The following is an 89,873-nucleotide window of genomic DNA, read 5'->3' as shown; positions in this document are numbered from 1 at the left end:
TGCCGAAGACGCGCTCGGGCAAGATCATGCGGCGCCTGCTGCGTTCGCTCGCGAAGGGTGAAGCGATCACGCAGGACACGTCCACGCTCGAGAATCCGGCCATCCTCGAGCAGTTGAACCGCTCGATGTGACACCGCCCGCCACGGCGGGCGTTCCGCATCGACGCGGCGCCGGAGCGCGGCCGTATCCGGCTCGCGAAAAGCATTGCCGTGCGTTCCCGACGGCACGGCATGCAGGCGGCTCGCATCGAGTCCATCGCCGCCGATTTAATTAGTTATACGTATTACAACACTCAACAAGACGGAGACAGACGATGAACGGAAGGACACGGATGATTGGCGCGGCACTGCTGGGCGCAGCGGCCAGCACGAGCAGCTTCGCCCAGAGCAGCATCACGCTGTACGGCGACCTCGACGCCGCATTGCTTTATACGAGCCGATCGCTCGACTCGGCAACCGGTGGCAACGCCGGACGCCAGTTCGCGCTGACCGACACCGGCATGACGCCGACCAACTTCGGGATGACGGGCAGCGAAGATCTCGGTGGCGGGCTGCATGCGAGATTCAAGCTGGAAAGCGGCTTCAACATCACGGACGGCGCGTTCGGCCATTCGAACGGCAACTTCTTCGGCCGCCAGGCGTGGGTCGGCATCGACGGCGGGTTCGGCGAGGCCAAGGTCGGCCTGCAGTTCTCGCCGTTCGTGCTCGCGATACTCGGCTCGGATCCGCGCAATATCTCGCACTTCGGCGCCGCACTGATTCCGTACGTCGACAACGTGCTCGTCACGGGTCTCTTCAACCCGAACGCGATTTCATATACGAGCCCGACGATCGCCGGACTGACGGCCAGCGCGATGTTCGGATTCGGCGGGAAAGCCGGCGACTTCCAGGCGGGACGCCAGTATTCCGGCAGCCTCACCTATACGAACGGCGGCTTCATGCTCAACGCGGCGCTCTACGACGGGAACGGCGGCACGTCCCCCACGCCGGTTCCGAGCACGGTCGCATTCGTCGGCCGCACGATCGGTACCGCCTACACGTTCGGGCCGGTAACGGGCAAGGCGTCGTTCACGAGCTACAAGGTCGCCGGATCGTTCAGCAACAACGTGTACAGCGCCGGTCTCGACTATCGCGTCACGCCGGCCCTCGACCTGAACACCGGCGCATGGTACACGACCGACCGCAACGATTCGCACAATCACTCGCTGCTAGCCGCGATCGGCGCCGACTACAGCCTGTCGAAGCGAACGGGCCTGTATGCGCAGGTCGGCGTCGTCAACAACCACGGCGCGATGAATACGGGCCTCGGCATCACGGGTGGCGCGTTGTACGGGTTGCCGGGCACGACGGTCGGCGTCAACGCCGGCATCCACCACGTGTTCTGACGCAGCGCGTGCGGGCGGGCGGCCGGCATGCGCCCGTCCCCGCCCCGCACTGGTACATGGCCGCTTCGAACGCGGATGACGATGTGCCGCGCCCTGCATCGCCCGGGCAATCGGGCCTCGATGTTTACCCGACCTCAAGTCCGGGGCCATGCTGCCGTCAAGTCAGGAGCGCGCGCCCGATATCCGCCCGGAACCGGGCGTGCCCCTAAAGGAGACCCAGCAACGTGAACTTCTTCGGAATCGGCCGCGGCCGCCGTTCGTCGCGCGCGGTCGTCGGCGACATCGCCGAGCAGGCCGGCAGGCTCGGCATCGAGATCTGCGACGTGTCGGGCCATGTCGAGGAAGTGGCCGCCCGCGTCGCCCGTCAGGCGGAGGTCTGCCACACGCTGCGCGAATCGGCCGCCGTCACGCTGCGCGGCAACCACCGGATCGCCGAGGCGGCGCAGCAGGTGCGCGACGTCAGCGTCAATGCGTCGAATGCGGTCCGGCAGTCGCAGCAGACGATCGAGGCCTCGCTCGCGGACATTCACGGCCTCGTCGAGGGCGTCACCACGATCAGCGACCAGATGGGGGCGCTGCGCGATGCGCTCGATCACGTGCGGGCCGTCTCCGAGGATATCTCCGTCATCGCGCGCCAGACGCACCTGCTCGCGCTGAACGCCGCGATCGAGGCTGCGCGCGCAGGCGACGCGGGCCGCAGCTTCGCCGTCGTCGCCGCCGAGGTGAAGAACCTGTCCGCGAAGACCGGACAGGCGACGGCCCAGATCGAGACGACCCTCGCGCGGCTCGCCGAGCAGACCGAACACCTGATCGCCGAGGGAACCGACAACGCCGCACGCGCGCACCGCGTGCGCGAAGGCACGCGCGCAATCGGCGAAGTCGTGCACGCGACCGGGCATGCGATCACCGAGCTCGCCGGCGAAGCCGAACAGATCGCGTCGCTGACCGACGAGATCGAGACGCAGTGCCACCGCCTCGACGAGCAGGTGGGCGAGATGGCGTCCGGCGTCGAAAACTCGAGCAACAACTTCTCACAGGCCAAGGACCGGCTCGGCAATCTGCTCTCCGTCTCCGAGACACTCATCGAACTCACGGCCGCGACCGGCATCGAGTCGCCCGATACGCGCCTGATCGAAACCGCAAGGAACACCGCCGCCGCGATCAGCAAGCTTTTCGAGGAGGCGGTCAGCCGCGGCGACATCACGCTCGACGCGCTGTTCGACGCGCACTACGAGCCGATTCCCGGCACCGACCCGCAGCAGTTCATGACGCGCTTCACGGCGTTTACCGATCGCGTGCTGCCTGCCATCCAGGAGCCGGTGCTCGAGATCGACGCGCGCATCGTCTATTGCGCGAGCTTCGACCGGCAGTGCTACCTGCCGACCCACAACCGGAAGTTCTCGCTGCCGCAGCGCGCGGACGCCGCCTGGAACGCTGCGAACTGCCGGAACCGCCGGATCTACACCGACCGGACGGCGCGCACCTCCGTGTCGCATACCAAGCCGTTCCTGTTGCAGACCTATCGGCGCGACATGGGCAACGGCCAGTTCGCGCTGATGAAGGACGTTTCCGCACCGATCGTCGTCGGCGGGCGGCCGTGGGGTGTCCTGCGGATCGGCTACAGCGTCTGAATCGGGGCGCGCGGCCTCTGCTGCTCCAGTTCCAGCTCCACCGCCAACGGCCGTCGATCGCCGCGCCCGTGATCGTCGAACGCTAGCAACATCGGAATGATTCAGGCGGTTAGTGGATCTCGATTCGTAACCCTCCAACGTAATCTGGGTCGACTTCACGTTTCAGAGTCCAAGCTCGTCAGCAACGACATGTACTGTGCAGCAGAAAATCGGCGTCACTGTACATTTCATCCCGCTTCCACCTGAAACACAATGCCCGTCAGGCTCGGGATCAGCCCATCCGGAAGGGCCTTCGGCACGCCATACCTGGGTACAAGACGATTGAAGCAATCCGGCCCGCTCGAGGCATCACGGCGGCGATGAAACCTGGACGCCAATTCCATGAACACCTCCGCTGACCCGCTTCCGTCGTCGCTTGGCGCTGCCACGTTCGTTCCATTCCTCGTCGCGAGCATTGCACTGGCCGCCGCCTACGGCGCCAGCTTTCTCCTTTCCGAGCATTTGCGTCAGAGCGGCCTGGATTCATCGATGGCAGGCGCGGTGATCTCGACCGGCATCCTGACCATGATCGTCAGCTCCGTCATCGCGGGATGGGTAGCACAACGAATCGGCTTGATGTCGACGATCGTGGCGGCCGCCGCCGTCATGGCACTTTCCATGATCGCATTCAGCCTGGCAGCGCACGATGTGCGGATCGCATTCATCGGCGGCCTGCTTCTGGGAACGGGATGGTCGGCCTTCTACATACTCGCGCCGCTTCAGATCATTCATCACCTGCGGCCCGCCGCGCGGATCAAATACCTGACCTTGCTCTCGGGCGGCCAGATGGTCGGGCTGGGTCTCGCGTCACCGATCGGCCATTTCGTCGCCAGCCGCTTCGAGTCGTATGCCATCGTCTACGCAGGGCTCGCGGGTCTCTGCGTGATTGCCGCCATCGCATTTTCGCTCGTCCGAAAACGGACGGAACGCACACCACAACCGCAGATCGACGCAACCGGACTGACAGCCGCGCGAGTCGCCGAGATCCTGCGCCATGGCACCCGCCTACCGATCATCATGATCGGACTCGCCGCATGCGTCTTCTCCGCGTTGTCGAATTTTCAGACGATCTATGCGGAATCGCGACACCTGTCGCCCGACACCTTCTTCGTGACGTTCACGTTGACGACCGTCTTCTGCCGATTCACGCTGGCGCAGACGATCAGCCGATTGCCAGTCCGAAAACTCGCGTTCACGCTGTTCGCCATGACACTCCTGGCGCTGGTTCTCTTCGTGTCGAACCCGGGCAGCGAAATCCTGTACGTGATCGGCTCGTTCATCTTCGCGATCGGCTACGGCCTCAGCTATTCCACCTTGAACGGCATGGCGGTCAATCTCGCCGGTGAGAAGGGCCTGTCCGCATCGGCGTGTTCGCAAGTCTTCACGATCGCCTACTTCACGGGCCTGTTCGGGTTTCCGTACGTGGCCGGCGCATTGGTGACCCACGTCGGCGTGAACGGGATGATCGTCGCAACGATCGCTGTCGTCGCCATCAACTTGCTGATGCTCGTTCACGCGAGCCTTCGCCGCGACAACGCGCAGATCGCGGCACGCTGACCGCGAACGCGCAATACAGACACAGGTTCAGATAAGGCCCCTACTGCTCCAGCCCCACCGCCAACGGCCGCTGATCGCTGCGCCCGTGATCGTCGACCACCCGCACCGTATAACTCCCGGCCGTCCGCGGCTGCCAGAACAGCGCATCGCCCGGCGCGCCGCGCCCGACAAACGCATCGTTGACGAACCAGTACAGCGCATGTGCGCTCGCATCGGCCGTCGCGTTGAACGCGATGCGCGTCTCCTCCGTACGCTTCACGCGCATCGCATACGTACTGCCGCGCAGCGGCGACGTGATGCGCGGCGGGTCACCTTCGACCTGCCCTGCATCGCGACAGTCCGCGTTCTGCGGCGGCCGCCGGCGCGGAATGCCGGCCTGCGCGAACACCTGCTGCAGATCCGACGGCCAGAACTCGAAGATCTCCGTATGCGTGCGCTTGCCGTCGTACGGCGGACACGCGGCCTTCCCCGTCGCGTCGTCGATCACGACCGGCCGGTGCACGGTGCTCACGCGGATCGGCGACGTGCCCGGAATGAACCACGTCCAGCCCTGCTGCGGGCACCACTCGTTCGGCAAATCGCCGCTCGCGAGGCAGATCCGCACGCGCTTCAGCTTCGGCGGCACCGCGCGCGGCGGCTCGACGAGCGTGCGCTCGGCATTCAGCGCATCGACGACCTGGAAGAACAGCGGCGCGGCCGCGTCGACGCCGACGAATGCCGTATTGGTCGAATTGTCGAAGTTGCCGACCCACACGACCAGCACGTACGGGCCGAACACGCCGGCCGTCCATGCATCGCGGAACGACCATGACGTGCCGGTCTTCCAGTAGGCCGGCACGCTCGACGGCTGCGCGCCGGTCGTCTCGTCGGGGCGCAGATGCTGGCGCAGCATGTCCATCGTCATGTAGCTCGCCTCGGCGCTGAGCAGGCGCCGGCCGGGCAGCGCCGGTTCGTCCGCGCGCAGCCGCAGCGGCCGGAACTCGCCGCGATTCGCGAGCATCGCGTAGAGCGCCGCGATATCCTGCATCGTCACTTCACCGCCGCCGAGCACCAGCGCGAGCCCGTAGTGCTGCGCGCTCGCGAGCCGGCGCACGCCGGCTTCCTGCAGGAACCGGTACAGATCGGGCGACTTGAGCTGCGACGCGACCCACACGGCCGGCACGTTGCGGCTGCGGTTCAGCGCATCGGTCGCGGTGATCGGCCCGAGGAAATGGCCGTCGAAATTCTCCGGCGCATACGGGCCGAATGCGGTCGGCACGTCGCGCAGCACGGTCTGCGGATGCAGCACGCCCTGGTCGAAGCCGAGCGCATAGATGAACGGCTTGAGCGTCGAGCCGGGTGAACGCCGCGCAAGCGTGCCGTTCACCTGCCCGTCGATCGCGCGGTCGAAGAAGTTCGCGGAACCGACGAGCGCCTTCACGCCCATGTCGCGCGTATCGACGAGGATCGCCGCAGCATTGCGCACGCCGCGCGTATCGTTGCGTGCGACATAACGTGCGATCTGCCGTTCGAGCGTGTGCTGCAGGTCGAGATCGAGCGTCGTCACGAGTCGCGCGTCGGCGTCGCTGTCGTTCGCCGCGGCGCTCGAGGTCGTACGCCATGCGTTGCGCGCGGCGAGTGCCTGGCCGACCGCATGCGGCGCATCGAACGGCAGCGCGGACAGCGGCCGCATCGCAAGCGGCAACGCGAACAGCGGCTTGAACGATGCATCGCCCGGATGCTTCGTCAGCCAGCGCGCATACAAGCGGTTGCGCGACGCGGCCAGCGCTCGGTTGATTTCATCCTGCCCGCCGCGCACGCGCCGCGCCGGGTCCTGCGGAATCACCGCAAGCGCGAGCGCCTCGGGCAGCGTCAGCGCGTCGGGCATCCGGTCGAAATAGACGACGCTCGCGGTGCCCGCGCCTTCGACGTTGCGGCCATACGGCGCATCGTTCAGATACGCTTCGAGGATCTGCCGTTTCGAATAGAAGAGTTCGAGCTGCACCGCGCGCGCAACCTGCTCGAGCTTGCCGGCCGGCGTGCGCGTGTTCAGCCGCCACAGCGAGCGCGCGAGCTGCATCGTCAGCGTCGAGCCGCCCTGCGGATTGCCGCCGCGCACGTATGTGATCCAAGCGCCGCGTGCGAGCCCGTACGGGTTGAAGCCGGGATGCCACCAGAACCAGCGGTCCTCGTGCAGCATCACGGCTTCGACGAGCTGCGGCGACATCCGGTCGAGCGGCACCCACAGCCGGTAGCGGTCGTCCTTCGCGAGCGTGAGCCGCAGCAAGCGGCCCTGCGCGTCGACCACCGCGACCGACGACGGCTTCCATTCGCGTAGCGGCGGATGCGGCCACAGCCGGCATGCGGCCAGCGCGCCGAACACGAGCAGCACGCCGGCGATCCAGTTCTGCCAGCGATGGAGCCACCCGGCGGCGCCGTGCAGCACGCGCCGGCGCACCGAAACGTCGTCAGCCACGCGCGGGCGCTCCTCGCACCCGGCGCGGCCAGCAACGACGTTGCAGCGTCGTCGTCATCGCACGCGCTCCACCGTCAGGGTCGTGCCGCCGGGCGCCTGCGCCTGCAAGCGGCGGTCGTACATCGACTCGCCGTAAGCCGGCGGCGCGATGAAGCGGCCCGCGTTGCTCGCCTTGATCCGGTAGACGAACTCGCGCACGTCGGTCGTCGCGGTGCCGTAGATCACCACGCGATCCTCGCGCACGTCCGCGAACTGCGGCTGCCACGTGGAACCCTTCACGCCGATCGGCGAACGCCAAGGGGCATCGGCCACCGGCGCCGACGCGCCGCCATCGCCGTTGCCGTCGCCGTCCTGCGTGTCGGTGACGGGCGGCGGCGCGATCACCGGATCGAAGCCGCCCGGCAACAGGTCGACGATCGCGATGTTGCCGACGCTCGCCGAGCCGGTCGCACGGATCTTCAGGTGCACGTCGATCTCCTGGCCGACCGTGATCTTGTCGAGCGGCTTGCCGTCCGTGCCGGTATAGTCGCGCACGATCTCCAGCCCGTTCTTGATCGCCTTCGTCGACGTACCGCGGTCGTAGCCCGACTGGCTCGTGATCCACCATGCGGGCAACGTGCTGCCGTTCACGAAGTCGACGCGCGATGCAGCGGCCGACCACGTGCCGGAGCGCACGAGGTTCGCCTGGATCGACGACACGTCCTTCGGCGCGGCGCCCGCGCGCACCTCGTCGATCGCGAGCTGGTCGAGCTGGCCCGCGCTCGACGCCGCATACGCATCGAGCGCGAGGATCGTCATCGCCGACGACAGCGTGTTGTAGCGATTGTCGACGAGCGGCGCGGCGAGGTTGTCCATCGCGCGCGGCGACAGCTTGCGCACGCGCTCGGGGAAGTGCTTCGCGACCAGGTACAGCACGCTCGCGTCGCGCGTCAGCGGATCGAGGTAGTAGCCCGTCACGTAGCCGCCGTCGGACGCACGCTTGCGCTCGAGCAGCGCCTGCGGGCCCGCGATCAGCGCCGAGGCCTCCTTGTCCTGCTTCAGCAACTGGTACGACGCGGCGAGCCATGCGGCCGCGAGATCGTTCTTCCAGTCGTTCGGGTATGCATCCTGCAGCCGCTTCTGCACGGCCGCGAGGCTGTTGGTCGTCACGTTGCCCTGGCGCGTCAGCAGATACACCGCATACGCGCGCTGCCGCAGCAGGTCGAGCGAGCCGAGCGAATCGTTCGCCGCGAGCTTCTGCAGATACTGATTACCCGCGTCGAGCATGTCCTTCGGCACCGCGATGCCGCGCTCGCGCGCGTCGAGCAGCATGTGCATCGCGTACGCGGACACGAACGGATCGGCGTCCGGCGTCGCGCTCCACAGCCCGAACCCGCCCTGCGCGTTCTGCCGGCTGCGCAGCACCCCGAGGAACTGCGCGATCGCCGCGGCGTTCGTCGCGTCGGCACCGGCGTCGGTTGCGTGCATCGCGCTCGTCAGCGCGCGTACCGACAGCCACTTCGCCGCGAACACGCGCGGCACGGCCGCACTCACCAGCTGCTCGCTGCAGGCGTGCTCGAAGTTGACGAGATACGACGACAACCCTTCGGACAACACGAGCGGCGCGGTGGAGATGCTCGCGTCGCGCGATGCATACGCGTCGTACATCGACCGCAGGTTCGGCACGCTCGCCTTCTTGCCCGGATCGAGGCGTGCGATGTCGAGCTGCGTGCGGAACGCAGCGGCCGGCCGCACCGACACGTCGACGCGCTGCTGCGCGCCCTTCGCGCCATAACGCGCGCCGAACGACAGCGAACCCGAGCCGAGCGTGTCGGTCGCCTTCACGCGGAACATCGCGACACCTTCGTGCTGCGGCGCGAGTGCAACGTTCTGCGTGGCCGGCCCGACCACCTGCAACTGCGGCCCCGTCTTCAGCGTGACCGCGACCGGCACCGGCTGGTTGCCGGCACCCGTCAGGTTGTTCGCGACACCGACGCTGACGTCGGCCTCGTCACCCGGCGCGAGCGTCGTCGGCACGTTCGGCGACAGCACGAAATCGCCGCGCACCGTCGTCGCGCCTTCGAACGTACCGACGAGATCCGGCGACACCGACACGGCCATCACGCGCAGCTTGCCGTTGAAGTAATCAGGCACGGTGTAGCTCAGGCGCGTGTCGCCGTTCACGTCGACGATCCCCGACCAGTAGACGACCGGCTTGTCGCGTTTGCGCTTGAACGGGTTCAGCTGGCGGCCGATCGCATCGTCGGCGTCGCCGCCCGGCGCGGCCATCGCCATCAGCTTCTCGAAGTCCGGCAGGATCAGGTCGAGGATCTGCGACGTGCCGACTTCGAGCATCCGCTTGCGGAAGAAGAACTTCAGCGGATCGCCGAGCTTGTAGCGCGCGACCTGCAGGATGCCCTCGTCGACCGCGAACACGACGACCTTCGCGGGCTTCGCCGAATGCACGGTGAAATTCACCGTGTCGCCGGGCTTCACGAGCGCCGGCGCATCGACCGACACCGCGTTGCGGCGCGCGTCGAGGTTCACCGAGAACGGCACGACGCCGTAGCTCAGCGGGCTCATGAAGATCTCGTCCGACGACGGATCGCGGATGTACTGCACGTTGATGTAGCCGTTACCTTCGAAGCCGGCCGGCACCGTGATGTGCTGGATCGAACTCGTCGTATCCGCATGGAACCACGCGTGCGCATACACCTTGTCGCGCTCGATCGTGATCAGGCCGCTGCCCGCGTAAGGCGCGCGGATCGCGATCTCGACCTGCTCGCCCGGCTTGTAGTCGTGCTTCGCGAGCGTCACCTGCAGTTCCGCGTTGCGGTCGAGCGAACGCGTGACGTTCGCGTCGCCCGTGACCGAATACTCGATCCGGTTCACCGCGGCGCCGGCCGCGTTGCGGATCACGAGCGCATAGCTGCCCGGCTTGTCGGTACGCAACGTGAAGTCGAGCCCGGCTGCCGGAATCGCCAGCGGCTTCTCGTCGACCGGCACTTCCTTCAGCCGCGAATCGTATTTGTACGCGCCGGAATCCTGCTTGGTCAGCACCGACACGTAGCGTTCCTCGACGAGTTGCGCACGCAGGTCCTTCACGTCGATCGCCTTCGCGTTCGGATCGATCGCGACGAGCCGCACCGTGCGCGGGCTGCCGCGCTTCACGTAGCCGAGATCATCGACCGACTTGTAGCCGACGAGCCAGTCGTTGTTCGACACGAGCGCCTGCGCGTTCGCGGCGACGTTGCGCCCGCCTTCCGCTTCATAGGCCTTCGCCTGGAAGTAGAGCTGGTAGGTCGCGTCCGCGTACTTGTCGAGATCGAGGTCGAACTCCGCATGGCCCTTGTCGTCGGTCGTGCCGTCCTGCAGCGTCGTCGTATAGCCCTCCTTCGCGCGGCGGGCATCGAAGAAGTGATAGCCCTGCCAGCTGCGGAACGACGGCCACACCGGACGCAGCGTCAGCGTCGCCGCGACGCGGCGCTTCTCCGCCGGCGTGCCGAACAGGTTCTGCGCATCGACGATGCCCTTCAGCCCCTTCGGCTTCACCCATCCTTCGACGACCTGCTGCGACAGCTTCGCGTCGACCTTCATCCGGTCGGGCAGGAACTCCTTCACCTGCACCGTCGTGCTGCCGATCGGCTCCGCACCGGGCTGGCCGTCCTTGACGATATACAGGTTGACCGTCCACGTGCCGGTCGGCGCCGTTTCGGCCGTCGTATAGCCGAGCTCGGTGAAGCCGGTCGCATCGACCGTCACCGGCTTGCGCTCGATGGTGATCCCGCGCGGGTCGACGATCTCCGCCTGCAGCGGCACGCCGGCCGGGCTGCGCGCCCAGCTCGCCGCGCGCACGATCAGGCCGATGTGGAACGGATCGCCGGGCCGATACAGCCCGCGATCGGAGAACAGGTACGCGGACAGTTGCCCCTGGCCCGTCGCATTGCGCTCGCCGTCGACGTCGAAACGCGAGAGATCGAGCTGGCGATCGCGGCCGGCCACCGGCAGGAACGACAGGTCGGTGTCCTTCTTCACGACGTAGAGCTGCGGCCGCTTCTCGCGGTCGAGCCCCTTGAACGCGGGGAAATGCACGATGCCGTCGGCGCTCGTGGTCTGCGTGAACAGCGCCTGGCCGTTCACGGCGAGCACCGATACGGTTGCGCCCGCAACCGGCTTGCCCGTTCGGATCGACTGGATGAATACGTCCTGGCTGCCGTCCAGCGCCTTCTTGACCAGCATCCCGAGATCGGTGACGACGATCAGGCGCGTGTCGCCGAGCGCGTTGTCGCTGTCGTCGCCGTTGCCGTTGCTGTCGCCCGAATCGGCGTTGTCCGACTGATCCTGGCTGCCGTCACCGGACGATGCATCGCCATCCTTCGCATCGTCGGCTTTCTTCTTCTCCGCCGCCGGATCGTACTTCGTCAGGTGCAGCAGGAACACGCCGCGCTTGCCGCCCTTCAGGTACTGGCCGAGATCGATGCCTTCGTAATGCGCCTTGCCGGGGTCGCCGGCAGGGAACGCACGCGTCTGCACGAAGCGCTCGACGATGTGATCCTCGCTGAACGAATACGACAGCTCGGGCCGCGCGTACGTGCCGTTGTTGAAGCTCACGAGGTGCTGGAGCTGGTCGGGCAGCACGCGGCCGATCTCGACCTTCATCCCCGGCAGGTTGCGCGACACGACCGACAGCCGCTTGCTGCCGCTCATCGACAGCAGCGAGCCGTCGGCCATGAAGCGCAGCAGCTTCGGATAGTCGGGCACCGTGAACGCGGTCGTCACCGGCTCGGCGAGCAGGTAGCCGCCGGCCGATTTCAGGTCGCCCGCGAAACGCACGACGATGCGATCGCCCGGCGTCGCGTGGTACTTGAAGCTTTGCAGCGTCGCGTAGTCGTTCTCGGTCGGCACCGCGTCGAGCGGCAGCGGCTTCGACTGCTTCAGCACCGCGTCGCTGATGTCGGCCACGTTCCATTCGTACGGCGGATCGTCGTCCGACTGATCGACGCCCGGCTTGCGCTTCGGCAGCACCCACGCCTTCGCGCGTGCGGCCAGATCCACGCTGCGCACGCCGTCGGATGCTTCGGCGACGAGCACCTGTTCGGGCTCGTAGCGCTCGTTGTCGACGAGCGTCGGCGCGACGTTGGCGATCGACAGGCTGTAGAGCCCCGGCACGTCGACCGACGCATGCAGCACGTCCGGCGTGCCGTTGCCGCCGCGCGAACTCTTCACGCCCTTGTCGACGTCGAGCCGTGCCACCAGCGGATCGCGCGGAATCTCGAGCGGCTGCGAGTAGACCCACGCGCTCGTCTTCATCTTGTCGTAGTTGACCGTGTAGCGCAGCGGCGTCGTATTTTTGCCGTCGCGGCCGACCAGCACGAGGCCGATGCGCTTCTCGAACTCGGCCGGATCGACCGGGTAGTTGAAGCGCAACTGCATCAGCGCCTGCTTCTCCGCCGGGTTGTCGGGGTTCTGGTAGAACTCATTGTTGCCGAACGTCGCGGCGAACGCGGGCAGGTCGAACGCGAAACGGTCGTCATGCATCGTCACCTGTGGCGCGAACACCCGGTGCACCGCGAAGCGCACCTCGACGTGCGCACCGACCGGCCAGTCGGCCGCCGGCGTGAAACGCAGCGTCTTGTCGTCGGCCCACTCCCACGCGCCCTTCAGCGCGGGCGTCATCTCGATGCCGTCGCCGGCCGGCTTGCCGACCTGTTCGATCGGCGCGGCCGATTGTGCAAACACGACTTCGAGCGGATGCACGGTGATCTTCGGCTTGTCGCTGTCGTCCACCTCGTAGGTGGTGATCGCGGGCGCCTTCACGGTGAAGCTGACGGTCGCGGGCTCGGGCGGCTTCGGGCGATGCTTGAACCAGTAGCCGCCATAGCCGAGCGCGGCCGCGAGCAGCACGAGGCCGCCGGCATGCCACGGGCGGCGGCGCACGGCCGCGGCGGTGACGCCCATCCATGCAGGCGCCGTCCACGACACGTCGCCCACCAGCGGCCGCAGCGCGCTGCCGAGCAGCCACCACAAGAAGCCCGCCACGCGAATCGGCAGGAGCAGCAGGAAGCGCAGCAAATCCATTGTTATTTCCTTGTCAAGGACATGCTGCCTGGTGCGGCAACCTTCCCCGAATTGTTATGGGTCTGTGACGGCGCGGCCCGGTTGCGCCGTAATTGCTTGGTATGTTCGACCGGATGCTGGGCGCCATTATCGATCAGACCCGAAACGATGGAAATATCGGCGTGCCGGCGCGCAACGCCGCCGGATGACCGGCCGGTCGGGCGGATATCGGCCGTCCATGGCGCAACCTCTGCACACGGCGGCGCCGCGTTCGCTAGAATGCGCGGCTCGGCAGGATCGAATCGAAATGAAAGGAAACCGCTTGAAACTCCCGTTCGAATGGCAGATCGGGCTGCGCTATGCGCGCGGCGGCCGGCGCACGGCCGGCGACGGCTTCGTGTCGTTCATTGCCGGCGCCGCGATGGCCGGCATCGCGCTCGGCGTCGCCGCGCTGATCGTCGTCCTGTCGGTGATGAACGGATTCCGGACCGAAGTGCGCGACCGGATGCTGTCGGTGCTCGCACACGTGGAAATCTTCTCGCCGACCGGCACGATGCCCGACTGGCGGCTCACCGCGCACGAATCGCTGCGGAATCCGGCGGTGCGCGCCGTCGCCCCCTATGTCGACGCACAGGCGCTGCTGACGAATGCGGGCAGCGTGACGGGCGTCGCGCTGCGCGGCATCGATCCCGTGCTGGAGCCGCGCGTATCCGAGATCGCGCGCAAGCTGAAGACCGGGCGGCTCGACGCGCTCGTGCCGGGCGAGATGGGGATCGTGCTCGGCTCGGCGCTGGCCGACGCGCTGCACGTGAAGATCGGCGAGCGCATCACGTTCTTCGCGCCCGGCAACACGGCGCGCATCGGCGACGCGCTGCCGCAGTTCCGGCAGTTCAACGTGGTCGGCACGTTCGAGTCGGGCCACTACCAGTACGACAGCGCGCTCGCCTACATCCACATCCGCGACGCGCAGACGCTGTTCAACGTGCGTGCGCCGACCGGCGTCCGGCTGCGCATCGACGATCTGCAGCGCGCGCCGGAGATCGCGCTGGAACTGTCGCGCACGCTGTCGGGCGATCTCTATATCCGCGACTGGACACGGCAGAACCGCACGTGGTTCGAGGCCGAGCGGCTGCAAAAGCGCATGCTGTCGCTGATCCTGATGCTGATCGTCGCGGTCGCCGCGTTCAACCTCGTGTCGTCGCTCGTGATGACCGTCACGCAGAAGCAGGGCGACATCGCGATCCTGCGCACGCTCGGCGCGCCGCCCGGGTCGATCATGAAGATCTTCGCGATCCAGGGGATGACGATCGGCCTCGCCGGCACGCTGGCGGGCGTCGCGCTCGGCTGCGCGATCGCGGTGAGCATCCCGTGGGTGCTGCCCGCGATCGAGCAGTTGCTCGGCATCCGCTTCCTGACGCCGTCCGTGTACTTCCTCAGCTCGCTGCCGTCGAAGCTCGCGGCGGCCGACGTGATCGAGATCGCCGCGGCCGCGTTCCTGATGTCGTGCGTCGCGACGCTCTACCCGAGCTGGCGCGCCGCGCGGGTACGGCCGGCCGAAGCGTTGCGCGACGAATAGGCCCGCGACGCGCGGTGCCCGGCTCGCCGTGGCGTGCCGTCATGCGACCTCGTGGAAACCGACGCTGTTGCGGCCGTTCAGGATGTCCTCGAACGCCGCCCCGAAACCGACGTCGATCAGGCCCGGGCGTCGGCCGTAGGACTTCTGCCCCGAATCGTCGACGAAGATCGCCGCTCCCGACGACAGCTGACGGTCGGTCTCCAGCAGTGCGAGCGTGCCGCGTGCGCTGCCGGCCGACGGGTCGAGCGTCAGCCGCGTGCCGTCCTGCGTGGTGAAATGCCCGCCGACCTCCTCGAACGTCCGGTTGCGCACGACGGACGCGTTGATCTCCTTCATGAACAGGAAGTCCGCGTCGGCGCGCTGGCTGGCCACCTTGCGATCGTCGTCCGTGAACGTCTCGCCTACGGCGGCCGCGCCCTGCTCCGCGAAGTCGACGGCCTGCTGGTGAAACGCGCGCGTCGCGAGCACGAGGCCCGCGTTCGCATTCAGCGTCGACTCCACCCACGCGCGATCGCTTTCCGTCATCGTCTTCGCTACGACCTTGATCTGGCCGTCGTCGGTCTTGAAATCGAACTGCGCGTCGGCCAGGTCCGGCCGCTTCGCGATGATCTCGTGCATGCTCGTCGCGAGCTGGCTCGTGACGTCGCGCAGCTTCGTCGACAGGTTGCCCAGTATCGACATCTGCTTCATGCGCGCCGCCTGCATCGCGTCCGGGTCCAGCGCCCGGATGGTAATCGGCGCGTCCTGCGGTTGCCCGGCCGCCGCGTCCGTCTGCTGGCGGCCGTCGAGCGCAGCCTGCTGCACCATCTGCGCGAGCGAAAGGCCGCTCGCTGCCGTGACCGAAGTCGTCATGCCCTCTCTCTCCTTTCAATCTGTTTTTTACCGTTTACGGACAGATTTTCCGGAAATTTAGACCGATCGCAGGTCCGTCGCCTCGCACGCTTAAAAACTTTGTTTGACTCAAACTAAAAAAGTTTGACACCGAGATTTCACTGAGATAAGTTTTGCGCAAGCTTCCGGAAAGCATTCCGGCCGGCCCCGCCGACTCGCGTCGCGCTTTCCTGCCGTTGCAGCACCGCCGTTCGCACCATCCCCGCCTCATCGCATCGTGCCGTTCCGTTTCATCTGAAACCTGAAGGAAGATCGGGCATGCCCGCATTTGATTCGCACTCCTGTATTCATTTCGCGCCGCCGGACCCGCTTCGACCGGGCGGCCCGAATCAGCCGTCGCGCTGACGCTTTTCCGGTCGGGGCGATGCAGTCGCCCCGACGCTCGCCGGGGCGCGCGATGCGTGACGCGCGTCGACACCGGCCGTGACACCCGGGCATCGCGCCCGGCGCTTTCGCAGGTGCAGTTCCGTTTCATCCGATGCAGCACCCGGCCGGGCCGCAGGGGGCATATCGCGGGCCGGCCGGTTCCAGACAATCACAAGAAGAGGTCGACAATGGACATTCATCGAACCGGATTGCGTCGCGCGTGGCTACCCGCGCTCGTTGCGGCCGCAATGCTCGCCGCGTGCGGCGGCGACGACGGCGGCAGCGTGGCGGGCGTCTCCGCGCTCGCGCAGGGCAAACAGGAGGAGGCCGCCGCGTCGGCAGCCGACAAGCAGTCACTTGCGGCACGCATTTCGCCGTCCGGCGTCCCATACGCCAATCCGGCCAGCGGCGGCCGCTACCGGCCCGTGATCACGAACGGCCAGGTGCAGCCGTCGCTGTCGGGCGGCACGATCGAGGAGAACGCGTGGGTCGACACGCCGGTCGATTCCGACGGCGACGGCACGCGCGACCGCATCCACGTCCGCATCGTGCGACCGACCGAAACCGCGAACGGCGCGCGTACGCCCGTCATCGTGCTCGCGAGCCCGTACTACGCGGGCCTCGCCGACAGCCCCGACCACAACGTCGACGTCGAACTCGACGGCACGCCGCATCCGGCCGCCACGGCGGCCACGGCAGCGACCGGCGCCTCCGCGCGCATCATGGCCGCCGCGCCGCAGGTGCGGATGCTGCAGCAGGTCGAGGCGGCCGCCGCAGGGCGCTCGTGGATCGAGGGCTACTTCATCCCGCGCGGCTTCACGATCGTCTACGCGGATTCGCTCGGCACCGCCGGCTCGGACGGCTGCCCGACGATCCTCACGCGCGACGAATCGGTCGCGATGGCATCGGTGATCCGCTGGCTCGGCCGCGACGCAACCGCGAAGGACGCGAACGGCAAGACGGTCGTCGCGAACTGGTCGACGGGCCACGTCGGCATGTACGGCGTGTCGTACGACGGCACGCTGCCGAAGATGGTCGCGAGCCTGCGCACGCGCGGGCTCGACGCGATCGTGCCGGTCGCCGGGCTGACCAACATGTACGGCTACTACCGCTCGGGCGGGCTCGTGCGTGCGCCGGAGGGCTATCAGGGCGAGGACGTCGACGTGTACATCAAGGCGCTGCTGACGAACGCGCATCCGGAGCGCTGCACGCACCTGATCGACGAAGCGCTGCAGCAGGAAGACCGCAAGACCGGCGACTATTCGCCGTTCTGGGCCGCGCGCGATATTCCCACCGCGTACGCGGTCGCACCGGCGCTCGTCGCGCAAGGGCTCACCGATGACAACGTGCGGGTCGACCAGTCGACGCTGTGGCATCTCGCGATGCGGCGCCAGGGCGTGCCGACGCAGCTGTGGCTGCATCGCCTGAAGCACACCGACCCGACCCGCGTGCCGGCGATGGCCGATGCGTGGACGGCGGAAGTGAACCGCTGGTTCACGCGCTACCTGATCGGTTTCGACAACGGCGTCGAACGCGATCCGCGCGCGGTGATCGAGCAGGCGGACGGCACGCTGCTGAAGGAAGCGGACTGGGCCGCGCGCCATGCCACGCCGGTCACGTACTTCGCGGGCGGCGACGGCGCGGGCACCGGCACGCTGCTGCGGCTGCCGAGCGGCGGCCCGCTCGCGCGCTTCACCGACGATGCGCGCATTCCCGCGCTCACGCTGGCGAACGCACCGACGGGCGAGAACCGCAGCCGGTTCGAAACCGCGCCGCTCACGGCCGCGACACGCCTGTCCGGTTCCGCGACCGCGCGCGTCAGGCTGACCTTCACGGCCGTGGCCAACGTGACGGCCCTGCTGGTCGATCGCGCGCCGGACGGCACGGCCACGATCGTCACGCGCGCGTGGACCGATCCGCGCAACCGCGTGTCGGAGTGGGTCTCGCAACCGGTTCTGCCCGGGATGCCGTATGACCTGAAGCTGACGTTCATGCCGCGTGACTACAAGCTGGAAGCCGGCCACCGGCTGGGGCTCGTCGTGCTGTCGAGCGACAACGAGGCCACGCTGCGGCCGACGCCGGGCACCGGGCTGACGCTTGACCCGGCCGGCACGTCGGTGACGGTGCCGTTGACGGCGTCCTGAACGGCTGCGTGACCGTCCTGAAGCGATCCCGGGACGCCAGTGCACCGGCGTCCCGGGATCGCTTCATTCATTCGCTTCCATTTTCCGATTCTTATGTAAACGGAAGCAATGACTCTTTAAAACAACAATTCCACGCTTCATCAATCAATTGCATTATTGAATCGAAATCAGAAACAATCTGATATCGCTTGACATCGATTCCCCGCCGGCTAGATTTAAAAGTCAATAATCCGGACATTTGTAGCCGGTCGCTGCGGGGGCATGGCAATGAACAACCTGGTTACCAGCAAAACCGTCGCATCCGCGTCGTCATTGAACGATCGGCGTCGCCAGCCATTCGCGGCCATTCGGGGCCAACTGCAGAACGATTACGAATCGCGGGTCATGGAGGCATACCAGGACGATCCGGTGAACTGGAGCAAGGCGATTGGCGATCGCCTCTGGTTCCAGTTCGGCGTCTATGACGATCCCCAATCGCCCAGGCCGGCCGACCTCGACGAATCGGGCCTCCGGTATTTCGAACGGCAACTGAAAATCGCCGGCCTGGACACACCCGGGCGCCAGCCGATCAACCGGATTCTCGACATCGGGTGCGGCTGGGGAACGGTGCTGCGCGATCTGTCCGAGCGGTTTCCCGGCTGTCATCGCCTGGACGGCATCAACGTCAGCGACCGCCAGCTCGAATACTGCGCCGAAGTCAACGCCGCGCGCGGCGTCTCCGACAGGATCAACCTGTTCCGGTGCAATGCACTGGACATCGACCTGCTGCCGGACTTCGACGTGCCCTACGACCTCGCGATCATGCGCGGCGTGATCTCCCATTTCCCCTATGATCTCTTCGAGATCGTGATGGCCAAGTTGCGCCGGCGGCTGGCCGCAAACGGGACGGTCATCGTTTCGGATAACTTATATAACGTCGACCTCTCCGAATACCGTTCCGATACGCCCGACCTGGTCGACAGGCTCGCGTGCAAGTATCGCAAGACGCCCGCATACCTGCGCCAGGTGTTCGAGCAAAGCGGCTTCCGCGTCAACGACATGCAGGTCCTGCCGAACCGGACGGACGCGACGCGATGGCTGCTGGACGTTCAGGACAACATCGAGCGCCATTTCCCGACGGGCGCGGTCGGCGCGCTGGAAGAACTCCGCGTGATGTGCGAAAGCCTGGCCGTCGCCATCGTCAAGCGTCAGGTTTCCATCTACAGCTTCGTGCTCAAGCACGGTTGACGAAGGCCACCCGTCCCGGCCGCCGGACATCCAGCCCGAGATCCCGCCATGACAGATATTCCCAACTTCGTTCGCAACCTGCCGGGCCTGCCGAAGCCCGGGGAAAAGATCTTCCATCCGGATTTCCATCTGCAACTGAAACCCATGTGGCATCCGCTCCATGACGAGGCGGAACGCCGGATCGCGCTCACGGATAGCCCGTACATCCTCGCCTACTACGGCAGCCAGAAGGCCGTCGAACATTATCTGGCGCAAAGCATGCCGTCATTCGGCGGGCTGTGCTATCCGCACACGCTGAACGACAGGATCTACGATCTGGAACGGATGATGAGCATCACCACGCTGATCGACGACACCATCACCAACCCCGTGATGCTGGATCAGGCGCAACAGCGCTCGACATTGCGTCAGCACTACTTCGATGCAATCGCCGGCATTCGCCCGCCCGACACCGCGCCCATCGCGCAATTGCTGTACGAGGGGCTGCTGCCCGTCAAGGCGCATCTGGCGTCGAAACCGCGTGTCTGGAAACGCATGGAGGACGCGCTGCATACGTTGATCGTCCGGCAGACGGATCCGCTGGCGTTGAAGATGGACGAACTCACGTTCGATGCCTACCTGGAGATGCGGCGCATCGACAACTACGGGGAATGGGCGGCCATCATGACGGAGTACGCGATCGACGTCGACATGACCGAGCACCTGGTGGCCGACCGCTCGCTGGCGGAAATGAGAACGGCCGCCATCGATTCGATTACGCTGGTCAACGACCCGTATTCATTCCGAAAGGAAATTCATATCGCCGATTCGGTCAACTCGGTCTGGCTGCTGATGTACCGGGAGGGCCTGAAACTCCAGGACGCGCTGAACAAGCTGGCAACGCTGGTGGCCGAGAACGAGCGCAACCTGATGGCCGCGCGCGACCGCGTCCTTGCCGGCCCGCTCGGGAATCGGGCGGATGTGCGCGCCTACGTGACCGAGCTCGAGCATCTGGCGTCCGGCAACGCGGAATTTCACGCGATCAGCACGCGCTACCACGGCCGGGATTTCAAGGGGAAACGGTTCATTTCCGGCGAGGTGACCATTCGGGCGCTACCCTCGACGGATGAAGTCGCCGCGGCCGATCGGGCCGGTGTCCGTCCCGCGAATTGAGGCGACCGGATCGGCGACGCAAACGCATCGATTCTGTCGAAACAACGGCAACAGACTCGCTGTGGCAGAAAAAACCGCCGTGCCTGCCGCACGAGCGGCCCTCACACCGGCGTCAGCACCGGCTGCCCTGAAAAGTGCCGCTCGGCATTGTCGATGAACTGCCGCACCGACCGATCGAGCGCCTCGGGCGACCAGCCACCCATGTGCGGCGTCAGCACGACGCTGTCGAGATCTGTCAGCGCGCGCGGCGGCTCGGGTTCGCCTTCGTACACGTCGAGCCCCGCACCCGCGATGCGTCCTTCACGCAACGCCTCCGCCAAAGCAGCCGTATCGACAACACTGCCGCGTGACACGTTGACGACGAACCCGCCGGGGCCGAGCGCATCGAGCACCGCGCGATCGATCAGATGCCGTGTGCCCGCGCCGCCCGGTGTCGCGACGATCAGGAAATCGGCCCACTGCGCGAGCGCGTCGACGCGGTCGAAATAGCGATAAGGGACCTTCTTCTCCGACCGGTTGTGATAACCGATCTCGATGTCGAAGCCGGCCGCGCGGCGCGCGCACTTCTCGCCGATCTTGCCGAGCCCGACGATGCCGAGCTTCTTGCCCGACACGTTCGGCGGCATCGCCAGGCCGTCGCGCCACACGCCCGCACGGGTTTTCGCATCGAGCTGCACGACGTTGCGCACCACCGCGAGCAGCAGCGCGAACGCGTGATCGGCCACGCAATCGTCGTTGGTGCCGGCGCCCGTGACCACGGTCACGCCGCGCGCCTTGGCATGCGTCACGTCGATGTGCTCGTAGCCGGCGCCGAGCGCGCTGACGAACGTGAGTTGCGGAAGACGATCGATCTCGGCGGCGGTGAGCCCCGTGCTGCCGTTGGTCAGCACCGCGCGTATGGCGCCGCCGTGTTCGGCGATCGCGCGTTCGCGTTCTTCGGATGTGGGGGCGTAGCGCACGTCGAACGACGCGGCGATCTCGCGATGCGCGTCGCCGCGCAATGCGATGAGAACCAGCAACTCGGGCTTCATGTCAGGAAGTGTCGGCAAGGCGGGAACGGATTCAGTGTAACAAGCCTGCAACATGGATGCGGGTAATCCCCACACGGGCTGTGGGCACGCCGCCGCATGCGGTTTGCCAAAGCCGGCTCAGTCAAGTAACTTTCGGCGTACGCCCCCGTCCTGGAGATTGGCCCGTATGAAGCTCGCCCTGCCCGCCCGGATCCTGGGCCTCGCGCTCGCCGCTACCCTCGTCGCGCCCGCTGCGCATGCCGACACGCCCGTCGTGGTGTCGTCGAAGATCGACACCGAAGGCAACCTGCTCGGCAACCTCATCGCGCAGGTGCTGAAGGCGCACGGTATCCCCGTCACCGAAAAGATCGCGCTCGGCACCACGCCGATCGTGCGCAAGGCGCTCACGAGCGGCGAGATCGACGTCTACCCCGAATACACCGGCAATGCCGCGTTCTTCTTCAACAAGGCGGACGATCCGCTGTGGAAGAACGCGAGCCAGGGTTACGACACCGCGAAGCAACTCGACTACGCGGCGAACCATCTCGTCTGGCTCACCCCGGCGCCCGCGAACAACACGTGGGGCGTCGCCGTGCTCGCACCGGTCGCGCAATCGCAGCACCTGAAGACCTTCTCCGATTTCGGCAAGTGGATCGCCGGCGGCGGCAAGGTGAAGCTCGCGGCGTCGGCCGAATTCGTGAACAGTGCGTCCGCCCTGCCGTCGTTCGAGAAAGCCTATGGCTTCAAGCTGAAGCCCGACCAGCTCGTGGTGCTGTCCGGCGGCGACACGGCCGCAACCATCAAGGCCGCCGCGAACCAGACCGACGGCGTGAATGCCGCGATGGTCTACGGCACCGACGGCGGCATCGCGTCGAGCGGCCTCGCGGTGCTCGACGACGACAAGCACGTGCAGCCCGTCTACGCGCCCGCACCGGTGATCCGCGAAGCCGTGCTGAAAGCGCACCCGCAGATCGCCGACTACCTGAAGCCGGTGTTCGCGAGCCTCGACCTGAAGACGCTGCAGTCACTGAACGCGCGCATCCAGATCAACGGCGAACCGGCCGCCGGCGTCGCGAAAAGCTACCTGAAATCGAAGGGCTTCGTTAAATGACGGGTCGCGCGGCGGCGTCCGCGCGGCGCATCACGGCGGACAAGGTCGGCATCCTGATCGGGGTCCTGACGATCGTCGCCGTGCTCGGCCTGCCGTTCGCGGTGCTGCGGCCGAACCGCATCGCGGCCGGCACCGACCTGTCGGTGTTCGCCGCGCTGCCGGCCCTGCAGGGCGCCGGGCTCGCCGCGCTGTGGATCGTCGGCGCGCTGTGGGCGATGACGGCGAGCCGCCCCGCGTGGCGCCTCTTGGCCGGCTGCGCGTGGCTCGCCACGCTCGCGTACGCGGTCGGCGCGGCCGCGGCGCACGTCGTCGCACCTGACGACACGCTCGCCCGCGTATCCCCCTCCTCCGGCGTCTGGCTGCTGCTGTTCGCGTGGGCCGTGCTCGTCGCGGATGCGCTCGCGCGCCTCGCATTCGGCCCGTGGCGGCGTCTCGCCGCGCTCGTCGTCGCGATAGCGGCGATTTCGGTGCCGCTCGCGAGCGGCTGGTGGGACGGCCTCTCCGTGATGCGCGAATACGCGGTGCGCAGCGACGACTTCTGGATCGAGGCGATCCGGCACGTGTCGCTCACCGGTGTCTCGGTGGCTGCCGCGCTCGTCGCGGGCGTGCCGCTCGGCATCGCCTGCGCGCGCATCGCGGCGGTGCGCACCGTCGCGATGCCCGTGCTCAATATCGTACAGACGATCCCCAGCATCGCGATGTACGGGCTGATGATGGCGCCGCTCGGTTTGCTCGCCGCGCACGTGCCGCTCGCGGCCGCGCTCGGCATCCGCGGCATCGGCGTGGCGCCTGCCGTGCTCGCGCTGTTCCTGTATTCGCTGCTGCCGATCGCGTCGAGCGTCGTGGTCGGGCTCGGCCAGGTGCCGCCGCACGTGACCGAAGCGGCGCGCGCGATGGGCATGACGCGCGTGCAGCGGTTGCTGCGCGTCGATCTCGTGCTCGCGCTGCCGGTGATCCTGAGCGGCGTGCGCATCGTGCTCGTGCAGAACATCGGATTGACCGCGGTCGCCGCGCTGATCGGCGGCGGCGGCTTCGGCACCTTCATCTTCCAGGGGATCGGGCAGTCGGCCGCCGATCTCGTGCTGCTCGGCGCGATCCCGACGATCGCGCTCGCGCTGGTGGCGGCCGTCATATTCGAAGCCGCGACCACGCTCGCGAAGGGGCGTGCAGGATGATCGAGATCGAACGTGCGGGCAAACGCTTCGGCGATATCGTTGCCGTCGACGACGTCACGCTGACGATGAAACGCGGCACGATCACCGCGCTCGTCGGCGCATCGGGCAGCGGCAAGTCGACGCTGCTGCGCATGATCAACCGGCTGATCGCGCCCACCAGCGGCACGATCCGCATCGACGGCGTCGATACGGCCACCGTTGCGCCCGAGCAGCTGCGGCGCGGCATCGGCTATGCGATCCAGGGGCACGGGCTGTTTCCGCACTGGAGCGTCGCGCGCAACATCGCGACCGTGCCGCGCCTGCTCGGCTGGCCGACCGACCGCATCGACGCGCGCGTGAGCGAATTGCTCGACCTGTTTCATCTCCCGCCGGCCGAGTTCGCGGACAAGCTGCCGCACGAACTGTCGGGCGGCCAGCAACAGCGCGTCGGCGTTGCGCGCGCGCTCGCGGCCGAGCCCGCGATGCTGCTGATGGACGAGCCGTTCGGCGCGCTCGATCCGATCATCCGCAACAAGGCGCAGGACGACCTGTTTGCATTGCAGCGCCGCCTCGGCATCACGGTCGTGATCGTCACGCACGATATCGAGGAAGCGCTGAAGCTCGGCGACACGATCGCGGTGATGGACGGCGGCCGGCTGCTGCAGGTCGCAACGCCTGCCGAGATTCTCGGCAAGCCGGCAGCCGGCGTCGTCGAACAGCTGGTCGCCGGCGTCGACCGGCCGCTGCGCCTGCTCGCGCTGACCCCGATCGACGCGGTGGCCGAACCCGGTCATGCCGACGGCGAACCGATCGCCGCGACACGCACGCTGCGCGATGCGGTGTCGGAGCTGCTGTGGCGCGGTGTCGATGCGCTTCCGGTCGACGATGGCGACGGCCGCAACACGCGCCGCATCACGCTCGACGCGATCCGTGCGCACGCAAGGAAGCCCGCATGACGACGCACGGCAGCACGCGGCCCGGGCGGGCGGCACTTCCCGCTTACATCGCACGCGCGGTCGCGCTCGCGCTGCTGCTCGTGCTGCTGTTGCGACCCGCATGGCTGCAAGGCTTGTTCGCGCCGTTCGCGGACAACGGCGCGCCGGTCATCTACGATCGCGCGAGCCTGCTCGACCTCACGCTCGCACATCTCGGCACGGTCGCATTGTCGAGCGTGATCGGCACGATCGTCGCGGTCGCGGCCGGTATCGCGGTCACGCGGCCGTGGGGCGCGGATTTCCTGCCGGTCGCGCGCAGCGTCGTCGACATCGGCCAGACCTTCCCGCCCGTCGCGGTGCTCGCGCTCGCGGTGCCGGCCGTCGGCTTCGGGTTGAAGCCCGTGCTGATCGCGCTCGTGCTGTATGGCCTCCTGCCCGTATTCGAAAGCACGATCGCGGGGCTCGAGGACGTGCCGCGCGACGTGGTCGACGCCGCGCGCGGGATGGGGATGAGCGGCTGGCAGCAACTGGTATCGGTCGAGCTGCCGCTCGCGTTTCCGGTGATCATCAACGGAGTCCGGCTCGCGGTCGTGATCAATCTCGGAACCGCGACGATCGGCTCGACGGTCGCCGCGCGCGGGCTCGGCGACGTGATCATCGCGGGGCTGCAGACGTCGAACACCGCGTTCGTGCTGCAGGGCGGCGTGATCGTCGGGCTGCTCGCGGTGCTCGTGAGCGATGCGATCGGCGCGATTGCGCGGGTGGCGAGCGCGCGGCGCGCGTAGAATCCATTGCGCGATTTTTGGAAGGAGAAACCATGACCGTTCCGGACACCGGCCCGTTCTTTCATGGCACGAAAGCGAATCTGCGGATCGGCGACTTGCTGACGGCAGGCTTCAGATCGAATTATCGCGATGACGTCGTGATGAATCACATTTACTTCACCGCCTTGCCCAAAGGCGCCGGCCTGGCTGCGGAAATGGCCAAAGGCGACGGCCGGCCGAGGGTCTACATCGTCGAGCCCACCGGCGAATTCGAAAACGACCCGAACGTCACGGACAAGAAATTCCCGGGCAATCCGACGCGATCGTATCGGAGCACATCGCCTTTGAAGATCGTCGGCGAACTCGAGAGCTGGGAACCGTACGATCCGGCGTTCATCCAGCAGCTCAGGATCCGCATCGAAACCGGCATCGGCGAGATCATCAACTAGCGTTCGTCCGGACTCCGATGCGTGTCCGCGCAACGATCGGTTCGTCGATCGGCTCGCCACGACACAAGCCTACATGCCGCTTTCATTCGAACCGGCACTCGACCACCGGCCGCGATTGGCCGATATACTAGGCGCCTTCCCATTCCCCGCACTCCACCATGCGACGGTTTCTCTGGCTGATCGTGCTTTCGCTCGGCATCGCGCAACAGGCGTCGGCGCAGCAAGCGCCCGCACTGCCTGCGTCCGCGCCCGAAGCAGCCGCATCGGCGCCGTCCGTCGCATCCGCGCCGCTCGCCGACGCCAACGATCAGCCGAACGAAGCAAACCGCCGCATCACGTCCTACCTGACGAAGAAGTTCGGCGTCGCGAAGGAACGGGCCGCGAAGCTTGCCGATATCGTGAGCGTCACTGCGACGAAATATTCGCTGCCTCCCGCACTCGTTTACGCCATTATTTCGATCGAATCGCGCTTCCAGGAAAAGGCGCGCGGCCAGCATGGCGCGACCGGGCTGATGCAGGTCGTGCCGACCGCGCACCGCGGCCTGGTGCGCAACGTGAAGGACCTGACCGACCCGAACGCGAACGTCGAAGTCGGGTCGGCGATCCTGTCGGGCTACGTGAGGGCGGCCGGGGGCGACGTACGGGCCGGGCTGAGGAGCTACAGCGGCGGTTCGAACGCGTATGCGGCGAAGGTGATGCAGCGCGTCGATTCGTTCCGCTTCGTGCTCGAACCTGACGACGATGCGAAAGCCGTGAATCCGGCGAATTCCGCGAACGATGCGAAGGCCCGCATGGTGCCGGTCAGCGAAAAGACGAGCCCGGCGTCGGCCCGCGGCAACTAGTCTCCCCCTTCGTTCGACGCGTATGCGCCACGCCGCCCGTTGACCCCGGAAGACGCGCGAACGAACTGCCGGGTCGATTTCAGCGAGGCACGCGTGCGCATCCTGAAGAAATGGGAAGCGCAGCTGGACGCACCGCCACCGGCGCAGAACTGAACGGCGAACGGATACCCGCCCGTCACGCCTGCGCGAAACGCTCCCGCAAGAACTCGATGAAATGCTGCGTCTTCGCGGGCAGCAGCCGCGTTTCCGTCATCGCGTAGACGGGAATCGGCTCGCCCTCCCATTCGGGCATCACGCGGCGCAACCGGCCGGCGGCCAGGTCATCCGCGACGATCTCTTCGGACAGCACCATGATGCCCGCATCGAGCGTGGCCAGGCGTCGCAGCATGCCGACGCTGTTTCCCGCGAAACGGCTGCTCACCGGTACCGCGACGGTGTGCGTGCCGTCGTGCAGCGTCCACGTGCCGGCCCTCGCGAGGCTGAGGCACGCGTGCCGCGCCAGGTCGTCCGGCGTGCGCGGCTCGCCCGCGCGCGCGAGATAGCCGGGCGACGCATAAAGGTAGTTCCCGAGCGTGGCCAGCCGCCGCGCGATCAGTTGCGAATCTTCGGATTCGCCCAAGCGGATCGCCACGTCGAACGGTTCGCTCACCAGATCGACCCGCCGCGACGTCAGCTCGAAATCGAATGTCAGCTTCGGGTAGCGCGTCGAGAACTCGACGATCAGCGGCGCCAGGTAGGTCACCGCGAAATCGACCGGAAACGAGGCGCGCAGCACGCCGGTCGGCTCGGCCAGCAGGCCGCCGAGCTGCTCGTGCGCGAGCCGCGCCTCGTCGACGATGCGCTTGCAGCGCTCGAAGTAGAGCTGGCCGGCCTCGGTCAGCTCGATCCGGCGCGTCGTACGGTGCAGCAGCCGCAGCCCGATCGCCCTCTCCAGCGCGCTGATCCGCCGCGACAGCGTCGAGTTCGGCATCCCCAGCGTCTCGGCCGCACTGCGAAAGCCCTTCGCTTTCACGACTTCGACGAACAGCGCCATGTCGTTCAGCAGTTCCATGCTCATTGCCCCACCAATGGATCAATGCTATCCAGATTACCCGGTTTATCCCGAAAAGGAAGCAATGGATGATGGGTGTGTGGAGGCGAGGTCGGCACACCCGTGCGCGGCCGGCGCCAGAGGCGGCACCGACCCGGCGCCGCCGTCCCGAAACTCGAGGAGCTGACGCATCATGAGCCAACTGTTCACTCCGGTCCGCGTGGGCCGATATACGCTGGAAAACCGCCTGGTCATGGCGCCGATGACCCGCAGCCGCGCCGCCTTCGACGGCACGCCCGGCGAATGGGCCGCCGAGTATTACGCGCAGCGATCGAGCCTCGGCCTGATCGTCAGCGAAGGCACCCAGCCGTCGGACGACGGGCAAGGCTACCTGACGACGCCCGGCATCTATACCGACGCGCACGTCGCCGGCTGGAAGGCGATCAGCGACCGCGTGCATGCACGCGGTGGCCGGTTGTTCATCCAGCTGATGCACGTCGGGCGCATGTCGCATCCGGACAATACACCGCATCACCGGCAGGGCGTTGCACCGTCGGCGATTGCGCCGAACGCGCAGATGTTCACGGTAAAGGGCATGCAGGACATCCCCGCGCCGCGCGCGTTGACGACCGGGGAAGTGCGCGCGACCGTGAACGACTTCCGCATCGCCGCGCGCCGCGCGATCGAGGCGGGCGCCGACGGCGTCGAGATCCACGGCGCGAACGGCTACCTGATCCAGCAGTTCTTCGCGCCGAATGCCAACACGCGCACCGACGCGTACGGCGGCTCGATCGAGAACCGCGCGCGCTTCGCGATCGAGGTAGCCACGGCGATCGCCGACGAGATCGGCGCGGACCGCACGGCCATCCGGGTATCGCCCGGCAACACGCTGGGCGGCCTCGACGAAGGTGCGGAAGGGCGGGACCTGTACCGCCATCTCGCGACGGAACTCGACCGGCTCGGCCTCGCCTACCTGCACGTGATGCATCAGGGCGACGAAGCACTGCTGGCCGACCTGCGCGCACGCTGGAACGGCACGCTGATCCTGAACCGGCCGGGCCGCACGCGCGACGCGATCGGCACGGACGTAACGTCGGGGCTGGCCGATCTCGAAGCGTACGGGCAGATGGTGCTGGCGAATCCGGATTTCGTGACGCGGGTGAAGACCGGCGCACCGATGAACGATGCGCGGCGCGAAACGTTCTTCGGCGGCGATGCGCGCGGGTATGTCGACTATCCGGCGCTGGATGGGGCGGCTGCGGCTTGATGTATCGGCTCAGGGTGATCGCAACATCACGCGCCCTCCCGCGACTCCGCCGGAACAGTCGGCTCGGCAAGTTCATGCAATGCCTTGCGTGCGACGGGCACTTCGCGCTTCGGTACGACGAGCAAATTGAGTCCCAGGCCGTCGAGCACCTTGAACAACTTGTCGAGGCTCACCGCCCGGCCGTTTTCGAGCCGCGACAGCACGTCCTTGGAGACGCCGAGCATGTCGGCTGCGTCGTCGATCCGCATCCGGTTCTGCGCCCGCCGGTTGCGGACGAGTGCACCCAGCGCCGCGAGATCCTGCGCGAGCGGGTCGGGTGATGCAATGGGGCGGGGTAAGGTGCGGGCCATAATTCCGGGATACCAGGAACAAAACGCCGACGAACGGCATCGACGGCATTGTTACGAGAATATCGGAATTAAAGGCTTGAATGTCAGCGACGGTGAATTGTTCGCATATTTCAGGAACTATAAAGGCCAGCAAGTGCCACGGCCGACGGCCGACCGGCATCGTTTCGACGCACTCATCGGCCGCCTCTACTGCCTCAAAACTGCCCCACCGCCCCCGTCCACCGCAAATAATCCCCGCGCGTCCAGTCGAGCGACACGCCGACCCGCTTCGTGCCGGGCCGGATCTTCGGCTTGTACACCGACAGCGTCAGCGACTCCAGCGCCGGCCACTCACGGAACGACAGCACCGCGATATCGGCGACGAGCGTCTCCAGCAGCCGCGTATGCGGCTTGTGCGACAGGAACGCGGCAACGCGCGCGCAATAGCCGTCGTAATCGATCCACTCTCCCCGCTCGCTCGGTTCGCACCGGTAGCCGAGCCTTGCATCGATCACGATCGGCTGCGGCGCTTCATGCTCGTGTGCATGAATGCCGATCCGCGCAGGCACCTTCAGTTCGTCGACGAACACGCTCCAGCCGCGCCCGCGCAGGCGCGGCGCGTCGATCGCCACGAACGGTTCGTCGAACGGCTTCATGATGCGAGCGGCGCGGCCGCGTCGAGCATGATGCGCACGAAGTAGTCGGCGAAGCTGCGGCGCACGACGATCTCGAACGCATCGTCGCCCGTCGGGATCAGCACGATCGACGACTTGAAGTAATGCGACTGCGCGCACTGGCCCGGCTTGAACGCGCGCGGATGGAGATCGAGCGGGCAGCCGCGTGCGAGCACGTCGCGCACGCGTTCGCCGCTGATCTCGACGACCGTGTAGCCGCTGCCGACATCGACGGCCGCCGCATACGTGCCCTGCACGGCTTCCGCGAGCTTCGCTTCGAGCACACCGGCCGGCACGGGCCCGTTCGAGCGCACGAGCCACTCGTCGGGGCCGAGCCACAGCACGTCGTACTCGGCGCCGCGCGCGACCGTGTTCGGCGCCGCGGGCGGCCGGCAGCCGACCACGCGCTCGAACGCGGCGACGAACGCCGGATCGCTCAACTCGCCGCGCACGTTGACGAGATCGAGGAACGGCCGCTCGCGCAGCGTGAACTTCTTCGATGCGCGCGCCTGGTGCGGCTTCAGCACGTCGGCCGCGCCGACGAACGGCGATTCAAGCGTCACGCCGCCCGCGCCCGCCACCTGCGACTGGTTTCTGGTTTCATTCCACATGCTGGCGCACCCCTTCGGTATCGTAGAAAACCGGGCTCGAGATCTTCGCGGTGATGCGGCGGCCGTTGGCCAGCGGAATCACGACGCTCTCACCCATCTTGTTCAGGCCGCCCTTCACCACCGCGAGCGCGATCGAGCGCTTCAGGATCGGGCTGTAGTAGCTCGACGTCACGTGGCCGATCATCGGCGTCGGATCGACCGCCGACACCTGCGTGTCCTTCGCGATGATCTGCGCGCCTTCCGGCAGCACGAACTGTTCGTCCTCGGTCAGCAGGCCGACGAACTGCTTGCGGCCTTCCTTCGCCGTGTCCGAGCGCGCAAGCGAACGCTTGCCGAGGAAGTCCTTCGACTTCGCGACGACGCCGCCCATCCCGAGGTCGTACGGCGTGACCGAGCCGTCGGTATCCTGGCCGACGATGATGTAGCCCTTCTCCGCGCGCAGCACGTGCATCGTCTCGGTGCCGTACGGCGTGATGTCGAACTCGGCACCGGCTGCCATCAGCGCTTCCCACACCGCGCGGCCCGCATTCGCCGGCACGTTCACTTCATACGCGAGCTCGCCCGAGAAGCTGATCCGCATCACGCGCGCCTTCGCGCCTGCAACCGTGCCGTTCCGGTAGCTCATGAACGGGAACGCCTCGTTGCCGAAGTCGATGTCCTGGCATACCTTCTGCACGACCTTGCGGCTCTTCGGGCCGACCACCGCGAACGTCGCCCAGTGATCGGTGACGGACGACAGCCGCACCTTCATGTCGGGCCATTCGGTCTGCAGCCAGCGCTCGAGCCACGTGAGCACGCGCGCCGCGCCGCCCGTCGTGGTCGTCATCATGAAATGCTGGTCGGCGAGGCGCACCGTCACGCCGTCGTCGAACACCATCCCGTTCTCGTCGAGCATCAGCCCGTAGCGGCACTTGCCCACTTCGAGCTTGTTCCACGGGTTCGTGTACATCCAGTTCAGCAGCTTCACCGCATCCGGGCCCTGGATGTCGATCTTGCCGAGCGTCGACGCGTCGAGGATGCCGACGCTGTTGCGCACCGCGAGGCATTCGCGCTTCACGGCCGCATGGAGATCCTCGCCGTTCTTCGGGAAGTACCACGGCCGCTTCCAGTTGCCGACGTCCTCGAACAGCGCGCCGTGCTCGACGTGCCACTCGTGCACGCAGGTCTTGCGGATCGGGTCGAGGAAATCGCCGAGCTCGCGGCCCGCGAACGTGCCGAACGACACCGGCGTGTAGTTCGGGCGGAACGTCGTCGTGCCCGTTTCCGGAATCGTCTTGCCGAGCGCCCCCGCGAGGATCGCCATCCCGTTGATGTTGCCGAGCTTGCCCTGGTCGGTGCCGAAGCCCATCGCCGTGTAGCGCTTCACGTGCTCGACCGACTCGAAGCCTTCGCGTGCGGCCAGCAGGATGTCCGCGGCCGACACGTCGTTCTGGAAGTCGACGAACTGCTTCGGCCCGCGTGCCGCGGCTTCGCGGCTGCCGACCAGCCACAGCGGCTGCAGTGCGCCTTCGACGGTTTCCGCGACCTGCGGCGCGACCGCGCGCTGCTCGGCCGCGAAACCCGCTGCCTTCGCGGCTTCCACGCCCGCATCGACCGCGAGCCGCAGCGCACGGGCCAGGCCGAATTCGCCGGCCGCCGCGCCGATGCTCGCTTCGGCCTGCACGGGCTTGCCCGGCAGGAAGCATGCCTTCTCGTCGTTCCAGCAGGCCTTGCCGCCCGACTGCGCGAACAGGTGCAGCACCGGGCTGAAGCCGCCCGACATCGCGACGAGGTCGCACGGCAGCGTCTGCAGCTTGCCGCCCACCTGGCCGTTCGAGTGCGACGCGACGTCGACCGACGATACGCGCCACTTGCCCGATGCGCCCGTCACGACCGCACCGCTCATCACCGTCACGCCCTGCCGCTTCGCGGCGGCCGGCAGCGCGCCGTTGGACGATGCGCGCGAATCGACGACCGTCACCTTCGCGCCGCACGCCTTCAGGTCGAGCGCGGTCTGGTACGCGCGATCGTTGTTCGTGAACACGACCGCGTTGCGGCCCGGCAGCACGCCGAAGCGATGCACGTAGGTGGACACCGCGCCGGCGAGCATCACGCCCGGCAGGTCGTTGTTGCCGAACACGATCGGACGCTCGTGCGCGCCGGTCGCGAGGATCACGCGCTTTGCGCGGACCTTCCACAGCAGCTCGCGCGTGCCCTTGCGCATCGACACCGGCAGGTGATCGGTCAAACGCTGCGTGACCGTCACGAGGTTGTGGTCCTGGTAGCCGAACGCGGTGCTGCGCGACAGGATCGTCACGTCGGGCAGCTTGCGCAGCTCGGCCTCGATCTTCTCGACCCACTGCAGCGCGGGCTTCCCGTCGATCTCCGCGCGGCACGACAGCAGGCTGCCGCCGAGCTCGCGCTGGTCGTCGACGAGGATCACGCGCGCGCCGGCCGTGGCCGCCGCATGCGCGGCCGCGAGGCCCGACGGGCCGCCGCCGACCACGAGCACGTCGCAATGCGCGTAGCACTTGTCGTAGCGATCGGCGTCGAGCGCTTCCGGCGCCTTGCCGAGGCCGGCCGCTTCGCGGATCTTCTCCTCGTACTTCGGCCACATGTTGCGCGGCCACATGAACGTCTTGTAGTAGAAGCCGGCCGGCAGGAAGCGCGACAGCTTCTGGTTGATCGCGTACTTGTCGTTCTCGAGCGAGGGCTCCGCGTTCACGCTCGTTGCGACGAGGCCCTGGTACAGCTCGATCTCGGTCGCGCGCGCGTTCGGCACCGTGTACGGGCCGGATTCGAGCTGCACGACGGCGTTCGGTTCCGCGACGTCCGCCGTCACGATCCCGCGCGGACGGTGGTACTTGAAGCTGCGCGCGACGAAATGCACGCCGTTCGCGAGCAGCGCGGACGCGAGCGTGTCGCCCTGGAAGCCCTGATACGTGCGGCCGTTGAACGTGAAGGTCAGCGGAATCGCGCGATTGATGCGGCCACCGGTGCCGAGGCGGTCTTTCTGGCTCATTTGCTCGTGCCCTCTTCGTGTGCGTTACCGGCAGCTGCGCCACTGATGGCAGCCCCACCGAACTTTTCGTAGCCCTTGATATCGTAGGTCACCGTGTCGCGCGTCACCTTGAACCAGCGGCGGCAGCCCTGCGTGTGCAGCCATTGCTCCTTGTGCAGCCCGCGCTTGTTCTCGCGCATGAACACGTACTCGCCCCATTCACGGTCGGTCATGTTCTCGTTGTTCACGGGGCGCACGATGTCGGCTTCACCACCGCACGAGAACTCGGATTCGGCGCGCGGCCCGCACCACGGACATTCGATCAGCAACATGTTTTTCTCCTCGTTCAGTGCGCGACGGCGGCGGCGCCGTGCTCGTCGATCAGGTGGCCCGTGTAGAAACGGTCGAGCGCAAACGGCGCGTTCAGCGGATGCGGTTCGTCGCGGGCGATCGTGTGCGCGAACACCCAGCCCGAGCCGGGCGTCGCCTTGAAGCCGCCGGTGCCCCAGCCGCAGTTGAAATAGAGGCCCTTCACGTCGGTCTTGGTGATGATCGGGCAGGCGTCCGGCGACACGTCGACGATGCCGCCCCACTGGCGGTTCATCCGCACGCGCGAAAACACCGGGAACATCTCGACGATCGCCTGCAGCGTGCTTTCGATGATGTGGAAGCTGCCGCGCTGGCCGAAGCCCGTGTACTGGTCGATACCGGCGCCGATCACGAGGTCGCCCTTGTCGGACTGGCTGATGTACGCGTGCACCGCGTTCGACATGATCACCGAGTTGACGACCGGCTTGATCGGCTCGGACACCAGCGCCTGCAGCGGGTGGCTTTCGATCGGCAGGCGCACGCCGGCCATGTCGGCGAGCGTCGTCGTGTTGCCGGCCGCGACCACCGCAACCTTCTTCGCCTTGATGAAACCCTTCACCGTGTCGACGCCGACCACCGCACCGCCTTCGCGGCGAATGCCCGTCACCTGGCAGTTCTGGATGATGTCGACACCCGCGCGGTCCGCGCCGCGTGCGAAGCCCCAGGCCACCGCATCGTGACGCGCCACGCCCGCGCGGCGCTGGATCGATGCGCCGAGCACCGGGTAGCGGCTGTTCAGGTTGATGGTCGGCTCGATTTCCTTGATCTGCGCGGGCGTCAGGAATTCGGCGTCGACGCCGTTCAGCCGGTTCGCGTTCACGCGGCGCTCGGTGTCACGCACGTCCTGCAGCGTGTGGGCCAGGTTCATCACGCCGCGCTGGCTGAACATCACGTTGTAGTTCAGGTCCTGCGACAGCCCTTCCCACAGCTTCATCGCCTTTTCGTACAGCGCGGCCGATTCGTCCCACAGATAGTTCGAGCGGACGATCGTCGTGTTGCGCGCGGTGTTGCCGCCGCCGATCCAGCCCTTCTCGAGGATCGCGACGTTCGTGATCCCGTGCTCCTTCGCGAGGTAGTAGGCGGTCGCGAGGCCGTGGCCGCCGCCGCCGACGATCACGACGTCGTATTCCTTCTTCGGTTCCGGGCTCTTCCACTGCTTTTCCCAGTTTTCGTGATACGAGAGGCCGTTGCGGAACAGGCTGAATATCGAGTAGCGGCTCATGTGAGTGATCCTTCGTTTAGCATTCGATGACGTTCACGGCCAGACCGCCGCGCGACGTTTCCTTGTATTTCGTCTTCATGTCGGCGCCCGTCTCGCGCATCGTCTTGATGACCGAATCGAGCGAAACGTAGTGCTGGCCGTTACCCTTGAGCGCCATGCGCGACGCGTTCAGCGCCTTGATCGCGCCCATCGCGTTGCGCTCGATGCACGGGATCTGCACGAGCCCGCCCACCGGGTCGCAGGTCATCCCGAGGTTGTGCTCCATGCCGATCTCGGCGGCGTTCTCGACCTGGTCGGGCGTGCCGCCCATCACCGCGGCGAGCGCGGCGGCGGCCATCGAGCACGCGACGCCCACTTCGCCCTGGCAACCCACTTCCGCGCCGGAGATCGACGCGGTTTCCTTGTAGATGATCCCGATCGCCGCGGCCGTCATCAGGAATTCGAGGATGCCGGCTTCGTTCGAGCCCGGTACGAACTTCACGTAGTAATGCAGCACCGCGGGAATCACGCCGGCCGCGCCGTTGGTCGGCGCGGTGACGACACGGCCGCCCGCCGCGTTCTCCTCGTTGACGGCCATCGCATACAGGTTGACCCAGTCGAGCATCGACAGCGGGTCGCGCAGCGACTCTTCCGAGCGCTCGCGCAGGCGGGCGTTCAGCTCGGCCGCGCGGCGCTTCACCCGCATCGGGCCGGGCAGGTCGCCCTCGACCTTGCAGCCGCGCTCGACGCACGCGGCCATCGTGCGCCAGATCGCGAGCAGCCCGGCGCGCACTTCGTCGGCGGGACGCAGCGCGCATTCGTTGCGCATCATCAGCTCGGCGATCGACAGCCCGTGCTCGCGGCACTGGCGCATCAGGTCGTCGCCGGTGCGGAACGGATACGGCACCTCGACGGCCGCACGCACGCCGTTCACGCGATCGCCGTCGCGGTTCACGACGAAGCCGCCGCCGACCGAGTAATACTCTTTCTCGACGAGCAGCTGGCCGTGCTCGTCGAAGGCCTGGAAGCGCATCCCGTTCGGGTGCACGATGCTCGTGCCGCTCATCAGCTTGCGATAGAAGCCGATGTGCTCCTTTTCCTCGAAGCGGACGGTCTGCTTGCCGAGCAGCGACAGCGATTTCTCCGCGCGGATCGCGGCGAGCCGTGGCTCGATCAGGTCCGGATCGATCGTGTCGGGCAGGTGGCCCTCGAGACCGAGCAGCACGGCCTTGTCGGTGCCGTGGCCCTTGCCGGTCGCGCCGAGCGAGCCGTATAGTTCGACCCGCACGCGGCGCACGAAACCGAGCAGGTTCGCGTCCTCCACGTGCGACGCGAAGCGGCACGCGGCGATCATCGGGCCGACCGTATGCGAACTGGACGGACCGATGCCGATCTTGAACAGGTCGAAGACGCTGACGTTCATCTGCCTTCCTCTGGGTGGGACATACGTGAAGTGACGTTGGCGCCAGTACATCAAAGCGTAAAATCGGCCGATAGAACAAAAACGGCATCGGCGTGGGATACCGCCGCCAAGCGCCACGTCGGCAGGCCCGAAAGTGCGCTTTGGCGATGGTTCGCGACGGAAAACCACAAGTCGGGCCGGAACCGATCAGCGACGCTGGCTACATCCGCCCCGCCCGACTGCCGTACCCGCATGCCCCGTATCAACAGACTGAGTGAGACCGCCCGCCCGGCGTGAAGAGACTGGCCGCGATGACAACCGACGTACCCGCTTCCCCCCTCGCAGAACCCGCGCCGCGGCGCATCCGCTTCGGCATCGTGCTGCTGCCGAACTTCACGCTGACGGCCTTCTCCGGCTTCGTCGACATGCTGCGGCTGTCGGCCGACGACGGCGACTACAGCAAGCCCGTGCGCTGCGCGTGGAGCGTGATCGGCGAGACCCTCGCGCCGGTGCGCGCGAGCTGCGGGATCCAGATCACGCCGTGGGAAACGTTCGACGCGGCCGAGCCGTTCGACTACGTGGTGGTAGTGGGCGGGCTGCTGCATTCGGGGCCGCAGGCGGGCCCCGAGACGCTCGAGTTCATCCGCCGCGCGGCGGCGGCCGGCGCGACCGTCGTCGGCATCTGCACCGGCGTGTTCACGCTGATGCGCGCCGGCGTGCTCGACGGCTACCGCACCTGCGTGAGCTGGTTCCACTACTGGGATTTCATCGAGCGCTTCCCGGCCGCCGATCCCGACCTGCTGATCGCCGACCGGCTGTTCGTGATCGACCGGCGCCGCATCACCTGTTCGGGCGGCCGCGCGTCGATCGACGTCGCCGCCGCGATCCTGCTGCGCCATTTCGATCACGCGACCGTGCAGAAGGCGCTGCGCATCCTGCTGGTCGGCGAGATGCAGAAAGGCAATGCGCCGCAGCCGCACCCGCCGGGCCTCGAGCCGGCGACGCACCCGAAGGTCAAGCGCGCGATTCTCCTGATGGAACAGCATGTCGGCCGCGCGCTGTCGCTCGACGAGCTCGCGAGCAAGCTCGATTTGTCGACGCGGCAGCTCGAGCGCCTGTTCAAGGCGGAAACGGGCAAGAGCCCGCAGGTGTTCGCGAAGCAGGTGCGGCTGCGCACGGCCGCGTGGCTGCTGACCAGCTCGGACCGCACGGTGGCCGATATCGCGTCGAGCTGCGGATTCGCCGATGCGTCGCACCTCGGGCGCGAATTCCGCAAGCAGTTCGGCGTACCGCCGGCGACTTACCGGGAGCGCGGCGGCGAAGTGGCGGAAGCCGGCGCGGCAATCGCGGCGGACCCCGTCGAGGACATCGCCGACTGACGGCAACGGGCACCCGCCCCTTCACCAACCGATCGCGACACGACACCCGAACGCATCGGTTTCGATTCAATTGGAACCGGTTCCAATCAATTTAGCCGACGTTGCACGCCGTTAACCGAGGGTTATCCCGGATGCTGTTGCACACTCAAATTTGTATGATGACCACATAACCTTACAAGCCAGAGCACCATGTTCGAGAAAATTCCCGCCCGCGCGATGAGCGACCATGTCGCGCAGCAACTGCTCAAGCAGATCGAAGTCGGCAGTTTCTCCGCCACCGGCAAGCTGCCGACGGAGGCCGTGCTCGCGCAGGAATTCGGCGTGAGCCGCACGGTGATTCGCGAGGCGATCTCGCGGCTGAAGAACGAAGGCGTGGTCGAGCCGCGCCAGGGCAGCGGCGTGTTCGTGAACCAGCACGGCGCGATCCGGCCGCTGCGGATCGACTACGCGGAAGCGGTCGAGGCCACGTCGCTGCCGCACCTGCTCGCGGTGCGCCGCGCGATCGAGGCCGAGGTCGCGGCCGAAGCGGCGTTGAACCACACCGATGAAGACATGGCCGACATCGACGATGCGCTGCGCAAGATCGACGATGCGGTCGCGGAAGGGCGCGACGGCGTCGCGGAAGACGTCGCGTTCCACCGCACGATCGCGGCCGTCACCGGCAACCCGTATTTCCTGAAGACGCTGCAGTTCCTGAACCAGTACCTCGAAGCCGGCGTGAAGGTCACGCGGCGCAACGAAGCGACGCGCGAGGACTTCTCGCGCCAGGTGCGCGAGGAACACGCGGCGATCGCCGACGCGATCCGCGCGCGCGACCCGATGGCCGCACGCAACGCGGCGCGCACGCACATGTACAACGCCGCCCGCCGTCTCGCGGAAGCCGGTATCTGCTGAACCCGGCGGCCGCGGCCGTTACCGGCGCCGCAGCTGTCATGAACCTCTCCCGAATCGATCAAGGTTGACCATGTCACGAAATGTTGGAGTCATCGGCCTCGGCGCGATGGGCCTCGGCGTCGCCCGCTCGCTGCTGCGCGCCGGCCTGCGCGTGCACGCATGCGACGTGCGCGACACCGTGCTGCAGGCGTTCGCCGCCGAGGGCGGCATCGCCTGCGCGACGCCGGCCGAACTCGGTGCGCAGTGCGATGTCGTCGTCACGCTCGTCGTCAACGCCGCGCAGACCGAAACGGTGCTGTTCGGCGAGCACGGCGCGGTCGCGGCGATGAAGCCGGGCGGCGTCGTGATCGCCAGCGCGACCGTCGCGCCCGACTTCGCGGTCGCGCTCGGCGCGCGCATCGAGGCCGCCGGCCTGCAGATGCTCGACGCGCCGGTATCCGGCGGCGCCGCGCGCGCGGCCTCCGGCGAGATGACGATGATGACGTCGGGCCCGGCCGCCGCGTATGCGGGCTGCGAGGACGTGCTCGCGGCGATCGCCGGCAAGGTCTATCGCCTCGGCGACGCGCACGGCATCGGTTCGAAGGTGAAGATCATCAACCAGCTGCTCGCCGGCGTGCACATCGCGGCAGCGGCCGAGGCGATGGCGCTCGGCCTGCGCGAAGGCGTCGATGCGGATGCGCTGTACGACGTGATCACGCACAGCGCCGGCAACTCGTGGATGTTCGAGAACCGCGTGCCGCACATCCTGAACGGCGACTACACGCCGCTGTCGGCCGTCGATATCTTCGTGAAGGATCTCGGTCTCGTGCTCGATACCGCGCGCCGCAGCAAGTTCCCGCTGCCGCTGTCGGCCACCGCGCACCAGATGTTCATGAGCGCGTCGAGCGCCGGCCACGGCGGCGAGGACGATTCCGCCGTGATCAAGACTTTCCCCGGCATCACGCTGCCGCCCGCCCGCTGATTCGACCGACGCTTCCGCCATGACCGCTTCCGCTTCCCGTCCCCTGCTCGGCTGCATCGCCGACGATTTCACCGGCGCGACCGATCTCGCGAACATGCTCGTGAAGAGCGGCATGCGCACCGTGCAGACGATCGGCGTGCCCGCCGACGGCACCGCCGACACCACGCTCGACGCCGACGCGATCGTCGTCGCGCTGAAGTCGCGCACGATCCCCGCCGCCGACGCGGTCGCCCAGTCGCTCGCCGCATACGAATGGCTGCGCGCGCAAGGCTGCCGGCAGTTTTTCTTCAAGTACTGCTCGACGTTCGATTCGACCGACGCAGGCAACATCGGGCCCGTCGCCGATGCGCTGCTCGATGCGGCCGGCGGCGGCTTCACGATCGCCTGCCCGGCGTTCCCCGAGAACGGCCGCACGATCTATCGCGGCCACCTGTTCGTCGGCGATGTGCTGCTGAACGAATCGGGGATGGAGCATCATCCGCTCACGCCGATGAAGGATGCGAACCTCGTGCGCGTGCTGCAGCGGCAGACGAAGTCGCCGGTCGGCCTGATCCGCTACGACACGATCGCGCTGGGCGCGGCCGCCGTGCGCACGCGGATCGAGCAACTGCGCGCGGAAGGCGCGCGCTTCGCGATCGCCGACGCGCTGTCGGACCGCGACCTCTACGTGCTCGGCGAAGCGTGCGCGGGCCTGCCGCTCGTCACCGGCGGCTCGGGCATCGCGCTCGGCCTGCCCGCGAATTTCCGCCGTGCGGAGCAACTGCCCGAGCGCGACAACGCGGCGTCGCTGCCGCGCATCGACGGCCTGTCGGCCGTGCTCGCCGGCAGCGCGTCGAAGGCCACCAATGCACAGGTCGCCGCATGGCGCGCCACGCGGCCGAGCTTCCGCATCGATCCGCTCGCGGCCTCGCGCGGCGAACCCGTCGTCGACCAGGCACTCGCGTTCGCGCGCTCGCACCTGCCGCAACCCGTGCTGATCTATGCGACCGCGACGCCCGACGAAGTGAAGGCCGTGCAGCAGGCGCTCGGCGTCGATGCGGCCGGCCATCTCGTCGAAACCACGCTTGCGGCGATCGCGCGCGGGCTGCGTGACCTCGGCGTACGCAAGTTCGTCGTGGCCGGCGGCGAAACGTCCGGCGCGGTGGTGCAGGCGCTCGACGTGAAGTCGCTGCAGATCGGCGCGCAGATCGATCCGGGCGTGCCGGCGACGGCCACCATCGACGCGCAGCCGCTCGGCCTCGCGCTGAAGTCCGGCAACTTCGGCACCACGGACTTTTTCGACAAGGCGCTGCGCGCGCTGGACGGAGCCGCACGATGAGCGACGAAGCGAAACTGCGCGAAGAGATCTGCGTGGTCGGCGCGAGCCTGTATGCGCGCGGCCACGCCGTCGGCAGCGCCGGCAACATCAGCGCGCGGCTCGCCGACGGCTGGCTGATCACGCCGACCGACGCCTGCCTCGGCCGGCTCGACCCGAACGACATCGCGAAGGTCGGCGCGGACGGCCAGCCCGTATCGGGCGGCAAGCCGTCGAAGACGCTCGCGCTGCATCGCGGCATCTACGCACGCAATGCCGAAGCGAACGGCGTCGTCCACACGCATTCGACGCACCTCGTCGCGCTGACGCTCGCGGGCGTGTGGCGCGACACCGACGTGCTGCCGCCGATCACGCCGTACTACGTGATGAAGGTCGGCCACATTCCGCTGATCCGCTACCGCCGCCCCGGCGATCCGGGCGTCGCGGCCGAAGTCGCGGCGCTCGCCGACCAGGTGCGCGGCGTGCTGCTCGAGCGCCTCGGCCCGGTGATGTGGGGACCGTCGGTATCGCACGCGTCGTATGCGCTCGAGGAACTCGAGGAAACGGCGCGGCTGTGGCTGATGACGCACCCGAAACCCGAGCCGCTCGACGACGCCGCGCTCGACGAACTACGCGCCAGCTTCGGCGCGCGCTGGTAGCGGCGCGCCACGCAACGATTCCCATGCCCGCCGTGTGCGCGGGCCCTTCCGTCAGCACACACACGACCGGCGACGTACGCGCCGCCGGCACACGACATCATTGGAGACGACGATGACTGCTCTCGACGCGGCCGCTGGCCGCTCGCCCGCCGCGCCCGCCCATGCCGCGGAACTCGACCGCACCTACAAGAAAGTGTTCTGGCGCATCGTGCCGTTCCTGATGCTCTGCTACGTGGTCGCGTATCTCGACCGCGTGAACGTCGGCTTCGCGAAGCTGCAGATGTCGCAGGATCTCGCGTTCAGCGAAACGGTGTTCGGGCTCGGCGCCGGCATTTTCTTCCTGGGCTATTTTCTGTTCGAACTGCCAAGCAACCTGCTGATGCACCGCATCGGCGCGCGCATCTGGATCGCGCGAATCATGATCACGTGGGGCCTGCTGTCCGCGCTGTTCGCGTTCGTGCAGACGCCGACGCAGTTCTACGTGCTGCGCTTCCTGCTCGGCCTCGCGGAAGCCGGTTTCTATCCCGGCGTGATCCTGTACCTCACGTACTGGTTCCCGTCGCATCGCCGCGCGAAGATCATCGCGGTGTTCATGTCCGCGATTCCCGTGTCGGGCATCTTCGGCAACCCGCTGTCGGGCTGGATCATGGAGCGCTTTCACGGCGGCTCGGGCTTCCACGGCTGGCAATGGATGTTCATGATCGAGGCCGTGCCGGCCGTGCTCGTCGGCATCGCGACGATCCTGTATCTCGACAACAGCATCCGCGGCGCGAAGTGGCTCGACGAGCGCGAGAAGCAGCTGCTGGAGGACGAGATCGCCGCGCAGCCGCAGGAACAGCAGCAGCACGGCCATTCGCTGAAGGCCGTGTTCGCGGACCCGCGCATGTGGTGGATGTCGCTGATCTACTTCGCTTTCGTCACGGGCCAGTACGGCCTCACGTTCTGGATGCCGACGCTCGTCAAGTCGACCGGCATCACCGATACGCTGCAGATCGGCCTGCTGTCGGCCATTCCGTTCGTCGTCGCGATCGTCGTGATGAACCTGTTCGGCCACAGCGCGGACAAGCGCCGCGAACGCCGCTGGCACCTGATCGTGCCCGCGCTGATGGGCGCGCTCGGGTTTGCGGTCGCCGCGTCGTACTCGCACAATACGGCGGTGTCGATCGTGTTCCTGTCGCTCGCGGCGGGCGGCGTGCTGACCTGCGCGCCGCTGTTCTGGTCGCTGCCGACCGCGTTCCTCGCGGGCTCCGCGGCCGCGGCCGGGATCGCGATCATCAACTCGGTCGGCAACCTCGCCGGGTTCGCGAGCCCGTACGTGATCGGCTACCTGAAGGACGTCACGCACAGCACGGCGTCCGGCATGTACGTGCTCGCCGCAATGCTCGTGATCGGCGCGATCGCCGTGTGGCTCACGCCCGCCAAGCTCGTGAACCGCTGATCCGGCGCTGGCCGATTCATCATTCGACGCGGGGCGCGCGGCGCCCCGCCCCATTCATTCACAGGATCCGCTGCCATGCCACGCTTCGCCGCCAACCTCTCGATGATGTACACCGAGCACGCGTTCCTCGAACGCTTCGCCGCTGCCGCGTACGACGGCTTCAAGGCCGTCGAGTACCTGTTCCCGTACGACTTCGCCGCCGAAGACATCCGCGCGCGCCTCGACGCGCACGACCTCGAACAGGCGCTGTTCAACGCGCCGCCCGGCGACTGGGCCGCGGGCGAACGCGGCACCGCATCATTGCCGGGCCGCGAGGACGAGTTCCGGCGCGGCATCGACCTGGCGCTCGACTATGCACGCGTGCTCGGCAACAGGAAGCTGCACGTGATGGCCGGCATGGTGCCGCCGGGCGCCGACCGTGCACGCCATCGCGACACCTACCTGGCGAACCTGCGGCACGCGACCCAGGCCGCCGCCGCGCACGGCATCACGATCCTGATCGAGCCGATCAACCAGCGCGACATGCCCGGCTATTTCCTGAGCCGCCAGGACGACGCGCAGGCGATCTGCGCGGAAGTCGGCGCGCCGAACCTGAAGGTGCAGTTCGACTGCTACCACTGCCAGATCGTCGAGGGCGATCTCGCGATGAAGCTCAAGCGCGATTTCGCGGGCATCGGCCATATCCAGATCGCGGGCGTGCCCGAGCGCCACGAACCGGATATCGGCGAACTCAACTACCCGTACCTGTTCGAACTGATCGACGCGCTCGGCTACGACGGCTGGATCGGCTGCGAGTACCGCCCGAAGGCCGGCACGTCCGAAGGGCTCGGCTGGCTCAAGGCGTACCTGTAATTCCCGCATTCTTCCGAGGGTAAAGAACATGAAAGTACTGATCACCGGCGGCGCCGGCTTTCTCGGCCAGCGTCTCGCGCGCAAGCTGCTCGAGCGCGGCGAACTGACCGGCCCCGACGGCCGCAGCGAGAAGATCGACGAGCTGGTCCTGCTCGACGTCGTCGCCGGCAGCGATTTCGGCGACGCGCGCGTGACGTCGATCGTCGGCGACATCGCCGACCGCGCGGTGCTCGACAGCGCGATCGACACGCAAACGGGCGCGATCTTCCACCTCGCGGCGATCGTCAGCGGGCAGGCCGAAGCCGATTTCGATCTCGGCATGCGGATCAACCTCGACGCGTCGCGCACGCTGCTCGAAGTGTGCCGCGCGCGTGGCCATCGGCCGCGCGTCGTGTTCACGAGCTCCGTCGCGGTCTATGGCGGCACGCTGCCCGATGTCGTGCAGGACGACACCGCACTGAACCCGCAATCGTCGTACGGCGCCGAGAAGGCGATCGCCGAGCTGCTGCTGTGCGACTACGCGCGGCGCGGCTTCGTCGACGGCCGCGTGCTGCGGCTGCCGACGATCAGCGTGCGGCCGGGCCGCCCGAATGCGGCTGCGTCGTCGTTCGCGAGCGGCATCATCCGCGAGCCGCTGAACGGCGAGGAAAGCGTGTGCCCGGTGCCGGGTTCGACGCGGCTGTGGCTGTTGTCGCCGCGCGGCGCGATCGAAGCGCTCGTCGCGGGCTGCGAGATCGACAGCGCGAAGCTCGGCAACAAGCGGGTGATCAATCTGCCCGGCCTGTCGGTATCGGTCGACGAAATGATCGCGGCGCTGCGCGAAGTCGCGGGTGACGAAGTCGTGAAGCTGATCCGCCATGTGCCGGACGAGCGCGTCGAGAAGATCGTCGGCAGCTGGCCGGGCCGCTGGGATACGTCGCGCGCGGAAGCGCTCGGGCTGAAGGGCGATACATCGTTCGCGGACGTGATCCGCAGCCATCTCGCCGACGAACGGCGCTGATTCCCGCACCGCTCGACGCGCGGACGCGGGCTCCCCGGTCGCCTCAACGCGACCGGGCGGATTCCCCGATGGGCAACGGCGCGTTTTTCGTCCCGCCCGACCGGTTCGCCGAACCGGCGGCCCACTGCCATGCCACCAGGCCCGGCAGATAGAACAGCAGGTCGCGCACGCGGCGGGCGCCGGCCAGTGCGAGGCAGGTCGGCGGGTCGAACCCGAGCAGCCCGCCGATCAGCACGAACCCGCCCTCCTGCACCCCGAGCCCGCCCGGCATCAGGAACGCAATGCTGCTCACGAGCTGGATCAGCGCCTCGATCGCGAGCGCCTGCGCGAACGTCGGCTCCGCGCCGAGAAAATACAGCGCGAGCCAGATTTCCAGCGCATAGCCGACGAACTGCAGCGTCTGCCAGATCACGAGATAACGCACGACGACGCCGGTCTTTCTCCAGATCATCCGGATCGACTGATCGGTGCGCGCCGACTCGCCGACCAGCGCCACCACCTTGCCGCTCGTGACGCGGTTGAGCACGCGCATCGCGCGCTCGAACGGCCGCGCATGCTGCACCAGTGCGAACAGCAGCAGCACCGGCACCAGCGCGGCCATGCCGATCGCGAGATTGCCGGCCACGCGCGCGGCATCGGACGACACATGCCCGAGCACGTAGCCGATCGCGACCAGCGCGAACACCAACTGGCTGATCAGCGTCAGCTGCATGTCGGCGACGAGGCTGGCGACGGCGGTTGCCGGCCGCACGCCCGCCTGCCGCAGCAGGCCGAACGACACGATCTCGCCGCCGATCCGCGCGACCGGCAACAACCCGTTGATCGATTCGCGGATCCACACGAGCTTCAGCATCGTCGCGAACGACGGCTGGCGCCGGCCGCGGATCAGCATCCGCCAGTCCCACGCATTCGCGAGCATCGGCAGGATGTGCGCCAGCGCCGCGAGCAGCAGGCCGGCCCCGGCGATCTGCAGGCGATGCAGGATGTCCAGCGGATGCTCACGCCAGATCAGCCACACGGCGAGCGCCAGCCCGCCCAGCGCCGCCAGCTGCCCTACATGGCGAAGCCGTGCGTCGCCCCGTGCGGCGTTCCGCTCCGCGGCATCGGCGCCGGCGTTCGTCGGCGTCGTCATGATTCGCTCGCGGGCGACAACAGCCCTTCCCGGTCGACGCGAAAACGCGTGCCGCGCCACACGACATGCGACGAGAAGAAGCTCGACACGAACACGAAGAACTGCAGGAGATCGACGAACGGCAGCCAGAGCGCGCCGCGCAGCCCCGCGCCGGTCGCCCGGCTCGTCTTCAGCATCAGCAGCGCCCGCGCGGCCAGCGCCGCGACCACCAGCCCGCATGCGACGGCCGTGCCGCCGGAGAACAGCAGCGCCAGCAGCGCGAGCGGCACCGGGTGCATCAGCACCGAGCCGGCGTGACCGAGCCGGTCCGCCGCGCGGATCGTGCAGCTCCAGCGCAATTCGTGCGCGTACAGCTTCGCGAACGTCTCCTCGACGCATGCGTGCCCGACGACGAACGGCGGAATGACGACCTGCGCGCCCACCTGCCGCACCGCTTCGCCCAGCGCATGATCCTCGGCCAGGTGATGCGCGAAACGCGTGAGCCCGCCGATGCGTTCGAGCGTCGCGCGCGTGAACGCAATCGTCTGGCCAAAGCAGGGCCGTGCGCGCCCGATGAAGAGCCCGGTGATCACGCCCGGCAGGAAATGGTAGTTCGTCATCGCGACGGCGACACCGGGCCAGAAGCCCGGCGACGCGATGCCGCGATACACGCTCGTCACGATGCCGACATCCGGCTGCTGCAGCGCGCCGACGACGGCGCGCAAATAATCGCGCTCGACCAGCACGTCGCTGTCGGCGAGACAGAGCACCGAATACTCCGCGTGTTCGAGCATGTTCACGAGATTGGCGATCTTGCGGTTCGGCCCGTAGAGCCGCGCATCGGCGACGACCTTGATGTTCGCGTCAGGATAGCGCGCCCGCAGCGTCTCGACGGCCGCGAGGGCCTTGTCGTTCGCATCGTGCACGCCGAACAGGTGCTGAACCGGCCCCGGATAATCCTGCACGAAGAAGCTTTCGAGATGCTGTACGAGCTGCCACTCGTCGCCGTGCAGCGGCTTCGCGACGGTGACGCCCGGATGATCGCGCGGCTCGGCCGGCGCCCGGGCAAAGAACCGGCCAACCAGCACGCTGGCCGTGATCGTGTATGCGATGCCCAGTAGCACGCCCAACCCGCAGACGATCGACATTGCCTCGGCCAGCGCGCGCAGCACATGCAGCAATACCATGCTTCTCCCCAGTGGTGACCCGTGAAACCACGACACCCGGGAGCCGCCGCGCGTACGCGGGTTCACCCGTGCGCGCCGCCATATCGATTCCCGTGGAGCCGGATGTGAAGGACGACCAAGCGACGATACGCGCAATCAGATGACACAACTACCGTGCGGCGATCGATTCCCGTCACGCGCACGTAGCCGCAGGCGACCGCGGCGCGAAACGCGACGTCGGCAAGCTTGCGGGCTGAAAGGATCGCGGTGGCGATCGCGATGACGACCCAGATGCGAAACGTCATCGTGGTGAAAAATACTTCGGGTACGCGCCATGCAAGCAACGACACCAGCACGAAACACTGAATCAACATGCCGGCCAGCGCGGCGATCAGCAGGTGGGCGCGCCATCGCCCGATCGTCGAGGATGCCATGAGAAATGAACCTCCCGTTCGGACGACTCCCATCGACCTGGGATCGATCGGAAGCGTCGCGGATTGACGGGCACGCATGCGCGGCCAGTGCCGGACAGGCGAAACCCGGTTCGGGATCCAGGGAAGCGGAGCACCACCCGAGAAATCTTGTGGCCGATGGTAGCGGGATTACCCGCGGCAAACCTTAAGCGTTCTTCAGAATCGGCGGAAGCTTGACGCAGCACAATTACAATCCGTTGCACGGGATGCAGGGTTGCACTCGTACAATCGCAGCCATCTGCACCCGAATCGACCATGCGACTCCTCCTTGTTGAAGACGACGACCTGATCGGCAGCGGTCTCGAGATCAGCCTGAGTCAGGCCGGCTATCACGTCGACTGGTTGCGCGACGGTCACGCGGCCGCCGCGGCGCTCGCGACGACGCGCTTCGCGCTCGTCGTGCTCGATCTCGGCCTGCCGGGGAAATCGGGCACGGAACTGCTGCGTGCGTTGCGCGATGCCGGCGACACGGTCCCTGTGCTGGTGCTGACCGCGCGCGGCACCGTGGCCGACCGGGTCCGCGGCCTCGACGACGGCGCGGACGACTATCTCGCGAAGCCGTTCGAGCTGACCGAGGTGCTGGCCCGCTGTCGTGCGCTCGTGCGCCGCTCGCAGGGCCGCGCCGGCGACGAGATCGTGTGGCGCGACATCACGATCGACCTGACCGCCCACACCGTGACACGCGATGCGTCGCGCATCGCACTGACCTCGCGCGAGTGGGCCATCCTGGTGCAGCTCGTCAGCCACCCGGGTGCGCCGCAATCGCGCGCGCGCCTCGAAGACACCCTGTACGGCTGGCAGGAAGGTATCGAAAGCAATGCGATCGAGGTCCACGTCTCGAACTTGCGCAAGAAACTCGGCGCGGACCTGATCCGCACCGTGCGCGGCATCGGTTACGTCGTCGACCTCGCATGATCTCCCGCTCGATACGGCGCCGCGTGTCGTCGATGGCGCTCGGCTGCGTGACCGTCGTGTGGCTCGTTGCCGTATTCGGCAGCTTCCGTTACGCGACGCGCGAGATCGGCGAATGGGAAGACGCCCGCCTCGTCGAATACGCGTCGCTGCTGGTCGATCTTTCACCCGCCGATCTCGAACGCCTCGCCCGTGTTCCGCCGGATGCGCGCGTCGAGCTGGATCGTGGCCATTCGAGGCCCGGCCCCGTGACCGACGGCGATCGCCTGCCGCGCGACGTGCTGTTCGAGGTACGCGACGCGCAGGGCCACGTCGTCGCGTCGAGCCTTCCGGCCGAAGCGGCCGGGTTGCCCGCCGCGCGCAACTCGCGCGGCACGCCTGAAACGATCGTCATTCACGACACACCGTGGCGCACGCACACGTTGCGCGACGATGCGTCGGGGCGCTGGATACGCGTGATGGAAATCGTCAACACGCGCAGCGATCTGGCGACCGGCATCGCGCGCGGCATCGTCCTGCCGCTGATCGTCGCACTCCCGGTGCTGGCGCTGCTCCTCTGGTACCTGATCGGGCGCGGCCTCGCCCCGTTGAAGACGCTGTCGGCACTGATCGGCGCGCGCGACGCACGATCGCTCGAACCGCTCGGCATCGCCACCGTGCCGGACGAAGTGCGCGCGCTGGTCGACGCGATCGATCGCCTGCTGGCGAGGCTGCGGCAATCGATCGTGCGCGAGCGCGCGTTCACGTCCGACGCCGCGCACGAACTGAAGACGCCGCTCGCCGCGATCAAGGTCCAGGCGCAGGTGGCGCTCGCGACCGACGATCCGGCATGCAAGCAACTGGCGATGCAGCGGGTCGTCCAAGGCGTGGACCGCAGCGCGCGTCTCGCCGAACAACTGCTGCTGCTCGCCCGGCTCGACGAATACGACCGCATTCCGACGCGTGCCGTCGTCGTTCGCGAACTCGTCGAAGCCGCCATCGATCGCCATCTCGCGAAAGCATCGGACAAGGCCATCGCGCTCGTGGCGGACACCGTATCCGGACGAGCGATCGAAGCCGATCCGATCCTGATCGGCATCCTGCTCGACAACCTCGTCGACAATGCCGTCAAGTATGGCCGCCAGGGCGGCCGCATCGAGATCGGTGTGGACGATGACGGCACGCGGCAACGCATCGTCGTATGCGACGACGGGCCGGGTGTCGCACCCGGCGAGCACGAGCGGCTCGGCGACCGTTTCTATCGGGGCAGCGGCGTGCAATCGCCCGGCAGCGGGCTCGGGTTGTCGATCGTCACACGCATCGCCCAGTATTTCGGCGGCACCGTGCAGTTCGGGGCCGGCATCGGCGGGCGGGGCCTCGGCGTCGTGATCACGCTGCCGTCGGCAGGCGCGGGCGAACCGTCGCCAGCGGGCGAACCCGGCGGCCCGCCGTCACGAGCGATACCCCGTGCTTAACGTTTCGTTAAGGATACGATCGTAGAATCCCCCCGACCGATACCTTCCCCCCGTACGCCAGGAGTCTCCATGTCCACGCCCGCCCGATATGACACCGTTGCGCGCTTGCTTCACTGGCTGATCGTCGCGCTGGTCATCGCGCAATATGCGATCGGCTGGACGATGCCCGACGTGCATCGCGACACGCAGCCCGTCGGCCTGATCGCCGCCCACCTCCTCGTGGGAACCGCGCTGGTCGCGGCGATGGCTTGCCGCGTGCTGTGGCGCGCAACGCATCGCCCGCCCGCGAGTGACCTGCCGCCCGCGATGCGCGCGCTGTCGGGCGCGACGCATTTTGCGCTCTACGCGCTGCTGATCGCGGTGCCGCTGCTCGGCTGGATCAACGCATCGTCGCGCGCGTGGGGCGTCACATTGCTCGGGATCGTGCCGCTGCCGGCGCTGTCGGCAACCGGCTCCAGCTTCGGCCATGCGATGGGCGATGTACACGGCATCCTCGCTTGGGCACTGTTCGCCGGCATTTGCCTGCACGTGGCAGCCGCGCTGGCGCACCGCTTCGTGCTGCGCGATCAGGTCACGCAGCGCATGATGCCCTGGTGATCGCCATGCCGGCGGCACCGCACGCCATTGCGCGCATGAGCCGGATTGCCGCCGATATCGATACCGTCTTCGTTCCGGTTCATCGCACGACCGGCCGGCCGCTCATCGCACGCGGCCGATGAGATGATCGCGCCGCCGCGCGAAGCGGCGCGCGATGACAGGCATCGCGGCCGGCGCCCTTCTGCCGCGTCGAGCGGCACGAAGGGCTGCCGTCCTGCCGTGTCGCGAACACGACGGCCTGAAGTCACACAAGACCATTTCCACACCTAGTTGCTGGTCTGCGCCGGCATGCCGGACGCCGGTGCGTGCGCGGCAGCCGCCATCCGGGCCCGGTCCTGCTCGGCAAGCTTCGCTTCCGCCGCCTGGATGTCCGCCGGATACTCGCCTTCGTCTCCCTTCGCCGGGTCGTACCCGGCTGCTTCCAGGCGGATCAATTCGTCGCGAACCTGTGCGCGCGTCAGCGGCGCGGCCGATTGCGCGAAGGCCGACTGACCGATGATCGCCCTGATCATCGTCAGTACTGCGATATATGTTTTCATCATGAGCTCCTTCAATGTTCCGTATCGACCAACCGCGTCGAATTCCTTGAATGCCTGACCTGCGAACGCAGGCGGCTGCGTCAGCTTCCGAAATAGATCGCGCAGAAACTCGCGGGCCCGACGCATGCGGCAGAACCCCGGCGCGACGACATCGTCGCCGGCTTGCCCGCTTCGGATGAAGCGGCCGGATCGCCGCCGACCGCCGTGCTGGCCTGATGCGCCGGCATCTGTTCGACCTGCCGCTGGAACAGCGGGCTCACGTCCGGATACGACGTATCGGTCACGAAGCGCAGCCCGTTGTTTTCGGCGTCGATCAGTTCCTGCCTGACCTGCGCGCGCGTCAGTTCCTGGGCCGACGCTTGCGTCGCGATACCCGCGAGAGAAATCGCCGCCACCGCGGCGGCCACCAGCCAATGCGTGTTCATGTTCCACTCCTCGAGAAGTCAACGAGACGACGTGCTACACCCGTATGACGACGGAGCGCGTGCGTTTATTCCCGCGCGTTGCGCAACACTGATCGCGCGGCGCCTCCAGCGCCGCGAGCACCCGGAACGGACGTTCATGAAACTGTCATTCTTTCGTCAGCCGGCGTAACCTGACGTAACGCAGCGCCCGCCGCGCTTCGGGCAGACTGACGTCACCCTTTACGGATCGCCCTTCGATCGACCATGTCCGTCGCTTACGACTATGCAGCCGGCCTGCTGCGCAGGCTGTTCGACCGCCATATCGACGGCGGCGCGGTGCTCGACCCGGCCGCGTTTCCCGACGCAGGGCGTTTCGTCCGCGCATGGACCGACATCCAGGCTGAAGCGTTCGCCGTGGCGCGCGACATGCCGCGCATTCCGCGCTTTCACGAGATCATGCGCGAGCAGTACGACATCTCGGCCAACGATGCGCGCGACTGGCGGATGTTCATCATGCAGGCGTACGGCCAGCCGTTCCCGCGCAACCTGTCGCGCTGCCCGACCGTCGCGTCGATCGTCGCGACATCGCCGGACGTGCTGTCCGCATCGCTGTCGTTCCTCGCGCCCGGCAAGCACATTCCACCGCATCGCGGCCCGTTTCGCGGCATCCTGCGCGGCTATCTGGTGCTGTCGATGCCGAAGTGCGCGGACGGCACGCCGGCCGCCGTGCTGAAGGTGGACGGCCACGAATACCGGCTCGACGAAGGACGCTTCCTGCTGTGGGACGACACGTTCATGCACGAGGTATGGAACGACAGCGACGAAGTGCGGATCGTGCTGCTGCTCGATATCCGCCGGCGCGGGATGCCGCGCCTGCTCACGTGGTTGTCGAATGCGGTGATCGGTGTGGTGCGGCTCGGGATCAGGATTCGCGGGCGATCGATTCCGGTTTAGCGCACACGGCCGGCATGCGCCGAGTGCCCCGTCGTTTCGCGACTGCGCTCTGTCGTGTCGGGAAGGCGCTCAACGCGCGCCGGATGCAGGCGCGATCGTCAGGACACCTTGTCGGAATCATCGTCCAGTGCGTAGATGCCGCGCCTGGCGACACACGGAAACGGCGGATCGATCGCCCGCACGTTCTTCAGTTCCCAGCACACGTATCCGGCGCACCATGGCTTGCCTTGCGCGCGGGCTTCATCAGGCGTCCAGTCGTGCACGCCCACGACGTCGACCAACGCGAGCGCGATGCCGTCAGGGTCCTCCTGCCCGTCCTGTCGCAGAAAGACCGTGTTCTGCACCAGCACGAGATCGCGCAACGGTATGGCCGGCGGCGCCCACGACCGGATTTCGACCCGCTTGCGGCCCGCGACGATATCGTCGACGGCGGGTTTGACGATCGACAGCGCGGGTCGCGGCATGGCAAGTATTTCCTTCATCGGCAAGGGGAAAGCGTGCGCCCGTCAGTCGGCATGTGCGCCGAATCCGGGAGGCGATCGCGGTTCGGACTGGATTGTTGCCGATTCGCCCGAACGTGTCGACCGGGCCCGATCCGAAACGCCGGTGCACCGCGACTACGCGATGCCGGCTTTCCGCGGCTGACGAATCGCCTAAACTACAGACCGTCCCCTCCGCGCGGCTCCTGCCAGCCACCGCCATGGCACACCTCTTCTTCGCCGCCTCGATCCAGCGGCATATCGAAACGCCCGAGCGCGAAATCGACGCCCGCTCGGTCGGCGAGGCATTCGACACCGTTTTCGGCGAGCACCCGCGGCTGCGCGGTTACATCCTCGACGACCAGGGTGCGCTGCGCAAACACCTGTCGGTATTCATCGACGGCCAGCCGATACGCGACCGGCAACACCTGTCCGATGAGCTCGGCGACGCCAGCCGGGTCTATGTCGTGCAGGCGTTGACGGGCGGATAAGGGACATATGCACAAGCACCGACCGCTCACCCCAACGTCAGGCCGTGCCATCAGGAGACATCGCTCATGAACGATCGACTGCTCGTCGCCACCCGCAAGGGCTTGTTCGTCCTGCAGGCCGACGGCCACGGCGGCTGGACGCTCGATGAGCCGCACTTCGCCGGCGAGCCGGTCAGCATGGCGCTCGCCGACCCGCGCGACGGCACGCTGTATGCCGCGCTGAACCTCGGCCATTTCGGCGTCAAGCTGCACCGCAGGCGCGCGGGCGCCGCCGACTGGGAAGAATGTGCGGTTCCCGTCTATCCGCCGCAGCCCGCCGAAGCCCCACCCGCCAGCGCCCGCGGGAATGCCGGCACCGGCGACGCGGACGACGCGCCACCCGGCCCGCCGCAGCCGCCGTGGACGCTCCAGCAGATCTGGTCGCTCGAAGCCGGCGGCGCCGACGAGCCGGGCGTGCTGTGGGCCGGCACGATTCCCGGCGGGCTGTTCCGCTCCGACGACGGCGGCAGTTCGTGGGTGCTCAACCGGGCACTGTGGGATCGCCCGGAGCGCGCCGAATGGGGCGGCGGCGGATACGATGCGCCGGGCATCCATTCGGTGATGGTCGATCCGCGCGACAGCCGGCACGTGACGATCGGCATCTCGTGCGGCGGCGTCTGGCAGACCGCCGACGGCGGCGCGACGTGGCGCGTGACCGCGGACGGCATGGAAGCCGACTACATGCCGCCCGAGCGGCGCGGCGAACCGAACATGCAGGACCCGCACCGCGTCGTGCAATGCGCGGCCAACCCGGACGTGCTGTGGACACAGCATCACTGCGCGATCTTCCGCTCGACCGACGGCGCCGAACACTGGCGGCGCATCGAGGCGCAGCCTTCGAGCTTCGGCTTCGCGGTAGCCGTGCACCCGCATGAACCGGACACCGCGTGGTTCGTGCCGGCCGTGAAGGACGCGTGCCGGATTCCGGTGAACGGCCGGTTCGTCGTCACGCGCACGCGCGACGGCGGGCGCAGTTTCGAGCAGTTCTCGAACGGATTGCCGAGTGCGCCGGCGTACGACCTCGTGTATCGGCACGGGCTCGCGATCGATGAGACCGGCACGCGCCTCGCGATGGCGTCAACGACCGGTGGGTTGTGGACGTCCGACGATGGCGGTGAAAACTGGCGGCTGGTGTCTGCGCATTTGCCGCCGGTTTATTGCGTCAGGTTCGGGTGACGGTGCGCGAGCGGGTCGGTTCGCACCCGGCCCGCACGGCCCGCTTTACCGCCCGACGCCCCCCATCCGCCCCACCGCCTCCCGCGTCTGCGCCATCTCCGCGTCGAGCCAGTCGAGAAACGACCTGACCTGCGGCTCACGCTCCCGCCCGGGCCGGCACAGCGCGACGAAACGCGCGCCCTCGATCCGCACCGCCGGCTCGATCGGCGTCAATGCCCCGTGCGCGACATGCTCGGCAGCCAGCACCGAGCTGAGCAGCGCGATGCCCTGCCCGTGCAGCACCGCCTGCAACGCGTAATGCTCGTCGTCGTAGTGGCGAAACACCGCGCGTTCGAGCCACGATTCTCGGCCGGCCGCCCGACACCACGACGCCCAATCGACCGACACCGGTAGCGGCGTATCCCACATGGTCTCGATCAGGTCGAGCGGCTCGTCCGTGCGATGCGCGTCGAACCCGGCGGCCGCATACGCGCCGAAGTACTCGTCGATCAGCGCAATTTCGTGAAGTGCCGGAAACGTGCGCGACGTCGCGCGAATCGCGAGATCGATCCGCGCATCGCGCTCTAGATCGACCAGCGTATTGCCGGTTTCAACCTTGATGTGCAGGTGCGGATCGACGTGGCCAAACCGGCCGAGGCGCGGAATCAGCCACATCGCGGCAAAGGCGGGCGTCGTGGTCAGCACGAGCGTGCGCTCGCCCGCCGCCGCGGGCCGCACCGCGTCGAGCCCGCGGCTCAATGCGAGCAGTGCATCGTGACTCGCGCGAAACAGGCGTTCGCCTTCGTCCGTGAGCCGCACGCCGCTCGCACCGCGCTCGAACAGCAGCACACCGAGCCGGCTTTCGAGCGACTTGATCTGGTGCGACACGGCGGCCGGTGTCACGGACAGTTCGTCCGCGGCAGCCTTGAACGCGCCGAGCCGTGCCGACGACTCGAATACACGCAATGCAGTCAGGGGGATTTTCGAGAACACGGGGCCTCGCGGGCCGAATGCGGCCGGGTTGAATTCAATTGAATCGGGGTGAGATTAGGTGAATTGAAGCGGGTGTGCAACGCGGATAGCCTTGCGGAACGTCGCGGCACGGTGCCGCGGCGAGTGGTGTCGATCCGGAGAAACGACGTGCAAGGCCTACCGCGCAGGATCACGCAGGCGGTGCTCTACGAAGCGATCGCCATTTCCTGCATCTCGCCCGCGATCGCAGCGATCTTCAAGCAGGATCTCGTCTATTCGGGGGCACTGTCGGCGACGATGTCGGCGATCGCGCTGCTGTGGAACATGATCTTCAACGCGCTGTTCGAGCGCTGGGAAGCGTCGCGGCGGCAGCCGGCGCGCACGCTCGGGCGGCGGATCCTGCATGCCACCGGATTCGAAGGCGGGCTGATCTTCATCCTGGTGCCCGTCGTGTCGTGGTGGCTCGACATCTCGTGGCTCGACGCGTTCGTCGTCGACATCGGGTTGTTCGCGTTCTTCTTCTGCTACGCGTTCGTGTTCCAGTGGGCATTCGATCGGGTGTTCGACGTGCCGGCGGCGACGAAGGGGTCGTGAGTGACGCTGCTGCTATTGCAAGGCGCCGACCGGGATACACCCCGCCCGGCGTCACGAGGCGCATTACTTATTGACGCAACAGTTGTCGGGGCAGCCAGGGAGCAATGTTATCTCAGCGCGTTTCGCATTTTCATCGTCCTGAACGCTCATGCGCTCATAAACGTAACTATGAACTGCGTAGCGCTCCTTATTCAGCCCGAGATGCACCAACAACTGCCGGGCGGACTCGGCGCGTCTGGCAGACAGTTCTTCAGGATCGGTTTCCACAGGCTCGGCTACGCCGCTCACCCCTACGCCTTCGCGAATCGGGAACTGCAACAACATTTTCGATACCCAATCTTCCAGCTTCTTCGCCTGCTCTTCGCTCACCGTTGCAGCGTTCTGCTCGAACATCAGATCGAAGTTTTGCCCTGGCAAATTCCCGGACCCATCGCAAGCATACGAGTTTTCCCCCACAAACAGTAAGACTGCGGCGCTAATCCAGCCAGATAACATATGCCGAAATACTGTCTGCATTTTTTATCGCCATTTCCGGGTTACTTTGCCCCCACTCAGGGAGAAATCGCGTGATTCCGTACTTTGGATCGCCCGCCCCAAACGTATCCTCGAAGTGAGTACACTCGTGGATAATAGTCGACAACTTCGAGGTAGCCGCACGGCTTCGATCGCGAATCGTACAAAATTCCTCGTGGATGCTTATTGTGTGTGTTTCAGTGTCGGGACCACATACGTGCGCTACAGTGCCGACGTTCTTGTTGGTCGGCAAGCATCCAAGAGATCGATCCAGATCGGGATGGGCTCTCAGAAAATTCCCAGGGGCAAGTGATCGCATGACGGCAAGAGTAGCCGTCAATCCAGTGATAAGACTATGACGAATTTCGTGGTCATTCGCGCCAAACCACGTCCAGACACGCCTACGTTCCTCAGGTGCCCATTCGGCCAATCTATCGAGGCGCTCCTTCACCAGATCGGCTCCTTCATCACGAAGTTGCATCATCAGCTTTCTAAATTCTGCGTCGGTCATGGCCGGGCAGATTGGCGGGCCGTTGAGCGTAAGAAAAACTTTCAACTTCGAGCCCGGTGTGGTGTTCGTCACCGCGGAATCGTGGACGCAAACGTATTCGTTACAGGACATCGCTATTGCCCTCCACGACCTCGAGCCTAAGTTTCTCGGCGTGACTCGTTGTTACTCGTCGGGTATTTCCCTCGGAATCCGTGACACCACTGACGATCTGACCTGATGCCGTGTATATGCGGTATCGAACACGCGCGAGCGGACGGCCACTCTGCTCATCGCACAAGACATACTGCTCGCTGTGCTCATCGTCGGTTGCCAGTGCAGAATCCGTGTGGTTTCGGATCTGCCCGGTCAACGCCGCCGCTTGTTCAGCCGTAAATCGCATCATCATGCCGCGCTGGGCATAGAACACCGGCTGGGGATTGCAACCGCAGACGTTGACGTCGCCGCTCAGCGCCCAAGGTTTGCCGTTCGGCCCGGTTCCCGGCCACCGCGGCCCTTTCGGAGCAATAAAGCCCTTCCGTCCGCACGCCGTGCAGTAGGTCTGCATATCCAGTGTCGCGATATGCACGCGCGGGGGCGGATTGGAACAGGTGACGGTCGGCAGGCCTTCCGTGATTGTCGCGCTGCCACCTCGATCACCTTGAGCAAGAAAATAGCGGATCATGCGCCATCCCCCTGCGCACCGCGTGTAACGGCAAGCTCCACGACCGTCCATTCTCTATTGGTAGCGTCACCGCGCCAGTTGCTCTCGAGATGCGAGTCGACAACGGCAAACAAATGCGCGGGCAATTTCTGCGTATGCGGCATCCTGATTCCCCTTCGTGAAATTGGTGCGATTAACCAACACCAAAATGCGCGATTACGAAAGGGTTTTCAATAATACAAGTTCGAAATTCGTATAACTAATTTTTCTTATATTTCTATCATTCAAATGCCAAGTCGCTCGACCACGGCGCTTGGCAAGCATACCCCCGAACCCAGATAACAACTCTGTCGTTCGGGGGGCGCAGGACCACCGTCAAACCGTAGGCTCAGGTGGAAAAAGCCAACACACCTCGCTCAATGCACGCCGAGATAAGCCTTCACCGCCGGCAGGCCCGGCTTGCCGTCGAGCGTCGTCACGCCCGCGAGCCACTTGTCGAGCGCCTGCGGGTTCGCCTTCAGCCACTCGGCCGCCGCCTTGTTCGGGTCTTCCTTGTTCATGATCGGCGTCATCACGTGGTTCTCGATCGACGTCGTGAACTGCAGGTTCGACACGAACTTCGCGACGTTCGGGCAGCGCTGCGCGTAGTCGGGCGGCGTCGCCGTCAGCACCTTCGCTTCGCCGTAGTTCGGGCCGAACACGTCGTCGCCGCCGCTCAGGTAGTCGATCTTCATCTGCACGTTCATCGGATGCGGTTCCCAGCCGAGGAACACGATCCACTGCTTGTCGCGGATCGCGCGATTCACCTCGACCAGCATCCCGGCCTCGCTCGACTCGACCATCTTGAACTTGCCGAGGCCGAACTGGTTGCCGTCGATCATCTTCTTGATCAGCAGGTTGCCGTCGTTGCCCGGTTCGATCCCGTAGATCTTGCCGTTGAGCTTGTCCGCGTACTTCTGGATATCCGCGAACGACTTCAGGCCGCCCTGGTACACGTAGTCGGGCACCGCGAGCGTGTATTTCGCGCCGGTCAGGTTCGGCGTCGAAAGCACCTTGATCTGGCCGGCCTTCGTGAACGGCTGGATGATCGGGTCCATCGTCGGCGACCAGTAGCCGAGGAACACGTCGATCTGCTTGCTCTTGATGCCGGCGAACGTGATCGGCACCGACGCGATCGTCTTCGTCGGGTTGTAGCCGAGCCCCTGCAGCATCGTCGACGCGAGGCCCGTGGTCGCCGCGATGTCGGACCAGCCGACGTCCGCGAAGCGCACGTTCTTGCACACGGGCGGATCGGCCGCGTACACGGCCGACATCGGCGCGGATATCCCGATCCCGCACACCGCTGCGATCAATAGGCGCTTCATCTTGCTTCTCCTCAAAGTGATGTCGTTTGCTTGAATGCGGGATCGTTTATTGAAGCCGCGCGCCGCGATCCCGGCGGCGTCGCGGACCATGGGTTCGGTCAGCGCCCCGGCAACCGGCGCTCGTAGCTCGGCGCGTGGCCGAACTGCGCGCGGTAGGCCTTGCTGAAATGGCAGGGCGAATGAAAACCGCAGACGGTCGTCACGCGTGCGATCGACGCGTCGGTCGTGCGCAGCAGGTCGCGCGCGCGCTTCAGGCGCAGCGTCAGGTAATAGTGGGTCGGCGACACGTTCAGGTACACCTTGAACATGCGCTGCAGGTGCCGCTGCGACAGCCGCACAAGCCGCGCGAGTTCCTCGAGCGACAGCGGCTCCTCGATGTTCGCCTCCATCAGCCGCACGACCTCGATCAACTCCGCGCGCGAGAAGCCGACGCGCGCATCGACCGGAATCGGCTGCGTGTCGGTCGAGCTGCGGATGCGCTCGAGGATGAACTGCTCGGATACCTGCGCGGCCAGCTGCTGGCCGAAGCGCATGCCGACGAGGTTCAGCATCAGGTCGAGCGGCGCGGTGCCGCCGGTGCAGGTCAGCCGGTCGCGATCGACGACGAACAGTTCGTCGGCGAAGCCGACCTGCGGAAACTCCGAATGCAGCGCGGACAGGTTCTCCCAGTGCACGGTGCAGCGATAGCCGTCGAGCAGCCCGCTCGACATCAGCGCATACGCGCCCGTGCAGATGCCGCCGAGCGGCAGGCCGCGTTCGGCAAGCGCCGCGAGCGTATCGCGTGCACCCTCGTCGACCACGTCGCGGATGCGGATGCCGCCGCACACGATCATCACGTCGGGCAGGTTGGTGTAGTCGAGCGCCTGCGTGGGCCGTACCGCGATGCCGTTGCTGGCGTGCACCGGACTGCCGTCGAGCGAATAGATCGACCACTGGTAGTGATCGGCACGCCCGACGTAGTTCGCCATCCGAAGCACTTCGACAGCGCTGGAGAACGCGATCATCGAGAAGTTCGGCAGCGTCAGGAAGCCGAAATGGGCGAGCGATGAAACCGGTGAAACGCAGGCTGCGGGCGCGACAGCAACGGCGGACGTCACATCGGTCTCCTGGCGAGGAGGTTGCAGGGGGCCAGCCCCGCGGCGCAAGCCGCGGAGGCCGTTATCCATGTTCAGGATGAGCGGCCGGGGTCCGGCCGCCGGAGCTCACGCCTGAGCGGGCGCGGCTTTCACGCGAAACAGCTGCTTGAGACCCGAGAACAGCGGCGCCTTCACGGTGCCCGGCGCACGGCCGAAGCTTTCGGTGATGCGGTCGAGAATGATCGCGAGCAACACGACCGACAGGCCGCTTTCGAAACCGAGGCCGATGTCGAGGCGCTGGATACTGGCGAGCACGTCGTTGCCGAGACCGCCCGCACCCACCATCGACGCGATGATCACCATCGACAGCGCCATCATGATCGTCTGGTTCACGCCCTGCATGATCGACGGCAGCGCGTTCGGGAACTGCACCTTGTACAGCAGCTGCCACGGCGTGCAGCCGAAGGCCTGGCCGGCTTCGACGATCTCGCGGTTCACGTGGCGGATCCCGAGGCTCGTCAGGCGCACCGCCGGCGGCATCGCGAAGATCACCGTCGACAGGATCCCCGGCACGCGGCCGAGACCGAACAGCATCGCAGCCGGAATCAGGTAGACGAACGCGGGCATCGTCTGCATCAGGTCGAGGATCGGGCGCACGATCGCGGCGACCCACTTGCTCTTCGCGGCCCAGATGCCGAGCGGGATGCCGAGCACGAGGCTGATGATCGTCGACGACAGCGTGAGGCCGAGCGTGATGACCGTCTGGTCCCAGAAGCCCGTCGCGAAGATCAGCAGCAGCGACAGCGTCGTGAACAGCGCGAAGCGCCAGCCCACCCGCCACAGCCCGACGCCGATGAAGATGGCCATCATCAGCCACATCGGGATCGCCTGCAGGCCGTGCTCGACGAATGCCGCGAGCCCCTCGATCGCCTGGCCGATCGCGTCGAACGTCTTGGCGTCGTGGTCGAGCAGGTAGTGAACGGACTGGTCGACCCAGGTACCGAGCGGAATCATTTCAGACATGGGAACCTCGCGAACGCGTGATGGCCTTCAGGATGAGCGCACGATCGACCGAGCCGCAGTAGCAGCCGTCGTCGTCGACGACCGGCAGCGCATTCGGGCTCGCGACCACGCGCGCGACGACATGTTCGAGCGACGCATCGCGGCGGATGGATTCGATCGGGCTCACGGACGGCGTCGCCTGGCCGATCGCATCGCGCGTGACGAAGCCGCGGATCTTGCGTTGCGCATCGAGCACGAACGCATAGTCGGCACTGCCGTTCAGCGTCGCCGCGACGTTCGCTGCATCGCACTTCGACACGATCGGCACGGCGCCCGTCTGCATCAGGTCGCCGGCCGTGAGGTAGCGGCTGGTGTCGATGCCGTCGAAGAACGCGCGCACGTAATCGTCGGCCGGGTTCGCGATGATGTCCTGCGGCGTGCCGACCTGCACGAGCCGGCCGCCTTCCATGATCGCGATGCGGTTGCCGATGCGCAGCGCTTCTTCCAGATCGTGCGACACGAACATGATCGTGCGGCGTTGTTCCTTCTGCAGCTGCAGCAGCACATCCTGCATTTCCCGGCGCTTGAGCGGATCGAGCGCGGAGAACGCCTCGTCCATGATCATCAGCGACGGGTTCACGGCCAGCGCGCGGGCGAGGCCGACGCGCTGCTGCATGCCGCCCGACAGTTCCGACGGCAGCTTGTGCGAGAACGGCGCGAGGCCGACCTGCTCGAGCACTTCCATCGCGCGGCGCTCGCGCTCCTTCTTGCCGACGCCCGCGACTTCCAGGCCGAACGCGGCGTTCGACACCACGGAGCGATGCGGCATCAGCGCGAACGACTGGAACACCATGCTCATGTCCTTGCGGCGCAGCGCGGTCAGCGCCGAGCGGCGCGCCGACGCGACGTCGAGCCCGTCGATCATCACCTTGCCGGCGCTGGGATCGACCAGCCGGTTCACGAGGCGGATCAGCGTGGACTTGCCGGAGCCGGACAGGCCCATCAGCACGAAAATTTCGCCTTCCTGCACATCGAAGGAGACGTTGTGCACGCCGACGACCTGGCCGGTGCGCTTGAGCACATCGTCCTTCGTCGCGCCGGCGGCGAGCATGTCGAGCGCCTGCTGCGGGTTGCTTCCAAACACCTTGCACAGACCTTCGACCACGACCTTGGGGGCATCCATCGAAACCTTCTCCTCGTGTAGCGGGACTCGCGCTTGTCTTAGCGTGCCTACATAGTTGCCAGAAAAAACCCCGACCTGCCGACGAATTACGACAAACGCTTGCGCAAATACGACACGGCCGCCAGCCCCGCCGGGCGGGCCGCGGCACGCGGCGGCACCCGATTGCGGCGGCGCAATACGCGCATGTCCAGCAACGACGGGCATCGCGCGTCGGACTTGTGCGCAGCAGCGCGGCGCATATCGCGTCGCGCGTTGCGGCAAATCGCATCGGGCACGCGTCGCTTTACGACAATTTCACGTCCGATCACGCGCCGATCTGCTCAGACGAAAGCGTATCGTCTCCCCCGATAAAAAGCATGACCGTGCAAAAAACCGCGCGGCGACACCGGACGGAGCACGCCGCGATACCGCGCCAACCCGGAAATTTCGCGACAGCCGCTGTGATACATTCCCCGCCAACACGCCGATCGCGACGCAGGCCGCCACGCGGCCACCGTGGTCGGCAGCGCACGCCGGTTCGCCTGCCGGCCATGCCGATACCGCCTCGACCGGCAAACGTCCGATCGCAGGCCGATAACGATACGAGAGAGAGGGAGCAAAGGCGAGATGAACTGGGCTTTTACCGCAATCGGCTTCATCGTGGGCGGGATTGCCGCATTGATCGGGGATTTCTCCGGCATCACCGGCGCAGTGCTCGGTGCCGCGATCGGATTCTGCCTCGACAACACGCTGCAACAGCGCAAGCGCAAGAACAACGGCACGGCCCCCGGCGCGTTCGCGATGCAGGCACCGCCCGCCCAGCCGCCGGTTCCCTTGGCCGAGCGCGTCGCGCGCCTCGAGGCGACCGTCGAGACGCTGACGCGTGAAGTCGCGTCGTTGCGCGGCCAGCTGGCCGGCGCGAAGGCCGGCTCGGCCACGACTGGCGCGACCGTGTACACGCCCACCGGGGCCGCCTCCGCCTCTGCCTCGGCATCCCCATCCGCATCCTTGCCGCCTTCGGTCGCCCTGCCGCCGCGCATGCCTGCCCAGCCGGCCGCCGCACGCCCGGACGCATCGGTATCCGCCTCGGCACCCGTTCCCTCCCCCGTTCGCGCCGCCACGCCGGCACCGACACCGGCCGCCGCGATCCGCGCGAGCGAAACGCCTGCCGCCGCGGCGCCCGCACCGTCGGCTCCCCCCGCGCCGCCCAAACCGCGCGAACCCGACCTCGTCGAGCGCGCATTCCGCGCCGCGCGCGACTGGCTGCTCGGCGGCAACACGGTCGTGCGCGTCGGGATCATCGTGCTGTTCTTCGGTGTCGCGTTCCTGCTCAAGTACGCGGCCGACAACAACATGCTGCCGATCGAATTCCGCCTCGCCGGCACCGCGCTGGCCGCGGCCGCGCTGCTCGCGATCGGCTGGCGCGTGCGCGCACGCCGTGCGGCGTACGGGCTCGTGCTGCAGGGCGGCGGCGTCGGCATCCTGTACCTGACGATCTTCGCCGCGACCAAGCTTTACGCACTGCTGCCCGTCGGCGCCGCGTTCCCGCTGATGGTGGCCGTGTGCGCGCTGAGCGCGTTCCTCGCGGTGCGGCAGAACGCGCAGCCGCTCGCATTCATGGGCACCGCGGGCGGCTTTCTCGCGCCGGTGCTGCTGTCGACCGGCCACGGCAATCATGTCGCGCTGTTCAGCTACTACGCGCTGCTGAACGCGGGCATCTTCGCGATCGCCTGGTTCAAGGCCTGGCGTCCGCTGAACCTGCTCGGCTTCGTCTTCACGTTCACGATCGGCTCGGCATGGGGCGTGACGGCCTACCGCCCCGCGCTGTTCGCGAGCACCGAGCCGTTCCTCATCCTGTTCTTCCTCATGTACGTCGGCATCGCGCTGCTGTATGCGGTGAAACGCGAACTCGCGCTGCGGCACTACGTGGACGGCACGCTCGTGTTCGGCACGCCGATCATCGCGACCGCGCTGCAGGCGTCGCTCGTGAAGGACATGCCGTTCGGGCTCGCGTGGAGCGCCGTCGCGCTGTCGGCGTTCTACGTCGTGGTCACCGCGTGGCTCGCGCGGCGCCGCGACCGCCTCGCGCTGCTGTTCGAATCCACGCTCGCGCTCGCGGTGATCTTCGCGACGCTGGCCGTGCCGCTCGCGTTCTCCGGCCCGACGACCAGCGCCGCGTGGGCGATCGAAGGCGCGGCCGTCGTGTGGCTCGGCGTGCGCGAGAAGCGCATGCTGCGGTTCGGCTTCGGGCTGCTGATGCAGGTTGCCGCGGCCGGCGCATTCTTCACGAGCCTGCTCGGGCCGGCCGACGCCGCCGCACTGCCGGTGCTCAACAGCCCATACATCGCGATGCTGCTGATCGCGCTCGCCGGCCTGTTCACCGGCTGGTGGCTGCACGGGCGCGGCGAAGCGCGCGCGTGGCACGCGTGGATGCCCGAGATCGGCGCCGCGGCCGCCGCATGGGGGCTGCTGTGGTGGGTGAGCGGCGGCCTGCACGAGATCCTCGTCTACGCGAGCCGTCACGTCGACCTGCATGCCGACCGCTTCGTCGTCGATACGACTGCGCTGTTCGCGGCCGGCACCGCGTGGCTCGCGCATGCCGCGCGCCGCCGGCTGGCGTGGCCGCTCGCCGAATGGCCCGCGCTCGCGCTGACGCCGGTGCTGGCGCTGCTCGCGCTGCGTGCGTTCGATGCACACGAGGCGCCGCTGTCGGGGATGGGCGCGTTCGCGTGGCCCGTCGCGGTCGGCGCAGGACTTGCGCTGCTGTGGCGCCAGTCGCGCGGCACGGCAGGCGCCGGTTCCGCGCCAGGCTCGGCACGCGGCGGCGCGCCATCCCTCTCGGCAGGCATCATCGCGCCGCTGCATACGCTGACGTTCTGGACCGTGTGCGGGCTGCTGTCGCTCGAAGGCTTCTGGCGCCTGCGTGCATACGTGCCCGAAGGCGCGTGGAGCTGGAGCGCATGGGCCTACGGTTTCGGTGCGCTGCTCCTGCTGGTGTCGGGCCCCGGCTCGCGGCTGCGCTGGCCGGTTGCGGCGTTTCCGCGCGCGTACCAGGTGTGGGGCGCGGCGCCGCTCGCCGCGCTGCTGTGGCTGTGGAGCATCGCCAGCGTGATCAGCGACGGCAACGCTGCGCCGCTCTTCTGGCTCCCGCTGCTCAACCCGCTCGACATCGCGCAGTGCCTCGTGTTCGTCGCGTTCGCCATGTGGCTGCGCCGCCTGAAGACGCTCGGCATCGCGTGGCATCCGCGCGTCGTCGACTACGCGGCCATTGCGACCGTGTTCCTGTGGTTCAACGCACTGATGCTGCGCACGCTGCATCATCGCTTCCACCTGGCCTACGACATCGACACCGTGCTGTCGTCGTTCGGCATCCAGCAGGTGTTCATGGTCGGCTGGAGCCTGTTCGCTTTTGCCGGGATGTGGCTGACGCGCCGCGACGGCATCGCCCGCATGTGCGCGCTCGCGTCGCTGCCGCTCATCGTCGTGATGTGGGTGTGGACCTTCTACGCGAACTTCACGCAGGACGGCGGAAGCTGGGCGCGCGTGCCGCTCTTCAACCCGCTCGACCTCGTGCTCGCGGTGGTCTATGCACTCGCCGCGTCGTGGTTCGTGCGCGCACGCAAGCTTGGCTGGTCGTTCGGCAAGTATCGCGTCGAGCTGGTGAGCGCGGCCGGCGCGACCGCGTTCCTGTGGCTGAACGCGATCCTGTTGCGCACGCTGCATCACTGGGCCGGCGTGCCGTACGAACTCGGCGCGATGGCGGCATCGACGCTCGTGCAGGCGTCGGTGTCCGTGTACTGGACGCTTTGCGCGCTCGCGATCACGATCTGGGCCACGCGCCGCGGGCTGCGTCCGCTGTGGTTCGTCGGCGCCGCGCTGCTCGCGCTCACGGTCGTCAAGCTGTTCCTGTTCGACCTGTCGCACGTGTCCGGCATCGAGCGCATCGTGTCGTTCATCGGCATCGGCGTGCTGCTGCTGTTGATCGGGTATTTCTCGCCGCTGCCGCCGAAGGCCGCCGCGCAACAGGACGACCACGCATGAAACGACTCGCCGCCCTGCTCGGACTGAGCCTGCTCGCGTCGTTCGCGGCGGCCGACGGCCGCGCAGCGCAGCGCTTCGCGCTCGACCTCGACGGCACCGCCGCGTATTACCAGCTCACCGTGCCGCAGCCCGTCTATGCGGCGAGCCGGCGCGAGGATCTCGGTGACGTGCGCATCTTCAACAGCGCGGGCGAGCCGGTGCCGTATTCGCTCGACGCCCCCGCGGCGGCCGCGGCCGCCGTCCCGCCGACGCGCACGCCGGTGCACTGGTTTCCGCTGCCGCCTGCCCGCGCCGACAACGCCAACGCGCCACTCGGCGTGACGGTCGGCCCGGACGGCGCGCTGCGCGCGGGCGTCGCCGCACCGGTGCGCGCGAAGCATGGCGCGGATCTCGTCGACCTGTCGCATGCGGAGGGCGAGATCGACGCGCTGCTCGTGCACGTGAGCGACGACAGCTACCAGGGGCGTGTGGCCGTCGAAGCCAGCGACGACCTGCGCAGCTGGCGGCCGCTCGGCAGCACGCAACTGCTGAAGGTCGGCCGCGGCGACGCGATGCTGGTGCAGGAACGCATCGCGCTCGAAGGCGCGGCGCCGCGCTACCTGCGACTCGACTGGCTCGACGGTGCGCCCGCGATCGCGTCGATCGACGTCGAGACGCACCTGCGCGATGCGCGCGGGGCCGACACCGCATCCGTGCCGCGCCAATGGCGCGACGCCGTGCGCGTGCGGGCCGGCGGCACGCCTGGCGAGTATCTGTTCGACACCGACGGCGCCTATCCGGTCGACCGCGTGCGCATCGACCTGCCGCAGCCGAATACCGTCGCGCGCGCGACGCTGCAGAGCCGCGCCGACGCGCAGGCGCCGTGGCGCGACGTCGCGGGCGCCGTGCTGTTCCGGTTGCAGGGCAAGGCCGGCGAGCAGCGCAATCCGCCGCTCGAATTCGCGGCGAATACGGATCGCGCGTGGCGGATCGTCGTCGACATGCGCAATGGCGGATTCGGCGGCGGCCAGCCGGCCGTCGCGATCGGCTGGCATCCGGCCGCGCTGACGTTCGTCGCGCGCGGCACGCCGCCGTTTACGCTCGGTGTCGGCGACGCGTCGCTCGTGTCGTCGGCCGTGAGCCGCGACGCATTGCTGGTCGGCATGGCGCCCGAAGTGCGGCCCGCGCGCGTCGGCGCGGCGTTGCCGGTGTCGGCGGTCACGCCGGCGTCAGTTGCCGATACGGACGCACCGCGCCGCTACGTGCTGTGGGGCGCGCTGGTCGTCGCGGTCGGCGTGCTCGGCACGATTGCGTGGCGCCTCGCGAAAGGCGGTGGCGATACGCGCCGCGACGGGTGACGCGGGGCGCTCGTCGCCCGTCGCCCGTCGCCCGTCTTTACGCGCCGTTTATCGGGCGAACCGGTTTCTTTCGACGGTCGCAATGCATAACTGCGTACAGTCGTCGCATCGGAACCACGATGCGACGACATGCAGGAAACCTATCCATCGTATGACCGGCCGCTGCCACGCACGCGCGTGCGCCCGGCCTTGCGGCTGAAGCGGCTTCTGCTGCTCTTCCCGATCATGCTGCCGCTGTCGATCGCGCTGCCCGCGCATGCGGACGACACACCCGCGGCGCCGGACAGCGCCGTCAGCGCGCCCGCCCCCTCGCTTCCCCCGACCCTCGACACGATCGTCACCGCGCTGCGCAACCGCTTTCACGTCGCGTACGCCGACGCGCGCACGATCGCACGCGCGGTGCAGACCGAATCGGATCACTACGGGCTTGCGCCGGCGCTGCTGCTCGCGATCATCGCGGTCGAGTCGGGCTTCGATCGCCACGCGGTCAGCGTCGCCGGCGCGCGCGGGTTGATGCAGGTGATGCCCACCGCTCATCGCGATCTCGTCGCGCACGTGAAGGATCTCTCCGATCCGGCCACCAACGTGCGGATCGGCGCGGCGATCTTCCGCGGCTATCTCGACGATGCGGACGGCGACGTCGAAACCGCGCTCGTGCGCTACAACGGCGGCACGAAGCGCTATGCGCAGCGGGTCGCGCTGCGCGTGCAGCAATTCGACGCGCAACTGCGCAATACGAACGGCGCGGCGAGCGACGCGCCGCGGACGGCCGCGAACCCCTGAGCGCGTCGCTACCGTGCGCCGGCGAGCCGGTAACCGACGCCCGTCTCCGTGACGATGTACGCGGGCCGGCGCGGATCGCACTCCAGCTTGCGCCGCAGGTGGCCGACATATACGCGCAGGTAGTGCGCATCCTTGCCGTGTGCCGCGCCCCACACTTCGCTCAGCAGGCGGTCGTGCGTCAGCAGCCGGCCGGCGTGATGCGCGAGCGCGGCCAGCAGCCGGAATTCGATCGGGCTCAGATGGACGCGCGCCCCGCCGCGCAGCACCTGGCGATCGCCGAGATCGACGGTCACGTCGCCGAAGCGGACGCACACCGCATCGATGCGCCCGCCGCCGGCTTGCCGCCGCAGGTGCGCACGAATCCGCGCGATCAGCTCGGCGGCGCCGAACGGCTTGGTCAGGTAATCGTCCGCGCCCGCGTCGAGCGCGGCCACCTTGTCGCTTTCCGCACTCAGCGCCGACAGCACGATCAGCGGCGCGGCCGAGCACGCGCGCAGCGCACGGATCAAGTCGGTGCCGCCGAGATCGTGCAGGTTCGTGTCCGCGACGATCAGGTCGGGACGTCGCGCACCGACGGCCGCTACGCCCGCCGCGCCGGTCGCGGCCTCGAAGACGTGCATGTGCTCGGCCTTCAGCGCGACACGGACGAAATGCCGGATGAACCTGTCCTCGTCGACGATCACGATGACGACGCTCGGTTCGCTCATCCGGCAGCGCCTTCGTCCGGTGCGTGATGCGCGCCTGCGCAACGGGCACGGTACGCGCTCATGCTCAGGCCCATCCGCATGCCACCAGCACCATGTCGATCAGCTTGATGAACGGGAACGGCAGCAGCACGCCGCCGAGGCCGTACAGCAGCAGGTTGCGGCGCAGCAGCGGCGCCGCGCCGAGCGGACGATAGCGCACGCCCTTCAGCGCGAGCGGAATCAGCGCGACGATGATCAGTGCATTGAAGATCACCGCCGACAGGATCGCGGATGCCGGCGACGCGAGATGCATCACGTCGAGCACGCGCAGTTGCGGATACGTCGTCGCGAACGCGGCCGGGATGATCGCGAAATACTTCGCGACGTCGTTCGCGATCGAGAACGTCGTCAGCGACCCGCGCGTCATCAGCATCTGCTTGCCGATCTCGACGATCTCGATCAGCTTCGTCGGATTCGAGTCGAGGTCGACCATGTTGCCGGCTTCCTTCGCCGCCTGCGTGCCGGTGTTCATCGCGACCGCCACGTCGGCCTGCGCGAGCGCCGGCGCGTCGTTGGTGCCGTCGCCCGTCATCGCTACCAGACGGCCTACCGCCTGGTGCTCGCGAATCGTCGCGAGCTTGGTTTCCGGCGTCGCTTCCGCGAGGAAATCGTCGACGCCCGCTTCCGCCGCGATCGCGGCGGCCGTCAACCGGTTGTCGCCCGTCACCATCACGGTCTTGATGCCCATCTTGCGCAACTCTGCAAAGCGCTCCTTGATGCCGCCCTTCACGATGTCCTTCAGCTCGATCACGCCGAGCACGCGGGCGACACCGTCGACACGCTCCGCCACCGCGAGCGGCGTGCTGCCGCGACGCGCGATGTCGGTCACGACGGCTTCGACTTCGCGCGTGACGCAGCCGCCGTGGGACTCGACGTAATGCTTGATCGCGTCGGCCGCGCCCTTGCGGATTTCGCGGCCGGGCAAGTCGACGCCGCTCATTCGCGTCTGCGCGCTGAACGACAGGAACACCGGATGCAGCGCCTGCATGTCGCGCTCGCGCAGATTGAAGCGCTGCTTCGCGAGCACGACGATGCTGCGGCCTTCCGGCGTTTCGTCGGCGAGCGACGACAGTTGCGCGGCATCGGCCAGCGCTTCCTCGGTCACGAACGGCGCGGGCACGAACGTCGATGCCTGGCGGTTGCCGAGCGTGATCGTGCCGGTCTTGTCGAGCAGCAGCACGTCAACGTCGCCGGCCGCTTCCACCGCGCGGCCCGACGTCGCGATCACGTTCGCCTGCATCATCCGGCTCATCCCGGCCACGCCGATCGCGGACAGCAATCCGCCGATCGTCGTCGGGATCAGGCACACGAGCAGTGCGACGAGCGCGGTGATCGTCACCACGTGGCCGGCCTTCATCGCTTCGACCGCGAACGTCGAGAACGGCAGCAAGGTGGCAGTCGCGAGCAGCATCACGATCGTCAGCGCGACGAGCAGGATCGTCAGCGCGATCTCGTTCGGCGTCTTCTTGCGCTTCGCACCTTCGACCATTGCAATCATGCGGTCGAGGAACGCCTCGCCCGGATTGACGGCGACCCGCACGACGATCCAGTCGGACAGCACGCGCGTGCCGCCCGTCACCGACGAGAAGTCGCCGCCCGATTCGCGGATCACCGGCGCGGATTCGCCGGTGATCGCCGATTCGTCGACCGACGCGACGCCTTCGATCACGTCGCCGTCGGCCGGGATCGTGTCGCCGGTTTCGACGAGCACGACATCGCCCTTGCGCAGGTCGGTCGACGCCATCACCTCGACGGCCGCCTTCGCATGCGGCGCCACGAGCTTTTTCGCGACCACGTTGTGTTTCGCACTGCGCAGCGACGCGGCCTGCGCCTTCGAGCGCCCTTCGGCGAGCGCCTCGGCAAAGTTCGCGAACAGCACGGTGAACCACAGCCACAGCGCGATCGCGACGATGAAGCCGGCAGGCGCTTCGGCCTGGCCGAACAGCGCGGCAATCCACAGGATCGTGGTCAGGATGCTGCCGACGTACACGCAGAACATCACCGGGTTGCGGAACTGCGTGCGCGGCGTGAGTTTCCGGAACGAATCCGCGATCGCCGGGCGCACGAGTGCGGGATCGAACATCGAGCGCGCGGCCGTGCGCGCATGGCCCGGCTGCGTGGGGCGCGGGCCTGTCACGGGTGCGAGAGACATGGCGGTTTCCTTTTGCCGGCACGGCCCGCACAGCAGCATCCGGCGTCGATCACGCGAGCCGGCTGCCTGCGCGCGATCTCGCGTGCAGCTTCCGTTTCCATGCAACCATCTTATGAAGGTTCGCGTGAAGATCGCGGCAAAGGATCGCGTCAGGGTATAAAAAGCGCGTAAACGTCCGTTTCGCCGCGGCGCGGCGGGGGTGTCTCAAGGGCCGTACACGAGCGGGAGCGCCACACTCCGCTCATCCGACGTTTACGCGGAAAAACAGGAAAACGAACCGGCGCGCGACGGTCAGCCGAACGTGTAGCGCCCGTGCTGACGCGGACGCCACGGCGTCGAGCGGCAACTCGCGGCACCGGCCGCGCGTCGTGCCGCCCAGCCTGCGCCACGGCGCACGTGCTGGCCGCGCCGGGCCACGGCGACCACGCGCGACGGCAACGCATACGCAAGACGCCGCACGGCCGCCACGCGCGCGGCCATGCGTGACGCCGGCGCCACGCGGCGCGCCACCTGCGCGACGGGCCGCTTGCAAAGGATCGCGCTGTCGTAGCGCTTGCCGTCGAAGCGCATCACGTCGACGACGTCGAAACCCTGCGCGCCGTAGAACGCGAGCAGGTGCGAAGCGGGATGCGGCGTATCGAGTGCGAGCAGCGTATAGCCGCGCAGCGCGGCCCACTGTTCGGCGAACGACAGCAGCAGCGCGCCGATTCCGCGGCTCTGGCATTCGGGGTCCACCGCCACCTGCCGCACGCTCGCGACACCTTCGCGCCGGTACAGCGAGCACGCCGACGACGGATCGGTCGCATACAGCGTGGCCGTGCCGATCACGCGCCCGCCGCACACGGCGACGTAGCACTCGCCCGCTTCCGCGCGGCGGCGCGTGACATCCTCGCTCTGGTCGACGCACGTGCAGTTGAGTCCCATCGCGCCGAGCCGCGCGAACGCGCGATGCAGCATCGGCGTAAGTTGTGCATAACTGTCGAAGGCCGGGTCGAAACGCCGCACGGTCACCCGATCGGCGCACACGGAAGGCGGCGCGGCGGGAGACCGTTCGGCGATCGCGTTCCAGGGTATCGACATTGCCTTGCTCCGTGGTTGGGATGCCCGAAGTCTATGAGCGCGCCCGCGGCCCTCGCAAGAAAAAATGTCGTAAAAGTTTGGGAAAACGCGCGCGGGAGAGACGGTAGAAACGGTGGCAGCCGCAGCGCTGAGCCGGCCGTTGCGAACGCATGAAAGCGCGCCGATCGTTGTTTGCGCAAGCAACGCGCCCCGCGGCCGGCTCATGCGCCGGCGAGCGCCGTTGACACATGCGGCGGCACCTTCCAGACTCGCGGGTTCCTTCCCTCACCGAGCGCGCCCATGATCACCTGCTACCTTCGCTACGTCATCGATCCGTACAAGCTCGACCAGTTCGAAACGTACGGCAAGATGTGGATTCCGCTCGTCGAAAAGTTCGGCGGCACGCATCACGGCTACTTCCTGCCGTCCGAAGGGGCGAACAACATCGCGCTCGCGATGTTCTCGTTCCCGAGCCTCGCCGAATACGAGCGCTACCGCGAACGCTCGATGGACGATCCGGCCTGCCAGGCCGCGTTCCGCTACGCGGAAGAAACGCGCTGCATCGTCAGCTACGAGCGCAGCTTCTTCCGGCCGGTGTTCGAGTAACGGATAACGGGCAACGGCCCGGCGCATTGCGCCCCGTTTCCTGACCGGGACGAAAAAAAGCCCCGCCTGCATCCGCGCGGCGGGGCTAACCCATGTCAGTAGAGACATCATGGAGGAGACGGACCCATCTTATCGACCGCGGCCCGCCGTCCCAACCAAGCATTTCTGCTATCGATCTGGGAGGCCGCGCACACGATTGCCCCGGCCGCGCGGCATATCGATAGAACGAAAAGTCGTTTTCAGAGTGGCGGCGGGGTCGTTACCATCTGGTTTTAAGCCTGTGCTTAGCCGGGCAAGCCATCCCCAAGGAGCGCCCCTTGACTGCATTCGATCAACACCGCCGCCCGTTCGTCGTCGGCATTGGCGGTACCACCCGTGCAGCGTCGTCGACCGAACGCGCGCTGTCGTTCGCGTTGCGCGGCGCGCAAGCGGCCGGCGCACGCACGCGCCTGTTCGACGGCCCGTTCCTGCATACGCTGCCGCACTACGCGCCCGAACACAAAACGCTGACCGACGCGCAGCGCGAACTGATCGACGCCGTGCGCCAGGCCGACGCGATCATCATCGCGACGCCCGGCTATCACGGCGGCGTCTCCGGCCTCGTGAAGAACGCGCTCGACACGCTCGAGGAACTGCGTGCGGACGATCGGCCGTATCTCGACGGCCGTGCGGTCGGCCTGATCGTCACCGCCTACGGCTGGCAGGCAGCCGGCACCGTGCTGACTTCGCTGCGGTCGATCGTGCATGCGCTGCGCGGCTGGCCGACGCCGTTCGGCGCGACCGTGAACACGCTCGAAACGCGCTTCGACAGCGCCGACAGCTGCTCGGATCCGAAGGTCGTCGCGCAGCTCGAGACGGTCGGCACGCAGGCGGCCGAGTTCGCGCTCGCGTTCGCATCGCATCGCGCGGCCTCGCATGCGGCATCGGTCGATGCGCTCGCACCCGTGCTGAAGATCGCCAACCAGTAATTTCCCTGCCTCCCACCGCCCGCGCCCGGCCGATTCCATTCGCCGGCGCGGGCGGTGCACATTCGGACGAGCGGCCACGCGCCGTGAACGTCGACGCCTTTCGCCATTGCCCTTTCCCCACCACCGATAACGATTCGGCCCGCTGCGTGATTTGCATTGGCCGAAAGATTGGTTCACGCCGCGGGCGGGTTTTCGTACGCTGAACCTCCGAACTTTCTCCGCGCATGCCATGAACCGTACGATCCGCTACAAGGGCTACGAAGTCGCCCCCGCTGCCGCCCGGTTGCCGAACGGGCTGTTCGCCGCCAACCTGACGATCGAGAAGGCGAGCGGCGGCCCGTCGCCGCGCGCCGTTTCGTTCGACGCGATCGATTTCTTCTTCGAGGAAGAGCACGCGCTCGCCTACGCGTCCCGCTGGGGCCGCCTCTGGGTCGACACGAACGAGTGACGCACGGCCTGGCCGGCTGACGTTCACCAATGAAGCTGAACAGCATACATGAATGAAATCAATGGCTTGCAAAGCACTCCGCCATGATTGCCCGCTTCATTTTTCCATGCAAACAAATTCCGCCGCCCCTTTCGGGCCGCGCACGCTGTCCGGCAACCAGGTGTCCGGCGCCGGAGGCTGCGACGGCCGAAACTGAACGGATCACGATCACGAGGTTCGTGCCGGAACTCACGTGCGCTCGAGCGCATGCGTGACGAGCGCGTCGATCGTACCGTCGTGCCTAAATCCCGCCTCGATGGCACGGCGATCAGCCAGCGGCGGTTGTCGTCCGAATAGCCGCTCGATCCGCTCCACCGGCGCGTAGTCGATGTCGAACGAGCCGAACCGCCGGACCAACGCATCGACGATCTCTTGAACCGGCAGATGCAGCACCGGGGGCGTCCAGACTCGGCCGACGTGCAAGCCCTCTGCGGACATGCGTCCGGCGTGCAGCAGGTTGTCGACACAGCATCTGCGGGACATCCACCACACGGTGGCCGAGGGAGAAACGGGACAGGTATAAGACTGGCCGCTCTGCGCCGCGCGGAAGATCTGGCTCATGAACGCGGACCCATGTCCCGCAGAAAGCGCCGGACGAGCCACGATGCCCGGCAGGCGCAACGCACGGCCATCCAGCTTGCCGCGTCGCGTCCAGTCGGCAAGGATCAGCTCGCCAACCAGCTTGTGCACGCCGTAGCTCATCGTCGGGCGCGGCAGGGTGTGCTCGTCCACGGACGGGGGTAACGACTCGCCCAACACCGCAACGCTGCTGGCATAGACGACGCGCGCCGCACGCCCCTGCTCCGTCGCTTGCTTCGCCAGGCGCTCGAACAGCGCCAGCATCCCCGACAGATTCACCCGGTCGCCCTCGGCCGGTTCGGCTTCCGCCTGCGAGCCGGGCATGCTCGCCAGATGAAAGATGACGTCGACAGGTTTCGACAGCTGCGGCTCGAGAATCTCCGGGCTGCCGAAATCACCGACCCGTGCCGTGATTCGCGCATCGTCGTACGGCCATTCCGCTTGCCGGTCGACCAACAGCAGTTCCGACACATCGCCGGGCTCCGCGATACCGTCGCGCAGCAGCCGTTCGACCAACGCCGTTCCGACAAATCCGCCCGCCCCGGTCACCAGCACTCTCATGGCCGGGCCTCCGCGTCGTCGGCGCGCGGCGCGCGCACGACCCGCTGATCGATCGTGCCGAACGGTGCGTTGCCGGCGTCATCGCGCGCCGTCATCCTGACCCGGTCGCCAAAGCGCATGAACCGCGTGCGCGCGGCCCCTTCGTCGATCATTTCGATCACGCGGCGCTCGGCGACGCACGCCGAGCCCGCGTTGCGATCGGCATTCGACACCGTGCCGGACCCGACGATCGTCCCCGCCGACAGGCGGCGCGTGCGGGCCGCATGCGCGACGAGCTCACCGAAGCCGAAGTTCATCTCGCGTCCATGCGGATGACCGAACCAGCGGTCGTTCCATTCGACGTGCAGGCTCAGATGCACGCGGCCGTCGCGCCAGTGCTCGCCGAGTTCGTCGGGCGTGACGGCAACCGGTGCAAAGCTCGTAGAGGGCTTGGCCTGCAGGAAACCAAAGCCCGTCTTCATTTCGCGCGGGCCGAACGCCCGCAGGCTCCAGTCGTTGAGCTGCACGATCAGGCGGATGCAGCGCAGCGCACCGGCGGCCGATACGCCCATCGGCACGTGCCCCACCACCACACCGAATTCGCCTTCGAAGTCGATGCCGTCGGCCTCGTCAGGCAAGGGCACGTCGCTGGCCGGGCCAAGGAAATCGTCGCTGGCGCCCTGGTACATGACCGGCACCGTATCGAACTCGGGAATCGGCGGAGTATTGAACGCCTGCTCCATCAGGCGGCCGTGATTCAGAAACGCCGAGCCGTCGCACCACTGCGGACTGCGCGGCAAGGGCGCAGCGCAGGCGGCCGGATGGAACGGACGCGCATCGCGCACGCTGCCGGCGTTCAACGCGTCGTAACGCGCCTGCAAGCCGGGTGCGAGCACGTCCCAACGATCGAGCACATCAGCCAGTGTCGTTGCGATCGGTGCAGCTTCGACGGCATGGCGCAGGTCGCGCGACACGACCAGCAAGCGGCCATCGGCGCTGCCATCGGGCAAGGTGGCGAATTTCATCGTGCGCCTCCGTGTGCGGGCGTGTCGAGCACGGCGGCAATCGCCGGATCGTAGGCGCCGTCGATCAGAACGAACAGCATCCGGCATGGGCGACCCGAGCGATTCGCCCAAGCATGGTTGGTTCCCCGCTGAATCACCACGTTGCCAGGCGCCAGTGCGACTTCGGCATCGTCGAGGATCAAGGTCATTTCGCCTTCGATCACCACGCCGTAATCGATCGACTCGGTGCGATGCATCAGCGGATGCGGCGAGCCGGCCTTCACCGTCGACGCTGCTGCGTCGCCGATCTGGCTGAACGCGTCGTGCATCTTCACCGCACCGTGCGCGAGAAATTCCGGCGTGTCGGGCGGAATGTCGACGAAGCGCATACGGGTGCCGTGCTTCGGCGGCGGCAGCACGAGCGCGCCAACCGTGGGATCGACGCCGTTGTCCACGATGGCGGGGCTCGACGACGTGCTCCACACTTCGTGGAATACGGTGCCGGGAATCGCGGCGATTTCCACCACGGTTGGCAGACGACCGTCGGATGCGACGACTGCCCGACCGTCGGCATCGTGTCCGGTCACCACGCGACGAATCGCTGGAAAGCTCATGCTGCTGCCTCCACGTCGGTGTCGTCGAAAATCGCGACGGCGCGCGTCCACCCTGCCGACGCACCGCGAATCTTGTGCGGGAAGCAACTGATCGTGAAGCCGGTCGGCGGCAAGGCCGTGAGGTTGTGCAGCTTCTCCAGATGGCAATAGCCGATATCGCGCCCCGCCTTGTGCCCTTCCCAAATCAGCGACGTGTCGCCCGTTTCCGCGATCTTTTTCGCGGTATAGGAGAACGGTGCATCCCAGCTCCATGCATCCGTGCCGGTCAGGCGCACGCCACGCTCCAACAGGTACATGGTCGCTTCGTAGCCCATGCCGCAGCCCGCATTGACGTAGTCGTCGTGCCCGTAGCGCGATCCGGCCCGCGTGTTCACGACGACGATATCGAGCGGCTGCAGTTCATGGCCGATGCGCGCGAGTTCCGCCTCGATGTCGGCCGCCGTCGCGACGTAGCCGTCCGGAAAGTGCCGGAAATCGAGCTTCACGCCCGGCTGGAAGCACCATTCCAGCGGCACCTGATCGATCGTGATGGACGGTCGAGCCTCACCCAGGCTCGCATCCATCGTCGAGTGGAAATGCCAGGGCGCGTCGAGATGCGTGCCACTGTGGGTCGTCAGCGTGACCCACTCCGCGGCGGCAGCTTCACCGTCGGGATAGTCCTCGGGTTTTGTACCCGGCAGCATCGCCATGAATTCGGGCAGCGTGTCGCCGTGCTTCTGATAGCTGATCCTCGGCGCGAGCGGCGGCGGATCGGAGAGAACGTCGTTCTCGAGATAGATGGAGAGATCGACGAACCGTCGAACGGGTTTCATGTTCAGACTCCTTGGGATGGGGAACGGCGATCGAGCCGCGAGAAGCAGACTGCCGCAGCGGCGGCGATCAGCACTGCAGCGAACCCGAGGCTGCCGTAGCCGGACTGCTTGACGAGCGTGCCGCCGAGCACCGGGCCGATGGCGGCGCCCGTCATCAGCATCGCCGGCGTCGCGGCCACGGCGCGGCCGGTGCGGTCGATGCGCGCCAGCATGCCGAACGCGAAGGTGTGGGTGAAGATCATCACGGCGGCAAAGACCGAGGTGGCCGCCGCGTACGGCACGAACGCCGCGCTCTGCGTGATGACCAGCGCCAGCGCGGCCTGCACAACGGGGCCCGCCTGCACGACCTTGCGGCCCGGCACACGCGTTTCGAGCAGTCCCGCGACGGGAGCGGGAAAGAGGTTGACGAAGCCGAGCGCGATCAGCGTCGCGATCACGGCACTCAAACCGAATCCGCGATCGAGGCCGATACGCTGGACAAAACTGAACAGCATCGACTGCGTCAGCGCCATGCAGCCGACGCCTGCCATGCCGAACCAGACGACACGCTCGAAGCGAGGCTCGCCGCCGGCTGCCGCGCTGCCGCGCGCTTGAAGCGACGGAAACGCGAGCGCGCATGCGATCGCGGCAACGCCCATCACGCTCGCAAAAACGTGAAACAGCATCGGGCCGCCATGCGTTGCGATCAGTCCCGGCACGGTGCCGAGAAACGCGATAGCGAAGATGCCGAGCGCGAGGCCGGAGATCGCGAACAAACGATGCGGATTGCGGCTGCGCCCGACGGTGCCGTGCGTGAAGCTCAGGCCGCATCCGACAGCGACGCCCGCGACGGCATGCAGCGTCGCCAACATCAGGTAGCGATCAACCGGCACGGACGTGATGCCGACGAACGCGCCCGCCGCGATGCCGAAGCCGACGGTCGACATCGCGCGCGCCGGCAGGCGATTCAAGCGCGGCGAGAAAAAGACGCTGCTCAGTACGGCACCCGCCAGGAACAGCGTGGCGAGCAGGCCCGCCTTCTGGGGATCGAGCCGATACGCACCGATCAACGTGCCGACCCAAACCGGCAAGGCCACCAGATCGACCATGCCGGCGCAATGCGCGAGCATCAACGCAACGGTGCCGAACGCGCCAAGCCGCGTCGTGTCGGTCGATATCGACCGGTCGGCAGGTGCCGGCGTCGTGGGGGAAAGGTTCGTCTCCATCGTGCCTCCGCTTGCGTCAGATAGGCCGCGCGAGACTCATATGCGTCTCGTGCATGATGCGCCGGTGTTCCTCCTTGTCGCCGCCGCCAATCTCGATCTCGCCAAGCCGCCCGGAGTTTTCCACCACCATGCGGCAGCGCTCCCAACGACGCGCCTGGAATGCCTGCAAGGCAGCCTCCACCGTCGCACCGCGCCCCAGCTCTTCGGCAAGCACGATCGCATCCTCGATGCCGATGCCCGCGCCCGCCGCCATATGCGGCGTGGTCGCGTGCACCGCATCACCGACGAGCACCACCCGTGAGCTGAACCAGGGCGCCGGCAGCAGCAGGCTTTCCAGCGGACGGTAGTTGACGTGCGATTCGGTGCCGATCTGCGCGCGGATGGACCGGATCAGCGGCACGTCGAACATGGCCAGCAACTCGGACAGCATGCGCGGCCATTCGGCGGGATCGATGTAGTCGTTGGTCGGCCTGTCCTCGGTGACGAAGACGTACATTTCCTCCCGGGAAACCGGATTGACACCCGCCTTGATCCGGTGCCCCAGCCACATCGTCGCGCAAGCGATCTCCGCCGGTCGCGGCACCACGGCGCGCCACACGCCCTGGCCGGTATAGCGCGGCTTCGGCGCATCGGGAAACGTAGCGGCGCGCACTTTCGAGTAGAGGCCGTCCGCGCCCACCACGAGGTCGTACGTCCCGTGCGTGCCGTCCGTGAACGCCACGTCCACTTGTTCGCCGCGCGGCTCGATCCGCGAGAAGGTGCAGCCGAGCTTCACGCGCACGCCTGCGGCGCGTGTCGCCTTGGCGAGAATATCGGCCAGCACCGGGCGCATGATCGCGCCGCCGCCAGGAACGTCCTCGCCGGCCACTCGCGGAGTCGGCAGCACGCCGATCGACTGGCCGCCGGCCGTGTACAGATTCACGCCGTCGCCGCCGTGGCCGCCCTCGAAGAAGGCGTCGAGCACGCCGATCGTGCGCAGCGCGCGCAACGTGGGCCCGCCAATGCTGATGCCGGCGCCGTACGAGCGCCAGCCCTGGTCGATCTCGACGAGGTCGACAGTGAGGCCGAGCTTCGCGCACTGGATCGCCGTCGCCATACCGGAAAATCCGCCGCCTATGACGAGGACGTGTTGAAGAGGGGCTGCCATCTGGATGTCTCCTGGTTATGTCTGGTGTGGGTGTGTCATGTCGCGATCAGCACGATGGTGCCGTCGCGCGTCACGTCGATCTCGACGGGTGTCAGCCGCTGACCGAGGCACGGGCCGAGTACGCACTCACCGCTTGCGATGTCGAACTGCGCCCCGTGCGCGTGGCAGACGATTCGGGTGCCGTCGCCGTTCAGGTAGGCATCCTTGCGCCAGGCCATCTGCGTTTCGCCGAAAAAGTGCGGGCACGCATCGCGATACGCACGAACCTGCGCGCCGTACCGCACGACAAAAAGCGTGTCGTGCCCCTGCCCATCGGGATCGAAGCCGCGCGCGCCGGGATCGGGCAGATCGTCGACGTTTGCGAGACGGATGCGATCGGGATATGTCTCGGACATGATGAAACGATGCTCGCCGTCAATCCGACTTCGCCGCGGCCGCCCCCGGCGGAGGACCGCCCGGCGCCCACTTGTCGCGATGCTGGAACAGGAACAGTTGCGACGCGTCGGCGCCCATCGGCGCCTCGCGCGCGTTCCATGCATCGTCGTGCAGATCCATGTCGGCGTCGTACTCCACGTGACAGCCGAGCGGGCTGTTGAAATACCAGAACCAGTTCGAGCCGAACCGATGACGCCCCGGCCCCCAGAACGACTGGTAGCCCTTCGCGACGAAACGCGTGCCCGCCTGCAGCACTTCGGTCGGTCCGCCCATATGGAACGTGAAATGCTCGCAACCCTTCATGAAAGGCGGCGTCTGAATCATGAACAGCGTGTGATGGTCGAGCGTGCCGGCCGGCTGCAGAAACGGCCCGACGCCCGTGAATCGGTCGGTGCAGCGAAAGCCGAGGCGCTCCACATAAAACGCTTCGGCCTTCGCCGCATCCGGCACGAAGTAGACGACGTGCGAGAGCGTGCGCGGAGTCAGCACCGCATCGTCGCTCACGGCCACGATGTTCGGCGCGCGCTGCGCAGGCGCGCCCGGCGCATTCACGGGTTCGGCGGCCAAGGCGAGCGGACGGCGCCTGGTGACCTGGAAGCCGATCGCAAAACCCATGTCGTCGAGCGATTCGATCGATCCGTCGGCGAGCGTGCGCACTTCGCGGTCGCGGCACAGTTCCGCCGCGATCGCGTCGATCGTCGCGGCATCGGCGACGCCGTAAATCGTCTTGCGCAGCATGCTTGCCGTGCCGAGCGCAGGCGGCAACGCCGGATCGTCGCGACGCGCGATGTCGATGCCCGTTCCGTCGAGTGCCTCGAAACGGCCGCCGGTGTCGTCGCTGCGCACCGGCAGCAGCCCGTAGTCAAGCAGATATTGGCTGCAGGCGGCGACGTCGTCCACGCCGAAGACCAGCGTATCGGGTCCGATGATATTCATGAGATGTACGTACTTGAGATGGGTGAATGAGTCAGAGCGAGGTGCGTCCGCCAAGCGTTTCGGCGATCCAGTCGGCGATGAAGTGCCCCGCGTTGATCGAGTTGTCGAAGCTCGAGTGCTGGACGCCGCCTTCGCGCTCGGTGAAGATCTTGAGCTCGCGCTTGGGGCTGTTCACGAGTTGCTCGTACGTGCGATGAGCCCAGGCGACCGGGATCTGCGAATCCTGCGAACCATGCGTGACGAGGAACGGCACTTTGATACGATCGAGCACACCGTCGAGATGCACGTCTTCGGCGATGCGCATGAAGTCGTCGATATCCTTCGCGCCCCAGACCCAGCAGACATGCTTCCAGTAGTGCGGCACCGGGAAGTTGCCTTCGCGCTGCAGGCGTCTTTTCTGGACGTCGCGCCAGTCGTGGTTGGCGCCCCACACCACACCGCAGGCGAAACGCGGCTCGAACGCGACTGCGCGCGGGCAGTAGTAGCCGCCGAGCGACACGCCCTCCATGCCGATCCGCTTCGGATCGACGTCGTCCCGGCCTTCGAGCCAGTCGACGATCTTGCTCGCCCAGACTTCCGAGTTGTATACGGCATTCAGGCCGTGCAGCCGCAACGCTTCGCCGGTACCGGGCTGGTCGACAATCAACGACGACACGCCGCGCGCGGCCAGCCAGGCCGGCAAGCCCACGAAGTACTTCATTTCCTTGGTCGAGTCGAGCCCGTTGACCTGCACGAGCAGCGGGCTGCGCGCATCGGCATTCTTCGCTTTCACAAGGAGTCCGGACAGATGCGTGTCGCCGTACGGAATGGCGACGCGCTCGCAGTTGTCGCCGGAGCGTGCGATGCCATCGTCGAACGTATCGAGCGAGCGTTGGTAAAGCTCGATACGTCCCGGGGCATCGTGCGCGAGCATGCGCTCGGCCGTGATCAGATAGATCGCGGCACGCTTGTACTTCTCGCCCGCCGACCGCCGCCGCCCCCGGGCCTCGTCGTCCTGCGCGAGATCGCAAAGGCGATCGGCCTTCTCGACCCACGCTTCGCGAAACGCACGCGTGCCGTCGGCGTCCGGTTGCCTGGCCGCTTCCTGGAGCGGCCCGCACATCTCCTCGATTTCACCGATGCGCGCGCCCATTTCGATGGCGAGATTGACGGACAGATTCCAGACGTAGTTGGTAGGAAAGTATCGGAACATGCTGATTGCCTTGATTGAAATTGCGTATTGCTCGATGACGGCGCCGATGACCGGTTCTCGCGCGCAGTCCGGCGCGCGACACGATGCTCAGCCCTTGTGCCCGAAGCCGGCCCACAACGGGATGGCGATGTTCAGCCACACGCTGCTGCTCTTCGCCGTGTTTGCGGCATAGATGCCTTGCTGATAATTGAGGTTGACGTTCCAGCTTCTCGCGTCGTACACGATCGACGGACCGATGCCGAAGGTCCGCATGCGATTGCCCACGCTCACGCCGCCGGCCTTGTCGTCGCTGAACTGGTTCAGGTACGCGCCGACCACGCCGAGTTTCCACGGGCCGAAGTTCCAGCCTGCGTTGAACTCCGCGACGTAACCGTCGCCCGAGCTGTAGTCCGTCGTGCCGTTCTTCAGATTGAGCAGGAAGCGGTTTGCGAGCGCGACGTCGATTCCGTTGGGAACGTTGTAGCGAATCGAGATCACCGGCTGCACCGAGGTGTAGCCCACCGCGACACTCGACTTGACCGGGCTATAGGAACCCGTCTCGAATGCAACGTCGATGCCCGACGCAATCGCCAGGTTCGGCGAGAGATTCCATTGCAACAACACGGGCGTCAGCGTGATGTTGGAGAGGCCGTTCTGCGTGCTCGACTGCCCGAACACGGTGCTGTGCAATGACACAACGGGAATGACCAGCTGCGTATAGACGTTTGCGCCGAGCAGATGGAACGGATACGCCGCCAGCAGACGCGTGGTTTCCGAAAACACCGACGTATGGAACGGAATCGGCAGTTTCTTGCCGTCGTTGCCATAGAGGCCGTTCGCAAAGCTGTAGTTGAACTGTTCGAGTGCGAACAGGCCGGGGATCGGCGGCAGGTTGGCGATGTTCGTCCCCACCGCGCCGGCCGGATACGGTGAAACGCCGCCTTCGAACGCCTGTGCATCCTTCATCGAACCCGTCGCCAACACGGCGCAACCGACAACGGCTGCGATCAGTTTCGTGGACATGCTGTCTCCTCTTCCTGGAGGCGCGTTTGCGCCGCCTGGCATCTCTTTTAGTAGTGGAAAGCGCGGTGCAGACGGCCGAGGTACAGCGGTACGTTCGATCCGAAAATGACCTGACGCTGGCCTCCCGATACGATGCGCGGGCTGCCGTCGCGTCGAGATGTGGCTAGGTTAGGACAGGCTGATGTATGCTAAAAATGGATTCGATCCATTGCCGCTATCGACGGCATCAATACTTTCAGGTTAAACCCTGATATCGCATACGGCGCGGCCACGCGGTAGCGAAGAGGAGAACGGAGACAGCGCGCATGCGGTTCAACAAGCTCGACCTCAACTTGCTCGTGGCGCTCGACGCGCTCCTGAGCGAACAGAACATCAGCCGTGCGGCCGAAAAGATCCACCTGAGCCAGTCGGCGATGAGCAACGCGCTTTCGCGGTTGCGCGAATACTTCAACGACGAACTGCTCGTGCAGGTCGGTCGCAAGATGGAGCCGACGCCGCGCGCCGATGCGCTCAAAGACGCCGTGCGCGACATCCTTGTGCGCGTCGACGCGACGGTGGCGGCTCAGCCCGAATTCGTGCCGGCGCACGCGAACCGGCTGTTCCGCCTGTTCGTTTCGGACTACACGATGACGACGCTCATGCCGCACCTGTTCGCGCTCGCTTACAAGGCAGCACCCGGCATCCGCTTCGAGCTGCGCCCGCAAATCGCGTATCCCCACCGCTTGCTCGAACGCGGTGAAGCGGATCTGCTGATCATCCCCAAGGAGTATTGCTCGACCGAGCATCCGGCCGAGGTATTGCTCGAGGAAACCTACTGCTGTGTGATGTGGCGCGACAGCCCCCTCGCGCAAGGCGAGATGACGAACGAACGCTACATGGCGGCCGGGCACGTCGTCGTGCAGGTCGGCGACGCACAGGCGGCGATCGAAGACTGGTTCATGCAGCGGCTCGGCGTTGTGAGGCGGGTCGAGGCGAGCACGTACAGCTTCGTGTCGCCGGCGCACCTGCTGGCCGGCACGAACCGGATCGCCACCATGCACCGGCGGCTCGCCGAAGAAGCCGCGCGCAGCCTGCCGATCGTGCTGCGCGAGGTACCGGTGCCGGTCCCGACGATGGAGCAGGCGATGCAATGGCACAAGCACCGGACCTCGGACCCCGGGCTCACCTGGTTGCGCGGGCTGCTGAAAGAGGCTGTCGCGAAGATGGACGAAGGTCGCCATGACGCTCGCTGAGCCGGCTCACGCCGGCCTGGCTTCGGCGAGAACGAAGGGATCCCCGTGATTGGCTGCGTATCGACGCGGCGCAGATGCCTGCAACCGCCCTTGTTCACGCTCGACGGCGGTTGGCGTACGGAAGTGATGCTGGCTGCGTCCACCGAGAGATAGGGCACGACAACCACTACCGCATGGGAGCCGTCTCGCTCGCCTTGGATGCCGATCCGCTCTGCCTTAGCGACAAACGACACCGGCGTGCCCATGGCCGCTCGAAAATACGCGTTTACGGAAGCTATGCAAAAATCTTTCGACCCGTAAACGTATGACCACAGCCATGAGCGACACGCTGCAGGAACAGCACGCAGCGGCAGATCATGCAATGCGCAACTGGACCTTCGAGAGGCAAGGTCCGGTCCGGATCGGTTCCGACGCGCACATGCAGATGTTCTGCCGCATGCTGCTCGACACACACAACCCGTACAAGCCGGCGGTGATCGACTGGCCGGCGCTCACGCCCGCCGAGCTCAAACGGCTCACGTCGCTGCCGATCTGGGACATCGCAGTGCAGACCGAAGGCCGCGCATCGATCCGCGTGGCCACCTATGCGGCGACGATCGGCGATCCGCTGCTGCGCCGCGCACTCGAGATGGACGGCGGCGAGGAAGCGCGCCACAAGGTCGTGCTGTCGAAGCTCGTCGAGGCATACGGCATCCGGCTCGCCCCCGAGCCGGCCTACCCTGCGCCGAAAGATCCCGAGTGGTGGTGGATCGTCACGGGCTTCAGCGAATGCATCGACAGCTTCTTCGCGTTCGGCCTGTTCCGTTCCGCGCAGCGCTCCGGCTATTTCCCGCCCGAACTCGTCGACACCTTCGAGCCCGTGATCCAGGAAGAAGGCCGCCATATCCTGTTCTTCGTGAACTGGTACGCGTGGTACTGGCGCTCGCTCCCGTGGTGGCGCCGGCCGTGGTTCTTCGCGCGGGTCGCGGCCGTATGGGTGCATTTGATCCGGGAGCGCATCGGCATCGCGCGCGGCATCGATTCCGACGGCGTCGCACGTGACGCGAACTTCCCGGCGACCGGCACCGCCGATATCGGCGATGCACTCAATCCGCGCGAGCTGATCGAACTGTGTCTCGCCGAGAACGACCGGCGGATGGCCGGCTACGACAAGCGCCTGCTGCGCCCGATGTTTGTGCCGCGCATGGCGCGGCTTGCGCTGCGGTTTCTCAAGAAGTAAAGGCCACCGCGCCGGGCGGAAGTCCGGTTGGCCCGGTTGTCCGGTCGGGCAACCGGGCAACGCCTTCGTCGACGCTCAAAACCTCGGGCCGCCGAATTCAACCGGGATCCGGGCGTCGGCAACGGCATCGCCAGCATCCGGCCGTGCAACAAGCGATACGCGACGATCGACGCATCCGTCCCGTTCGGTGGCCCGCTCCCGGGGCGCGTTCGAACTTCGCTGCGGGGTCGTTGCACTTCCATGGCGAGCCGCGTTACTGGGCTACCCCGTCCGCCGTCCGCTCGAGGCCGCCCCATCGCATCCGGTGTGGAACCTTGCCGACTGCAGAGCCCTGCCGGATGTGGCGCGCCGGACACACTCACTCCCGCCCTTTTTTCTTCGGCGCTTGGGCGCACGCGGACAAATTGTCACACCCAGGATTTGACGATTCGGGGACATGGCCGACGGCACCGGACAGCCTCTTTAACAACCTGTCGCCGCCAGACGCACCATCGACGCAGATCACGCCTGCCTGACGGATTTGCCCCGTCGCTGAACCCCATTCGATTGTCACAGTCGCGGAAATAGTCAATAGGACAAATTCGAAAGGTGAATGCTGACGATCCGGTCCACCGCCTTGTAGCACTTTTTTACAAATTCGACGCACCGACCGGCCCGAAACGCCCGTCACGCGGGCCATCGCAGCGGACCGGACGCGCAAATCAGCACAGCCCGATGTTCGACATTTCAAATTAAATTGATTTAAAGATAATCCTAAAAATCAATCAAAAGCCAACACATAAATAGTCAATTAACAAGTTAACAAGATGGAGATCGCATTATTAAACCTCGTACCAAGAAACATTACAATCTCGAAACTTTCGCCCGCTCCGCAAACGTTTGCTATTTCATTTGTCTTACAATTCGGCGATTCTGTTGTGTGACCCACCGCACAAAATAGACATAACACATTGATTTTTATACGAAAAACCATGAAAGTCGCCGCAGTTCAAAACCATTCACTAAACACTCTTACGTCTTACAAATACATTCTGAGTCAATGCATCAAAACACGACCCATTAACCATCCTTTAACTTTCCAAACGCTCTATTTATCACTTTTTATCAATCTGAAAAATCCGCCTCCAATAAACTCCGCCCATCAATTTTGAGATTCGCGCGAGCGCACGGAGTATTCCTCTAACAAAAGAGACCGGTGTGTGGCGTGCATATTTGGAGGTAGCAGGACATGAACCGCACATACCGCTCGATCTGGAACGAGGCTCTTGGCGCATGGGTCGCCGCATCGGAAATCGACTCGGCACGGGGCAAGCCGAACAAGTCGGCTGTTGCCGCCGCCGTGCTCGTCGCGCTGGCCGCACTGCCTTCATTCGCGAGCGCCAATACGTTCATACCAGGAACGACCAACGGCACCCAGTTCACAGTGTCGTCATGTACGTCGGGTGGCGGCAGCGGTACGGTTGGCCGCACGACGACCGGCAACACCAATGCGTATCCGGTCGACGGATCAGGCACCTATTCCACGGTCGGTGGCTGTAACGCCTCCGGCAACAACAACCTGGCGGCGACCGCTTACGGTGCGTTCGCGCAGGTCACCGGTACCGGCGGTACGGCAACGGGCTTTCTGTCGTCTGCCGGGCTGTGGGGCACGTCCGCCGGCCTCGAGTCGACGGCCAGCGGCGCGGGTGCCACGGCGCTCGGCTTCGGCGCAACGGCCAACGCGCTGAATTCGGTCGCCATCGGCGGCGCAGCCGGCAATGGCACGACCCCGCTTTCTTACGCAAACTCGACCATCGCTTCGGGTGCCGGCGCGGTTGCGATCGGCAGCAATGCAACGAAGGGAGCGCAGTCGGCCGCTTCGGACGGCATCGCGATCGGCGGGCAGTCGTCGGTGGCTTCGAGCGCCACGTCGGGGATCGCAGTCGGCCGCGGCGCGGCCGTCAATGGCGCATACGGCATCGCGCAAGGCGACGGTGTCACCTCCGGCGCGACGGGCCAGAACGTGGCGATCGGCTCGTCCGGCACCACCGCGAACGGCGCCACGGCAGGCGGCGGCGCGGTCGCGATCGGTCGAGGCCAGGTCGCAAGCGGTGACGGCGCCGTTGCGATCGGCGATCCGAACAGCGCAACCGGCACGGGTGCACTGGCGATCGGCGCGAACAACACGTCGAATGGTTCCGGGGCCCTTGCGCTCGGCAACGGCAATTCCGCGAGCGGCACCGGCTCCGTCGCGCTGGGCAACAGCAGCACGGCAAGCAACAGCGCGGTAGCAATCGGCAGCTCCGCGAACGCGACGGGCACGAACGGCGCCGTCGCAATCGGCAATTCGGCAACCGCAACGGGCATCGGCGCGATTGCACTCGGCACCGTCGGCAGCTTCGCCGCCACCACGCGTGCGACGGGCGCAGACGCCATTGCGCTCGGCAACGGCTCGACAGCCAGCGGCGCGTCCGGCGCGGTCGCCGTCGGCTCCTCCGCCGTGGCCTCGAACAACTATGCGACGGCCTTCGGCTCGAACTCGACTGCGTCGGGTTCGGGTTCGGTCGCGTTCGCCCAAAACGCGAATGCAACGGCCTCGAACGCCATCGCCATCGGCGTCGGCTCGACCGCAAACGTCGCAAACTCGGTTGCGCTCGGCAGCAGCTCGGTAACGAACAGCACCGCGTCGGCGACGACGGGCGGCAACACCGCCGTCAACAGCACCACGATCGGCGGCCAGACGTTCGGCACCTACCAAGCCGGGACGCCGACGGGCGGCATCGTCAGCGTCGGTCAGGTTAACGCGGAACGTCGAATCCAGAACGTCGCCGCGGGCCTCGTCAGCGCGACCAGCACCGATGCGATCAACGGCAGCCAGCTCTACGCAGTGGCGAGCACGACGACGTCGAACATCACGAGCCTGTCGACGTCGGCATCGACCGGTTTGTCGTCGGCTAACAGCTCGATCACGTCGCTCTCGACCTCGACGTCGACGGGTCTCTCGTCGGCCAACAGCTCCATCGGCTCGCTGTCGACCGGCCTCTCGTCGACCAATAGCTCGGTCACCTCGCTGTCGACCTCGACGTCGACCGGTCTCTCATCGGCCAACAGCTAGATCGGCTCTCTG

At 66.8% G+C, this 89,873-nt stretch carries 77 protein-coding genes and 1 pseudogene; 38 read left to right on the top strand and 40 right to left on the bottom strand.

The genetic code is table 11. The annotated features are described in order from the left end of the window. Positions 1 to 313: 313 nt before the first annotated feature. The 3 genes from FFS49_RS29160 to FFS49_RS29150 all read left to right on the top strand — a co-directional run bounded on the left by FFS49_RS29160 (position 314) and on the right by FFS49_RS29150 (position 4,611). Positions 314 to 1,384: a porin gene (locus FFS49_RS29160; protein ID WP_137910306.1), complete on the top strand. Its 1,071-nt coding sequence runs from the start codon at positions 314 to 316 to the stop codon at positions 1,382 to 1,384. 224 nt (positions 1,385 to 1,608) lie between these two features. Next, positions 1,609 to 3,015 carry a methyl-accepting chemotaxis protein gene (locus FFS49_RS29155; protein ID WP_137910307.1) on the top strand — a complete coding sequence of 469 codons (1,407 nt, stop codon included), beginning with the start codon at positions 1,609 to 1,611 and terminating at the stop codon, positions 3,013 to 3,015. A 381-nt stretch (positions 3,016 to 3,396) separates the two neighbouring features. Beyond that, on the top strand, positions 3,397 to 4,611 hold the full coding sequence (locus FFS49_RS29150) for an MFS transporter (protein WP_137910308.1): 1,215 nt from the start codon (positions 3,397 to 3,399) through the stop codon (positions 4,609 to 4,611). 40 nt (positions 4,612 to 4,651) lie between these two features. Here FFS49_RS29150 and pbpC read toward each other — a convergent pair whose 3' ends face one another. Together pbpC and FFS49_RS29140 are read right to left on the bottom strand one after the other, a co-directional pair. Next, the gene (gene pbpC / locus FFS49_RS29145; RefSeq protein ID WP_137910309.1) at positions 4,652 to 7,066 is read right to left on the bottom strand and encodes a penicillin-binding protein 1C; all 2,415 of its coding nucleotides are present in this window, start codon (positions 7,064 to 7,066) and stop codon (positions 4,652 to 4,654) included. 54 nt (positions 7,067 to 7,120) lie between these two features. Further along, positions 7,121 to 13,123, bottom strand: a complete 6,003-nt coding sequence (locus tag FFS49_RS29140) for an MG2 domain-containing protein (RefSeq protein ID WP_137910310.1) — start codon at positions 13,121 to 13,123, stop codon at positions 7,121 to 7,123. A 301-nt stretch (positions 13,124 to 13,424) separates the two neighbouring features. Here FFS49_RS29140 and FFS49_RS29135 point away from each other — a divergent pair, with 301 nt between their 5' ends. After that, positions 13,425 to 14,678: a lipoprotein-releasing ABC transporter permease subunit gene (locus FFS49_RS29135; protein WP_224755926.1), complete on the top strand. Its 1,254-nt coding sequence runs from the start codon at positions 13,425 to 13,427 to the stop codon at positions 14,676 to 14,678. A 39-nt stretch (positions 14,679 to 14,717) separates the two neighbouring features. On the opposite strand, the gene FFS49_RS29130 is transcribed toward FFS49_RS29135, so the two are convergent. After that, complete coding sequence (locus FFS49_RS29130) at positions 14,718 to 15,530, bottom strand: hypothetical protein (protein ID WP_137910312.1); 813 nt, start codon at positions 15,528 to 15,530, stop codon at positions 14,718 to 14,720. A 593-nt stretch (positions 15,531 to 16,123) separates the two neighbouring features. On the opposite strand from FFS49_RS29130, the gene FFS49_RS29125 reads away from it, so the two are divergent. The 3 genes from FFS49_RS29125 to FFS49_RS29115 all read left to right on the top strand — a co-directional run bounded on the left by FFS49_RS29125 (position 16,124) and on the right by FFS49_RS29115 (position 20,458). Continuing rightward, positions 16,124 to 18,079 carry a Xaa-Pro dipeptidyl-peptidase gene (locus FFS49_RS29125; RefSeq protein WP_137910313.1) on the top strand — a complete coding sequence of 652 codons (1,956 nt, stop codon included), beginning with the start codon at positions 16,124 to 16,126 and terminating at the stop codon, positions 18,077 to 18,079. A gap of 267 nt (positions 18,080 to 18,346) precedes the next feature. Beyond that, positions 18,347 to 19,306 carry a class I SAM-dependent methyltransferase gene (locus FFS49_RS29120; protein ID WP_137910314.1) on the top strand — a complete coding sequence of 320 codons (960 nt, stop codon included), beginning with the start codon at positions 18,347 to 18,349 and terminating at the stop codon, positions 19,304 to 19,306. Positions 19,307 to 19,633: 327 nt separating this feature from the next. Next, positions 19,634 to 20,458, top strand: a complete 825-nt coding sequence (locus tag FFS49_RS29115; RefSeq protein ID WP_137910315.1) for a terpene synthase family protein — start codon at positions 19,634 to 19,636, stop codon at positions 20,456 to 20,458. A gap of 101 nt (positions 20,459 to 20,559) precedes the next feature. Here the strand turns inward: FFS49_RS29115 and FFS49_RS29110 are convergent, their stop codons facing one another. After that, positions 20,560 to 21,489, bottom strand: a complete 930-nt coding sequence (locus tag FFS49_RS29110) for a 2-hydroxyacid dehydrogenase (protein ID WP_039346571.1) — start codon at positions 21,487 to 21,489, stop codon at positions 20,560 to 20,562. Between the two features lie 166 nt (positions 21,490 to 21,655). Between FFS49_RS29110 and FFS49_RS29105 the strand changes: the two genes are divergently transcribed. From FFS49_RS29105 to FFS49_RS29080, 6 genes are all read left to right on the top strand, one after another. Beyond that, positions 21,656 to 22,579, top strand: coding sequence for an ABC transporter substrate-binding protein (locus FFS49_RS29105; protein WP_039346572.1), 924 nt, complete (start codon positions 21,656 to 21,658; stop codon positions 22,577 to 22,579). Next, complete coding sequence (locus FFS49_RS29100) at positions 22,576 to 23,754, top strand: ABC transporter permease (protein ID WP_137910316.1); 1,179 nt, start codon at positions 22,576 to 22,578, stop codon at positions 23,752 to 23,754. The genes FFS49_RS29105 and FFS49_RS29100 overlap by 4 nt, the downstream gene beginning before the upstream one ends. After that, the gene (locus FFS49_RS29095) at positions 23,751 to 24,689 is read left to right on the top strand and encodes an ABC transporter ATP-binding protein (protein ID WP_137951033.1); all 939 of its coding nucleotides are present in this window, start codon (positions 23,751 to 23,753) and stop codon (positions 24,687 to 24,689) included. The genes FFS49_RS29100 and FFS49_RS29095 overlap by 4 nt, the downstream gene beginning before the upstream one ends. Next, entirely contained in the window at positions 24,686 to 25,453 is a 768-nt protein-coding gene (locus FFS49_RS29090; protein WP_071332030.1) for an ABC transporter permease, read from the top strand. Before FFS49_RS29095 ends, FFS49_RS29090 begins: the two co-directional genes overlap by 4 nt. 32 nt (positions 25,454 to 25,485) lie before the next feature. Beyond that, positions 25,486 to 25,881 (top strand): NAD(+)--rifampin ADP-ribosyltransferase, encoded by a 396-nt coding sequence (arr, locus tag FFS49_RS29085; RefSeq protein ID WP_039346583.1) that lies wholly within the window; start codon positions 25,486 to 25,488, stop codon positions 25,879 to 25,881. Positions 25,882 to 26,039: 158 nt separating this feature from the next. Then, a complete protein-coding gene (locus FFS49_RS29080; protein ID WP_137910318.1) occupies positions 26,040 to 26,723 on the top strand; it encodes a lytic transglycosylase domain-containing protein in 684 nt (227 codons plus the stop codon). 175 nt (positions 26,724 to 26,898) lie between these two features. On the opposite strand, the gene FFS49_RS29070 is transcribed toward FFS49_RS29080, so the two are convergent. Beyond that, positions 26,899 to 27,774, bottom strand: a complete 876-nt coding sequence (locus FFS49_RS29070) for a LysR family transcriptional regulator (RefSeq protein WP_137910327.1) — start codon at positions 27,772 to 27,774, stop codon at positions 26,899 to 26,901. A 172-nt stretch (positions 27,775 to 27,946) separates the two neighbouring features. On the opposite strand from FFS49_RS29070, the gene FFS49_RS29065 reads away from it, so the two are divergent. Beyond that, the gene (locus FFS49_RS29065; protein ID WP_137910319.1) at positions 27,947 to 29,020 is read left to right on the top strand and encodes an alkene reductase; all 1,074 of its coding nucleotides are present in this window, start codon (positions 27,947 to 27,949) and stop codon (positions 29,018 to 29,020) included. Between the two features lie 26 nt (positions 29,021 to 29,046). Here the strand turns inward: FFS49_RS29065 and FFS49_RS29060 are convergent, their stop codons facing one another. The 7 genes from FFS49_RS29060 to FFS49_RS29030 all read right to left on the bottom strand — a co-directional run bounded on the left by FFS49_RS29060 (position 29,047) and on the right by FFS49_RS29030 (position 36,607). Beyond that, a complete protein-coding gene (locus tag FFS49_RS29060) occupies positions 29,047 to 29,370 on the bottom strand; it encodes a helix-turn-helix transcriptional regulator (protein WP_039346592.1) in 324 nt (107 codons plus the stop codon). Between the two features lie 194 nt (positions 29,371 to 29,564). Beyond that, complete coding sequence (locus FFS49_RS29055; protein ID WP_137910320.1) at positions 29,565 to 30,005, bottom strand: dihydroneopterin aldolase; 441 nt, start codon at positions 30,003 to 30,005, stop codon at positions 29,565 to 29,567. Continuing rightward, positions 30,002 to 30,634: a sarcosine oxidase subunit gamma gene (locus FFS49_RS29050; protein ID WP_039346597.1), complete on the bottom strand. Its 633-nt coding sequence runs from the start codon at positions 30,632 to 30,634 to the stop codon at positions 30,002 to 30,004. The genes FFS49_RS29055 and FFS49_RS29050 overlap by 4 nt, the downstream gene beginning before the upstream one ends. Continuing rightward, complete coding sequence (locus FFS49_RS29045) at positions 30,624 to 33,635, bottom strand: sarcosine oxidase subunit alpha family protein (RefSeq protein WP_137910321.1); 3,012 nt, start codon at positions 33,633 to 33,635, stop codon at positions 30,624 to 30,626. Before FFS49_RS29045 ends, FFS49_RS29050 begins: the two co-directional genes overlap by 11 nt. Continuing rightward, the gene (locus FFS49_RS29040) at positions 33,632 to 33,946 is read right to left on the bottom strand and encodes a sarcosine oxidase subunit delta (RefSeq protein ID WP_034186029.1); all 315 of its coding nucleotides are present in this window, start codon (positions 33,944 to 33,946) and stop codon (positions 33,632 to 33,634) included. Before FFS49_RS29040 ends, FFS49_RS29045 begins: the two co-directional genes overlap by 4 nt. A gap of 14 nt (positions 33,947 to 33,960) precedes the next feature. Next, positions 33,961 to 35,205 carry a sarcosine oxidase subunit beta family protein gene (locus FFS49_RS29035; protein WP_006480591.1) on the bottom strand — a complete coding sequence of 415 codons (1,245 nt, stop codon included), beginning with the start codon at positions 35,203 to 35,205 and terminating at the stop codon, positions 33,961 to 33,963. 16 nt (positions 35,206 to 35,221) lie between these two features. Next, positions 35,222 to 36,607, bottom strand: a complete 1,386-nt coding sequence (locus tag FFS49_RS29030) for an L-serine ammonia-lyase (protein ID WP_071332023.1) — start codon at positions 36,605 to 36,607, stop codon at positions 35,222 to 35,224. A 290-nt stretch (positions 36,608 to 36,897) separates the two neighbouring features. Between FFS49_RS29030 and FFS49_RS29025 the strand changes: the two genes are divergently transcribed. The 8 genes from FFS49_RS29025 to denD all read left to right on the top strand — a co-directional run bounded on the left by FFS49_RS29025 (position 36,898) and on the right by denD (position 45,063). Then, positions 36,898 to 37,965 (top strand): GlxA family transcriptional regulator, encoded by a 1,068-nt coding sequence (locus FFS49_RS29025; RefSeq protein WP_137910322.1) that lies wholly within the window; start codon positions 36,898 to 36,900, stop codon positions 37,963 to 37,965. 189 nt (positions 37,966 to 38,154) lie between these two features. Then, positions 38,155 to 38,859, top strand: a complete 705-nt coding sequence (locus FFS49_RS29020) for a FadR/GntR family transcriptional regulator (protein WP_046549676.1) — start codon at positions 38,155 to 38,157, stop codon at positions 38,857 to 38,859. A 70-nt stretch (positions 38,860 to 38,929) separates the two neighbouring features. Next, entirely contained in the window at positions 38,930 to 39,820 is an 891-nt protein-coding gene (gene ltnD / locus FFS49_RS29015; protein ID WP_046549677.1) for an L-threonate dehydrogenase, read from the top strand. Between the two features lie 19 nt (positions 39,821 to 39,839). Then, positions 39,840 to 41,138 (top strand): 3-oxo-tetronate kinase, encoded by a 1,299-nt coding sequence (gene otnK, locus FFS49_RS29010; protein WP_137910323.1) that lies wholly within the window; start codon positions 39,840 to 39,842, stop codon positions 41,136 to 41,138. Continuing rightward, positions 41,135 to 41,773 carry an aldolase gene (locus tag FFS49_RS29005; protein WP_137910324.1) on the top strand — a complete coding sequence of 213 codons (639 nt, stop codon included), beginning with the start codon at positions 41,135 to 41,137 and terminating at the stop codon, positions 41,771 to 41,773. The genes otnK and FFS49_RS29005 overlap by 4 nt, the downstream gene beginning before the upstream one ends. Positions 41,774 to 41,885: 112 nt before the next feature. Continuing rightward, the gene (locus tag FFS49_RS29000) at positions 41,886 to 43,211 is read left to right on the top strand and encodes an MFS transporter (RefSeq protein WP_137910325.1); all 1,326 of its coding nucleotides are present in this window, start codon (positions 41,886 to 41,888) and stop codon (positions 43,209 to 43,211) included. Between the two features lie 75 nt (positions 43,212 to 43,286). Continuing rightward, positions 43,287 to 44,063, top strand: a complete 777-nt coding sequence (gene otnI / locus FFS49_RS28995) for a 2-oxo-tetronate isomerase (RefSeq protein ID WP_137910326.1) — start codon at positions 43,287 to 43,289, stop codon at positions 44,061 to 44,063. A 28-nt stretch (positions 44,064 to 44,091) separates the two neighbouring features. Next, complete coding sequence (gene denD / locus FFS49_RS28990; RefSeq protein ID WP_071332016.1) at positions 44,092 to 45,063, top strand: D-erythronate dehydrogenase; 972 nt, start codon at positions 44,092 to 44,094, stop codon at positions 45,061 to 45,063. A gap of 43 nt (positions 45,064 to 45,106) precedes the next feature. On the opposite strand, the gene FFS49_RS28985 is transcribed toward denD, so the two are convergent. The 3 genes from FFS49_RS28985 to FFS49_RS28975 all read right to left on the bottom strand — a co-directional run bounded on the left by FFS49_RS28985 (position 45,107) and on the right by FFS49_RS28975 (position 47,807). Further along, positions 45,107 to 46,195, bottom strand: coding sequence for a lysylphosphatidylglycerol synthase domain-containing protein (locus FFS49_RS28985; RefSeq protein WP_137951032.1), 1,089 nt, complete (start codon positions 46,193 to 46,195; stop codon positions 45,107 to 45,109). Continuing rightward, a complete protein-coding gene (gene hpnI / locus FFS49_RS28980) occupies positions 46,192 to 47,361 on the bottom strand; it encodes a bacteriohopanetetrol glucosamine biosynthesis glycosyltransferase HpnI (RefSeq protein ID WP_039346620.1) in 1,170 nt (389 codons plus the stop codon). The genes FFS49_RS28985 and hpnI overlap by 4 nt, the downstream gene beginning before the upstream one ends. A gap of 62 nt (positions 47,362 to 47,423) precedes the next feature. Further along, the gene (locus FFS49_RS28975) at positions 47,424 to 47,807 is read right to left on the bottom strand and encodes a hypothetical protein (protein WP_137910497.1); all 384 of its coding nucleotides are present in this window, start codon (positions 47,805 to 47,807) and stop codon (positions 47,424 to 47,426) included. 261 nt (positions 47,808 to 48,068) lie between these two features. Between FFS49_RS28975 and FFS49_RS28970 the strand changes: the two genes are divergently transcribed. The 3 genes from FFS49_RS28970 to FFS49_RS28960 all read left to right on the top strand — a co-directional run bounded on the left by FFS49_RS28970 (position 48,069) and on the right by FFS49_RS28960 (position 50,776). Further along, positions 48,069 to 48,728, top strand: coding sequence for a response regulator (locus FFS49_RS28970; RefSeq protein ID WP_039346624.1), 660 nt, complete (start codon positions 48,069 to 48,071; stop codon positions 48,726 to 48,728). After that, positions 48,725 to 50,179 carry an ATP-binding protein gene (locus FFS49_RS28965; protein WP_137910496.1) on the top strand — a complete coding sequence of 485 codons (1,455 nt, stop codon included), beginning with the start codon at positions 48,725 to 48,727 and terminating at the stop codon, positions 50,177 to 50,179. Before FFS49_RS28970 ends, FFS49_RS28965 begins: the two co-directional genes overlap by 4 nt. A gap of 69 nt (positions 50,180 to 50,248) precedes the next feature. Beyond that, positions 50,249 to 50,776, top strand: coding sequence for a cytochrome b (locus FFS49_RS28960; RefSeq protein ID WP_137910495.1), 528 nt, complete (start codon positions 50,249 to 50,251; stop codon positions 50,774 to 50,776). Here the strand turns inward: FFS49_RS28960 and FFS49_RS28955 are convergent. From FFS49_RS28955 to FFS49_RS28945, 3 genes are all read right to left on the bottom strand, one after another. Continuing rightward, positions 50,746 to 50,976 (bottom strand): hypothetical protein, encoded by a 231-nt coding sequence (locus FFS49_RS28955; protein WP_137910494.1) that lies wholly within the window; start codon positions 50,974 to 50,976, stop codon positions 50,746 to 50,748. The genes FFS49_RS28960 and FFS49_RS28955 overlap by 31 nt on opposite strands. 66 nt (positions 50,977 to 51,042) lie before the next feature. Further along, positions 51,043 to 51,315 (bottom strand): DUF4148 domain-containing protein, encoded by a 273-nt coding sequence (locus FFS49_RS28950; RefSeq protein ID WP_137910499.1) that lies wholly within the window; start codon positions 51,313 to 51,315, stop codon positions 51,043 to 51,045. Between the two features lie 80 nt (positions 51,316 to 51,395). Continuing rightward, a complete protein-coding gene (locus FFS49_RS28945) occupies positions 51,396 to 51,740 on the bottom strand; it encodes a DUF4148 domain-containing protein (protein ID WP_137910493.1) in 345 nt (114 codons plus the stop codon). A gap of 243 nt (positions 51,741 to 51,983) precedes the next feature. Between FFS49_RS28945 and FFS49_RS28940 the strand changes: the two genes are divergently transcribed. Then, positions 51,984 to 52,673, top strand: a complete 690-nt coding sequence (locus tag FFS49_RS28940) for an aspartyl/asparaginyl beta-hydroxylase domain-containing protein (protein ID WP_137910492.1) — start codon at positions 51,984 to 51,986, stop codon at positions 52,671 to 52,673. 98 nt (positions 52,674 to 52,771) lie between these two features. Here the strand turns inward: FFS49_RS28940 and FFS49_RS28935 are convergent, their stop codons facing one another. Next, positions 52,772 to 53,137: an ASCH domain-containing protein gene (locus FFS49_RS28935; RefSeq protein ID WP_137910491.1), complete on the bottom strand. Its 366-nt coding sequence runs from the start codon at positions 53,135 to 53,137 to the stop codon at positions 52,772 to 52,774. A 236-nt stretch (positions 53,138 to 53,373) separates the two neighbouring features. Here FFS49_RS28935 and FFS49_RS28930 point away from each other — a divergent pair, with 236 nt between their 5' ends. Then, complete coding sequence (locus FFS49_RS28930; protein WP_039346636.1) at positions 53,374 to 53,643, top strand: MoaD/ThiS family protein; 270 nt, start codon at positions 53,374 to 53,376, stop codon at positions 53,641 to 53,643. 66 nt (positions 53,644 to 53,709) lie between these two features. Next, positions 53,710 to 54,858, top strand: a complete 1,149-nt coding sequence (locus tag FFS49_RS28925) for an exo-alpha-sialidase (protein WP_137910490.1) — start codon at positions 53,710 to 53,712, stop codon at positions 54,856 to 54,858. 45 nt (positions 54,859 to 54,903) lie between these two features. Here FFS49_RS28925 and FFS49_RS28920 read toward each other — a convergent pair whose 3' ends face one another. Then, positions 54,904 to 55,830, bottom strand: a complete 927-nt coding sequence (locus tag FFS49_RS28920; protein ID WP_137951031.1) for a LysR substrate-binding domain-containing protein — start codon at positions 55,828 to 55,830, stop codon at positions 54,904 to 54,906. Between the two features lie 147 nt (positions 55,831 to 55,977). On the opposite strand from FFS49_RS28920, the gene FFS49_RS28915 reads away from it, so the two are divergent. After that, a complete protein-coding gene (locus tag FFS49_RS28915) occupies positions 55,978 to 56,403 on the top strand; it encodes a PACE efflux transporter (protein ID WP_071333556.1) in 426 nt (141 codons plus the stop codon). A gap of 63 nt (positions 56,404 to 56,466) precedes the next feature. Here the strand turns inward: FFS49_RS28915 and FFS49_RS28910 are convergent, their stop codons facing one another. The 7 genes and pseudogenes from FFS49_RS28910 to FFS49_RS28880 all read right to left on the bottom strand — a co-directional run. Continuing rightward, on the bottom strand, positions 56,467 to 56,796 hold the full coding sequence (locus FFS49_RS28910) for an OmpA family protein (protein ID WP_171026853.1): 330 nt from the start codon (positions 56,794 to 56,796) through the stop codon (positions 56,467 to 56,469). An 82-nt stretch (positions 56,797 to 56,878) separates the two neighbouring features. Further along, positions 56,879 to 57,499, bottom strand: a complete 621-nt coding sequence (locus tag FFS49_RS28905) for a M35 family metallo-endopeptidase (RefSeq protein ID WP_226285488.1) — start codon at positions 57,497 to 57,499, stop codon at positions 56,879 to 56,881. A gap of 28 nt (positions 57,500 to 57,527) precedes the next feature. Beyond that, the gene (locus tag FFS49_RS28900; RefSeq protein ID WP_137910414.1) at positions 57,528 to 58,088 is read right to left on the bottom strand and encodes a hypothetical protein; all 561 of its coding nucleotides are present in this window, start codon (positions 58,086 to 58,088) and stop codon (positions 57,528 to 57,530) included. A 395-nt stretch (positions 58,089 to 58,483) separates the two neighbouring features. Beyond that, positions 58,484 to 59,431 (bottom strand): choline ABC transporter substrate-binding protein, encoded by a 948-nt coding sequence (locus tag FFS49_RS28895; protein ID WP_039346649.1) that lies wholly within the window; start codon positions 59,429 to 59,431, stop codon positions 58,484 to 58,486. 98 nt (positions 59,432 to 59,529) lie between these two features. Beyond that, complete coding sequence (locus FFS49_RS28890) at positions 59,530 to 60,528, bottom strand: GlxA family transcriptional regulator (protein WP_039346651.1); 999 nt, start codon at positions 60,526 to 60,528, stop codon at positions 59,530 to 59,532. Positions 60,529 to 60,633: 105 nt separating this feature from the next. Continuing rightward, entirely contained in the window at positions 60,634 to 61,530 is an 897-nt protein-coding gene (choW, locus tag FFS49_RS28885) for a choline ABC transporter permease subunit (RefSeq protein ID WP_006480571.1), read from the bottom strand. Next, positions 61,523 to 62,813: pseudogene (locus FFS49_RS28880) on the bottom strand (glycine betaine/L-proline ABC transporter ATP-binding protein); the annotation flags it as partial. The gene choW and the pseudogene FFS49_RS28880, both read right to left, overlap by 8 nt. A gap of 485 nt (positions 62,814 to 63,298) precedes the next feature. Between FFS49_RS28880 and FFS49_RS28870 the strand changes: the two are divergent. The 3 genes from FFS49_RS28870 (at position 63,299) to FFS49_RS28860 (ending at position 68,832) form a co-directional block, all read left to right on the top strand. Then, complete coding sequence (locus tag FFS49_RS28870; protein ID WP_137910413.1) at positions 63,299 to 66,712, top strand: DUF2339 domain-containing protein; 3,414 nt, start codon at positions 63,299 to 63,301, stop codon at positions 66,710 to 66,712. Then, the gene (locus tag FFS49_RS28865; protein ID WP_137910412.1) at positions 66,709 to 68,049 is read left to right on the top strand and encodes a DUF3999 domain-containing protein; all 1,341 of its coding nucleotides are present in this window, start codon (positions 66,709 to 66,711) and stop codon (positions 68,047 to 68,049) included. Before FFS49_RS28870 ends, FFS49_RS28865 begins: the two co-directional genes overlap by 4 nt. 129 nt (positions 68,050 to 68,178) lie before the next feature. Next, positions 68,179 to 68,832: a lytic transglycosylase domain-containing protein gene (locus FFS49_RS28860; RefSeq protein WP_137910411.1), complete on the top strand. Its 654-nt coding sequence runs from the start codon at positions 68,179 to 68,181 to the stop codon at positions 68,830 to 68,832. A gap of 8 nt (positions 68,833 to 68,840) precedes the next feature. Here FFS49_RS28860 and FFS49_RS28855 read toward each other — a convergent pair whose 3' ends face one another. The 3 genes from FFS49_RS28855 to FFS49_RS28845 form a co-directional block, all read right to left on the bottom strand. Next, positions 68,841 to 69,539, bottom strand: a complete 699-nt coding sequence (locus FFS49_RS28855) for a response regulator (protein WP_137910410.1) — start codon at positions 69,537 to 69,539, stop codon at positions 68,841 to 68,843. 64 nt (positions 69,540 to 69,603) lie between these two features. Next, positions 69,604 to 71,661 (bottom strand): potassium-transporting ATPase subunit KdpB, encoded by a 2,058-nt coding sequence (gene kdpB, locus FFS49_RS28850; RefSeq protein WP_039346696.1) that lies wholly within the window; start codon positions 71,659 to 71,661, stop codon positions 69,604 to 69,606. Between the two features lie 360 nt (positions 71,662 to 72,021). Continuing rightward, on the bottom strand, positions 72,022 to 72,810 hold the full coding sequence (locus FFS49_RS28845) for a GNAT family N-acetyltransferase (protein WP_039346659.1): 789 nt from the start codon (positions 72,808 to 72,810) through the stop codon (positions 72,022 to 72,024). A 279-nt stretch (positions 72,811 to 73,089) separates the two neighbouring features. Here FFS49_RS28845 and FFS49_RS28840 point away from each other — a divergent pair, with 279 nt between their 5' ends. From FFS49_RS28840 to FFS49_RS28830, 3 genes are all read left to right on the top strand, one after another. Continuing rightward, on the top strand, positions 73,090 to 73,395 hold the full coding sequence (locus tag FFS49_RS28840; RefSeq protein WP_039346660.1) for an NIPSNAP family protein: 306 nt from the start codon (positions 73,090 to 73,092) through the stop codon (positions 73,393 to 73,395). Positions 73,396 to 73,712: 317 nt separating this feature from the next. Then, positions 73,713 to 74,363, top strand: a complete 651-nt coding sequence (locus FFS49_RS28835; protein WP_027790596.1) for an NAD(P)H-dependent oxidoreductase — start codon at positions 73,713 to 73,715, stop codon at positions 74,361 to 74,363. A 229-nt stretch (positions 74,364 to 74,592) separates the two neighbouring features. Beyond that, positions 74,593 to 74,811, top strand: a complete 219-nt coding sequence (locus FFS49_RS28830) for a transcriptional regulator (protein WP_137910409.1) — start codon at positions 74,593 to 74,595, stop codon at positions 74,809 to 74,811. A 228-nt stretch (positions 74,812 to 75,039) separates the two neighbouring features. Here FFS49_RS28830 and FFS49_RS28825 read toward each other — a convergent pair whose 3' ends face one another. The 10 genes from FFS49_RS28825 to FFS49_RS28780 form a co-directional block, all read right to left on the bottom strand. Next, positions 75,040 to 75,990, bottom strand: a complete 951-nt coding sequence (locus tag FFS49_RS28825; RefSeq protein WP_137910408.1) for an NAD-dependent epimerase/dehydratase family protein — start codon at positions 75,988 to 75,990, stop codon at positions 75,040 to 75,042. Beyond that, the gene (locus tag FFS49_RS28820; RefSeq protein ID WP_039346665.1) at positions 75,987 to 76,994 is read right to left on the bottom strand and encodes a fumarylacetoacetate hydrolase family protein; all 1,008 of its coding nucleotides are present in this window, start codon (positions 76,992 to 76,994) and stop codon (positions 75,987 to 75,989) included. The genes FFS49_RS28825 and FFS49_RS28820 overlap by 4 nt, the downstream gene beginning before the upstream one ends. Further along, complete coding sequence (locus FFS49_RS28815) at positions 76,991 to 77,587, bottom strand: cupin domain-containing protein (protein ID WP_137910417.1); 597 nt, start codon at positions 77,585 to 77,587, stop codon at positions 76,991 to 76,993. The genes FFS49_RS28820 and FFS49_RS28815 overlap by 4 nt, the downstream gene beginning before the upstream one ends. Beyond that, complete coding sequence (locus FFS49_RS28810; RefSeq protein ID WP_039346669.1) at positions 77,584 to 78,399, bottom strand: cyclase family protein; 816 nt, start codon at positions 78,397 to 78,399, stop codon at positions 77,584 to 77,586. Before FFS49_RS28810 ends, FFS49_RS28815 begins: the two co-directional genes overlap by 4 nt. A gap of 2 nt (positions 78,400 to 78,401) precedes the next feature. Beyond that, positions 78,402 to 79,604: an MFS transporter gene (locus FFS49_RS28805; RefSeq protein WP_137910407.1), complete on the bottom strand. Its 1,203-nt coding sequence runs from the start codon at positions 79,602 to 79,604 to the stop codon at positions 78,402 to 78,404. A gap of 16 nt (positions 79,605 to 79,620) precedes the next feature. After that, positions 79,621 to 80,751: an FAD-dependent oxidoreductase gene (locus tag FFS49_RS28800; RefSeq protein WP_137910406.1), complete on the bottom strand. Its 1,131-nt coding sequence runs from the start codon at positions 80,749 to 80,751 to the stop codon at positions 79,621 to 79,623. A 35-nt stretch (positions 80,752 to 80,786) separates the two neighbouring features. After that, on the bottom strand, positions 80,787 to 81,146 hold the full coding sequence (locus FFS49_RS28795; protein WP_137910405.1) for a Rieske 2Fe-2S domain-containing protein: 360 nt from the start codon (positions 81,144 to 81,146) through the stop codon (positions 80,787 to 80,789). 19 nt (positions 81,147 to 81,165) lie between these two features. After that, the gene (locus tag FFS49_RS28790) at positions 81,166 to 82,122 is read right to left on the bottom strand and encodes a VOC family protein (RefSeq protein ID WP_071331995.1); all 957 of its coding nucleotides are present in this window, start codon (positions 82,120 to 82,122) and stop codon (positions 81,166 to 81,168) included. A 31-nt stretch (positions 82,123 to 82,153) separates the two neighbouring features. Then, positions 82,154 to 83,314, bottom strand: coding sequence for a prolyl oligopeptidase family serine peptidase (locus FFS49_RS28785; protein WP_137910404.1), 1,161 nt, complete (start codon positions 83,312 to 83,314; stop codon positions 82,154 to 82,156). An 87-nt stretch (positions 83,315 to 83,401) separates the two neighbouring features. Further along, on the bottom strand, positions 83,402 to 84,316 hold the full coding sequence (locus FFS49_RS28780; RefSeq protein ID WP_071331993.1) for a transporter: 915 nt from the start codon (positions 84,314 to 84,316) through the stop codon (positions 83,402 to 83,404). 305 nt (positions 84,317 to 84,621) lie between these two features. Between FFS49_RS28780 and FFS49_RS28775 the strand changes: the two genes are divergently transcribed. The 3 genes from FFS49_RS28775 (at position 84,622) to FFS49_RS28765 (ending at position 89,861) form a co-directional block, all read left to right on the top strand. Beyond that, complete coding sequence (locus tag FFS49_RS28775) at positions 84,622 to 85,548, top strand: LysR family transcriptional regulator (protein ID WP_071331992.1); 927 nt, start codon at positions 84,622 to 84,624, stop codon at positions 85,546 to 85,548. 316 nt (positions 85,549 to 85,864) lie between these two features. After that, positions 85,865 to 86,767: a ferritin-like domain-containing protein gene (locus tag FFS49_RS28770; RefSeq protein ID WP_137910403.1), complete on the top strand. Its 903-nt coding sequence runs from the start codon at positions 85,865 to 85,867 to the stop codon at positions 86,765 to 86,767. A 1,228-nt stretch (positions 86,768 to 87,995) separates the two neighbouring features. Beyond that, positions 87,996 to 89,861 (top strand): ESPR-type extended signal peptide-containing protein, encoded by a 1,866-nt coding sequence (locus FFS49_RS28765; protein WP_249362360.1) that lies wholly within the window; start codon positions 87,996 to 87,998, stop codon positions 89,859 to 89,861. Positions 89,862 to 89,873: the final 12 nt, after the last annotated feature.

Source organism: Burkholderia sp. 4NA327C6, from assembly GCF_005502655.1.
Classification (GTDB): domain Bacteria; phylum Pseudomonadota; class Gammaproteobacteria; order Burkholderiales; family Burkholderiaceae; genus Burkholderia; species Burkholderia contaminans.
Note: the sequence above shows the minus strand (reverse complement) of the source record. Positions and strands in the feature narration are given on the sequence as shown.

Excerpts from the sequence above, each read along its gene's own strand:
- FFS49_RS28960 (WP_137910495.1), top strand. The coding sequence starts at position 50,249 with ATGTCCACGCCCGCCCGATATGACACCGTTGCGCGCTTGCTTCACTGG.
- FFS49_RS28845 (WP_039346659.1), bottom strand. The coding sequence starts at position 72,810 with ATGTCGATACCCTGGAACGCGATCGCCGAACGGTCTCCCGCCGCGCCG.
- FFS49_RS29090 (WP_071332030.1), top strand. The coding sequence starts at position 24,686 with ATGACGACGCACGGCAGCACGCGGCCCGGGCGGGCGGCACTTCCCGCT.
- FFS49_RS28825 (WP_137910408.1), bottom strand. The coding sequence starts at position 75,990 with ATGAGAGTGCTGGTGACCGGGGCGGGCGGATTTGTCGGAACGGCGTTG.
- FFS49_RS28795 (WP_137910405.1), bottom strand. The coding sequence starts at position 81,146 with ATGTCCGAGACATATCCCGATCGCATCCGTCTCGCAAACGTCGACGAT.
- choW (WP_006480571.1), bottom strand. The coding sequence starts at position 61,530 with ATGTCTGAAATGATTCCGCTCGGTACCTGGGTCGACCAGTCCGTTCAC.
- FFS49_RS28815 (WP_137910417.1), bottom strand. The coding sequence starts at position 77,587 with ATGAGCTTTCCAGCGATTCGTCGCGTGGTGACCGGACACGATGCCGAC.
- FFS49_RS28970 (WP_039346624.1), top strand. The coding sequence starts at position 48,069 with ATGCGACTCCTCCTTGTTGAAGACGACGACCTGATCGGCAGCGGTCTC.
- hpnI (WP_039346620.1), bottom strand. The coding sequence starts at position 47,361 with ATGGTATTGCTGCATGTGCTGCGCGCGCTGGCCGAGGCAATGTCGATC.
- FFS49_RS28830 (WP_137910409.1), top strand. The coding sequence starts at position 74,593 with ATGAACCGTACGATCCGCTACAAGGGCTACGAAGTCGCCCCCGCTGCC.
- FFS49_RS28895 (WP_039346649.1), bottom strand. The coding sequence starts at position 59,431 with ATGAAGCGCCTATTGATCGCAGCGGTGTGCGGGATCGGGATATCCGCG.
- FFS49_RS29065 (WP_137910319.1), top strand. The coding sequence starts at position 27,947 with ATGAGCCAACTGTTCACTCCGGTCCGCGTGGGCCGATATACGCTGGAA.
- FFS49_RS29005 (WP_137910324.1), top strand. The coding sequence starts at position 41,135 with ATGAGCGACGAAGCGAAACTGCGCGAAGAGATCTGCGTGGTCGGCGCG.
- FFS49_RS29045 (WP_137910321.1), bottom strand. The coding sequence starts at position 33,635 with ATGAGCCAGAAAGACCGCCTCGGCACCGGTGGCCGCATCAATCGCGCG.
- FFS49_RS29080 (WP_137910318.1), top strand. The coding sequence starts at position 26,040 with ATGCGACGGTTTCTCTGGCTGATCGTGCTTTCGCTCGGCATCGCGCAA.
- FFS49_RS28790 (WP_071331995.1), bottom strand. The coding sequence starts at position 82,122 with ATGAATATCATCGGACCCGATACGCTGGTCTTCGGCGTGGACGACGTC.
- FFS49_RS29040 (WP_034186029.1), bottom strand. The coding sequence starts at position 33,946 with ATGTTGCTGATCGAATGTCCGTGGTGCGGGCCGCGCGCCGAATCCGAG.
- FFS49_RS28820 (WP_039346665.1), bottom strand. The coding sequence starts at position 76,994 with ATGAAATTCGCCACCTTGCCCGATGGCAGCGCCGATGGCCGCTTGCTG.
- FFS49_RS28855 (WP_137910410.1), bottom strand. The coding sequence starts at position 69,539 with ATGAGCGAACCGAGCGTCGTCATCGTGATCGTCGACGAGGACAGGTTC.
- FFS49_RS29160 (WP_137910306.1), top strand. The coding sequence starts at position 314 with ATGAACGGAAGGACACGGATGATTGGCGCGGCACTGCTGGGCGCAGCG.
- FFS49_RS29120 (WP_137910314.1), top strand. The coding sequence starts at position 18,347 with ATGAACAACCTGGTTACCAGCAAAACCGTCGCATCCGCGTCGTCATTG.
- FFS49_RS29055 (WP_137910320.1), bottom strand. The coding sequence starts at position 30,005 with ATGAAGCCGTTCGACGAACCGTTCGTGGCGATCGACGCGCCGCGCCTG.
- FFS49_RS29105 (WP_039346572.1), top strand. The coding sequence starts at position 21,656 with ATGAAGCTCGCCCTGCCCGCCCGGATCCTGGGCCTCGCGCTCGCCGCT.
- FFS49_RS28765 (WP_249362360.1), top strand. The coding sequence starts at position 87,996 with ATGAACCGCACATACCGCTCGATCTGGAACGAGGCTCTTGGCGCATGG.
- FFS49_RS28870 (WP_137910413.1), top strand. The coding sequence starts at position 63,299 with ATGAACTGGGCTTTTACCGCAATCGGCTTCATCGTGGGCGGGATTGCC.
- FFS49_RS28930 (WP_039346636.1), top strand. The coding sequence starts at position 53,374 with ATGGCACACCTCTTCTTCGCCGCCTCGATCCAGCGGCATATCGAAACG.
- kdpB (WP_039346696.1), bottom strand. The coding sequence starts at position 71,661 with ATGTTCGATCCCGCACTCGTGCGCCCGGCGATCGCGGATTCGTTCCGG.
- FFS49_RS28840 (WP_039346660.1), top strand. The coding sequence starts at position 73,090 with ATGATCACCTGCTACCTTCGCTACGTCATCGATCCGTACAAGCTCGAC.
- FFS49_RS29110 (WP_039346571.1), bottom strand. The coding sequence starts at position 21,489 with ATGAAGCCCGAGTTGCTGGTTCTCATCGCATTGCGCGGCGACGCGCAT.
- FFS49_RS29125 (WP_137910313.1), top strand. The coding sequence starts at position 16,124 with ATGGACATTCATCGAACCGGATTGCGTCGCGCGTGGCTACCCGCGCTC.
- FFS49_RS29130 (WP_137910312.1), bottom strand. The coding sequence starts at position 15,530 with ATGACGACTTCGGTCACGGCAGCGAGCGGCCTTTCGCTCGCGCAGATG.
- arr (WP_039346583.1), top strand. The coding sequence starts at position 25,486 with ATGACCGTTCCGGACACCGGCCCGTTCTTTCATGGCACGAAAGCGAAT.
- FFS49_RS29095 (WP_137951033.1), top strand. The coding sequence starts at position 23,751 with ATGATCGAGATCGAACGTGCGGGCAAACGCTTCGGCGATATCGTTGCC.
- FFS49_RS28780 (WP_071331993.1), bottom strand. The coding sequence starts at position 84,316 with ATGTCCACGAAACTGATCGCAGCCGTTGTCGGTTGCGCCGTGTTGGCG.
- FFS49_RS29115 (WP_137910315.1), top strand. The coding sequence starts at position 19,634 with ATGAGCATCACCACGCTGATCGACGACACCATCACCAACCCCGTGATG.
- denD (WP_071332016.1), top strand. The coding sequence starts at position 44,092 with ATGAAAGTACTGATCACCGGCGGCGCCGGCTTTCTCGGCCAGCGTCTC.
- FFS49_RS29060 (WP_039346592.1), bottom strand. The coding sequence starts at position 29,370 with ATGGCCCGCACCTTACCCCGCCCCATTGCATCACCCGACCCGCTCGCG.
- FFS49_RS28860 (WP_137910411.1), top strand. The coding sequence starts at position 68,179 with ATGCAGGAAACCTATCCATCGTATGACCGGCCGCTGCCACGCACGCGC.
- FFS49_RS29150 (WP_137910308.1), top strand. The coding sequence starts at position 3,397 with ATGAACACCTCCGCTGACCCGCTTCCGTCGTCGCTTGGCGCTGCCACG.
- FFS49_RS28975 (WP_137910497.1), bottom strand. The coding sequence starts at position 47,807 with ATGGGAGTCGTCCGAACGGGAGGTTCATTTCTCATGGCATCCTCGACG.
- FFS49_RS29000 (WP_137910325.1), top strand. The coding sequence starts at position 41,886 with ATGACTGCTCTCGACGCGGCCGCTGGCCGCTCGCCCGCCGCGCCCGCC.
- FFS49_RS28935 (WP_137910491.1), bottom strand. The coding sequence starts at position 53,137 with ATGCCGCGACCCGCGCTGTCGATCGTCAAACCCGCCGTCGACGATATC.
- FFS49_RS28925 (WP_137910490.1), top strand. The coding sequence starts at position 53,710 with ATGAACGATCGACTGCTCGTCGCCACCCGCAAGGGCTTGTTCGTCCTG.
- FFS49_RS28800 (WP_137910406.1), bottom strand. The coding sequence starts at position 80,751 with ATGGCAGCCCCTCTTCAACACGTCCTCGTCATAGGCGGCGGATTTTCC.
- FFS49_RS29070 (WP_137910327.1), bottom strand. The coding sequence starts at position 27,774 with ATGGAACTGCTGAACGACATGGCGCTGTTCGTCGAAGTCGTGAAAGCG.
- FFS49_RS28945 (WP_137910493.1), bottom strand. The coding sequence starts at position 51,740 with ATGAACACGCATTGGCTGGTGGCCGCCGCGGTGGCGGCGATTTCTCTC.
- FFS49_RS28940 (WP_137910492.1), top strand. The coding sequence starts at position 51,984 with ATGTCCGTCGCTTACGACTATGCAGCCGGCCTGCTGCGCAGGCTGTTC.
- ltnD (WP_046549677.1), top strand. The coding sequence starts at position 38,930 with ATGTCACGAAATGTTGGAGTCATCGGCCTCGGCGCGATGGGCCTCGGC.
- FFS49_RS29030 (WP_071332023.1), bottom strand. The coding sequence starts at position 36,607 with ATGAACGTCAGCGTCTTCGACCTGTTCAAGATCGGCATCGGTCCGTCC.
- otnI (WP_137910326.1), top strand. The coding sequence starts at position 43,287 with ATGCCACGCTTCGCCGCCAACCTCTCGATGATGTACACCGAGCACGCG.
- FFS49_RS29140 (WP_137910310.1), bottom strand. The coding sequence starts at position 13,123 with ATGGATTTGCTGCGCTTCCTGCTGCTCCTGCCGATTCGCGTGGCGGGC.
- FFS49_RS28810 (WP_039346669.1), bottom strand. The coding sequence starts at position 78,399 with ATGAAACCCGTTCGACGGTTCGTCGATCTCTCCATCTATCTCGAGAAC.
- FFS49_RS28865 (WP_137910412.1), top strand. The coding sequence starts at position 66,709 with ATGAAACGACTCGCCGCCCTGCTCGGACTGAGCCTGCTCGCGTCGTTC.
- FFS49_RS29020 (WP_046549676.1), top strand. The coding sequence starts at position 38,155 with ATGTTCGAGAAAATTCCCGCCCGCGCGATGAGCGACCATGTCGCGCAG.
- FFS49_RS28805 (WP_137910407.1), bottom strand. The coding sequence starts at position 79,604 with ATGGAGACGAACCTTTCCCCCACGACGCCGGCACCTGCCGACCGGTCG.
- otnK (WP_137910323.1), top strand. The coding sequence starts at position 39,840 with ATGACCGCTTCCGCTTCCCGTCCCCTGCTCGGCTGCATCGCCGACGAT.
- FFS49_RS28985 (WP_137951032.1), bottom strand. The coding sequence starts at position 46,195 with ATGACGACGCCGACGAACGCCGGCGCCGATGCCGCGGAGCGGAACGCC.
- FFS49_RS29025 (WP_137910322.1), top strand. The coding sequence starts at position 36,898 with ATGACAACCGACGTACCCGCTTCCCCCCTCGCAGAACCCGCGCCGCGG.
- FFS49_RS28965 (WP_137910496.1), top strand. The coding sequence starts at position 48,725 with ATGATCTCCCGCTCGATACGGCGCCGCGTGTCGTCGATGGCGCTCGGC.
- FFS49_RS28785 (WP_137910404.1), bottom strand. The coding sequence starts at position 83,314 with ATGTTCCGATACTTTCCTACCAACTACGTCTGGAATCTGTCCGTCAAT.
- FFS49_RS28950 (WP_137910499.1), bottom strand. The coding sequence starts at position 51,315 with ATGAAAACATATATCGCAGTACTGACGATGATCAGGGCGATCATCGGT.
- FFS49_RS29050 (WP_039346597.1), bottom strand. The coding sequence starts at position 30,634 with ATGTGGAATGAAACCAGAAACCAGTCGCAGGTGGCGGGCGCGGGCGGC.
- FFS49_RS28775 (WP_071331992.1), top strand. The coding sequence starts at position 84,622 with ATGCGGTTCAACAAGCTCGACCTCAACTTGCTCGTGGCGCTCGACGCG.
- FFS49_RS29035 (WP_006480591.1), bottom strand. The coding sequence starts at position 35,205 with ATGAGCCGCTACTCGATATTCAGCCTGTTCCGCAACGGCCTCTCGTAT.
- FFS49_RS28900 (WP_137910414.1), bottom strand. The coding sequence starts at position 58,088 with ATGATCCGCTATTTTCTTGCTCAAGGTGATCGAGGTGGCAGCGCGACA.
- FFS49_RS28770 (WP_137910403.1), top strand. The coding sequence starts at position 85,865 with ATGAGCGACACGCTGCAGGAACAGCACGCAGCGGCAGATCATGCAATG.
- FFS49_RS28910 (WP_171026853.1), bottom strand. The coding sequence starts at position 56,796 with ATGTTCGAGCAGAACGCTGCAACGGTGAGCGAAGAGCAGGCGAAGAAG.
- FFS49_RS29100 (WP_137910316.1), top strand. The coding sequence starts at position 22,576 with ATGACGGGTCGCGCGGCGGCGTCCGCGCGGCGCATCACGGCGGACAAG.